Origin of the sequence: Actinomycetospora sp. NBRC 106378 (assembly GCF_030269685.1) — a bacterium.
In the GTDB taxonomy this organism is placed as follows: domain Bacteria; phylum Actinomycetota; class Actinomycetes; order Mycobacteriales; family Pseudonocardiaceae; genus Actinomycetospora.
This window is the reverse complement of record NZ_BSTT01000017.1, coordinates 1-110098: the sequence shown is the minus strand read 5'-3', so window position 1 is coordinate 110098 and position 110098 is coordinate 1. Positions and strand designations below refer to the sequence as shown.

Below are 110098 nucleotides of genomic sequence, written 5' to 3'. Positions count from 1 at the left end.
CGCCCTGGTGCTCGGCGGCGCTGCGGGCGCGCAGCAGCACGGTGATCCCCGCGGCGGCGAGTACGTCAACAGCCTCGAGGTCGATCGTCATCCGGGTGACGGGGCTGCGCGGGCCGGCGGCGACGTCGGAGATCGTCTCCGCGAGCACCCGCTCGAGTCGCGGGGCGACGACGGCGTCGAGATCACCGTGCATCCGCACCCGCACGGCACGCGGGTGGACGTCCACACCGATCACGGGCCGGAGGAGGACCTCCGCACGTGCACTGCTCACGCTTCCTCCTCGGGGGCAGCCGGCCAGGGGCGAGCTGCCTGGCGTCAACCCGAGAAGCGCCGAGCGTAGCGGGATCGGGACCTCACGTGAACCGCCCGACGTCGCCGGCCGTGCGGTCGGGCCGTCCGCCTGGCACCCTTCCCCGCAGCGGTTGACCTCTCAGCCGGACCGACCCGTCGTCGTCCGGAAGGTCCTCGAAGTGGATCCGCTGCAGCTCGTCCGTCGTTGGCCGTTGTTCCGGCAGCTCACCGGGTCCGACCCGCTGGGCCGGGGCGACGCCGTGCGCTCCGACGCCCCGGAGCCCTGGGAGCCCCGCACCGACGAGGCCGACACCGTCACCCGGTCGGTCTGCCCGTTCTGCGCGGTCGGCTGCGGGCAGCGGGTCTACTCGAAGGAGGGCCGGGTCACCCACATCGAGGGCGACCCGGACTCGCCGATCAGCCGCGGCCGGCTCTGCCCGCGCGGCTCGTCGAGCCTCTCGCTGGTGACGTCGCCGACGCGCATCACGAAGGTCCGCTACCGGCGCCCCGGCGGGACCGAGTGGGAGGACCTCGACCTCGACACGGCGATGGACATGATCGCCGACCGGGTCGTCGACACCCGGGCCCGGACCTGGCAGGACACCGACGCCGAGGGCCGGCTGCTCAACCGCACCCTCGGGTTCGCCCACCTCGGCGGCGCCACCCTGGACAACGAGGAGAACTACCTCCTCAAGAAGCTCTACACCGCGCTCGGCGCCGTCCAGGTGGAGAACCAGGCGCGCATTTGACACAGCTCCACCGTCCCCGGTCTGGGGACCAGCTTCGGGCGCGGCGGCGCCACCAACTCCCAGCAGGACATCGCGCAGGCCGACTGCGTGGTCCTGGAGGGCTCGAACATGGCGGAGGCCCACCCGGTGGGCTTCCAGTGGGTGATGGAGGCCAAGCGTCGCGGCGCCAAGATCATCCACGTCGATCCGCGCTTCACCCGGACATCGGCCGTCGCGGACGCCCACGTGCCGATCCGTCCCGGCACGGACATCGCCTTCCTCGGCGGCCTGATCAACCACGTGCTGACGCACGAGCGCGACTTCCGCGACTACGTCGTCGCCTACACCAACGCCCCGATGCTCACCCGCGAGGACTTCGTCGACGCGGGTGACGACGACGGGCTCTTCTCCGGCTGGGATCCGGAGACCCGCAGCTACGACACGTCCACCTGGCAGTACGAGGGCGCCGAGGTGGCCGCCGCCTCCGGCAACCGCGACCGGTGGGGCGGCGACGCGGAGACCCACCGGGTCAGCCACCTGCTCGGCCAGTCCGAGAGCACCGGATCGGGCGGCGTCCCGTTCCGGGGCGACCCCGTCCGCGACGACACGCTGCAGCACCCGCGCTGCGTCTACCAGGTGCTCAAGCGGCACTTCGCCCGCTACACCCCCGAGATGGTCTCCTCGGTGTGCGGGATGAGCCCGGAGCAGTTCACCGAGGTCGCCGAGGCGATCTGCGCCAACTCCGGCCGCGAGCGCACCACGATGTGGGTCTACTCGGTCGGCTGGACGCAGCACACGGTGGGCGTGCAGTACATCCGCTGCGCCTCGATCCTCCAGGCCCTGCTCGGGAACATGGGACGTCCCGGCGGCGGCATCATGGCGCTGCGCGGGCACGCCACGATCCAGGGCTCCACCGACATCCCGACGCTCTACGACCTGCTGCCGGGCTACATCCCGATGCCCGGCGCGCACCACGAGATGCACCTCCCCGAGTACCTCGCCGCGGACGCCGCGCAGAAGGGCTTCTGGGGGAACATGCCCGCCTACACGATCAGCATGCTGAAGGCGTGGTGGGGCGAGCACGCCACGGCGGAGAACGACTACTACTTCGACCGGATGCCGCGCATCTCCGGCGACCACTCGACGTTCACCACCGTGCTGAACATGATCGACGGCCACTGCGAGGGGTACTTCGTCCTCGGCGAGAACCCGGCCGTCGGCACCACGAACTCCCAGCAGCAGCGCCACGGGCTGTCGAGTCTGCGCTGGCTCGTCGTGCGCGACCTGCAGGAGATCGAGACCGCGACGTTCTGGAAGAACGGTCCCGAGATCGAGACCGGGGAGATGCGCCCCGAGGACATCGACACCGAGGTCTTCCTGCTCCCCGCGGCCACGCACATCGAGAAGGCCGGCTCGTTCACCAACACCCAGCGGCTGCTGCAGTGGCGCCACCAGGCGGTCGAACCGCCGGGCGACGCCCGCAGCGACCTGTGGTTCGTCCACGAGCTCGGGCACCGCATCCGGGCCCGCCTCGCGAGCTCGCAGCTCGACCGGGACCGGGCGATCCTGGACCTGACCTGGGACTACCCGACCGAGGGCCCGCACGGCGACCCCGACGCGCACGCGGTGCTCGCCGAGATCTCCGGCTACCGGGTCGCCGACGGCAGCCCGGTCAGCGGCTACACCGACCTGCGCGACGACGGGTCCACCGCCTGCGGGTGCTGGATCTACTCCGGCGTGTACGCCGACGGCGTCAACCAGGCGGCGCGGCGGAAGCCCGCGGGCGGGGAGAGCCCCGCGGCCCTGGAGTGGGGCTGGGCGTGGCCGATGAACCGACGCGTGCTCTACAACCGGGCCTCGGCCGACCCCGAGGGCCGGCCGTGGAGCGAGCGCAAGGCCTACGTCTGGTGGGACGAGGAGCAGCAGCGCTGGACCGGTCACGACCTGCCCGACTTCGAGGCCGAGAAGCCGCCGTCCTACCGGCCGCCCGAGGGGGCGCACGCGCAGGACGCGATCGGCGGGGACGAGCCGTTCATCATGCAGGCCGACGGCCGGGCCTGGCTCTACGTGCCGACCGGGCTCGCGGACGGTCCGCTGCCGGTGCACTACGAGCCGGAGGAGTCGCCGTCGCGCAACGCGCTGCACCCGGGGTCGCGCGCCAACCCGGCCCGGGAGCGCTTCGACCGGCCGGACAACCGGTACAACCCGCCGGACGGCGAGCCCGGGTCCGACGTCTACCCGATCGCCTTCTCGACCTTCCGCATCGCCGAGCACCACACGGCGGGCGGGATGAGCCGGTGGACGCCCTACCTCGCCGAGCTCGCCCCCGAGATGTTCGTGGAGGTCTCCCCGGCGCTGGCCGCCGAGCGGGGCCTCGAGCACACCGGGTGGGCCACGATCGTCACGGCCCGGTCGGCGATCGAGGCACGGGTGGTGGTCACCGAGCGGTGCAAGCCGCTGCGGATCGACGGGCACGTCGTGCACCAGATCGGGCTGCCGTGGCACTGGGGGCCGAACGGTCTCGTCACGGGCGACGCGGCCAACGAGCTGATCGGCATCTCCCTCGACCCCAACGTCCACATCATGGACACCAAGACGGGGACCTGCGACATCGTGCCCGGGCGACGACCGCGGGGACCGGCGCTGCCGGAGTTCGTGGCGTCCTACCGACGGCGGGCCGGTATCGGGATTTAACCTGCGCCGGGTGTGGCCGGTGGGTCGGATCGGGTTATCTGGGCCATGAGCGAGCGATCCACCGATGTCAACCCCGCCGCGCAGAGCGACGCCCCCGGTCGGTCGGAGGCGCACGACGAGTCCGCGCAGGGGAGCGGACCCTACGTCCAGCCGGGTCGCGACGAGCAGGGCAACCCGGTCCCGTCGGTGCCCCACGAGGGTGTCCTCGGCCGGATCGCCACCTCGATCCTGGTCGGCCAGAGCGTGGTCCTCGCCGTGCTCGCGGTGTGGGCGTTCGTGGCGAACGCCGTCTCCGGGAGCCCGGCGCAGGTCCTCAACCTGACGATCGGCCTCGGGCACGCCGTGCTGCTGGCCGCGACCGCGGTCCTGGGCGTCGCCGCCACGGTGACCCGGCGCTGGGTGCGCCGCTGGTGCGTGATCCAGGTGCTGGCCTTCCTCGTGCTCTACCTCGTCGGACTCACGGCCGCGCCGGGCTGGCTGGACCTGAACACCGCCGACCACTTCCTCCACCTCGCCCTGGCCCTGCTCGGCTTCGTGATGATGATGCTGTTCAGCGCCCGCATCGTGGAGCCACCGCCCGGCTCCGAGCCCTACCCGAACAACCGGACCGACGCTCCCGACGCCGAGGCGGAGCAGCCGGGGCAGCACTGAGAACCGGGTGTGCGGTCATCGGGGGTCGGGCACCCGCGCCGGCCACCACCCCTGCGGCGAGAGCGAGCACCGTGCGCCCCTTCGACGACATCGACCGGATCGCCCGCGCGGAAGTGCTCGACCGGGTCGCCGCCCCCGCGCGTGACCTGGTGACCAAGGTCCTGACCAACCAGAAGGTCGCGGACGTGCTGCACGGCGTCCCGATCGGGCACCCGCTGCACCCGATCCTGGCCCAGGCCTCGTTCGGCAGCTTCCTCTCCGCCGGGGTGCTCGACCTCGTGCCGCGCACCCGGCGGCCCGCCACCGCGCTCATCGGGGTCGGGCTGCTGACGGCGGTTCCCACCGCCGCCGCGGGCTGGGCGGACTACTCGCAGGCCCACGAGGAGCAGCAGCGCGTCGGCATCGTCCACGCCGCCGCCAACATCGCCATGCTGTCGGGCTACGTCGTGTCCCTCGGGGCCCGGCTGCGGGGTCGCAGCACCCGCGGCGCGCTCTGGGGCTGGACCGCGCTCGCCGTCGGCTCGGCGGGTGCCGCCCTCGGCGGGCACCTCAGCTACCACCAGTCGCTGGGCGCCAACCACGCCGAGGACTACCCGCACATCGGCCCCGAGGACTGGACCGACGTGGGGGCCTTCGACGACCTCCCCGACGGCGAGCCGGTGGCGCGTCGGGCGGGGGAGGTCCGGGTCGTCGTCGTGCGCGACGGGGACCGGGTGCGCGCCCTCGGGCAGCGCTGCCCGCACGCGTCCGCGCCGCTCTCCGACGGCGAGCTCACCGACCGCGACGGCGACGCATGCCTCGAGTGCCCCTGGCACGGCAGCGTCTTCCGGCTCGACGACGGCCGCGTGATGCAGGGCCCGGCGACCGCTCCGGCGGCCGTGTTCCCGGCCCGCGTCCGGGAGGGCCGGCTCGAACTGCGGGTCGCGACCTGGCCGGGCGTCCCGGCCGGCTGAGCGAGTCTGCGAGGCGGACGGGCGTCCCGCGGTGGCGTCGGAGGTCTCCTGCGCGGCCGATCCCGTCCACCGGGGGGCGAGGACGGCGGCTCGCGCTCGTCCGGGTCGATCGTCGGCGTGCGCCCTTCGCCGGGCCGACCCCTCCTGAGCGAAGGGGCCCTTCGGTCAGGGAGACCGGCGAGTGGCGCCCTTCGCCCGGGCCGGGGGTCAGCCCCGGAACAGATTCCGGATCCGGTCCACGAGCCCCGCCCCCTCCCGCGGCGCCGCCCGCGCCCCCGCATCGCGGAGCTCCTCGACGGGGCAGGCCGCGGCGAGCGCCGGGAACCCGTGCCGCTCGAGCTCGTCGGCGTGCCGGGTGAGGAGGGCGTCCACGACCGTGAGGTGGCTCAGGGCGTCGGCCGTCACGGCGAGTCGGTCGAGTTCCTGCACCTGGTGCTCGAGCTCCTGCTGCCCCGTCTCCATGCGGGCGGCGGTGGCCTCGCCCTCGGGCAGGTGGCGGCGGACCAGGGGCAGCAGGTGGATGCGCTCGGCCAGCGAGTGCCGCACGAGATCGGTGACCAGCTCGCAGGCGGTCCGGGCCGGGTCGCCCGCGCCGGCCCAGCTCCAGCGCTGCAGGGCGAGGATCAGCCCCGCCGCGTCCCGGTGCTCGCGGGTCAGGCGCAGCAGGAGGTCCTCGTCGTCGGACCCGGGCGCGGGCCGGGTGGTGCTCTCGTCGGCGCTGCCGGGTTCCATAGGACCCCTCCTGACGTCACGGACCAGGACGGCTGAGGGGTCAACCGCAGGCCGCGTACCCGGCGGGGACGCCGTGGCAACCGGCGACCGTCAGCGCCCAGGGTTCAGCCGGACCCGTGCACCACGCGGTGACCGGCCCGGATCGCCGCTGCGTACGCCGGACCGAGCCGCCCGCCCCGGGCGAGCGCCGCCCGGGCGGCGGCGGCTCCGGGGCCGCCGTGCACCGCGCCGCCCGGGTGCGCGGAGGCGCCGGACAGGAAGAGCCGGTCGATCACGGTGTCGGGGCGCCCGAGCCCCGGGGTCGGGCGGAACACGAGCTGCTGGTGGGGTGAGGCGGTCCCGGCCATGAGCGCACCGCGGACCAGGCCCGGGTTCTGGTGCTGCAGCTCGTCCGGGCCGGACACCGCGCGGCCCACCACGAGGTCGGCGAACCCGGGCGCGTGTCGTGCGAGCACGGCCTCCATCCGGGCCACGTGGGCGTCGACCTCCCCGGGGCCGCGCAGCGCGTCGTGGGGGACCCGCGTGTAGCTCCACAGCGACTCGGTCCCGCAAGGCGAGCGGGTGGGGTCGGCGGTCGTGAGCTGACCGAGGATCAGGTAGGGCGCTTCCGGCACCCGGCCGGCCGCGAGGTCGGCGCCGAGGTCGACCAGGCCGGTCGTGTCCGCCCCGACGTGCACCGTGCCGGCGTCCCGCGCACCGCGGGCGGTCCACGGCACCGGCCCGGAGAGCGCCCAGTCGACCTTGAGCACGGCGTGGTCCCACTGGAACCGGTCGAGGTCGGCACGCAGACGTGACGGCAGGTGGCCGCACCCCACGAGGTCGCGGTAGAGGACCGGCGCGGGCACGTCGGCGAGGACGGCCCGCCTGGCGCGGACCGAGCCGCCCGCCCCGTCGGCCACTCCGACGGCGACGCCGCGCTCGACGAGGACCTCCGCGACCGGCCGGCCCGTCTCGACCCGGCCGCCCCGGGCCTCGAGCCGGGCGACGAGCGCCGCGGCCAGCGACCCGGAGCCCCCGACCGGGACCGGGAACCCGACGTCCTGGGCGAGCATCGAGAGCAGCCAGCCGAACGCGGTGCTGCCCGATCCGGTGGGCGGGACGTCGGCGTGCATCGCGTTGCCCGCCACCAGGGCCCGCGCGCCCTCCCCGCGGAACTCCTCGACCCCGAACCGCAGGGCGGGCAGCAGCAGGCGGCGCACGAGACGCAGGAGGTCCGGCGAGCCCGTCGCGCGCAGCAGCCGGAGCCCGCCGCGCACCGGCGGGAACGGACCGAGCAGGGCGCCGAGCAACGGGTCGCGCAGCTGCTGCCACTGCGCCGCGAGCCGACGCCAGGCGTCGCCGTCCCCGGGCGCGAACGCGTCCAGGCCGGACGCGGTGGCGTCGAGGTCCCGGGAGATGACCGCCGCACGGTCGTCGGGCAGGACGTGGGCGAGGGGCTGCGGCGCGTGGCTCCACCGCAGCCCGTACCGCTCCAGCTCCAGCCCGCGCAGCACCGGCGAGGCGGCACCCAACGGGTGGAACGCGCTGCCGAGGTCGGTGCGCCATCCGGGGGCGGCCAGGTCGGCGCTGCGGGTCGCCCCGCCCGGGGTGTCGGTGGCCTCGAGGACCAGCACCTCCCACCCGGCGTCCGCGAGGAGGTTCGCCGCGACCAGCCCGTTGTGACCCGCGCCGACCACCACGGCATCGACCCGGTCGCCGGCGCCGGACGGGCCGGGGGCGGTGTACGCGGCGCTCATGCTCTCCAGGGTAGGAAGCGGCTGGCGCGCAGGGTGTCGACGAGCCGGTCGGCGACATCGCCGAGCACCGCGTCGGGGTGCGGCGGCGCCGTGGCGGTCACGGGCAGGCCGACGAGCGCCGACCCGCACCGGCCGTCGGGCCGGCGGGTGACCAGGGGCTGGCCGCCGGCGATGGAGGGGAGCGCGACCACCGCGAGGGTGAGGTCCCACCCGTCGTCGCCGGTCCCGCCGGCGCCGCTCTCCCAGTCGACCTGCAGGCCGGTCTCCAGCGCGAGCCGCGCGGCGACGGTGCGCGCCAGCGCGGACACCGCGTCGCCCGGCACGGTGGCGGCCGCGAGCAGCCCGAGGACGAGCGGACGGCCCGTGCACGGGGCGTCCGTCGACGGGGTCTTCGGCCGGCGCGGGCGAGGCGGTCCCGCTGCTCCGTGACCCCGGCCACATCCGAGCCGGCGTCCCCGGCGTTCGTCGTGGCCGGCCCCGAGGGTGTGGTGCCGCGCCCGCACGAGGTCGACGGGGACGTCGTCCGAGCCGGTCTCGCCTGTGCCCATGGTGGGTCCTCCCGGGGACGGGGCGTCGGGCCGGACTGGCGAGATCCATCGGCGGGCCCGCGTGCCGCGCGGGTGACCGCTGCCGCCACGGGGTGAAACGGGGGATCGCCGCCGGCGGTACCCGTCGTCGGGAAGATCCCGACGAGCCGCGCGAGGTGATCGCTGAGCGAGCACTTCGCGCGGCTCGACGAGATCTCACGACCCGTGCTCGACCAGGTCGTCGAAGCCCTCGGCGAGGCGCGGTTCCTCCCACCGGGCCGACGCCGCGTACAGCCCGACCAGGGGGATCGGCTCGGCGCGGCGGGCGTTGCGCTCCAGCGAGAGCGGCAGGTCGGGCCGCCACCAGTGCCCGACCACCCGGGCACCGGCCACCCGCGCCGCCCCGATCACCCCGGCACGCTCCGCGGCCGACGGCTGGGTGTTGTCGACGCACACGTCGTGGCCCGCCTCCAGCGCCGCCCCGAGGTCCCGGAGCAGCCGCGCCTCCTTCCCGCGCGCGGAGCGCGGCATCGCGTCCTTGGACACCAGGACGTGGGTGGCGGCCAGGACGCCGCGGTAGTACGTCGTCTTCCCGCACGCCTGCAGCCCGATCAGCAGCACGACCTCCGCCACGTGAGGAGTCGACCACGTCCGACGCACGCGCACCCGCCGTCGGGAAGGAGTTCCCGACGACGGGTGCGCGGTGCCGGAGGTCAGCGCCGCGCGTCGGTGCGGCCGTGGACGCGGTCGCGGGTGGCCGCCGCGCCGCCGACGGCGGCGAGGAACGAGACCCCGAGCCAGACCGCGGCCCAGCCGGCACCGCTGCGGACGGCGTCCGCCGCGGTCGCGGGGTCGACGGGTGGCGTGGTGTCGACGACCACCCCGGTGAGCCCGCCCGCCGCGCCGAGGATCGCCCCGGCGCCGGCCACGCCGAGGGCGATGAGGCCCACGACGGCGAGCGCCCAGACGGCGGCGCCCTCGAGGAGGGCGGTCGACGAGGGGGAGCGGCTGCCCGCGGCCCCGGAGGCCGCGCCGCCGACGGCGAGCGCGATGACCCCGAGGACCGCCGAGACGATGCCGCCGTTCGTGTCGCCGTCGGAGCCGGGCGTGATCCAGCCGAACGCGACGACGAGCAGTTGCAGGACGAGGAAGACGGGAACCGCGGTGAGCGCGCCCACCCAGGCGGCGCTCCAGCGCACGGTGCTGTGGCCGCCGCCCGTCGGGTGCTCGCCCCGGGTGCCCGTGGTGCGGGTGTCGGTCTCCATGTCGGTCATGAGTGATCCCCTCGCGAGACGCACCCCGAGGGGTGCGTGCATGCGTCGGCGCCGCGGGGATGGAGCGTCGACGCCGGTCGCGGCCGCCCACGACGGGTCGGCCGGGCCCACGGGTCACCGATCGCGACACCACGGCAAACGTGGCTCGGTCCGGCGCGACCCACGCCGCATCACGTTTGTCGCTGCCCGCCGGGAGCACACCCGGCGGTGAACACATCGAACCCCCGGGAGGGACGACCTGATGGCATCGGAAGGCGCCGAGACACTGCTGGCCTCGGCCACCGCCCGCCGTTTCGTGGACGCGCTGCGCGAGGTCGAGCAGGACGGCGAGACCGGGGCGATGGCGGAGCTCGCCACCGACGACACCCGCTGGACGAGCTCGGGTGCGGCGCACTCCTCCACCGGCCCGGACGGCGCCCGGACGTTCTGGGACGCCTACCGGCGGACCTACGCCGACATCACCTCGCACTTCACCACGGTCACCGAGACCGACGCGCGCGCGGTCCTCGAGTGGGTCAGCACCGGGCACCACCACGACGGGCAGCCGGTCCGCTACGTCGGGGCGACCGTGATCGACCTCGCGGGCGACACCGTGGACGAGGTGCGGCTGTACTTCGACACCACCGCGGCGCGCGCCGTCGCCACCGAGGGGTCGGGCGACGCCGAGGCCGCCGACACGATGCTCGACGACTCGACCGCGGAGTCCGGACGGAACTCGGGCCTCGCCTCCTGAGGCGACCGCCGGTCAGCCCGCCTCCAGCTCGCCCAGCCGGGTGGCGAAGCCCCCGGCCGCGCGGGCGAGGCGGCGGCCGCTGGTGAGCACGGGGCTGCGCCGCGAGCGGTGCACCGCGCCGTCGGCGTCCAGCGCGGCCACCAGCGCGACGTCCTCGCCGACCGCCAGCCCCCGGAAGCCGCCACAGCGCTCGTAGGCCTCGCGGCGCACGCCGAGGTTGGCGCCGTGGACGTGCGGGTGCGGATCGGCGGCCGTGTCGTAGACGGTGCGGAACCACTCCCGGGCGGAGCGACCGTGGTCGTCCCAGTCGTCGACGTACACCGCGCCGACCCGGGCGTCGGCGCCGCGTTCGTACGCCGCGAGCTGCGCGAGCAGCCAGTCCGGCGGCACGTGGGAGTCGGCGTCGGTCGTGGCGATCCAGTCCGGTACCGCGCCCGGCGCGTCGAGCAGCGCCCGGAACCCGGCGTCGCGGGCCGCCCCGACGTTGCGGGCCGCCAAGGCGACCAGGTCGACGTCGTACTCGCGCGCGATCTCCCGGCTGGCGTCGCGGCACGAGTCGAGCACGACGACGGTGCGCACCTCCGCGCTGCCGCGCACCCACCGGGCCGCCCGGGCCAGCGCCTCGAGGCACCCGCCGAGCAGCACCTCCTCGTCGTGGACGGGCACCACCACCCCGAGCACCGTCACCGCAGGCCCACCCGCTGCGCCACCGACCGGACCGCCGGGGGCGTCCGGGCGAGCACGTCGAGCCGGAAGTCGGCCTCCCGGTGCTCAGCGACGCGCCCCAGGCCGGGGAGGGTGGCCAGCTCGTCGTGCACCCGGTTCCCGTCGACCGGGTACTCCGGTGCCGGACGGATCCAGTGCACGGCCAGCAGGGTCCCGCCCGGTTCGAGCGCGTCGACCACGCGGGCCCAGAAGGCGTCCCGGTCGGCCTGCCCGAAGTAGTAGGCGAGCTCGGAGACGACGACGAGGTCGAACCGGCCCGGCGGGAACGCCGCCGTCCGCTCGACCGTGACGTGGTCGAAGCCGGCGAGCCGACCGCGGGCCCGGGCGACGGCGGTGGCGCTGACGTCGGTGCAGACCAGTTCGGCGCAGCGCGGTGCGAGCAGCACCGACAGCGCACCTCCCGCGCACCCCGGCTCCGCCGCCCGGCGGTACTGCGCATCGGGCAGCGCTGCCGTCACCAGGGCGCGCTTGCGGTCCTCGTACCAGGACGACTCGAGGCCCCACGGGTCCGCCTCGGCGGCCCACAGGTCGTCGAAGTGCTGGCGCGGCAGGCTGGTCATCTCCACAGCACCTCCTCGTGGCGCAGCAGGCGCTCCAGCACCGGCGGCGGCAGGATCGCGGCGTCGGCGGGGTGGTCGGAGAGCGGCTCGACCTGGGTGCGGAAGCAGCTCACCGCGTCCCGCTTGGCCTCGCGGGCCGCCTCGTCGGGCCCGATCACGACCGCACCCGGGGGCAGCTCACCGGCCGCCGCCCAGTGCCACCACCACACGGCGTACCCCAGGACCGGCACGCCGGCGTCCGCGGCGACGTCGGCGACGGCGTCGTGGTCGGGGTGACCGTCGCCGGGGACCGGGGCGAGCAGGGTGTCGCCGGGGGAGACGAGGTCCGTGAGCAGGGCGGCGAGGTCGGCGCGGCGGTCGGCCACCCCACCGTCGGGGAGGCCGGCCCGGACGACGGGCGCCCCGGCGAGCCCGAGCCGGTGCAGGGCGGCGGTGCGTTCCGCGACGCGGCGCTCCACCAGTCGGGCGGGGGAGAGGGTGGGGCTGCCGGGATGGCTCGCCTCGCCGTCGGTGACGGCGAGGACGGTCACCGCCGCGCCGGCGCGGGCCCACGTCGCGAGCGTGGCGCCGACGCCGAGCGTCTCGTCGTCGGGATGGGGGGCGAGGACGACGACCCGCCCGGCCGGGCGCACGTCCGCGGGCGTGACACGGGGGAGGGCGGCGAGGACGCCGGAGGCCTGCCAGTCCTGCTCCGACGTGCCGGTGCCGGTCAGATCGCGAGGGGTCACAGCGTCACCTCCGGGGCCGTGGCGGCGAGGCCGCCGAGCGTGGCGAGGTCGCGTTCGGCGTGGCTCTGCCGGACGTAGACCTCGAGGTCGGCGACGTGGCGCGCGTGCCGGGCGTCGTGGGCCAGCGGACCGGGGCCGGTCGCCCGGCCGGTGCTGCGCAGCGCGGTCTCGACCGCGACCTCCACGGTCGCGCGGACCACCAGGGCCCGCCGGCGGGCGGCGTCGACCGTGTCGACGTCCGCGTCCGCCGCCGCCGCGGCCTCCCGCAGCAGCGCGGCGGCGGCCCCGAGCGCGGCATCGACCCGACCGAGGTGAGCGGCGTCGTGCGCGTCCCCGCGCCCGTCACGGACTCGACGACGCAGTGGGTCCGTGGCCCCCACCGCGCCGCCGAACCACACGGCGGCGACGCCGGCCGCGGCGTGCCAGAAGCCGGGACGGTCCAGGTAGTCGCCGGGCTCGCCGACCGGGCGCGCCGGGGTGTGGTGGAACCGGACGGTCGTGGTGCCGGACCCGGCCATCCCGAGCCCGCGCCACGGGTCCTCGCCCGCGACCACGGTGGGCCGGTCGAGCCGGACCGCGAAGAGGCGGTCGCCCGCGACGACCAGGGCGTCGGTGCACCGGTCACTGCCCGAACTCCAGGGCGAGGCGCCGCTCAGCGTCCACCCGTCGGGGCCGTGGTCCGCCTCGACCACCGCGTGCGGCGCCCGGGCGGCCCACACCCCCCACAGCGAGTCCGGTCCGGGCGGCTCACCGCCGAGCTGGCGGAGGATGCCGGTGGCGTCGGCGTGGGCCTCCGCGAGCCGGGCGGCGACCAGGTCGCGCGCTCCCAGAGCGGCCAGCACCCGCCACCGGCCTGCGGTGTCCGGGGCCGCGGCGAGATCGTCGAGTACCTCGGACAGCCCCGGCGGCACGGTGTGGACCTCGAGCACGGCCGACGGGTGGACGATCACGCCAGGTGCGTAAACGCCTCTGAGCACTCATGCGTGCCAGGACACGGAGAAGGACTCACGAGGCCGCACGCCACCTACGGCTTGAGCACCACCTTGATCGCCCCGTCCTGCTTCTTCTGGAAGATCTCGTACCCGTGCGCGGCCTCGTCGAGCGGCAGCGCGTGCGTCTCGAGGTCGTGGACGCCGAGCGGGTCGTCGTCGGTCAGCAGCGGCAGGATCTCGGGGACCCACTGCTTGACGTGCGCCTGGCCCATCGCGAGCCGGATGCCCTTGTCGAACATCGTCAGCACCCGCACCTCGTCGGGCTTCTGCCAGGTGACTGCCTTCATGGTCGTCGGCTCCCCGATCCCGTGGCGCGGGGAAACGACCGGCTACAACGGGATCGTGTCCCCGCGTCCCACGTAGTCGACGCGGCCGGCCCACCCCCGCCGCTCCACCTCGCCGACGAAGTCCGACAGCGGCGAGCGGAAGACCGTGTAGTCGTCGTAGTGCACGGGCGTCGCCCGGCGTGGCGCGAGGATCTCCAGGGCGTCGACGCCCTGGCGCCCGTCCATCGTCACCATCACACCGCCGGGAAGCGTGGTGCCGCCGAGGTGCAGCACGGCGCGGTCGACCTCGTCGACGTGCTCCCGGATCGCGTGCAACCCGTCGAACACCAGCGTGTCGCCCGAGAGGTACGTCGTCTGCACCAGTCGCCCGCCCGGCGCCCGGAACTCGAGCAGGCTGCCCATCACCGGCGGCAGGAGACGCTGCACCGGCTCCGGGGCGTGGCGCCCGGGCAGCGCGGTGACGGTGCACGTCGCGCCGTCCGGTCCGGCGAGCACGTGCGACTCCCACGTCGCGAGCCCGACCGCCCGCGGGAAGCCGTGCCGCGTCTGCAGCCGCCGCGACGCGTGCGGCGTGGTCACGATCGGCGTGCTCCGCGGCAGCCGCCGCCGGGTCTCGCGGTCCCAGTGGTCGCCGTGCAGGTGGGAGAGCACGACGGCGTCGACCGGTGCCAGCTCCTCCGGGGTCCACGCGGGCTCGGTCAGCCGCTTGGAGGTCAGGCCGTGGCCCAGCCACGCCCGCTGCCCGCGGTGCAGGAAGTTGGGGTCGGTGAGCACGCGCATGCCGGCGCACTCCAGCAGCACGGTCGCGGTGCCGACGAAGGAGAGGGTTCCCGACGACGGGGCGGCGCCGGTCACGACGCCCGCCGGGTGGGCTCGCCGGTGCCGCACGAGCGCGGGGGCCCGACCGTCCGGAGTCGTCGGGGACCCGCAGGTCCGGATCGCATCGCAGCACCACCCGTCGTCGGGAAGAGACATGCTGCGTGGTCAACCGACGCCGCAGGCTTCCCGCCCGACGGGGCCGCTCACACGTGTCCGCCGGGCCGGGCGACGGGTAGCAGGGCGCCATGCCGGAACCCGTCGAGTTCGTCGTCGTCGCCAACCGCCTGCCCGTGGACCTGGTGACCGACGACGACGGCGGGCAGCGGTGGCAGGCCGCGCCGGGCGGGCTCGTCAGCGCGGTCGCTCCCGCCCTGGCCGGGCGGCGCGCCGCGTGGGTCGGGTGGCCGGGGGTTCCCGACGCCGAGCCGGAGCCGTTCGCCGACGACGCGGTCGGGGCGGACGTGACGCTCGTGCCGGTCCGGCTCTCGGCCGACGAGGTCGCCGCGCACTACGAGGGCGCGTCCAACGCCACCCTGTGGCCGCTCTACCACGACCTCGTCGCCGCGCCCGTCTACGACCGCGACTGACGGACGACCCACCGCGCGGTCAACCGCCGCCTCGCCGAGACCGCGGCGTCGGTCGCCGCCGAGGGCGCCACGGTGTGGGTGCAGGACTACCAGTGCCAGCTCGTGCCACGGATGCTGCGCGAGCTGCGGCCCGACCTGCGGATCGGCTTCTTCCTGCACATCCCGTTCCCGCCTGTCGAGCTGTTCCTCCAGTTGCCGTGGCGGCGCGAGGTGGTCGAGGGTCTGCTCGGGGCCGACCTCGTCGGGTTCCACACGCCGGGCGGTGCAGCGAACTTCCGCTGGCTCGCCCACCGGCTGTGCGGCGCCGGGATCGACGACGGCCCGATCGGTCTGCGGGAAGCGGGCGGGGAGGTGCGCCACGGGGGACGCACCACCCACGTCGGGGCCTTCCCGATCTCGATCGACAGCGCCGCCTTCGCCCGCCGCGGCGCCGACCCCGCCACCGACGCCCGGGCCCGCGAGCTGCGGACGGAGCTGGGCGACCCGGACACGGTGCTCCTCGGCGTCGACCGCCTCGACTACACCAAGGGCATCGAGGTGCGGCTCGACGCGTTCGGCGAACTCCTCGACACCGGGCGGCTCGACCCGGCGTCCACCGTCCTCGTGCAGGTCGCGACGCCGAGCCGGGAGCGCGTCGACGCCTACCGCCGCACGCGCGAGCGGGTCGAACGCACCGTCGGGCGGATCAACGGCGAGCACGCCGGGATCGGGCGCCCGGCGGTCCACTACGTGCACCGCTCCCTGCCGCCCGACGAGCTCGCCGCGCTCTACCTCGCGGCCGACGTCGCCCTCGTGAGGCCGCTGCGCGACGGGATGAACCTCGTCGCGAAGGAGTACGTCGCGACCCGCCCGGACGACTCCGGGGACCTCGTCCTCTCCGAGTTCACCGGCGCCGCCGAGGAACTCACCGCGGCGCGGCTGGTCAACCCGCACGACCTCGACGGCGTCGCGGCCGCCATCGCCGACGCGGTCGACGGGGCGGGCTCGCCGGATTCCCGACGACGGATGGCGGAGCTCTCCGCGCAGGTCGCCGAGCACGACGTCGCGCGCTGGGCGCAGGCCTTCCTCGCGGCGTTGGGGTGACCGGCAGGGGTTGACCCGGCCGTCGACGTCTGGTGCCGTGGACGGACCGCGGCTCACGCCCCGACGCCGTCCCCCAGCACCCCGGGAGGACCCCATGGCGTCCGACGACCAGACCCGCGCCCACGACGTGCCGGCCCCGCCGCCTCCGCCGCCCGAGGACTGGCGCGAGGCCGTGTGCCGCCGACCCGCCGTCGACCGGAAACGCGCCCGCGTCGACGCCGACACCTGGAACGAGGTCGTCCGACGCCGGATCGCCGCACGCTGAGCCGGTCGGTGCGCGGACGTGCGCTGCGGGGACCGCCCGGCGTCAGCGCGGGAACAGGCTGCGGACGTGGTCGATCGCGAGGAACGCGTCCTCGACCTGCCCGGCCGGGACGTGGGCGCTCGCGGTGCGCAGCACGGCGGCGGCGTGGCCTGCTTCACCCGACGGGTGGCCACGGTGCGCACTCTCCTCGACGCGCGATCGACGCCGTGCGGATAATCCGTCCGCATGAGCGACACGCAGACCACCGCGGTCACCGCCCTGCGCGAGGCAGGCGAGGCGCTGCGCATCGGGGGACGTGCCGAGGGGCTCCGCGGCCACGTTCCCGACGACGGGCTCCCCCTGGTCGCGGGGGAGGTCGGCCACCTGCTCGACGCGCTGGTCGACCTCCTGCGCCAGGTCGAGACCGCGGACGGACCCGCGGACGGCATGCACGCCGTGACGCGCCACCTCGCGGCCGGCGCCGACGCCGCCCGGGAGGTGGCGGGGGCGTCCTGACGGCGGGACCGGCCCGGACCCGAGATCTCATCGAGCGGAGCGAAGTGGTCGCTCAGCGAGCACCTCGCTCCGCACGTCGGGATCTTCGCGCGGGCGACCGGGCCGACCGTGCGCGAGTGGTACGTGGTGCAGGTCCCGGGGCCCGCGGACCTGCCTGACGTACCCCTCGCGGAGCCGGTGCGGGCTCCGGAGGCTCAGTCGAACCCGACGACCGCACCCTCGGCCGCGGAGCCGACGAGGCGCGAGTACTTGCCGAGGACGCCGGTCCGGTGCTTCGGCGGGGGAGCGGTCCACCCCTCGCGGCGGCGGTCGAGTTCGTCCGGGTCCACCAGCAGGTCCAGGGTGCGCGCCGCCAGGTCGAGGCGGATCCGGTCACCCTCGCGGACGAAGGCGATCGGACCGCCGTGATCGGCCTCGGGCGCGACGTGCCCGACGCACAACCCCGTCGTGCCGCCGGAGAAGCGGCCGTCGGTCAGCAGCAGCACGTCCTTGCCCAGGCCGGCGCCCTTGATCGCGCCGGTGACGGCGAGCATCTCGCGCATCCCCGGCCCGCCGCGGGGGCCCTCCTGGCGGATGACCACCACGTCGCCCGCGTTCAGGGCGTTCTCCGACACCGCCTCCATCGCCCCGGCCTCGCCGTCGAACACCCGCGCGACGCCCTCGAACGACGCCGAGTCGAAGCCCGCCGACTTCACCACCGCCCCGTCGGGGGCCAGCGACCCGCGCAGGATCGTGAGCCCGCCAGTGGGGTGGATCGGATTCGTCAGCGGCCGCAGGACGTCGCCGTCCAGCCCCGCCGGCTCGAGCGCCTCGAGGTTCTCGGCCACGGTGCGACCGGTGACGGTCAGGCAGTCGCCGTGGATCAGCCCGGCGTCGAGCAGGGCCTTCATGACGACGGGCACGCCCCCGACCCGGTCGACCGTGTTCATCATCCAGCGGCCGAACGGCTTCACGTCGGCGAGGTGCGGGACCTTGTCGCCGATCCGGTTGAAGTCGTCGAGGGTCAGCGGCACGTCGGCCTCGCGGGCGATCGCGAGCAGGTGCAGCACCGCGTTGGTGGACCCGCCGAACGCCATGACCACGGCGATCGCGTTCTCCAGCGACTCACGCGTGATGATGTCGCGCGCGGTGTGCCCGCGCTGCAGCATCCCGACGACGGCCTCGCCCGAGGCGCGGGCGAACCCGTCGCGGCGACGGTCGGCCGAGGGCGGTGACGCGGAGCCGGGCAGCGACATGCCCATCGCCTCGGCGGCCGACGCCATCGTGTTCGCGGTGTACATCCCGCCGCAGGCGCCCTCGCCGGGGCAGATGGCCCGCTCGATCTCGTCGACCTTCTCGCGGGTGATCAGCCCGCGGGCGCACGCGCCGACCGCCTCGAAGGCGTCGATGATCGACACCTCCTTGCCGTCGACGTAGCCCGGGGCGATCGAGCCGGCGTAGATGAACACCGACGCGAGGTCGAGCCTCGCGGCGGCCATGAGCATCCCGGGCAGGGACTTGTCGCACCCGGCCAGCAGGATCGTCCCGTCGAGCCGCTCGGCCTGGACCACCGTCTCCACCGAGTCGGCGATGATCTCCCGGGAGACCAGGGAGTAGTGCATCCCCTCGTGGCCCATGGAGATGCCGTCGGACACCGAGATGGTGCCGAACTCCATGGGGAAGCCGCCGGCCGCGTGCACGCCCTGCTTGGAGGCGTCGGCGAGGCGGTCCAGCGAGAGGTTGCAGGGCGTGATCTCGTTCCACGACGAGGCCACCCCGATCTGCGGCTTCGAGAAGTCGTCGTCGGTCATGCCGACCGCGCGGAGCATGCCGCGGGCGGCCGCACGCTCCAGGCCGTCGGTGACGTCGCGGCTGCGGGGCTTGACGTCGTGCTCGGTGGTGGTGGCCTCCGTCGTCATGCCCCGGACGCTAGTCCCTCACTCTGCGTCCCGGCCCTCCGAGGAGCGCACCCGACGGGTGTGGGCGTAGACGTGCCCGGACGGGCCGCGGCCCGCGATCCGGGTCGCCGCGAGGCAGGCCCGCACCCACATGAACAGCTGCATCTCCTTGGCCACCCGCAGGTGCGTGAACAGCAGGTTCACCAGCGCGGTGCCGGGGCGCGCCCACGTCTCGATGGTGAACCGCAGGCCGTCGGAGGTGTCGTCGGCGCGGAACTCGATCTGCCCGGCCTCGAGGTGGCCGGCGAGGGTGGTCAGGCGCAGGTGGGTGTCGTCGGTGGAGATCACCCGCACCGGGCCGTCCCACGGCCCCGGCATCCGCACGACGAACTCGTCGCCGGGCTTCGGCGGCGTGCCGTCCCCGTGCGGGGTCACGGCCGCGACCTCCTTCGGCAGCAGCTGCTCCAGGTCCCCCCGGACCACCGTCATGAGGCCCTCGGCGTCGGTGGTGGCGCCGTCGACGAGCACGGTGAACCGGCGGTGGAACAGCGGCCCGACGCCGTGCTCCTGGGGCTGCACCCTGGCGTCGGTGAGGTCGGCGGGCACACCCGCGGGCAGGTCGGCGTCGCCGCCGGGCTCCTCGGAGCGCACGACGAGATGACGGTCCCGCAGGTAGCTGACGGTCATGAGGCCCATGCCGGCCATCCATCGCAGGACGCGGACGGGCCCGTTCAGGCTGTCGGGGTGGGTGGGAAGCACCCGAGGGGCTTCCCGACGACGGGTGCCCGCGACACGTGCGGTCGGGTGTCATCAGGACGTCACCCGGACGGGGACGACGTAACACTCCCGACTCTTTGCGCATCATCATCCGAAACATCACGAAGAGAGCGTTCCGGCCGAAATGTCCGGCTAGGGAAGGGAAGCCGCCGGCCGTGCCACTCGACAGCGGAACGATCGCCTGGATGTTGACCAGCACCGCGCTGGTCCTGCTCATGACGCCGGGCCTGGCCCTGTTCTACGGCGGCCAGGCGCACTCCAAGAGCGTCCTCAACATGATGATGATGGTCTTCTCCACGTTCGCCACGGTCGGCGTCCTGTGGGTGATCGTCGGCTACTCGCTGGCCTTCGGCGACGACGTGGGCGGCGGCCTGCTCGGCAACCCGTCGCAGTACTTCATGCTGTCCAGCCTCCTCTCGGACACCGTGCAGACCGACGGGCTGCCCGACATCGCGTTCGCCGCCTTCCAGGCGATGTTCGCCATCCTCACCGTGGGGCTGATCGCCGGTGCGGTGGCCAACCGCATGAAGTTCAACTCGTGGATGGTCTTCTCGCTGCTCTGGGCGCTGCTCGTCTACTTCCCGATCGCCCACTGGGTCTTCGACCTCGACGCCGGCTGGATCGCCAGCGGCATCGCCGCGGTCGACTTCGCGGGCGGGACCGCGGTCCACATCAACGCCGGCATGGCGGCCCTCGTCCTCGCCCTGATCCTGGGCAAGCGCCGGGGGTGGCCGAACGACTCGGCCCGCCCGCACAACCTGACCATGGTCATGCTCGGCGCCGGGCTCCTCTGGTTCGGCTGGTTCGGGTTCAACGCCGGGTCGGCCGCCGTCGCGAACTTCGACGCCACCTACGCGTTCATGAACACCGTCGTGGCCACCTGCACCGCCATCTGCGGCTGGCTCATCATCGAGCAGGTCCGCGACGGCAAGCCCACCTCGCTCGGCGCCGCCTCCGGCATCGTCGCGGGTCTGGTCGCGATCACCCCGGCCTGTGCGGCGGTCACGCCGCTCGGGGCCATGGCGATCGGCTTCATCGCCGGCCTCGCCTGCGCCTTCGGTGTCGGCCTGAAGTACCGCTTCGGCTTCGACGACGCGTTCGACGTCGTCGGCGTCCACCTCGTGGGTGGTCTGGTGGGCACGCTGCTCATCGGCTTCTTCGCCTGGGACGGATCGCCGGCCGGCGCCGGCGGTGTCTTCTACGGCGGAGGCTTCGGTCAGCTCGGCATCCAGGCCCTCGCGGCCGGGGCGGTCATCGTCTACACCGGCATCCTCACCGCCGTGATCGCGCTCGTCGTGAAGGCCGTGATGGGGCTGCGGATCGAGGACGAGGCCGAGGCCATCGGGATCGACGAGGCCGAGCACGCCGAGTCCGGCTACGACTACTCCGGCATGACCAGCCGGACGTCGTCGGGCGTCGGCGTCGGCGCCGCGACCACCCAGGTGCCCGCGGCCACGACGACGGATCGCTGACCCGTCGTGAAGATGGTGACCGCGATCATCAAGCCGTTCGTCCTGGAGGACGTCAAGGGGGCGCTCGAGCAGCTCGGCGTCCTCGGGATGACCGTGAGCGAGGTCCAGGGCTACGGCCGGCAGAAGGGCCACACCGAGGTCTACCGCGGGGCGGAGTACTCGGTGGACTTCGTGCCCAAGGTCCGCGTCGAGGTCGTCACCGACGACCCGACCGCGGAGAAGGTGCTCGACGCGATCGCCGAGACCGCCCGCACCGGCAAGATCGGTGACGGGAAGGTCTGGGTGACCCCGATCGAGACCGTGGTGCGCGTGCGCACCGGTGAGCGCGGCACCGACGCCCTCTGACGCGCTCCGACGCGTCCGGCACCGGACCCGTCGTCGGGACCATCCCGACGGCGGGTCCGGGCCGCGCATCCCCCTCCGATCCCGCCCGCCGCCGACGAGAGGACCGGATGGCCGGAGCCGGCCCCGTCCCGCCGACGCCCCCCGACGACCCCGCGACCGACCTCCTGCGCGCCCGCGCCGCGCTCCTCGCGCCCGCGCCTGGCGGCCGCCGACTCGCACCCGCCGCCCTGCGGGCCGCCCTCGTCGACCTCCACGACCTCTGGCTCGCGACCCGCGCCACGGCGGCCGGCGTCGAGCGCGGCAGCGCCCTCGTCGCGATCGGGTCCCTCGGTCGCCGGGAACTCGCCCCGTACTCGGTGCCCGATCTCCTGCTGGTGCACGACGGCACCCTGCCCGGCCCGCACGGGATCCACGGGGTCGCCGCCGCCCTCGGCACCCCGCTGCGCGCGGTGTGCACCGTCGGCGAGGCGGTGGAGGCGTCCCTGGTGGACCTCCCCACCGCGCTGGACCTGCTCGACGCCCGCCTCGTCGCCGGGGACGCGGAGCTCGTGGACCGGCTGGTCGGGACCGCCCGGCGCGCCTGGCGCGCGGGCGCGGCGACCCGGGCCGTCGACCTCGTCGAGGCCACTCACGCCCGGTGGCGGCGCGCCGGCGACGTCGCCCACCGCGTCGAGCCCGACCTCGTGGCCGGCCGGGGCGGGCTGCGCGACCTCACGCTCCTCGACGCCCTGGCCACGGCGGGTGCGGCGGACCGTGTCCCGCCCGAGGTCCGCGCGGCCCGAGGGGTGCTGCTCGACCTGCGCACCGACCTGCACCGGCACGCGGGCCGGGCCCGCGACGTCCTGCGCGTCGAGGACCTGCCCGACCTCGCCGCCCCGCACGACCTGCTGCGCGCGCTCGGCGGCGCGGGCCGGGCCGTGGCGGCGACCACCGGCAGCGCGCTGCGGGCGCTGCGGCCGCCCTCGCGGGACACCGCGCCCGGCCCGCCCCCCGCCGACCTCGGTCTCGGCGTCGTCGTCCACGCCGGCGAGGTGACGCTCGCCCGCCGCGCGAGCGTCGCGCGCGACCCGGTGCTCGTGCTGCGTCTCGCCGCCGCCGCCGCGCGCACCGGGCGGCCGATGGCGCCATCGGCCCTGCGCCGGCTCGCGGACGCCGCGCCCGAGCTCCGGGCGCCCTGGCCCGACGCCGCCCGCACCGCCCTGCTCGCGCTGCTCGGCGCGGGGGACGGTCTGGTCGAGGTCGTGGAGGCGCTCGACCGCGCCGGGCTGTGGGGGCGGCTCCTGCCGGAGTGGGGCGCCGTCCGGGACCTCCCGCCGGGCCGGCCCCGGCACGTCTGGACCGTCGGGCGCCACCTGCTCGAGGTCACCCGGCGGGCGGCCGCGCTGGCGGACCGGGTGGCGCGCCCCGACCTCCTGCTGCTCACCGCACTCGTGCACGGCCTCGGGCAGGGCCGCGACGAGGACCCCGCCGTGGTCGGAGCCACGCTGGCCGGCCAGGTCGGACGGCGGCTCGGCCTCGCTGCGGACGACGTCGGGGTCCTGACGGCGGCGGTGCGCCACCAGGACCTGCTGCTCCGCACCGCCCACCGCGGCGACCCCGAGGAGCCGGGCACCGTCCGCCGGGTCCTCGCCGCACTCGACGGCGACCCGCTGCTGCTCGAGCTCCTCCACGCCCTGGCCGAGGCGGAGGCGCGCGGCACCGGTCCGGGTGTGTGGACCCCGTGGCGGGCACGCCTGCTCGGCGACCTCGTCGCCCGGTGTCGCCCGGCGGTGCGGGGCGGGGCGGTGACGAGGCGGTAGGGGCGGCGCCCGCCACCTGCGCCTCGTGGAGGGACAGGGGGTCGCGCACCGGTCGGCACCTGTCACCGACCAGGACGAACCGTTCGCGTCGTGCCTGCGCCCGGGCGTCGGCACGGTGTCACGATGGACCTCGGAGTCCGGTTCGCGGGGGGAGGCCGTGGTGCTGCAGTGCTGTCCCAACGGGGCGCGTCCCGGAGGCGACACGCCGGCGCTGCCCGCCACCCCCGACGACCTGGCGCGGGACGCGGCCGCCGTGGCCGCGCTCGGGGTGCGCAGCTTCCACGTCCACCCCCGCGACGAGCACGGGCGCGAGAGCCTCGACCCGGACGTGGTCGCCGCGACCGTCGGGGCGATCCGGCAGGCCGCGCCGAGCCTCGAGGTCGGCGTCCCGCTCGCGCGTTGGGTGGAGCCGAACGCCTTCCGGCGGACCGAGATCGCCCAGGAGTGGGCGCGGCTGCCCAGCCACCGACGTCCCGACGTGCTGGCCGTCAGCGTGCACGAGCGCGGGTGGGAGACCGTCTGCGAGGCGGTCGCGTCGGTCGGGCTCGGGATCGAGCTCGGCGTCTGGACCACCGGTGACGCCGTGCAGCTGCGCCTCGCCGGCGTCCCGGTGAACACCGTGCGGATCGCGGTCGAGGTGACCGTCACCGACCCGGACACGGCCGTCGCCGAGGCCGTCCGCCTCCTCCGTGCCCTGCAACCGATGCCGGTCCCCGTGCCCGTGCTGCTGCACGGCGAGGAGGACGGTGCGTGGCCGGTGCTGGAGTACGCGCGCCGGGAGGGGTTCGACACCCGCATGGGTTTCGAGGACACCCTGTACGGCCCCGACGGGATCTGGCTCGCCACCGGGAACGAGGAGCTCATCCGCTTCGCCCTCGGCCAGCCCGTCGGACCCCGCCTCGGGCCGCGGCGCAGCGCCCGTCGCGGCCTCTTCGGCGGCGGCCTCGGCTTCGGGCGGTCCGGCGCGCACCGGGGTTAGACCGGCGGGGCGCGCGCTCAGGTCTCCTCGTCGTGCGGGGTCGTGATGTCCGAGAACGCCCGCGCGAGCCGGCGCTGCTGCTCCACGGTGGGCACGAGCGGGGGTCGTTCGGTCAGGGGGACGACCCGGTCGAGGGCGGACGGGTCGACGCGGCACGCCGAGAGCAGGTCCTCGTCGATGCGGATCGGGACCCGGGAGCGGTGCGCGAGGCCGAGCGCCTCGACCCACGACGTGGCCGCGCCCGAGGTCGGGGGACGGACGAGGCCCGCGGTCTCCTCGACGATCTCCACGACCGGGTGCACCGCGGCGCCGCGGGCGACGACGCGGATCGTCACCTCGCGGCCGGGCCCGACGGACCCCAGCCAGGGGTCGAGCAGGCGCACGAGCCCGAGCAGCTCCTCGGCGGTGAGCGGCACCGTCATCATCGACGGCACCTCACCGTCGTCGGAGAGCACCGCGCAGGGCTCGTCGAACAACGTCCGGCGGGCGACCGCGACGAGGCGTACGACGGCCATCCGGTCCTTCCCTCGCGCGCCCCCGGAGACGCGGGGAGACGCGTCGGTGCGGCGCGGGCGGCGCCGTGCGGCTCCACCGCCGTCCCTGGTCAGGCCCGCAGCATCGCACGCGTGCCCGGGGCGTGCCCCGGGCCGGTCGGAGGCCGTAGAGCGTCACCGCGCCGAGCGGACGGTCCCGCGGCACGAGCGCGACCGAGACGGCCGCGGTGACGCCGAGGGCCCGGGCGGCGGGGGCATCGTCCCCCCGGGGTCGGCTGCGACACCCGCCTCACCGGTGAAACAGAGTGTGGAGCGAACACCGGAGCCGCCGAACGCACACCACGACCAGGACCGCGCCCGCCGCAGCCGCTGGAACGGTTCACGCGCTCGCCCGGGTCGGGGGCGTGCCACCATCGGACGTGGTTGACCCCCCAGCCGCCGTTCACGGCAGAGGAGGGGACGTGCTGGTCGCGAGTCCCACGGTCGAGCTCGAGGTCGATCGCGACGACGCCGGGTGGGTGGTGGTCCGGATGTCCGGGGTGCCCGGCCACGCCGACGCCACGATCCTGCGGCGGACGCTCGACCACGAGCTGGACGGGGCGCCGCCCGTGCTCGTCGTGGAGCTGGACCGCCCGGTGTCCACCCCGGAGCTGCGCGACGTCCTCGCCGCGGCCCGGGACCGGGCGCGTCGGGCCGGTGGCGGCCTGCGCGTGGTGAGCGCCGGCCGGGTCGCGGGGCGGGCCCTGGAGATCACCGACCTGCTCTGACCGGGCGCGGACGCCGCGAGGTCCGACCCGTCACGGCGGTGCGCGCCGTGGTAGGACTGCCCACGGGTTGACCTCCTCCAGCCCGGACCGAGGCCCTGTCGCCCGGAGGAGCCCGATGGCCGCCCTCGTCCCGTGCCCCGACGGGACCGACCCGCCCCGGGTGATCGGCGTCGGCGCGTCCGCCGGGGGGCTCGAGGCGGTCGGGACGCTGCTCGCCGGGCTCCCGGCGTCGCTGCCCGCCGCGGTCCTCGTCGTGATCCACCAGTCCGAGGCCGGGCCGGGACGCCTCGCGGAGCTGCTCGACCGCCGGAGCCCGCTCCCGGTGCGGGCGGCCTGCGACGGCGCACCGGTGGTCGCGGGCGACGTCCACGTGGCCGTGCCCGGTCACCACCTGCTCCTGGAGAGACGGACGCTCCGGGTCGCCCGCGGGCCCCGCGAGAACGGGTACCGCCCGGCGGTGGACCCGCTCTTCCGGTCGCTCGCCCTCGAGGTGGGGCCGGCGGCGCTCGGAGTGGTGCTGAGCGGCATGCTCGACGACGGGGCCGCCGGCCTGCTCGAGATCGTCCGGCACGGCGGCGCGGCCGCGGTCCAGGATCCGGACGAGGCGGCCTTCGTCGCCATGCCGACGGCCGCGCTGCGCCAGGTGCCGGGCGCCGCGGTGGCCCCGGCGGCGCGACTGGCCGAGACGCTCGTCGCGCTGCTGGCACGCCCTGCCGTGGGCGTCGCGCGGACGAGCGAGCGCCTCGCCGGGGAGGTCGGCGTCGCCCTCGGCCACCGCGAGGGCTGGTCGGAGCCGTTCCGCGAGGCCGTGGGGCTCTCCTGCCCGGACTGCAGCGGCCCGCTCTACGAGGCCGACGAGCCGCTCCTGCTGCGCTACCGGTGCCGGATCGGGCACGCGTGGTCGCAGGAGAGCCTGCGGGCCGGCCAGGCCGTAGCGGCGGAGCGGGCGCTGGAGACCGCACTGCGGGCGCTCGAGGAGAAGGCCGCGCTCCACCACCGGATCGGGCGGAACGCGGAAGCGCGGGGCTCCTCGCGCCTGGCCGACCGGGCACGCGAGACTGCACACGACGCGCTCGCCTCCGCGGCCGTGGTGCGTGACCTGCTGTCGAGCCCCCGGGACGGAGAGGCATGGTGACCGACGACGACGCCGAGGACGACGGGTACCCGGTCGCGACCGGCTCCGGGCCCGACGGGCCCGCCTTCGGTCCGGCCGAGGAGGCGGAGTTCGAGGGTCTGCTCACCTTCCTCAAGGAGAGCCGCGGCTTCGACTTCACCGGGTACAAGCGCTCGAGCATCCGTCGCCGCGTCGCCCGGCGGATGGCGCAGGTGGACGCGTCGACGTTCGCCGAGTACCTGGATCTGCTGCAGGTGGACACCGAGGAGTTCACGCAGCTGTTCAACACGGTGCTCATCAACGTCACCGGGTTCCTGCGCGACCCCGAGGCGTGGGACGAGCTCGCCGAGCAGGTGGTCCCGCAGATCCTGGCGCCGAAGTCGCGCGGCGAGTCGGTGCGGGTGTGGTCGGCCGGGTGCGCGAGCGGCGAGGAGGCCTACGGGCTCGCGATGGTGTTCGCCGAGGCGCTCGGCGTCGAGGAGTTCCGTGCCCGCGTGAAGGTGTATGCCACCGACGTCGACGAGGACGCGCTGGCCGCGGCCCGCCAGGCCACGTACTCGGAGAAGGAACTGAAGTCCCTGCCCGCGGGCTGGCGGGAGCGCTACTTCGAGCGGAGCGGCTCCCGCTGGACCTTCCGCAGCGACCTGCGCCGCTGCGTGATCTTCGGTCGGAACGACCTCGTCCAGGACGCGCCCATCGGTCGGCTGGACCTGCTGGTCTGTCGGAACACGCTGATGTACCTCAACGCGGAGACCCAGTCGCACGTGCTGCGGCGGTTCCACTTCGCCCTCAACACCGCGGGGGTGCTCTTCCTCGGCAAGGCCGAGATGCTGCTGAGCCACGGTCGGCTCTTCCTGCCGATCGACCTCAGGCGCCGCTTCTTCCGCAGGGCGGACCAGGTCGACCCCAGCGGCCGCGGGATCGGGGCGATCAACCGGCTCCCGACGTCGGGGTCCCGCGGCGAGGTCCAGCTCGACGACGAGGCCCTGCTGTTCAGCCCGCTCGCGACGGTGGTCGTCACTCCGGACGAGGTGGTCGCGACCGCCAACCGCCGGGCGGAGGCCCAGCTCGGCATCACCAGCCGCGAGATCGGGCGGCGCTTCACCGAGCTCGAGCTCTGTCACCGCATCGCCGGGCTGCGCTCCTCCTACGAGGACGTCCGGCGCAACCGGACCTCGCTCTGGCAGCACGAGGCGGAGTTCGCCCGGTCGTCCACCGAGACGCTCTACTTCGACATCCAGGTCGTCCCGCTCGCCGGCGCGGCCGACGAGGGTCCCGCGGTCGCGCTCTTCTTCACCGACGTGACGCGCTACCGGCGGATGACCGGGGAGCTCCAGGCGGCGCACCGGCAGGTGGAGACCGCCTACGAGGAGCTGCAGTCCACGGTCGAGGAGCTGGAGACGACGAACGAGGAGCTGCAGTCCACCGTGGAGGAGCTGGAGACGACGAACGAGGAGCTGCAGTCCACCGTGGAGGAGCTGGAGACGACGAACGAGGAGCTCCAGTCCACCAACGACGAGCTCCAGTCGATGAACGACGAGATGCGCGAGCGCACCTCGCAGCTCGACCGCGCCAACGACTTCCTGGAGTCGGTGCTCGGCAGCCTGCGCACCGCCGTCGTCGTGGTCGACACCGAGCTGATCGTGCAGGCCTGGAACGGGCGGGCCGACGACCTCTGGGGCCTGCGCTCCGACGAGGCGGTCGGCCAGCACCTGCTCAACCTCGACATCGGTCTCGCGACCGACCGGGTCCGTCCGCTGGTGCGCGACGTCCTGCACGGGGAGGGGGTGCGCCAGGACCCGCTGCGGGTCGAGGCCATCAACCGGCGTGGACGCACCGTGCAGCTGGCCATCGGGGTGTCGCCGCTCGTCGGACGCCAGGGCCACCCCGACGGGGCCATCATCCTGATGGATCAACTCGAGACCGCGATACCCTGACGAGTCGGCACGAAACGTGACGAGGACGCCCCCGAGGAGGAAGCTGTCAGCGTGAGCAGGGAGGGCATCGACGACGGCCTGGCGGGCCTGGCCGAGCTGTTGGAGACGGTGTCGGACCGTCTCGAGGCGCTGGACCGCCTGGCGGGGGAGGACGGGTCCGCCCAGGAGAACCGCACGATCCGGCAGGGCCGGGCGTACCTGGCGCGGGTCGAGGCGCGTCGCGTCCGCGACGAGGTGGCGGAGGTCCGCCGGCACGCGCGGGAGCTGGCGCGGCGCTCCGAGCTGATCCGCCGGGTCGCCGCGTCGGTGACGGCCCCGTCCCTCCCGGTCGCCGAGGGTGAGGTGGCCGAGCTCGCCGCCGCCCGCGTCGCCGCCGGGGTGCGGGAGGCCGGGGACCGGGTGGCGCGGCTCGTCGAGCTCGCGTCCCGGGTGGTGCCCGGGGCCGACTGGAGCCGGTACGTCCGCGCGGACGGCGTGGTCGGCCCGACCGCCGGGGCGGTCGCCGCCGACCCGCCCGGGTCGCTCGACGACGCCTGCCGCTCCGTGATCGCGTCCGGCGTGCGGGAGATCCGCGTCCCCGGGGACGACCACCCGGCCCTGGCCTCCGCCGCCCGCGCCGCCGGCGTGCAGGCCCTGCTGCTGTGCGCGGTCGGTGACGGCGACGGCGCCCTGGTCCTCGGTTGGCGCCAGACCGCCGTCGTCACCGACGCCGCCCGTGCGGTGGCGCGGGGGATCGCCGAGCACCTCGGCCGGGCGCTCGTCGGTGACCCGGACGGCGGGGCGCCGGACCTCGCGGGGGCGACGTCGGTCCTCGCCCGCCACCTCGATCTCGATCCCGGGGAGGCGTTCGAGGTGCTGCTGGAGACCGCGGCGGCTCTCGACGAACCCGTCGGTGACGTGGCCCGGCACCTGGTCGGGGCGCTCGTGGCGCCGACCCGCGGCGAGCGCCCGGACACCGAACCCGCTGCGCTCCGCCGGGCCGTCGAGTACATCGAGGCCCACGCGGGGGAGGACGTGACCCTCGACGAGATCGCGCAGGCCGCCCGCGTCGGCCCGCGGGCCCTGCAGCTGGCGTTCAACCGCCACCGCGGCGGTTCGCCGATGGCCTACCTGCGCCAGGTCCGTCTCCTGCGCGCCCACCGCGCCCTCGAGGCGGCCGACCCGACGCGGGGCGACACCGTCGCGGCGATCGCGGCCCAGTGGGGCTTCGCCAACCCCGGCCGCTTCGCGACGATGTACCGCGCGACCTACGGCATCTCGCCGAGCCGGACCCTGCGGGCCTGACCGGGACCAGGTCCGCGTCCGGACCCGGTGCCGGGAGGCCTCACCCCTGCTGCGTCTCCTCGACGAGCCAGGCCGCGACGTCGCGCAGCTTCACGTTCGTCGACTGCGACGCCTCGGTCAGCCGCGTGAAGGCCGCCTCCGGCGAGATGCCGTCCCGCGCCACGAGGATGCCCTTGGCCTGTCCGATGACGTCCCGGCCCTCGATCGCCCGCGTCAGACCGGTGGCCCTCCGTGCGCCGAGCAGGAGGATCGCGGCCTGCCGGGCGTAGAGCCGTGCGGCCGTCACCGCGGTCAACCCGAAGGTGTGCGGTCGCGGGGCGTGGAAGAGCGCCGCCAGGTGCGGGCCCCGGTCCCGTCCGCGGTCCTGGCCGTCGGCGGTCAGCCGGACGGCCAGGAGGCTGCCGATGCCCAGGTCCTCGGCGTCCGCGGCGAGAGCGGGCCAGCGGGGGTCGAGCCGGACGTCCGGGACCTGCACGATCGTGTCCTCGAGCGCCGCCGGACCCGGTCCGGACCGGGCACGGCGGGCGTGCTCGGCGAGATCGTCGAGTACGTCGTCGTCGTGGAACGAGCGCAGCACGTCCGTCTCGTCGCACCACACCAGCCCGACGCCCGCCGCGACCGGGACCGCGGCGCGCGCGGCGTCGAGCAGCCGGGTGTGGACGTGGACCTCGTCCTCGAGCTGGGTGTCGAGCAGACGGTCGGCGGCGGCGGCCACGCCGTCCCACCACGCGGGGACCCCGCCGTCCTCGCGGTGCCGCTCGGCCCGCCGGGCGCGCATCTGCTCGGCGACCGCCACCGCCCGCCGTCGGACGTCCTCGAGGCCCTTCCGCATCTCCTGGGCCCGCTCCTGCGCGTGACAGGCGCGGGCCCGGTGCATCGCCCCGGTCTCCGCGGCCGCCGGTCCCGTTGCGGCCGCCGGCCGGTCGTCCTCGTCGGGAAGGGCGATGCCCAGGGCACCGAGTCGGGCGCCGACCTGGTCGAGCAGGTCGATCACCTCGGCGAGCGTGGCCTGCGGCTCCTCGGGCACCGTCGTCCTCACTTCCCGCTGACACGGCGCATGCGCGCCGGGGGAACCGGAGCCGGGAGAGAGGAGCGGCACCGGTCCTCGAACACCTCGGTGCGTCACCCCCGGGTTGGAGCGGGCACCGCTGACACGCCGCGGTCAGTAGACCGTGGGGGCTCATCCTGCGGCAAGCACCCCCGCCCGTGGGCAGCGGGTCGGTCGGCGTGGGCCGGGGACCACCGACCCGGGCGACGGCGGGGGAGGGGGCGTTTGCCCGACCGTCCCCGCCGTCCATCCGGCGGGGGTCGTCGACGCCGTTCGAGCCCCAGGGCGGGTCGCAGTGCCTTCATCCGCAGAGGGGCAACTCCGTGTTCCTGCACGTGCAACGCATGCTCAACGAGATCGCCGCCGACGAGCCGGACCCGGCCGCCGCCAACGCCCTCCAGGAGGGTCTGGGCGGTCAGTTCGGCGAGATGCGCACGATGATGCAGTACCTGTTCCAGAGCTTCAATTTCCGCGGTCCGACGGGCAAGCCGTTCCGCGACCTGCTCTACGGCATCGGCACCGAGGAGATCGGCCACGTCGAGCTCATCGCCTCCACGATCGCCCAGCTCGTGGACGGGTCGCCCCGCTACCAGGGCAACCCCACCTCGCTCGACGAGCCCGGCGCCGGCGGCGCGACCCCGCTGAACATCGCGCTCTCGGGCGGGAACATCCACCACTGGCTGGTCGGCGCCCAGGGCGCGCTGCCGGTGGATGCGCAGGGCGACCCGTGGACGGGCAAGTACGTCTACGACTCGGGCAACCTGCCGTTGAACCTGCTCTACAACCTGATGCTGGAGTCCACCGGGCGACTGCAGAAGTGCCGGCTCTACGAGATGACGGCGAACAAGACGGCCCGGTCGACGATCGCGTACCTGATCGTGCGGGACCAGGCCCACGAGAACGCCTACGCGAAGGCGCTGGAGTGCCTCGGGGTGGAGTGGAACAAGCTGCTGCCGATCCCGAAGACCAACGCCGAGCAGTTCCCGGAGGTCAGGACGCTGACCGAGCAGGGGCTGCAGTCGAAGCAGTACACCTTCAGCCTCGACCAGCTCTCCGAGGCCGGACGGATCATCCAGGGCACCTCGCCGTCGAAGGACGGGACCACGATGTCCACCGAGCAGGCCCCCGAGGGGGTGCCGTTCCCGGGTATCGCCGTGGAACGGCCGGAGGAGTTCGGCCCCGGCCTGGACCCCGAACTCATGCAACTCGTGCAGGCCACCGCCGAGATGGAGCTGCAGGCCGAGACCGCTCCGCCCCGGTGGGCTCCCGCGAGCGACTGATCCCGGAACGCGAACGGGCCGCCCGTCACCACGGTGACGGGCGGCCCGCGTGCAGGAGGGGGTCGGTCAGGACTTGAAGGCGTCCTTGACCTTCTCGCCGGCCTGCTTGATGTTGGCCTTCCCCTGCTGGGTCTTGCCCTCGGCGGTCAGGGACTCGTTGCCCACCGCCTTGCCGACGGTCTCCTTGACCTTGCCGGCGACCTCGTCGATCTTGTTGTCGGCCTTCTTCTCGGTGCTCATGGTGAGTCCCTTCCTCCGACGGCTCTGCTCGCCGTGCGTCATCGCGGGAGTACCCCGACAGGGGCAGTCCCTGCACCTACACCAGGGTGATCTGCAGTTGGCCCGTCCGGGGGCTCGCCACGTACACGCGGCCCTGGCCGAGCGCGACCAGGTCGGGCTGGGCGATCGTCGCGAGGTCCAGCACCACCCGCGGCTCCTGGGCCGAGCTCAGGTCGACCGCCACCAGCCGGTTCATGCCGGTGAGCGTGACCCAGAGCCGGTCGGTCGTGGCGTCGTAGGCGGTGCCGTAGGGGGCGGTCGACGCGCCGAGCTGGATCGGGGCCAGCGGCGCCGGGGACTGCCCGGTCAGGTCGTAGCGCCGGATCACGCCGGCCCGGGTGTCGGTGACGAGCAGCCGGCCGTGCCGGTCGATCGTCACGGCGGTGGACCCGTCGCCCGCGGGTACGGCGGTGACCTCCCGCATCGTCGCCAGGTCGACCAGGTGCACCACGGATCGCTCGGTGTCGAGCACCGCGACCCGTTCCCCGGCGACCGCGAGCGCGACCGGCCGACCGAGACCGCCGACCTGGGCCGCGACGCGCCCGTCGCGCAGCAGCGACAGCGATCCGTTCGAGGTGACGCCGGCCGCCTCCCGCCGGGCGTCCCCGGCGACCCCGGTCGCAGCCACCAGGAGGTTCCCGGACGGGTCGACGCCGAGCGCCTGGACCCCGGCCGGTGCGCCCGCCGGGGCGTCGGTGGTGGAACCGGAGGGCAGGGCGACGCCGGTCAGGCCGGCCGAGGGGTCGGCCAGGACCAGCCCGGAGCGGTCCGTGGCGGACACGACGGACCGGGGGCTGCCGGTCACGGTGCTGCGGGTCGCGACGGCGGCGGTGTCCGGGTTCACCTGGACGGCCGCGGCCGACGACGTGCCGACCAGCGTGACCACGGCCCGCTGGTCGACCGGTGACACCGTCAGGGTGGTCGCGGCGCCGTCGCCGAGGTCGACGACCCGGCCACCGGGCGTCGTGGCCGCCTGCGGCGAGGTCGCCGGCTGCGCGGTGGACGGGGGCGCCGGGGCGGGTGCCGGTGAGGGGCTCGGCGCGGGGGTGGCCGAGGGGGTGGCCGGGGCCGCCGACGAGGTCGGGGCCCCGGCGCCCGGCGCCCTTACCAGCGGCGTGTCGGCGCAGGCGCCGAGCAGGGCCGCGAGGGCCACCGTCACGACGGCGGCCCGGCGGGCGCTCACGAGACCCGCCGCTCGTCCTTGCCGGCCCGCCCGGTCCGCAGCAGCAGCTCCACGGGCAGCGTCTCGGTGCCGAGCGCGCCGCGCAGCCGTGGGAGGGCGTGTTGCTCGAGGTGCGCCCGGGCCTCGGTGGCGTCGGCACGGGCGTCCACGGCGAGCTCGACGTAGAGCGCCGGGCGCGGGCCGGGGGCGGTGAGCCGGGCGGTGGCGTCGGCGATCGCCGGATGCGATTCGAGGTCGTCGCACAGGGCGTCGGCGATCACCGAGGAGGACGCGGTGGTGCGGCCCTCCACTGGGCCGGTGGCCTCGGCGGACCAGGGCGAGCCGGCCGGCCGGCGGCGGGCCTGGGCGATCAGCCAGCGCAGCGCGAGCAACCCGACCACGACCCCGGCGACCGCGACGACCCAGGCGGCCCAGGAGGGCAGCGAGGCCGACGGCACGACCGCGGCGGTCGACGCGACGAGCGGGAGCCGCCCGGTCGAGATGCCGGCGGCCAGCAGCGCGGCGGCGATCAGCAGGATCCCCACCAGGGCGAGCAGGCTCCGGTTGAGCCGGGCGGGCGGGTTCGTGGCACGTCCACGAGCCATGACGATCACCGGTCCTTACGGGTGGAGGACACGCTCACGCGCAACCGCGGTCGGCGGGCGAGCCCGAGCGAGTCGAGGTCGGTGGACAGGGCCGACTCCACGGCCTGGCGCAGGTCGCCGGTGCTCCCGCGGTGGGTGCGGGCAACGACCTTGACGCTGCGGCGTCGGACCTTCGCCGTGGCGCCGGTGACGCCCTCGACGTCGGCGGCCCGGCGGCGCAGCCGCAGGGCCAGGTCGTGGCGGTGCCAGCCGGCGGCCTCGACGCCGCTGCCCGACCACGGGCCCCACGCCTCGGCGTCGCCGCCCGCGGTGGGAGCCGTGGTGGCGGGTGCCGCGGTCAGCGGCAGGACGTGGGACGGCCCGGGCAGGATCGCCGCGAGCAGCAGCACGAGCCCGACGACGGCGGCCACGCCCGCGACGATCAGGACGATCGGCGACTCCCAGGCGACCCCGGACAGGGCGCCGGGGACGGCGTCGAGCGAGACCACGGGGGTCCGCCCGAGCAGGGTCTGGATGGCGCTGGTCGCCGCGAGCGCGCCGAGCGCGAGCAGCACGAGGGCCACCAGCAGCGCGGGCAGGGTGCGGCGGGGACGGCGGGTCATGCGACCACCCGCCCCGTCGGGCGCGGCGCGGCGCCGCTGAGGACGCTGACGGTGACGTCGATGCGCGACACCTGCAGTCCGGTGTACTCGTCGAGCCGCGTGCGGATGCGGTCGCGGGCGGCGTCGGCCGTGGCGGCCAGGCCGTGCGGGTAGCGCACGGCGGTCTGCAGGTCGGCCTCGACCCGGTCGCCGTCGCGGCGCACGCTCGCGCGGGCCGAGCGGCCCAGCGTGCCCGACCTCGTCATGGTGTCGACCCCCTCGACCTCGGCGGCCGCGGCGACGACGAGCTTCTCCACGACGGAGTCGGCGATCGTCAGCGTGCCGCGGTCACCCACGTCGTCGGGGGTGGTGGACGTGGCGGTCACAGTCGATTCCTCCCCCGATCGGAGCCGGCGCCACGGAGCTGCTCGCCGATCTCGCGGAGGTCGAGCCGGCCGTCGAGCCAGCGGCCGACGACCAGGCCCACGACGCCCAGCACGAGCACGAGCAGGAACGCGCCGAAGCCGCCGAAGGCGCCGGCGAAGCCGAGGGCGGTCCCGAAGGTCAGCCCCAGGACGGTGTTGGTGGTGATCATGGGATCTCCTTGTGGTGGAGAGGGGTGGGCGGGAGGGCCCGGGTCAGGCGATGTCAGCGACGGTGACCTCGGCCGGGAGGCCGGGGGCGAGGGCCGCGACGGCCGTGCGGACCTGGTCGCCGACCTGGGCGAGCACCGCGCCGTAGCGGGCGGTGACGGCGATCTCGAGGCCGACGGCGCGGCCTTCCGCCTCGTGGACGCGGATGCCCGGCACCCGACGGCCGGGCAGCAGCGTGGCGACGGCGCCGTGGGCCCCGGGGTGCAGGCCGGCCACGAGGGGGCAGGCCTGCACCGCGGCGGCGATCCGGTCGACGTCGAGCCCCCCGATCACCGCGGGGGTGAGGTGCGGCTCGGGCGAGCTCATCGCACGCGGGCGGGCTCGGCCGGGGCGGGCTCGGCGTCATCGTCGTCGCTGGGCAGGTGCAGGTCGACGACGTCGACGTTGACCTCGGTGACCTCGAGGCCGGTCATGCGCTCGACGGCGGAGATGACGTTGCGGCGCACGGAGCGGGCCAGGTCGGCGATGGCGACGCCGTACTCGACGACGATGGTCAGGTCGACCGCGGCCTGGCGCTCGCCGACCTCCACCGAGACGCCCTGGGTGACCGACGAGCGGCTGCCCGGGATGCGCTCGGTGATCGCGCCGAAGGCGCGGGCGGCGGAGCCACCGAAGCCGTACACACCGCTCACCTCACGGGCGGCGAGGCCCGCGACCTTTGCGACGACGGCGTCGGCGATCGTGGTCTTGCCCTGCGTGCTCTCGAGGGCCGAGCCGGTGGCGGTGGTGGCCTTCGGGGTGGTGGCCGGGGTGGTCATCGTGGATGTCCTCCTTCGGGACGACGGGCCCGCCCTGGTGGGCGGAGCGTCTCCGTCGTTCTCGGTGGTGAGACACCGCATCGCGCACGATCGTCACGATCCGATCGAGTGAGCTGGCTCTCCCTCACCCGGACGGGGGAGCAGGACCTCGTCGACGACCACGGACACCGAGACCGGTTCGAGCCCGGTGTAGGCACGGACGCCGGCGACCACGGCGGCGCGGACCTCGTCGGCGAGGGCCGGCAGGTCCACGCCGTAGTCGGCGGCGAGCACGATCGCGATGGCGGTCGAGGCGCCGGCGACCCCGGCACTGGCCTGGGGTCCGCGGGCCATGTCGGACGGCTGGGCGGAGTGCACCGAGGTCTCGGGGAACTCCGGGTCGCGGTCGCCGCGACGGTGTCCGGCCCGGTCGAGCCTGCCGAGCGCCCCGCGCACGCCGGCGACGCGGGCGGCGTGGTGCCGGGCGATGGCGGCGACCACCCGCCCGGAGATGCGGGTGTGGCCGTAGCCCTCGTCGAGCCGGGCGAACTCCGGGTCCTCGCTGACGCCGCGGATGCTGGAGAGCACGGAGTCCAGCACCCCCGGAGGGGCCTGCGGCCGGTCGGCGGCGACCGCGCGCATCGGCGCCCACAGCCGGTCGAACTCGGCGAGCGCGGCCTGGCAGTGCAGGCAGCTGCGCTGGTGGTCGTCCACCGCGACGGGACCGTGCTCGGTGACCTGCTCGAGCAGCTGCTGCGGGTCGCGCCCGCACGGCAGAGCGGTCTCGGTGCCCAGGAGGTCCACGGCGGAGGCGCTCGGGCCGGGGCGCTCGGTCATGCCCAGCTCCTCATCTGCTTCACCAGCTGGGCCCGTGCCCGGGCGAGCCGGCCGCGCACCGTGGCCTCGGGCACCTTGAGCACGGTCGCGGCCTGGGCGTAGGTCAGACCCTCGAGCTGGACGAGCACGAGCGCCACCCGCAGCTCCTCGGGCATCTCCGCGAGAGCGGCCATCCCCGCCTCCAGTTCCTGGCCGGCCACCACCCGCGCCTCGGGGCCCGGGGTCGCGGGTTGGGTGGACTCGGTGATCTCCTCGGTCGGGCGGCGGCGTCGGCGCAGGTTCAGGCACCGGTTGACCACCACGCGGTAGAGCCACGTGGTGAAGGCGGCGCTGCCGGTGAAGCTCGCGAGGCCGGTCCAGAGCTGGATCGCGATCTCCTGGGTGACGTCGTCGGCGTCGGCGGGATCCGCGAGCACCCGCAGCGCGATCCGGTAGATGCGGTCGCGGTGGCGTCGCAGCAGTTCCTCGTAGGCCTCGACGTCGCCCTCGACGACCCGGCCGGCTAGCCAGCGGTCGACGTCCGGATCCTCTCCCGGCGGGCGGGGAGGATCATCCGCGGGCGGCGTCCCGACGTCGGGGATGTCCCGTCGCGGGTCCAGCGTCGATGCCGGCACCCGGGCCACCGTGCCCTCTCGCTCCGCCGCGACCCGCTGCTCGAGCCGGCGTGCTGAGCGGCCTGTACCCCGGTAGTTGAATGCGATCCCATTGCGTGGCATCGATCACCCGGACAGCGGATGACGATCCGGGCGCCCGTGGTGTCCCACGACCACATCGTCCGAACCGGCCGAGCCCGCCCGCGGGCACGACCCCCCCGTGCTCCATCGGGTTCGGCCGCCGCCTCGACGGAGGTGAGTCGCCGTGACCCCCGACCTCGACACCCTGCGCCTGCGCGCCCTCGCCGTCGCCGGCGTGGCCCGCCTCGCCGACCACCACGACGGTCAGGACGACGGCCGGCACGCACGACGGGACACCGCCTGCGCCCTGCGGGTCCACGAGGGCCACGTCGAGATCGACCTGGTCCTCGCCGACGGGTACCCGGTGACGACGACGACGGCGGTGTTGCGCGCGGCCCTCGCCCCGCTCCTCGGCGGACGGAAGCTGCACGTCACCGTGGTCGACATCGACCCCGGGCGGTGAGACGCACCGGAGCCGGGGCCCGGTCCGGGCCCCGGCTCCGGCGACGGGTCAGCGCTTCGCGAGGCGGCGCGCCCCGCGGTCGGCCTGCTCGCTGCCCTTGGCGGCACCGAGGCCGACCAGCCGCAGCCCGCCGGTCGCGACGGCCCCGACGACGCGGCCGGTGACGCGGACCGGGTTCAGCAGGACCGCCAGCCGGTCGAACGGTGTGGCCGCGGCCTCGGTCGCGGCGTGGATGGCGTTGCCGGTGCGGTCGGCGACCGAGTTCAGCTCGCGCTGCGCCCGCGCGCCCTCGCGGGCGGCGCGGTCGGTGACGCCGACGAGCTCCTCACCGGCGTCCTCCGCGGTCTCGCCGACCACGGCGGCGGCCCGGCGGCCCAGGCCGCGGGCCTCGCCGGCGATCTGCCGGCCGGTGCGGTCGGCCTGGTCGGCGACCTGCCCGCCCGTCGTGCGCGCGATGGAGGAGACGTCCTGGGCGGCCGCGCGCAGCGACTTGTCGCCGGAACGGACCTCGTCGACCTCCTGCTTGACGCCGTCCGCGGCGGCCTTCGTGGTCGCCCGGACCTTCTCGGCGCCGTCCTCGGCCTGCCCGGCGGTCTTCTTCGCGACGGTCGTGGCGTCCGCCCCGATCTCGTCGGCGTCCTCCTTGACGGCCTTGCCGGCGGCCTTGGCGGTCTCCTTGCCCTTCTTCGACGTCACCGCCGCGGCGAGCTCGGTCGCGACCGCCGCGGCGTCGTCGGCCTCGCGCGCCACGGTGCGGCGCTCGACCTCCTTGCCGTCGGTGTCGTGCACGATCACGTCGCCGCCGCCGTCGTTGGCGACGATCTCGACCGCGCGGGTGATGGCCTCGGCCTGCACCGCGAGCACGGCGCTCGCCCGGCTGGCGTCCGTCTTCTCGACGGCCCAGCCGTCCTCCACCGCACGTACGTGTCGATCCGACATGGTGTCCTCCCGTGTGTTCGAGTGGCTCGTCGCGCCCCCGGGGGATCAGGTCCCCCGTCAGGCGGATTGCCCTGTACGACACGGCCGGGACGGAACCGTCATCGGCCGGCAGTGTTAGTCGCGCCACAACCGCCCCACGCGACCCGCGTCCGGGGCGGCCCGGCCCGCGGACTAGCGGGCCGTCGGCTCGAGCTCGGCGCGCGCGGCGATCCGGGCCGCCTGCTCCCGGACGCTGCGGTGGCCGGGCTCGGTGTGGTCGAGGAAGTCGACCAGCAGCTCGGTGAAGCGGGCGGGGTCGTCGGCGTGCGGGAAGTGACCGGCGCCCTCGAAGAGCTCCAACCGGCTGCCGGGGATGAGCGCGTGCGCCCGATGGCCGTGCGCCACCGGGATCATCGAGTCCGCGGTGCCCCACACGATGAGGGTGGGCAGGCCCTCGGTCAGGTAGAGCCGCTCGGTGGCCCGCACCCGCTGGCCGCCCGGGTCGAGGACGCTGCGGGCGGTGTGCAGGAACGCGCGGCGGTGCTCGGGGTCCGCGAGCGAGGTGAACGAGCGGGCCGACTCGCCGACGGAACCGCGGAACAGGCGCAGGCCGGGCACCGTCGCCACGAGGCGGTCGATCCCGGCGGCCACGTGCCGGTTGCTGATCACCGGGAGCACCCAGTCGGCGAAGGGCAGCGTCGCCGCCCGCAGCACCGGGCTGACCTCGCGACCGAGCCCGCCGGAGGCGACGAGGACGAGCCGGTCACAGTGCTCGGGGAACTGCAGCGCGAACTGCTGGACCACGCCGCCGCCGAGGGAGTGCCCGACGATCGCCGCGTGGTCGTAGCCGAGCACGGAGAGCAGGTCGCGCACCCCGGTGGCGTAGCCGCCCAGCGAGTAGTCGGCCCACGGTGCGGACGACGACCCGTGGCCGACGAGGTCGGGCACGATCACGTGGCGGCCGTCCCGTCGCCGCGCGAGCTCGGCCAGCACCGGCTGCCAGGTCTCGGCGCTGCCGGCGATCCCGTGCACGAGGACGACGACCTCGCCGTCGGGATGGGTCCACGGGCCCTCGGGACCGGCCTCGGCGTGGTGGGCCGGGATCGACTCCCAGAACCCGACCGACTCGCCGTGCAGGGTCACCGTCCGCCGGCGGGTGTGCCGTCCGTGCGAGGTCACTCCGTGCGTGTCGTGCGAGCTCATGGGACGGGGTTTCCCGACGGCGGGTGCCCGGGCACGTGACGCCCACGACCGCCCGCGGTGTGACGGGCGCGGGATCATCGGGGGATGACCCGCGTCGAGGAGCAGCGTCCACCCCGCCCGGTGCGCGTCCTCGCCGTGCTCGGGGTGGCCGCGGTCGGCGGGGCCGTCGGGGTGGGCGTCTCCGTCGCGGCGTACTCCGCCGGGCTGCGACCGTGGCGCTACCCGAGCCTGTCCCCGCTGGTCACGGTGTCCTACGCGGTCGTGGGCACGCTGCTGGCCGCGCTCGCCTGGCGGGTCGTGCGACGGCGCGCCCGGCGGCCCCGCGCGGTCCTCGCGTGGTCGGTGGCGGCCGTCGCCGCGGTGTCGTTCGGGGCGGACGTCCTCGCGGCCGCGGAGGGCCGGCTGCTCGTCGGCCTGCTCACCGCCGTGCAGCACGCGCTGGTGATCGCGGCGACGGTGGCGGTCCTGGGGTGGGCGATGCCCGTCGGGCCCGACGACGGGGAGCGTGCGGTCCCGCCCGGGTGGACGGCGCGGCTGCGGGAGCCGGTGCGCGTCGTGCTCGCGGTCGTCCTGGTCGCGGTCGCGGGGATCTGGGTGGTGGTGAACAAGGCCGTCGAGGGGCCCACGCTGCTCGTGCTCACCCCCCGGCACGGGCTCACGGTCGCGGACCTGCTGTCGGTCGCGGCCCTCGTGACCGCGGGCCACCTGCTGCGGACCGCCGTTCGCGCCCGGGGATGAGGCGTGGTCGGGCGGGGCATCCGGCTGCCATGCCGCCGACCGACACCCCGCACCCGCTCGTCCTCACCCTCGGAGACCGGGAACTGGTCATCCGCCGCCGCTACCAGGCGCTGTCGATCGTGAACGACATCCTCGTGGCGATCTGGTTCCTCGTCGGCAGCATCATGTTCTTCTCCGAGACCTGGACCTACACCGGGACGTGGTTCTTCGTGATCGGCAGCGTCGAGCTGCTCATCCGCCCCGTGATCCGGCTGGCGCGCCAGGTCCACCTGCAGCGTCTGCCCGGCGCCCGGGGCGGGACCGAGTCCGAGCACGACTTCTGACGCCCCGTGCGGACGCTGCGGATCGTCCCGCACCTGCGCAGCTCGGTGGTCGAGGAGATGCCCCCCGACCAGGCCCTGCTGTTCACCTCCGAGCGCCACGACGCCGACCCCCGCCTGTACGCGGGCCGGGACGTGCAGCCCTTCTCCTGGCGCGCGCTGGTCCGGGCGCTGCGCGACCCCGACCTCGAACTCCTCGAGGTGGCCGAACCACTGTGGACCGCGGAGTGGGTCCGGGCGCTGCGCTACGTGGTGCTGGTGCGGCTGCTGCGACCCCGGCTGCGGCGCTCCCGGGGCCGGGTCGCGGTCGCCACCTACGCGATCGAGAACCTCGACGCCGCCGAGCGGCTCCGTCGATGGCCCGACCGGCCCCTCCTCGGTGCCGTGGTCTCCCGCCTGCATCTCCTCGCGACCGGCGCCTCGCTGCTGCTGCTCGACGCCGTCGTCTTCGGGACGACCGGCGCCGCGGAGAACCACCGCCGGGCCTTCGGCTGGGCGCTGCGCCGGACCCGGTCGGCGGTCCTCCCGCCCCGGCTCGGCCCGTGCACCGTGTGCGGGACCGTCGACCCCGACGCCGCCCGCGAGCCGACGGTGCTCTTCCTCGGCGCGCCGAGTGCCCGCAAGGGGTTCGCTCCGTTGATGGCGGCGTGGGCGCGCAGCGGCGCGACGGATCGCGGGTGGCGTCTGGTGGTCGCCGACCCGGAGGGCGCGCAGGAGCACGCCGACCTGCCCGACGGCGTGTCCGTCCGCGTCGCCCCGCCGCGGGCCGAGGTGCACGCGCTCCTGCGCCGCAGCGCCGTCGTCGCGATGCCGTCGGTGCGCCGCCACGGGTGGCGTGAGCAGATCGGGCTCCCGCTCGTCGAGGGCCTCGCGCACGGGTGCCGCGTGGTCACCACCACCGAGAGCGGGCTCGCCCCCGACGTCCGCGACCACCCGGGCGTCGTCCTCACCGCGCCGGGCGACGTGGCCGACCTGACCGCCGGACTGGACCGGGCCATGGCGCTGCCGCCACCCGGCGCCTCCGCGTACGTCGGGCACACGAAGCGCGACGTCGTCGACTGGTGGCTCACCGCCGTGGGACGGTGACCGCGGCCCTCACACCGCGGCGGGCATGCTGACCGGGTGCCGCCCGCCTCTCCGCTCCGGTCCCGGCGATCCGTGCTGGGAGCGCTGGCCGCGGGGCTCGCCGTGCCCGCGTTCGCCGCGTGCTCCGCGGACCACGATCGGGCGCGTGCGGCCGCCACGCCGACCGTCGTCGGTCCACCCCGGCCCGGCACCACGATCATGATCGTCCGGCACGCCGAGAAGCCCGACGGAGCGACGTCGGGGGTCGACGCCGACGGGTCGTCCGACGCCGAGGGGCTCACCACCCGGGGGTGGGCGCGGGCCGGGGCGCTGGCCACGCTGTTCGCCCCGCTCGTAGGCCCGGTCCGGAGCGGTCTCGTCCGGCCGACCGCGCTGCTGGCCTCCGACCCGGGGAAGGACGGCAGCAGGCGCCCGGAGCAGACGCTGGCCGAGGTGGCGGCCGTCCTGGGGCTGCCGGTCGGCACCCCGGCCCGGAAGTCCGACCACGCCGGGATCGCCGCCGCGCTCGTCGCCGCCGGCGGGGCGCCGCTGGTGGCCTGGCAGCACCAGGACATCCCGGGGATCGTCGCGGCGCTCGGCCCCGTCACCCCCGCGCCGCCCGCCGCCTGGCCCGGCGACCGGTTCGACGTGGTGTGGGTGCTGCGGGCCGAGGGGGGCGGCTGGTCGTTCGGTCAGGTCCCGCAGCTGGTGCTCGCCGGCGACTCCCCGGCTCCGATCACGGGCGGGACGGGCGGGACGGGCGGGACGGGCGGGACGGGCGGATCCGACGACTGATCGGCGGCCTACTCCGGCGACGGCCCGCCGGGCGCGTCGCCGGACGGCCCGCCGGGCGCGTCGCCGGGCGGGTCGTCGCCGGGTCGGTCGCGCTCGTAGAGCCGGCGCAGGGCCTCGTCCTCCTCCGGGCGCGGCCGGTCGCGGTCGAGCCGGCCGAGCACGACCTGCTGCCACACGGCCATCACCGCGTCGTGCTTCGCCGGCCGGAGCGCGTCCTCGACGGCGTCGGACAGGTCGGGTCCCGGGTCGGTCGGGTCGGGTTCGTGGGTCATGGCCCACCTCCGTCGGTCGCGGACCGCCAGCATGACCCCGGCGAGGGGCCCCCGGCGAACCGATCACGGGTGGAATTGGTTGAGAGTTCAACTGGTTGTGTCGAGCGTCGGACGAGTCGACCCCCGGAGGTTCCCGTGAGCACCACCCATGACGTGACGACATCCGCTGCCGACCGCGCTGCGCTGCGGGCGGAGTTCCTGCGGCCGGCCGACGAGCGGCCCGCCTCGAGCGCGCGGGGTCTGCACCACACCGCGCTGGTGTCCTCGGACGTGCGCCGGACGATCGAGTTCTACCAGGGCGTCCTCGGGTTCCCCCTGACCGAGCTGATCGAGAACCGCGACTACCCGGGCTCCTCGCACTTCTTCTTCGACCTCGGGCACGAGAACCTGCTCGCCTTCTTCGACTTCCCCGGCCTCGACCTCGGGCCGTACGCCGAGGTGCTGGGCGGCCTGCACCACGTGGCGATCTCCGTGGACCCCGAGCGGTGGGAGCACCTGCGCGCGGCGCTCGCCGAGGCGGGCGTGGAGCACGTCGTGCACAGCGGGGTGTCGATCTACTTCCGCGATCCCGACGGCGCCCGCGTCGAGCTCATCGCCGACCCGCTGGGCGAGATGTACGGCGAGGTCGTCCTGTAGCGCGTCGGTCACCGACGCAACGTGTCGCCGGGGGACCCGCCGTAGGCCTGCCGGTAGTACACTGAGAACCGTCCCGGATGGGCGAAGCCCCACCGGGCGGCGACGGCCGCGACGGTGTCGCCCTGCGTCGGGTCGGCCGCCTCGAGGTCCCGGTGCGCGGCGTCGAGCCGGACCCGGCGCAGGTGTTCCAGCGGCGTCTGACTGCGGTGGCGCCGGAAGGCGGCCTGCAGCCCCCGCGGTGTCACGCGGGCGGCGGCCGCGATCTCGGCGAGGCCGATGTCGCGGGCCGCGTGCTCCTCGATGTAGGCGACCGCGCGCCGGACCGTGGCGGGCTCGGCGGCCCGGGGAGTCGCGGCCGTCGGGTCGGCCAGCCGGTCGAGTGCCGTGTTGGGCACCGCCAGCACGGTCGCGCGGGCGAGGGTGCGGAAGGCCTCGGCGCGGACGAGCGGTTCGGCGGCGAGGACGTCGTCGGCCAGGACGTGCTCGGCGATCCAGCGTCGGGCGCTGTCCCAGTAGCGCACGCGCTCGGGCAACGGCGTCCCGCGCGTGCGGGCATGGAACCGCACCTGGTCCGGCTCGAGGTCGCCCAGGCCGGCGGCGACCCGGGCGAGCCCGGCCATCTCGAGCCGGGCGAAGTCGAAGCGGACGTCGGCGGTGGTCTGGTGCTGCGGGCGCCCGGGTCGCACCCAGTACAGCTCTCCGGGGGAGAGGACGTGCTCGTGCGACCCGTCGTCGTAGTCGAGCCGACCCTCGCGCATCAGGCCGACGAGCAGGGTGCCCTCCTGGAGGACGAAGTCGTTCTCGATCAGCCCGCCGTAGTGCAGCGAGTCGAGTCCGAGGCCGTCGGACTCCGTCACTGTCGTCGAGAAGGCGAAGCGCTCGCTCTCCCCGTGCAGGACCGGCACGTGGTCGCCGTAGGTGTCGGCCAGGACCGCGCGGGCCTCCTCGAAGTCACGGGTGCTGAAGGAGCCGCGCACGACCGGCGCCGTCACCTCGGCCACTCCAGCTCCTTCGTCCCGGTTGTGCACAATGCTGTCCGATCCCCGACGGTCCTGTCCACCCGACGTAGGTGGATGCCGGCCGCGCGTCGGAGGGTTTCGGCCCGCCCGCTGCCGGGAACGCACCTGTCCGTGCGTGACGAGGAGTACCGCGCCCTGTCCGAGTGGCTCGCCGAGAGCCCCGCAGGGATCGGCGTCGACACCGCGGAGGGAGAGCTTGCGGCCGACTGGCAGCGGTCGGTGAGCGCGGCCCGGTGGGCGCGCCTGTGCCCCGTCGTCCCGACCGGCGCGCAGGGTGTCGCCTCGGCCTGATCCGGTCGCGGACCGGCGCCGGGCCCGGGCCCCACCCGATCATGGTCGGGTGAAGTACGGGGTCGTGCTGTTCACCACCGACGAGACCATCGCTCCCGCGGCCGTCGGGCCGGCGCTCGAGGAGCGCGGGTTCGAGTCGCTGTTCGTCCCGGAGCACTCCCACATCCCCGTGCGCCGCGAGAGCCCCGCGCCCGGCGGCGGGAACCTGCCCCGCCACTTCTCCCGCACCGTCGACGTCTTCGTGACGCTCGCGGTGGTGGCGGCCACGACGACGCAGCTCACCCTCGCGACGGGGGTTGCCCTGCCCGCCGAGCGCGACGTCTTCCACACCGCGAAGCAGGTCGCGAGCCTCGACCTGGTCTCCGGAGGTCGCGCGCTGTTCGGCGTCGGCGCCGGGTGGAACCGCGAGGAGGCGGCCGATCACGGCATCGACCCCCGCCGACGGGGGCGGATCCTCGACGAGAAGCTCGCCGCGATGGCCCGCCTCTGGGCCGACGACGAGGCCGAGTTCCACGGCGAGTTCGTCGATTTCGACCCGGTCTGGTGCTGGCCCAAGCCCGTGCAGACCCCGCCGCCGGTCTACGTGGGCGGCGACAGCGACGCCGCCCTGCGCCGCCTGCGCGACCACGGCCAGGGGTGGCTGCCCGACCGCGGCGACGCGGAGTCCTACCGCAGGGTCCGCGACTGGCTGACCGACGAGGGCCGCCCCGACGTCCCGTTCACCGTCTTCGGGGCGGATGCGGACACCCTCGACCCGGCGGGCTACGAGGAGGTCGGCGTCGACCGGATCACGTTCTGGGTCGACCCGGGCCCCGAGCGCGACGTCCTGACCCGGCTCGACGCGATCGCGGAGCGCTGGGTGCGCTGATCCCGGCCCCCTCCCGTGGCGGGCCCCCTCCCGTGGCAGGAAAGCGTCGTTGCTGTCATGGGATGACAGCAACGACGCTTTCCTGCCACGAGGGGGCGGGGCCTGCCACGAGGGGGCGGGGCCCGCCACGAGGAGACGGGGCCTGCCACGAGGGGGGCGGGGTCCTGCCACGCGCGGACGCCCGGACCGGACTGCTCCGTCGGGCGGATTCGGCGGTCGGTGCGAGGGCATAGCGTCGACCCGGTCGAGGGAGGCGCGCATGCCCAGGGCGAAGGGTCCCCGGTCCACCCGGGACCGGATGGTCGACAGCGCCGCGGTGCTGCTGCGCGAGTACGGCACGGCGGCCACCACCATCGACGCCGTCCTCGCCCACAGCAGTGCCCCACGCGGGTCGGTCTACCACCACTTCCCCGGCGGGCGCCGGGAGCTCCTCGCCGCGGCGGTCACCCGGGCCGGCGGCACCCTCGCGGACCGGCTGCACGACTACGTCGACACGGCGGACTCGCCGTCGGCCGTCCTGCGCCGCTTCGCCTCCCTCTGGCGTTCCCGGCTCGTCGCGACCGACTACCGCTCCGGCTGCCCGCTGCTCGCCGTCGCCGTCGACCACCCGGCCGACGAGCCCGAGCTCGCCGACCTGGTGCGCACGATCATCGGTCGCTGGACCGACGAGCTGCGGGGCGGCCTCGTCGACCAGGGCGTCCCGGCGGCCCGGGCCGCGACCCTCGCCGCCCTCGTGCTCGCGTCCGTCGAGGGCGCCGTCGTGCTGTGCCGCGTGGAGGGCGACGCGACGCCGCTCGACGCGGTCGTCGCCGAACTGGAACCGCTCCTGGAGTCGGCGGCGCGACAGACATTGCCGTGAGCCCGGTCGGGTACAGCCGGGCGGGGCGCGGACCCGCCGTGCCCGTCGGAGGGAGGACCATGGCAGGCATCGCGGACAAGGTCGACAAGGCCTGGGAGTCCAAGGACATCAACGAGATCGCCGACGCGCCGGTCGAAGCGCTGCAGGGCGTGTCCGAGGCCGACGCGCAGCACCTGAAGGACGCCTTCAACATCAAGACGGTGCGCGATCTGGGCACCAACAAGTACTTCCTGTGGGCCCAGGGCATCGCGAAGCTCGCGGAGTAGGCCGATCCCGACGGCGGGTCCGCGGACCTGCCGTCGGGGTCCGCGCGAGCCGGGAGCCGCGTCTCAGGGGTGCAGGACCGTCGGCGACCCGAGCAGATCGGCGAACTCCTCGGCCCGCGCGAGCAGATCGCGGAGGGACCGGACCTTCTCCTGCACGGCCGTGCGGTGGGCGGCGACGCGGGCGGTGAGTTCCGCGCGCCGATCCCCGGTCGGCGGCGGATCCGCGGCGAGCTCGGCGACCGCGTCGAGCAGGTCGCGCATCTGCTCGAGGGAGAAGTCGAGCGGTTTCATCCGCATGATGAGGCGGAGCTGCGCGACGTCGTCCTCGGAGTACAGACGGAAACCGCCGGGGGAGCGACCGGCGGGGGCGACCAACCCGACCTCCTCGTAGTAGCGGATGGTGCGCAGGGACAGGCCGATGCGCTCGGCCACGGTGCCGATCTGCATCAGGCCGTCGGACATGGCCCTGCACTGTACGGCGGTTCACAGCAGGTCGGGATCACGCCGGCAGGATCTCAACCCTCACGTGAACGTAGGGTTCGGGCATCCCCGCTCCCCGACGGAAAGTCCCGATGTCGCTCCCTGCTGCCCTGAGCTCCTGGCGCCCACCGTCCCTGCAACGCGCCCGGACCGAGGTCCTCGCGGGCCTCGTCGTCGCCCTGGCGCTGATCCCCGAGGCGATCTCGTTCTCGATCATCGCCGGCGTCGACCCGCGCGTCGGGCTCTTCGCGTCGTTCACCATGGCCGTGACCATCTCCGTGCTCGGCGGCCGTCCGGCGATGATCTCGGCGGCGACCGGGGCGGTCGCCCTCGTGGTGGCCCCGTTGGTGCGCGAGCACGGCGTCGAGTACCTCCTCGCGACGGTGATCCTCGCCGGGGTGATCCAGGTCGTCCTCGCACTGTGCGGGGTGGCGCGGCTGATGCGGTTCCTGCCGCGCATGGTGATGGTCGGCTTCGTCAACGCGCTGGCGATCCTGATCTTCGTCGCCCAGCTGCCCTATCTCGTCGACGTCCCCTGGCCGGTCTACGTCCTGGCCGCCGCCGGTCTCGTCGTCATGAACCTGCTCCCACGGCTCACCACCGTCGTGCCGGCACCGCTGGTGGCGATCGTGGTACTCACCGCGCTGACCGTCGGCCTCGGGATCGCGGTGCCGACCGTCGGCGACCAGGGCGCGCTGCCGGACAGCCTGCCCGTCCTCGGCCTGCCGGCCGTCCCGCTGAGCGGCGGGACCCTGGCGATCGTCGCGCCCTACGCGCTCGGGATGGCGCTGGTCGGGTTGATGGAGTCGCTCATGACGGCGAAGTTGGTCGACTCGATCACCGACACCCACTCCGACAAGACCCGGGAGTCGTGGGGACAGGGCGTGGCCAACGTCGTCACCGGCCTCTTCGGTGGCATGGGGGGCTGCGCGATGATCGGTCAGACGATGATCAACGTGCGGTCGGGCGCGCGGACCCGGGCCTCGACCTTCCTCGCCGGGGTCTTCCTGCTGATCCTCGTGGTCGCGCTCGGCGACGTCGTGGCCCGGATTCCCATGGCGGCGCTCGTGGCGGTGATGGTGATGGTCGCGGTCGGGACGTTCGACTGGCACAGCGTCGCCCCGGCCACCCTGCGCCGGATGCCGCGCAGCGAGCTGACGGTCATGGCCGCGACGGTGGTCGTCACCGTCACGACCGACAACCTCGCGATCGGCGTGGCCGTCGGTGTCGTCGTCGCCTCGGTCCTCTTCGCGCGACGGGTGGCGCACCTGGTCACCGTCGAGGGTGTGCTGGAGGGCGACACGAAGACCTACCGGGTGCGCGGCCAGTTGTTCTTCGCGTCCAGCAACGACCTGACCTTCCAGTTCGACTACGCGGACGATCCGGAACGGGTCGTGATCGACCTGACCGAGGCCCACGTGTGGGACGCCTCGACCGTCGCCGCGCTCGACGCGATCACGACGAAGTACGCCTCCCGGGGGACCGAGGTCCGCATCATCGGACTCAACGAGGACAGCAGACGGCGACACGACGCGCTGGCGGGCACCCTCTCCGGGAGTCACTGACGACGGGAGGGTGCGCATGGAGGCCGCCGCGACGAGGCTGCGCACCGCCGCTCGTCTGCTCGAGGACCTGCGGGCGCGGACCCTGGGCGGGGAGTGGGAGGTCGCCGGGCTGCTCGCGACGCGCCCGGAGATCGTCGCCCGGCACGCCGACGGGTCCCGCGAGCACGTCGCCGAGACCCGCGCGCGCACCTCGGAGTGGATCGCGGGCCTGGCCCCGGCCCTGGCCGAACCGCTCGTGGCCTGGCTGCGCGCGACCGCCGACGCGGTGGAGGCGGGCCGCGCGTCCGCCGACGTCGCCGGCCCGGCCGGGGCGTTCGCCGCCGCCGTGACCGACCGTCTCGGACGGGGCTGACCGGGGACGACCCGGCGTCGGGAAGAGCGTTTGTCGACACGCCCGCCCCCGGGCCCTTACGTACTGTCGTCGCTCGTGGCCCGCGGACTCGCCGACACCTGGAGCGCCCTCGTCGGGCCGCCGATGCGCGCGTGGGAGCGCGTGCCGATCCGCGTGCAGGGCCGGATCACCGTGGCCCTCCCACTCGTCGCGGTGGTGATCTCGGCGGTGCTGGCGCTGAACGGCAACCTGACGCGGGTCGCGATCGAGACCGACATCCAGCGCAAGTTCGAGATGACCGCGGCGCTCGGCAACCTGTCGTCGCTCATGGTCAACGCCGAGACCGGCATGCGCGGCTTCCTGCTGACCGGGGAGCAGGAGTACCTCGAGCCCTTCGGGCAGGCCACGCAGCAGCTGCCGTCCGCCTTCGGGGAGCTGACGGCGCTGGCGTCCGCGGAACCGGGTGCCCAGCCGCGCGCCGAGATGGTCGGCCGGTTGCGGGAGCTCGAGACGCTGACCGGACAGCAGATGGCCGACCTGTCGTTCCAGCAGCAGTTCGTCGCCGGCGGCGGGAGCCCCGCGGACCCCGAGATCCGTCGGCACCTGGAGTACGGCAAGGGGCTGATGGACCGGATCCGGTCCGAGGTCGCCGACTTCCAGGGCCAGGAACGGGCGCTGCTCGACGACCGGATCGACGACATCAACGCGATCCGGATCCGCGACTACGTGTCGGTCGCGCTGGCCCTGGTCGCCGCGCTGGCCACCCGCTTCCTCGCCTGGTTCCTGTTCCGACGCGGCATCCTCCGGCGTGTCGACCGGCTGACGACGTGCCTGCGCAGCAGGCGGGAGGGCACGCCCGAGGAGTTCCCGGAGCCGACGAAGCGCGACCAGATGGGGCAGCTCGAGCGGGAGGTCCACCAGGTGCTGCGCAGGTGAGCACTTCTCCGTGCCGGGGCACGGAATAGTGCTCACCTGCCGAAGGCACCTCCGGGCTTCGCGCCCGCCGTCGTCGACAGCTGCCGCAGCGCGTTGTCGATGACCTCGGTCAGCGCGGGGTGGATCCAGTACGGCCGGCCGGACAGGGCGGCGGCGTCGATGTCGAAGGTCATGGCCATCGCCAGCGGCTGGATCAGGGTCGGCGCCTCCGGCCCCATGATGTGGGCGCCGAGGATGCGCCCGGTGCCGCGCTCGGCGAGGACCTTGCAGAAGCCCGTCTCGTCCTCCATGGCCCAGCCGTAGGCCACGTCGGCGAAGTCGACCTGCGCGACCTCGTAGTCCAGCCCCTCGTCGCGGCACTGCGCCTCGGTGCGCCCGACCGTCCCGATCTGCGGGCTGGTGAAGACGGCGGCGGGGACGAGGCCGTGGTCGGTCTCGCGGAGGTCGTCGGGGTGCAGCAGGTTGTGGGTCACCACCTCGGCCTCGCGGTTGGCGACGTGCTTGAGCTGCACCGGGGAGCTGACGTCGCCGAGCGCCCACACGCCCGGCACCGAGGTGCGCCCGGCCGCGTCGACCGCCACCCGGCCGTCGTCGTGGGTCTCCAGCCCGGCGGCGTCGACGTCCAGGGAGTCCCCGTTGGGAGCGCGGCCGACGACGACGAGCAGCGTGTCGGCGGCGACCGTGGTGTCGTCGTCGAGGACCAGCTGCAGCGCGCCGGGCGCGCCCTTCAGCTCGGTGACCTCGCGGCCGAGGTGAAGCTCGTAGCGGTCGCGGGCGATCGCGGTGAACGCCTCGGAGACCGACTCGTCCTGCGGTCCGAGCAGCTGGTCCGCCATGTCGATCATGACGATCTCGCTGCCGGCCGAGTGGAAGACGTGCGCGAGCTCCGCGGCGATGTAGCCGCCGCCGAGCACGGCCAGCCGCCGGGGCAGCGCGTCGATGCGCAGGACGGTGTCGGAGGTGTGGAACGGCAGCCCGGACTGCTCGATCGGCGGCGGCACGACCGGCCGGGCCCCGGCGGCGATGACGATGCGCTCGGCCTCGATCTCCGCGGACCCGCCCTCGTGCAGGTCGACGACGAGGGTGCGCGGGCCCGTGAAGCGGGCCTCGCCGGCGTAGACGGTGACGAAGTCGCTGTCCTCCCGGCCCTTCCGGCCGTCGGCGGCGATCGGGTCGAGCCGGCCGAAGACGCGGTCGCGCAGCGCGGGCCACGCGATGCCGTCGAGCTGGGCGCCGACGTCGTAGGTGGCGGAGTCGACGACCGTGTCGGCGACCTCCGCGGTGTAGGCGAACATCTTGGTCGGGATGCACCCGCGGTTGAGGCACGTCCCGCCGAACTCGGTCGCCTCGACGATCGCGACGTCGAGCTCCGAGAACTCGTCCGAGAGCACCATGTTGCCCGAGCCCGAACCGATCACCACGAGATCATGTCGTCGCACGATGTCACCGTAAGTCGCCTTCCGTGCCGCCCGCGCGTTCTGACGTGGATGTGCGGGACCAGCGGTCCCGGTTATCGTCCGACGGTGCCGTACCCCCTGCTCGCGACGCCGCTCGACATCGGTCCGGTGCGCCTGCGCCACCGGGTGCTGATGGGTTCGATGCACACCGGGTTCGAGGAGCGGCCGGGCGGACACCGGCGCCTGGCCGAGCTCTACGCCGAGCGGGTGCGGGGCGGGGTCGACCTCGTCGTCACCGGCGGGCTCGCCCCGGACGCGCGGGGACGGCTGCACCCGCTCGCGGCGACGCTCACCCACCGCGGGCAGCTCCGCGGGCACCGTCGGGTCACCGACGCGGTCCACGCCGAGGGCGGGCACGTCCTCCTGCAGCTCCTGCACGCCGGGCGCTACGCGTTCCACCCGTTCGCGGTCTCCGCCTCCCGCCGGAAGGCGCCGATCGCCCCGTTCGCCCCGTGGCGGCTCTCCCACCGCGGTGTGGTGCGGACGGTCGAGGCCTTCGCGCGGGCCGCGCGGCTCGCCCGCGAGGCCGGCTACGACGGCGTCGAGGTCATGGGCTCCGAGGGCTACCTGATCAACCAGTTCCTCGCGCCCGCGACCAACGACCGCGACCAACGACCGCGACGACGCCTGGGGCGGCTCGCCGGCGGGCCGCCGCCGCTTCGCGCTCGCCGTCGTGTCCCGCGTGCGCGAGGCGCTCGGCCCCGATGCCCTGCTCTCCTACCGCCTCTCGCTGGCCGACCTGGTCGCCGACGGGCAGTCCTGGGAGGAGGTCGTCGCCCTCGCCCGCGGCGTCGAGGCGGCCGGCGCGGACCTGCTGAACAGCGGGATCGGCTGGCACGAGTCGCGGGTCCCGACGATCGTCACGTCGGTGCCGCGCGCGGCCTTCACCGACCTCACCGGCCGGCTCCGCCCGCACGTCGCCGTTCCCGTGGTCGCGTCGAACCGCATCAGCACCCCGGCCGACGCGGAGGCGGTGCTGGCCCGCGGCGATGCCGACCTGGTGTCGATGGCGCGGCCGTTCCTCGCCGACCCGGAGTGGGTGGCCAAGGCGGCCGCGGACCGGGCGGACGAGATCAACGTCTGCATCGGCTGCAACCAGGCGTGCCTGGACCGCACGTTCGCTCTGCGGACCGTGAGCTGCCTGGTCAACCCGCGGGCCGGCCACGAGACGATCCCGCTCCCGCGCCCGACGCGCCGCCCGCACACGGTCGCGGTCGTCGGCGCCGGACCGGCCGGACTCGCCGCCGCGGCGGGCCTCGCCGAGGCCGGGCACCGCGTCACGCTCCTCGAGCGCCGGGACCACCTCGGCGGACAGTTCGACCTCGCCCGCCGCATCCCCGGCAAGGAGGAGTTCGCGGAGACGATCCGGTACTTCGCCGGCCGGCTCGAGCGGGCCGGGGTCGAGGTCCGGCTCGCGACGAGCCCCGGCGCGGGCGAGCTGGCCGGGTTCGACGACGTCGTGGTCGCCACGGGCGTGCGCCCGCGGCGGCCGGCCATCCCCGGCATCGACCACCCGAGCGTCCTGTCCTACGACGAGGCCATGCGCGCCCCCGACCGCCTCGGCGACCGGGTCGCGGTGATCGGCGCGGGCGGGGTCGGGGTCGACGTGGCCACGTTCCTCACCCGGCACGCTGCGCCGGACCTCGCGGCGTGGCGGGCCGAGTGGGGCGTCGCCGCCGACGGCGGGCTCGCCGCCCCCGCCCCCGCACCGCCGGCGCGGCGGGTCCACCTCGTGCAGCGGCGACGCACGCGGGTCGGCGCGGACCTCGGCACGACGACGGGGTGGGTCCACCGCGCGACGCTGCGCGCGAAGGACGTCGAGACCGTCACCGGCGCGCACTACGAGCGCATCGACGACGACGGCCTGCACCTCCGGGTCGGTGACCGCCCGCGTCTCCTGGCCGTCGACTCCGTCGTGGTGTGCGCGGGGCAGGAGCCCGTCCGCGACCTGGTCGACGACCTGGCCGTCCTGCGCGTGCGCCCCCACGTGATCGGCGGCGCCGACGAGGCCGTCGAGCTCGACGCCGAGCGGGCGATCCGGCAGGGGTCCGAGGTGGCGGCCCGGCTCAGGGGACGAGGACGGGCTTGACCACCTCGCCGTCCAGGGCGGCCCGCTCCGCCTCGTGGATCTCGGCGAGCGGGTAGGTCCGCACGAGCCGGTCGAACGTTTCGAAGGAGGCTGAGGCGTACCTCGCGGGCCCCATCAGGGGGTTGGGCGGACCGTGAACGACTCGCTCTGCTGGTCGCCCGCGATCTCGGCCTTCCACTGGTAGCGCCCCGCAGTGAGGGGGAGGGAGCCGAAGTTGATGGCGAAGGAAGCGTCGAGAGGGCTTCCCTTCGCGACGCCGACCGGCCGTCCGACCTCGAGTACGGCCTCGGCTCGGACGGGCGTGGGCGCCCCGTCCGGTCCGCTGAGGACGACGGGGTGCCCGTCCTCGCTGAGAAGCTCGACCGCCAGTGGGAGTCGCTCGTTCGCCCGATCCCAGGGCACCTTGATCAGCAGGGCAAGCGCCTGCGGGCCCGTTGGCGTTCCGGTGATCGACCAACCCGCTCCCAGCATGTGCAGGGTGCCGACGGGATCCGCGTGCGCCGCCTCGCACAGGATCAGCTTGAAGTCGACGGGCGGGGTCTCCATCAGGGGAGCCATCAGTGCTGCACGAGCTCCCCGGAGGAGGTGTTGCCCGTCTCGACCTGCGCGTTGCGAGCGACGTCCACGAACAACGTACGCCCGCGCGAGGGCGGCTCGGTGAGCTGCTTCTCGCCGGCCTCGAACGCTGCGAGGACGTCCTCGACCGGCTCGTCGTCCTCGTAGAAGTCGTTGACCGCGGGCACGTGTCCAACTATGCCCAACCCGGCCCGGCCGTGCCTAGGCGTCCGCCCGGTCGGTGGTCTAGTCGTGGACGGGGTAGGCACTGCCCAGGTGGAACTCGTCCGGGTCGATGCCGGTCGGGTACAGGACCACGAGGACGCGTTGGCGACGGAGCCGGATCTCGACGATCGCGCGGCGCCCACGGTCAGGGGAGTCGTCCCAGGTCGCCCGCAGCCCCGGGATGCACTCGACCTCGTCACGGAGCTCCTGCTCCTCGATCCCGTGGCGATTGGTGATCTTCTCGCGCACCCGATCGCTGACGTGCAGCACAGCGACCCAGATCCGTGCCCGCACCCCGAGCAGGGTAGGACGCACGGTTGGCCGCGCGTGCCGTTTCCCGGGTCCCGCGCGCTATCCCTGCAGGCTCAAGGCGCCGCGAGCCCCCGCCCCGTCGCCGCCCGGGCGAACGCGTCGACGGTCGCCCGGATGCTGGGCCGCTCCGCGGCGTGGGGGAGGTGGGCGAGCACGATGGTGCGGTTGAGCGGGCGCTTCAGTGGCACGACGTCGATCCCCGACGGCGGGAGGAACGCGCGACCGAGGTCGCTCGCGAGCGTCACCCCGAGCCCGGCGGCGACCATCGCGAGCGCGGTGGCGAGCCCGTCGACCCGGTGCCGGACCTCGGGCTCGAACCCGGCCCGGCGGCAGGCGGTGCGCACCACCCGGCCGTAGTAGCTCTCGGCGCCGGAGATGATCCAGGTCTCGCCGGCCAGCTCGGCCAGGTCCATCCCGGGCCGGTACGCGGTTCCGGCCGGGGCCGCGAGATGGATGCGGTCCTGTCCGAGCGGGACGATCGTGAGCCCCGGCGCCCACGGTTCGGGTGCGTCGGGGTAGTCGAGGAGCAGCGCGAGGTCGAGGTGTCCGTGGAGGACGTCGAGCACCGCCTGGTCGGGGTCGCTCTCCAGGCTCTCCAGCGTGATGCCGGGGTGGGTGTCGGCCAGGTCGGCGATGACGGCGGGCAGCAGCGCGGCCGCCGCGGCCGGGAACATCCCGACCGAGAGCCGCGCCGACAGGTGCTGCCGGGCGCCCTCGACCGCGGCCACCGCCCGCTGCTCGGCCGCGAGCAGCAGCTCGGCCTGCTCGACGAGCACGCGGCCCACCTCGGTCAGCCGGACCCCGCGGCCCACCCGCTCGATCACCGGAGCGCCGACCTCGACGCCCAGCGCCTCCACCTGCTGGGACACCGCCGACGGGGAGTAGTGCAGGGCGGCCGCGGCGGCGTTGACCCCGCCCCGCCGGGCGACCTCCCGCAGGGTCCGCAACCGGCGCAGGGACAGTTCCATGCGGTCCATCCCAACAGTTCCGTGCAGATTCGTCCGCTGGTGCCGAACGATGCACGCGGGTAGAGCTGGGGATCATGCGATCCCGGCGCGGTCAGGTCCTCGTCCCCGGTGGCACCTTCGCCATGGGCGACCACCACGGTGACGGCGATCCCGCCGACGGCGAGCGGCCGGTCCACCGGGTGCGGCTCCCGGACTTCCACCTCGACGCCACCACGGTCACGAACGCCGCGTTCGCCCGCTTCGTGAAGGAGACCGGGTACGTCACCGACGCCGAGCGGTGGGGCTCCTCCGGCGTGTTCCACCTGGCCTTCCGCGGCGACCGGTCCGACGTCCTGTCGAGCGTCGAGGGCGCCCCGTGGTGGCTGGCCGTCCGGGGCGCCTGCTGGCGCCGGCCGGAGGGGCCCGGCTCGGGGGTGGGTGACCGGGCGAACCACCCGGTCGTCCACGTCTCCTGGTTCGACGCCGAGGCCTACTGCACGTGGGCCGGCGCCCGGCTCCCGACGGAGGCCGAGTGGGAGTACGCGGCGCGCGGCGGCCTCGAGGGCGCCCGCTTCCCCTGGGGTGACGAGCTCGGCCGCCGCTGGGAGCTCAACATCTGGCAGGGCCGCTTCCCCACCGAGAACACGCGGGAGGACGGGTTCCTGACGACGGCTCCGGTCAAGTCCTACCGCCCCAACGCCTACGGCCTCTGGCAGACCGTGGGGAACGTCTGGGAGTGGTGCGCCGACCGGTTCGCGGCCGACTGGTACGCCCGGTCGCCCGAGCAGGACCCGGTGGGGCCGGACGAGGGCGCCGCGCGGGTGATGCGCGGGGGCTCGTACCTCTGCCATGACTCCTACTGCAACCGGTACCGGGTGGCGGCGCGGACGTCGAACACCCCGGAGTCGAGCTCGGGCAACCTCGGCTTCCGGTGTGCGCTGCGCGCAGGTGAGCAGGAAGTGGGGCCATAGCCCCACGTCCTGCTCACCTGCCTAGTGCGACGCCATGACCCGGCGGTGCAGGCCCTCGGCGTCGTGGTCCGGGGCCGCAGCGGCGAGGTCGACCCGCACGGAGTGGACGGTCCCGGTGAAGGCGTTGTCGCCGGCCGCGTAGTCCTCGGTGACGGGGGTGCCGAGGTCGACGCCCACGTCGAAGGTCTCGTCGAAGGAGAAGTAGTACGGGACGGTCGCGTCCACCCGCACCGACCCGACGTCGTGACCGTCGACCCGCAACGTGGCCGTCCCGCCGCGGCCCACGCCCCCGCCGTCGTAGGCGAAGTCCACCCGCACCTCGTGGCGCCCCGACGTCAGGGCGACGGCGCCGCGCACCGTGTGCCGGCGCCATCCGAACCAGTTGTAGACGTAGCAGGGACGCCCGTCGGAGACGTAGAGCGACCAGCCCCCGAACCGCCCGCCCTGGGCCACCAGGACCCCGTCACCGGCACCCTCGACGTCGGCGACGACGGCGTGCGACCGGTTCTTGACGTTCGGCACCGTCTCCTCGATCAGCCGCCGCACCGGGGCGCCGAAGGTGACCGAGGTCCGCTCGCCGACGAGGTCGAACCGGCCCGCGAGCTGCGGGTTCTCCCGCTCGGTCACCCGGTCGTCGAGGGGGAGGACCTGGTTCTGCACGGCCTCGGCGAGGAACAGCTCCTGCAGGCGGGCCAGGGTCGCGGGGTGCTCGGCGGCGACGTCGTGGGCCTGGCTCGGGTCGGTCGTCGTGTCGTAGAGCTCCCAGACGTCGTCGTGGAAGCTGCGGGATCCCGTCGGGACCATCTCCCACGGCGTCCCGTGGCGGGTCACCGCGGTCCAGCCCTCGTGGTAGATGCCGCGGTTGCCGCACATCTCGAAGTACTGCGTGCGCCGCCGGTCCGGGGCGTCGGGCGCGGCGAAGGTGTAGCGCATGCTCGTGCCGTCGACCGGCTGCTGGACCACACCGTCGACGCTGGTCGGGGCGGTGATGCCGGCGCACTCCAGGATGGTCGGGAGCACGTCGACGACGTGGTGGAACTGGTGGCGCAGCCCTCCGGGGTCGGCGATGCCGCGGGGCCAGTGCACCACCAGGCCGTCGCGGGTGCCGCCGAAGTGCGAGGCGACCTGCTTGGTCCACTGGTAGGGCGTGTTCATCGCGAGCGCCCAGCCGACCGGGGCGATGGGGTAGCTGTGCGGGCCGCCGATCTCGTCGAGGTGGGTGAGCATGTCGACGGGGTCGTCGACGAGGCCGTGGCCGAGCCGGTGCTCGACGTGCGTGCCCTCGATGCCGCCCTCGCCCGAGGCGCCGTTGTCGCCGAGCAGGTAGAGGAACACCGTGTTCTCGAGCTCGCCGAGGGCCTCGAGCTCGTCGACGAAGCGGCCGAGCTGGGCGTCGGCGTGCTCGGTGAAGCCGGCGAAGGTCTCCATGAAGCGGGCCCCGAGCGTGCGGCGGGTGTCGTCGAGCGAGTCCCAGTGCGGCACGGAGTCCGGCCACGGCGCGAGCTCGGTGTGCCCGGGGACGACGCCCAGCTCCTTCTGCCGGGCGAGCGTGGTCTCGCGCAGCCGGTCCCACCCGTCGTCGAACTCGCCGCGGTAGCGGTCGCGCCACTCGGGGGTGACGTGCAGCGGGGCGTGGGAGGCGCCGAAGGCGACGTAGGTGAAGAACGGGCGGTCGGGGGTGAGCGCCCGCTGGGTGCGCACCCAGTCGACGGCATGGTCGACCAGGTCCTCGGAGAGGTGGTAGCCGTCCTCGGGGCGCCGGCTCGGCTCGACCGGCCGGGTCCCGTCGAAGAGCAGCGGGTACCAGTGGTTCATCTCGCAGGCCATGAAGCCGTAGAAGTGGTCGAACCCCTCGCCGGTCGGCCAGCGCTCGAACGGCCCGACGGGGCTGATCTCCGACGGCGGGGTCTGGTGCCACTTCCCGAACGCCGCCGTGCTGTAGCCGTTGCCCTGCAGCACGCGGGCCAGGGTGGCCGCGCTGCGCGGGCGCACCCCGGTGTACCCGGGCGCGGAGGTGGCCATCTCGGTCGTCGCGCCCATCCCGACGGCGTGGTGGTTGCGTCCGGTCATCAGCGCCTGGCGCGTGGGGGAGCACAGCGCCGTGACGTGGAAGCGCGTGTAGCGCAGCCCGCCGTCGGCGAGGCGCTCGGCCGTCGGCATGCGGCACGGCCCGCCGAAGGCGCTGGAGCTGCCGAAGCCGAGGTCGTCGAGCACCACGACGACGACGTTCGGCGCGCCGGGCGGCGGGACGGTCGGGCGGACCGGGTCGAACGTGCCGTCGTGCTCGTCCACCCCGAGGGCCGTGACCACCGGCCTCGCAGGCTCCGGCTCCGGCAGCACCCGACGACCACCCACGACACGTCTCCTCACTCCAGGCACGCGTCTGCTCCGCGTGCGACACCGGGGACGCCGCGCACGATCGGGGAACGACGATGCTCCGGGGCGCGACGATCTCCAGGGTCGTCGCCGCGATCGTCCGCGTCCAGCGGATGCCGGCGCACGGTTTCGTTCAGGGGAACTGCATGGTGCGGCCGGGGCTAGCCGGCCCAGTCGAGGAACCGCTGGCGGCGTGGCCAGGGGCCCGGACACGGCGTCTCGTCCCGGGCCTCGGCGGCGCGCTCCGCCAGCCAGGGCGGTTCGAGGACCTCGCACGGCGACCAGGAGGTCGGCCCCCAGACCAGGCCGCACCCCGCCGTCGTCGCGGCGACCAGGCGCTCGCGCGCGGCGGGGAGCACGTCGGTCGCGGCCAGGACCGCCACCGCGTCGAGGTCGACCGGGTGGATCCGCCCGTCGTCGCGTGCCGTCGACCCCACGAAGACGTGCACGTGCGGCCGCAGGCCGTTGGTGTGCGGGACGCGCTCCTCGACGATGTGCGTGATCCGCAGCCGGGCCGACCCGGGGACGTCCGGTGCGGTCACGGCCGCGATGCCGGCCTGCAGGTGGCGTGCGATCTCGCGTGCGCCGTCGAACAGGATCCGGCGCAGGGCGGCGACGTCCGCCGCGTGCCCGGTCGACTCCAGCATCGTCATGTGGACGGCCAGGGAGAGCGGCAGCGGGAAGGTGAGGTCGAGCGCGTCGTCCGGGGGAAAGCCGGTGACCAGATCGAACAGCGGAGCGGGGTGCGGAGCGGAGGTCATCGCGCCACCCCCCACCACGTCGACGAGGCCCCGTGGGCGACCGTACGGCGACCCACCCGGCACCGCCGGACGATCTCGGCTCAGCGCCGGTCGCGGCGCGGGCCCGCCGATCGCGGGGGTGCGGCACGCATGTGGTCGCGCACCGGGGTCAGCAGGTCGGTCAGGGCCCGGGCGTCGTCGGGGGAGAGCCGGTCGAAGAGCAGCCGTTCGACCACGGCCTCGTGGCCGGGCAGCACCGCGTCCACGAGGGCCCGCCCGTCGTCGGTGATCGCGACGGTGACTCCCCGCTCGTCGTCGGGTGAGGGCCTCCGGACCACGAGCCCGGCCTTCTCGAGCAGTCCGGCCTGGTAGGTCAGGCCGCTGCGACTGAAGACGATCGCGTCGGCCAGGTCGGTCATGCGCCGGCTGCCGCCGGGAGAGAGCTGCAGCCGCCGCAGGATCTGGAAGCGCACGAACGTCAGACCGCCGTCGGCCTGCAGCTGCTGCTCGATCGCGTGGCGCAGCAGCCCCGACACCTCGATCAGCGCGAAGTAGGCGCGCAGCCGCACGGGGTCCACGGCGTGCGTCGGCTCGGTCACACCGGCACTGTACTTGCTTCGACTTCGAAGCAGTTCTACGGTCGCGGTGTGCTTCGAGTTCGAAGCACCGAGGACACGAGAGGCGAGGCGCGCGATGAAGGCAGTGCGGTTCCACGAGTACGGCGGCCCCGAGGTGCTCCGGTACGAGGACGTGGAGCAGCCGGTTCCCGGCGCCGGGCAGGTCCGGGTCCGGGTGGCCGGCACGTCCTTCAACCCGGTCGACGACGGCATCCGCGGCGGTTGGCTGCAGGGCCCGTTCCCGGTGGCCCTCCCGCACGTCCCGGGCATCGACGTGGCGGGCACGGTCGATGCGCTCGGCGAGGGCGTGACCGGCCTGCAGGTCGGCGACGAGGTCGTCGGCTTCCTGCCGATGGTGGCCGACGGGGCGGCCGCGGAGTACGTCGTCGCCCCGGCGGAGGTCCTGACGGCGGCCCCGCGCAGCATCCCGCTGCCCGACGCCGCCGCCCTGCCGGAGGTGGGTCTCACCGCGTGGCAGGCCGTGGTCGAGCACGCCGGCGTGACGGCGGGCCAGCGCGTCCTGGTCAACGGCGCGGGAGGTGCCGTCGGCGGCTACGCGGTGCAGATCGCGAAGGCCGTCGGGGCGTCCGTGATCGCCGTCGGCAGTCCTCGCAGCAGCGCGTCGTTGACGGCGCTGGGCGCCGACGAGGTCGTCGACCACACCGCCGGTGACGTCGTCGCCGCCGTCGGGGAGCCGGTCGACGTCCTGCTCAACCTGGCCGGGGTCGGAGCGGAGGCGCTGGCGGCGCTGGCCGGGCTCGTGCGCGACGGGGGCGTCGTGGTCAACACCGTGCCGGCGACGCCCGCGCCCGCCGACGAGGCCCGGGGCGTGCGCGGCGTGGACGTGTTCGTGCGCAGCGACGCCCCGCAGCTGGGTCGGCTCGTCTGCATGGTCGACCGCGGCGAGCTCCGCGTGGACGTCGCCCGGCGGGTGTCGCTGCCCGACCTCGCCGCCGTGCACGCCGAGGCCGACGCGGGGACGCTGCGGGGCAAGGTCGTCGTCGTGCCCGCCTGACACCGGGAGCGGGGGCGTCCGGCCGGGCGAGGAAGGCGGTGGTCTCCGGTGGAAGGGCCCCGCTCGACCCGAGGGTCCGTAGGCTGGGGAGGGTGGCCAGCGGACAGGCTCCGGCCGACGGAGCGTGCAGCGCGATCGCCTCGGCCACGCGGGTCGAGGCGGTGGCCGCCACGGGCCTGCTCGACACCGAGCCGGAGGAGGCCTTCGACCGGCTCACCCGGCTCGCCGCCGCGCTGCTCGACGCGCCCATGGTGTTCGTGACGCTCGTCGACGAGCGCCGCTCCTACTGGAAGAGCACGACGGGTCTCGACGCCGGGCCGCCCGCCGCGCGGCAGAACGTCGTCGAGGAGTCGTTCTGTCGATTCGTGGTCACGACGGGCACCGAGCAGGTCATCCCCGACACCCGCGCCGACGACCGGACACGCGGGATGGCGGCGGTGGACGCGCTGGACATCGGGGCGTGGGTGGGACTGCCGATCCGTTCGCAGGACGGCGAGGTGCTGGGCACCTTCTGTGCGATGGACACCCGGGTGCGGGCCTGGAGCGAGCAGGACCTGGACGTCCTGCGGACCCTGGCGCAGGCCGCGGGCGGGGAGATCGCGTTGCGGGTCGCCCTGCGGCAGACGCAGCTGGCCTACGCCGAGGCCGCGCGGCACGCCGCGAACGCGGAGCACCACGCCGCCGTCGCCGAGCGCAACGCGCAGCGGGCCGAGCGCAGCGCGGCCGAGGCGACCGAGCTCGCCGAGACCCTCCAGCAGTCCCTGCTGCCGGCGGACTCCCCCCGCATCCCGGGGATGGAGGTCGCCGCGCGCTACCGGCCCGGCGGCCGGGGCGCGGAGGTGCTCGGCGACTTCTACGACGTCTTCCCGGTGACCGGCGGCTGGGGCGTGGTGATCGGCGACGTGTGCGGCAAGGGGGCCTGGGCGGCGCGGACGACCGCGCTGGCCCGGTCGACCGTCCGCGCGGTGGGGCACACCGAGGACAACCCGGAGGCGGTGCTGACCGCCCTCAACGAGGTGCTCCACGTCTGGTTCAGCGAGCGTCGCAGCTTCGTCACCGCCACCTACGCGACGCTCACCGCCGCGGACCCCGGGGAGGGACTGGACGTGGTGGTGGTCAACGGCGGACACCCGCCGGCGTTCGTGCTCCGCGCCGACGGCGAGGTCGTCCGGCTGCAGGAGGGCGGCCGTGCGCTGGGGATCCGCCCCGAGGCGCGGGTCGCGTGCGAGGAGACCGCGCTGCTCCCGGGCGACAGCCTGATCTTCTACACCGACGGGATCACCGAGTCGCGGGTGGCGGGCGGCGAGCAGTTCGGGGAGGACGGCGTGGCCCGCGCCCTCGCGGACCTGCCCCCGGGCCCGGGCGCGGAGACGGTGGCCGACGCGATCGCGAGTGCCGCCCTCGGACACGCCGGTGGCGCCGTGCTCGACGACACGGCCGTCATCGTCGTGCGGAGCCCCGCCGCTTGAGGCGGTCCCCGTCAGGTCCGGCCTGCGCGTCCCCGGTTGGGGCTTGCGCTCGACGACGTCCGTCGAGAGGCTCGGCAGGGTGACCCAGCACGTGATGAAGTTGGAGCTCGACGACCTCGGCCTCGCCGAGGGACTTCCCCGGCCGTCCGGGGCCCAGGACCGCGTCGAGGACGTGCCCTACCGCGCGGTCGAGTTCTGCGACGACGAACTGCCGGCCGCCCTGGAACGGTGCGCCGGATGGCTGCGCCAGACCGAGACCTGGCTCGGCGAGGCCGTCGACGTGATCGCCATCCATCTCGACTACGACGACGCCCAGGGCTCGCCCTACTTCAAGGTCAAGGTCCTGTGCAACGAGGAGGACCTGGCGGGGGCCCCGCTGGCGGCCCGCGCGGACACCGAGCGGCGCGCGGTCGGCTGACCGTCCGGGCCGGCGCCGTCGGCCGGCGCGGGACGTCCTGCTGATCCCCGGCCCGTGCGTCCACCCCGCCGGTGGGCGCACGGGCCGGGTTCTTACCCGGCTCCGACCCGCACCACGTCGGCCGTTCACCGCCGACGATCATCGTGGCACCCGGCCGGTCGTCCGACCGCGCCGAGGACGACCACGAGGGAACCCCGCATGCCCGCGACCGGCGCGTCGACACCGGCCCCCGTCTCCATCTCGGCGAGCAAGGTCCCCGAGATCACGCTGATGTTCTGGGTGGCGAAGCTGCTCACCACCGGCATGGGGGAGACCACCTGGGACGCGCTCGACATCGCGTTCGACCAGGGGGTCGCCGTGACGATCACGGGGACGCTGTTCGTCGTCGCGATGGTGGTCCAGTTCGCGCGTCGGTCCTACGACGCGTGGGCGTACTGGTCCGCGATCGTCATGGTCTCGGTGTTCGGCACGACGGTGGCCGACCTGGTGCACAACGATCTCGGGGTCCCGTACACGGTCTCGACCTCGGTGCTGTTCGTGCTGGTGCTCGCGGTGTTCGGGCTCTGGTACCGGGTGGAGGGGACGCTGTCGATCCACTCGATCACCACCCGTCGCCGGGAGGTCTTCTACTGGGCGGCGGTGCTGCTGACCTTCGCCCTCGGGACCGCGGCCGGGGACTGGACGGCCTCGACGCTGCACCTGGGCTACCTGCCCTCGGGGATCCTGTTCGCGGTGCTGTTCGTCCTGCCCGCGATCGCGTACCGGTTCGCCGGGGCGAACGCCATCGCGTGCTTCTGGCTCTCCTACGTCCTGACCCGGCCGTTCGGCGCGTCCTTCGCCGACTGGTTCGGGGGCCCGCCCGGGCGCGGGGGCCTCGCCCTGGGCATGGACCGGACGGCGATCGTCTCGACGGTGCTCATCGTCGCGGTCGTCGCCTGGTTCGCCGTCACGAAGACCGATCGGCCCCGGGTGATCACCGGGGCGGCCGGGAACACGACCCGGTGACCACCGCCGTCCCGACCCGACCCGCCCCGACGTTCGCGACGGGCCTGCGCGGGTACGGCGACCGGCCCGCGCTCGTCACCGCCGCCGGCGTGCTGACCTACGTCGAGCTGGCCGACCGGGTCGAGGAGGCCGCGGGCGCACTCGCCGGCCCCCGGAAGCTGGTGCTCGTCGCCCTGTCCGCGACGGTGGACGCGCTCGTCGCGTACCTGGCCGCGCTGCGCGCCGGGCACGTGGTCCTGCTCGCTCCCGCCGCCGACCCGGTCACCGTCGCGGACCTGACCCGGGACTGGCGCCCCGACGTCGTCGACGGGGTCCCGACGACGGGTGTCGCCGGGCGGGTCCTGCACCCCGACCTCGCGCTGCTGCTCGCGACGTCGGGCTCGTCCGGCTCGCCGCGCCTGGTGCGACTCGCGGCGTCGTCGCTGGACGCGAACGCCGCGGCGATCGCGGACTCGCTCGACATCCGACCGACCGACCGCGCGGCGACGACGCTGCCGCTGCACTACTGCTACGGCCTGTCCGTGGTGCACGCGAACCTGCTGGCGGGGGCGGCGCTGGTGCTCACCGACAGCTCGGTGACCGACCCCGCGTTCTGGACCCAGGTCCGCGAGCACCGCGTGACGAGCCTGCACGGCGTACCGCACACGTTCGCGCTGCTCGACCGGGCCGGGATCGACCTGGACCTGCCGCACCTGCGGTACGTGACGCAGGCCGGTGGCCGCCTCGCGCCGGAGGACGTCCGGCGCTGGGCGGCCCGCGGCGCGGCGTCGGGGTGGCGGTTCGTGGTGATGTACGGCCAGACCGAGGCGACCGCCCGTATGGCCTACCTGCCCCCGGAGCTCGCCGCCACGGCCCCGGATGCCATCGGTGTGCCGGTCCCGGGCGGGTCGCTGCGGATCGACGACCCGGACGCCGACGGCGTCGGCGAGATCGTCTACGCCGGTCCGAACGTCATGCTCGGCTACGCGGAGACGTCGGCCGACCTGGCGCTCGGGCGCACGGTGACCGAACTGCGCACCGGCGATCTCGGACGCCGCCGCCCCGACGGGTTGTTCCAGGTGACCGGCCGGAGATCGCGCTTCGTCAAGCCGTTCGGGGTGCGCGTCGACCTCGACGCGGTCGAGACCCTCCTCGCCCGCGACGGTCACACCGCGGCGGTGACCGGCGACGACACCGGGCTGGTCGTGGCGGTCGAGGGCGCCGCAACCGACGTGGTGCGCGACGTCCTCGGTGAGCGCCTGCACCTGCCCCGCTCCCGGGTGCGGGTCGTGGCCGTCGACGCCCTCCCGCGCCGCGCCAACGGCAAGCTCGACCATCCCGCCGTCGCGGCGCTCGCGCCGACCCGGCCTGCGCCACGACGCCGACGACGGGTCCCCGACGTCCGGGAGGTGTTCGGACGGACGTTCCCGGGACAGGTCCTCGACGACGGAGCGACCTTCGTCGACCTCGGCGGCGACTCGCTGACCTACGTGCAGGTCTCGGCCGACCTGGAGCGGGCGCTCGGCGACCTCCCCGAGCGCTGGGACACGACCCCGCTCGGGGAGCTCGCCGCCCGCACCCCGGTACGACGCGCCCGGTGGGCCCGGCTGGAGCCGGCCGTGGTGCTGCGGGCGTTCGCGATCGTGCTGGTCGTCGGCGAGCACGACCACCTCTGGACCTGGCTCGGGGGTGCCCACCTGCTGCTCGCGGTCGCGGGCGCGGCGTTCGCCCGGTTCGTGCTGGCCGGCACCGAGGTGAGCGCGCCCCGCCGCATCCTGCGGTCCGCGGCGCTCATCGCGGTGCCGAGCGCGTCGTGGATCCTGGGTCGCTCGTTCGTCACCGGCTCGGTCCAGCACCAGGACGCGCTCCTGCTCGGCGGCGTGTTCCATCCGCTGGTCCAGGGCTACTGGTTCGTCGACTCGCTGGTCCAGATCCTGGTGGGGGCGGCGCTGCTGTTCGCGGTGCCGGCGGTGCGCCGGTTCGAGCGGCGCCGCCCGTTCCTGCTGCCGGGGCTCGTGCTCGCGGGGTCGGTCGTGCTGTGGCTCGTGCCGAGCTCCGACCCGACCGTGCCCGGCGACCTCTACAGCACCCACCTCGTGCTGTGGCTGTTCGCACTGGGGTGGTTGGTGCAGCGGGCGTCGACGGTGCCCGAGCGGGTCGCCGTCGTGGCGGCCACGGCCGTGCTGCTGCCGGCGTTCTTCGGGACCGAGTACGAGCGGGCGGCGGTCGTCGCGGTGGGCGTGCTGGTCCTGCTCCTCGTCACGCGGATCCCCGTGCCCCGGTGGACGGTCGGCCCGATCACGGCGATCGCCGGCGCGTCCCTGGCCATCTACCTGACCCACTTCGCCCTGCTCGGACTCGCCGACGTCGGGGTGCCCCCGGTCGTGCTCGTCGGGCTCGGCCTCGTCGTGGGGATCGCGGCCTGGCGGGCGGGTCTCGTCCTCGTCCGGGCCGCAGCGTGCGTGGCGCCTCAGATCTCCTGGCCGTTGCGCTCCAACGGCCCGGCCGGCCACTCGTCGAGCGGGGCGAGGACCGGGAGCACCATCCCGTTGCGCCGGTCGTGCTCGAGGCGGTGGTCGATGCCGATCGAGCAGAGGTCGGTGTCGGCCAGCGCGACCCACCCGGAGCGCTCGTAGAACGGCCGCAGCTCCGGGGCGCACGTGAGGAACCCGTGCGGCACCGCGAGCTCGACGAGTGCCCGCCGGACCTCGGCCATGAGGGCGGCACCGAGTCCCTCGCCCTGGTGCCCGGGGTGGACGGCCACCAGCCCGACGTCGCCGACCAGCTGGGCACCGGCGGGGGAGCGCAGGAAGCGGCGGATCACGCCGGCGTGCGCCACGATCTCGTCGCGGACGTGGCCGAGGACCCGCAGCTCGGGGCGGGCGCCGGCCCAGCTGTGGCCGGGGGTGAACACCGTGGCCGAGCTCGCGTAACTGTGGGCGAGCAGGGTGCTGATGACGTCGTGGTCGTGCGGCCGCAGATGGGTCTCCCACGTCCGCTGCCAGGCGGGCGGCGTCCTCGTCGAGGTCGACGCGGCGGGGTCGGGGTGCACGCTGCCTCTCCTACGCGGTCGCCACGACGGCGCGGGGGGCGAGCTGCCACGCGCGTGCGGTGCCGAAGTCGGCGGTCAGGCTGAAGCGGTCCCCGCGGATGACGGTCTGCCGCCACTCCACGAGCTCGCCGCGGTGCGCGCCTGTGCGCTCGATGTGGAAGACGGGGTCCCCGGGTGCGATGCCGAGCAGCTGCGCCCGGACGCGATCGGCCAGGGCGATCCGGATCCGTTCCCGGCCCTCGTCGATCCGGATCCCGGCACAGCGCTCGAGCTCGTCGTCGAGGGCGGTCCGGCTGAGGTCGCGGCCGAGGAGCGGCGCCGCGAGGTCGTACGGCAGCCACACCCGGTCCCAGGCCAACGGCTCGTCGTCGGCGTACCGGAGCCGCTCGAGGTGCAGCAGCGGCGTGGACTCCTCGAGCCCGAGCCGGGCGGCGACCACGCCGTCGGAGGTCCGGACGAGGGCGCGCACCACGCTGGTCCGGACACGCCCGGTGCGCTCGACGACGTCGAAGAGCGTCGACGCGGCGCCGACGGAGGAGGGGATCTCCGGGCGGCCCGCCTGCCGGTCCACGCGCGGGGGACGACCCCGCCCGGCGGTGACGACGCCGTCGGCCCGCAGCTGCGCGAGCGCCTGCCGCACGGTGTTCCGGCTGACCGCGTACTCCTGCACCAGGGCCAGCTCGCCGGGGAACCGCCGGTCGAACTCCCCGTCGCCGATCCGGCGCAACAGGTCGTCCTGCAGCTGCGACCACAGCGGAGCGCCGTCCGACCGGTCCAGCAGGGTCGCTGCCACCCGATTGACCCTACATTGGCCGGGCTCCAAAGGTCAGGTCATTTGCCACCCGGTCCGCGGCAGGAACGCGTCGTCGCTGCCACTGGACGACAGCAACGACGCTTTCCTGCCACAGGCCGTGCCCGTTCCCCCGACCGCCGTGTCCGGATCGGAGTTTTCGCCGGGATTTACACGAGAGTGCTTCTCGCCCGCGCGCCGGGTTCCTACGGTCGTCGCACCGCCGGCACCGGTCCGGCCCCGAGGAGACGGAGCCGGCGATGACCACCACCGAGACGGGCCCGGGCGCGGACGACTACCTCGCGAAGCGGCAGCTGCGCCGCGGCGCGGCGGGATGGGTGCTGCTCGCCGGGCTCGGCGTCAGCTACGTGATCTCCGGTGACTACTCGGGGTGGAACTTCGGGCTCGCCGAGGGCGGGTTCGGGGGCCTCGCGATCGCGGGCGTCGTCATCGCCGCCATGTACTTCGCGATGGTGCTCGGGATGGCCGAGCTCTCCAGCGCCCTCACGACGGCGGGTGGCGGCTACACCTTCGCGCGACGGGCGCTGGGGCCGTGGGGCGGGTACGCGACCGGGACGGCGATCCTCATCGAGTACTCGATCGCCCCGGCCGCGATCGCCACCTTCATCGGCGCCTACGTGGAGTCCCTGCAGCTGTTCGGCATCAGCGACGGCTGGTGGGTCTACCTCGCGGCGTACGCGATCTTCGTCGGCATCCACCTGTCCGGGGCCGGCGAGGCGCTCAAGGTCATGTTCGTGATCACCGCGGTCGCGGTGGTGGGGCTGGTCGTCTTCGCGATCGCGGCGGTCCCGCTGTTCGACCCGGCCAACCTCGTCGACATCCCCGTCACCGACGCCGTCGGGGCGAGTGCCGCACTGCCGTTCGGCCTGCTCGGTGTGTGGTCGGCGGTGCCGTTCGCGATCTGGTTCTTCCTCGCGGTGGAGGGTGTGCCGCTCGCGGCCGAGGAGGCGCGCGACCCGCGCCGCGACGTGCCGCGAGGCATCGTCGTGAGCATGCTCGTCCTGGTGGTCACCGGAGCGGCGGTGCTGGTCCTGTCGACGGGCGCGATCGGCGCCGCTGCGCTCTCGGCGTCGGGGAACCCGCTCGTCGAGGCGCTGGGCACCGGGGTGGCGGCCACCGTCGTCAACTACATCGGACTGGCCGGTTTGGTCGCGAGCTTCTTCTCGATCATCTACGCCTACTCGCGCCAGACGTTCGCGCTCTCCCGGGCCGGATACCTGCCGCGGGTGCTCTCGGTGACGAACTCCCGCAAGGCCCCGGCGCTCGCGCTGATCGTCCCCGGTGTGATCGGTTTCCTGCTCACCTTCACCGGCGAGGGCGCCACACTGCTCAACATGGCGGTGTTCGGCGCGGCCCTGAGCTACGTGCTCATGATGGTCAGCCACATCGTGCTGCGCCGCCGCGAGCCGGACATGCCCCGTCCGTACCGCACGCCGGGCGGCGTGTCACCACCGGCTTCGCGCTCGTCGTCGCCGCCGTCGCGGTGGTCGCCACCTTCCTGGTCGACACGGTCGCCGCCCTGTGCGCCCTCGGGGCGTTCGCGCTCTTGCTGGCGTGGTTCGGCCTGTACTCCCGCCACCACCTCGTCGCCTCCGCGCCCGACGAGGAGTTCGCCGCGCTCGCCGCCGCCGAGGAGGCCCTGACGTGACCCGTCGGATCACGCTGTCCGGCCACACCTACGAGTTCGCCGACCTGAAGGCCCTGCTCGCCGCCGCGACCCCGGAGCGCTCCGGGGACGCGCTGGCCGGCGTCGCGGCGGCCTCGGAGCAGGAGCGGGTCGCGGCGCAGTGGCTGCTCGCCGACCTGCCGTTGACGACGTTCCTCGACGAGCACGTCGTGCCCTACGAGGACGACGAGGTCACCCGCCTGATCGTCGACACCCACGACGCGGCCGCGTTCGCGCCGGTCGCGGCGATGACGGTCGGGGAGTTCCGGGAGCACCTGCTGCGCCCGGAGACCGACACGACCGTCCTGCGCGACGGGCTCACCCCCGAGATGGTGGCCGCGACGAGCAAGCTCATGCGCGTCCAGGACCTGATCTCGGTGGCCCGGCGCACCCCGGTCGTCACCGCGTTCCGCTCGACGATCGGCCTCCCCGGCACGCTCGCCACGCGGCTGCAGCCCAACGACCCGACCGACGACGCGCTCGGCGTCAGCGCGGCCATCGTCGACGGCCTGCTCCACGGCTGCGGCGACGCGGTCATCGGCATCAACCCGGCCACCGACTCGCCGCAGCGCGCGATCGACCTGCTGCGGCTCATCGACGACGTCCGGCAGCGCTACGACATCCCCACCCAGGGCTGCGTGCTCGCCCACGTCACCACCACCCTGCAGATCCTTGAGCGCGGCGCCCCGGTGGACCTGGTGTTCCAGTCGATCGCCGGCACCGAGGCCGCGAACGACGGGTTCGGGGTGACCCTGGCGCTCCTGCGCGAGGCGCACGAGGGCGCGCTCGCGCTGGGCCGCGGCACGGTCGGTACGCAGTGCATGTACTTCGAGACGGGGCAGGGCTCGGCGCTCTCCGCCGACGCCCACCACGGCGTCGACCAGCAGACGCTCGAGGTCCGGGCCTACGCGGTGGCGCGCGCGTTCGACCCGCTGCTCGTGAACACCGTCGTCGGGTTCATCGGCCCGGAGTACCTCTTCGACGGCAAGCAGATCCTCCGCGCGGGGCTGGAGGACCACTTCTGCGGCAAGCTGCTCGGCCTCCCGATGGGCGTCGACGTCTGCTACACGAACCACGCCGAGGCCGACGCCGACGACACCGACGTCCTGCTCACCCTGCTCGGCGCCGCCGGCTGCCCGTTCGTCATCTGCGTGCCCGGCGGGGACGACGTGATGCTGCACTACCAGTCGCTGTCGTTCCACGACGCGCTCTACGCCCGGCAGACGCTCGGCCTGCGGCCCGCCCCGGAGTTCGCCGACTGGCTCGCGCGGATGGACATGATGACTGCCGACGGCCGGGTGCGGGAGCTCTCCGCGGACGCGTCCAGCCTCCGGGTCCTGACGGCGGGTCTGCGATGAGCCCCGATCCGCTCGACGCCCTCCGGCAGGCCACCCGGGCCCGGGTGGCGTTGGGGCGCGCCGGCGACGCCATGCCGACCGCGCACCTGCTGACGCTGCGCCAGGCGCACGCCGCCGCCCGGGACGCCGTGCACGACCCGCTCGACGCCGACGCCCTCGCCGCCGAGATCGAGCGTGAGCTCGGCGTGGGGGTGTGCCGCGTGGCGAGCAGCGCCCCCGACCGCTCGCGCTACCTGCAGCGTCCCGACCAGGGCCGTCGGCTGGCGCCGGACACCGAGCTGCCGGCGGGGGAGTACGACCTCGCCCTCGTGGTCGGCGACGGCCTCTCCCCGCTCGCGATCCGCCGCCACGCCGTCCCGATGCTGCGCGAGATCCTCGCGCGGCTCGACGGGTGGCGGGTGGCACCCGTCGTCGTGGCCACCCAGGCCCGCGTCGCGCTGGGGGACGAGATCGCCACCGCGATCGGGGCCCGCAGCGTCCTCGTGCTCATCGGGGAGCGCCCCGGGATGAGCTCGACCGACAGCCTCGGCGCGTACTTCACCTACGACGCCCGCCGCGGTCGCCGCGACTCCGAACGCAACTGCCTGTCGAACATCCGCCCGCCCTACGGCGTCGACTACGCCCCCGCGGCGGACACGCTGGCGATGCTCATGGCCGAGGCCCGGCGGCTGAAGCTCTCGGGCACCGCCCTCAAGGCGGACCCGGCACTGCCCTCGGCGGAGGAACCGTCCTGACGCCGGGTCAGCGCCCGTAGCGCTCGCGGGACCGCTCGCGCGCCTTGGCCGCCTCGACCTCGCGGTCCTTCGCCGGGGCGGTGGTGACCAGCTCGTCGAGCAGGGTCCGGGTGCTCGCCGTGATGTCGGCGACCGCGCGCGCGAACGCCGCCTCGTTCGCCTTCGACGGACGGGCCGCCCCGCTGATCTTGCGGACGAACTGCAGGGCGGCCTCGTGCACCTCGTCCTCGGTGGCCGGGGGCTCGAAGTTGTGCAGGACCCGGATGTTGCGGCACATACCGCGATGGTGCCGTACGACGGACGCACGTTTCCCGCCGTCACCCGGAGGATGCAGCGTCGTTGCACCGGTCACTGGTCGTCGACGCGGCAGCGGCGCCGCAGGAGTGGGAGGTTCGGCATGTCCGTCCCGGCACGCGGGATCGCCCGCAACCTCGTCATCGCGGGCTCCGTCACGGCGGGACTGCTCGGCGGCGCCGCCGCGGCCCTCGCCGCGCCCGCGCCCGCGCCGGCCGCGCAGGGGCAGGTCATCCCGGCGGCCTGCGGCGACACCGTCACCGCCAGCCCCGGCGACCAGGTGCGGATCAGCTCGCGGACCGGCAAGCCCTACACCGTGAACGTCACCGAGCGGTCGCCGTCCACGCAGGTGTGGCAGGCCGGCGTGCTCTGCCAGGTCCGCGTCAACGCCGTGGCGCGTCCGGTCGCCGCGCCCGCTCCCGCCGCCGCGTACCCCGTCGCGCCCGTGGCCCCGGTGGCCCCCGTTGCGCCGGCCGCCACCGCGCCGCGCGCCGTCGCCCCGCCGGTCGCCCCCGTCGCTCCGCCGGTCGCGGCGCCCCGGTCCCTCGCGACGGCCCCGGCCGCGACGGCGCCCTCCCTGCTCGGCTCGTCGCTCCCCAGCGCACCGCTCGCCCCGCCCGCGGGCCTCGGCACGATGCCCGGGGTGGTCGCTCCGGCTCCGGCCGCCGATCCCTCGACCGCGGTCGACCGGACCGCCGTGGGCCGGCCGGACACCGGTGACGACGGCTCGGACGTCCCGCTCGTGCTGGGCGCGCTCGGCGTCGGCGCGGCGGCGGCCGCGGCGATCCGCTACCGGATGCTGCACCGCCGGATGACCGCGGAGCAGCCGCCCGCGGGTCCGGCGCCGGAGCCCGGGCCGACGTCCGCACCGGTCGTGGCGGACGCGGGTCGGCACGCGGCGCCCGTCCTCGAGGACGACGCGACGCAGGTCGCCGCCGTGCGCCCCGCCCCGTTCGCCCCGGTCCCGGCCGAGCCGACCGCCTTCGAGCCGACCGCCTTCGAGCCGACCGCCTTCGAGCCGACCGCCTTCGAGCCGACCGCGTTCGAGTCGGCGCTGCCGGAGTCCGCGTTCGCCGAGACCGCCTTCGTCGAGCGCATCACCGACCCGTACGCCGAGGGCGACCCGTACGCCGAGGGCGAGTACGCGTACGGCGACGCGGACACCATGGTCGTCGAGCGCGTGCCGGCCGGCCGGTCCTGATCGGTGGTGGGGCTGGGCGCCGGGTGGTTCAGCCCGCGGCGCCCCTCCGCTCCGCCTCGCCGACGAGCCACTCCGCGACCTTCGCCAGTTTCAGGTTCGTGCTCTGCGAGGACTCGACGAGCATCGAGAAGGCCCGCGCCTGCCCGACGCCGAAGCGCTCCATGAGGATCCCCTTGGCCTGACCGATGACGTCGCGGCTCGCCAGGGCGGCGTGCAGGCCCTGGACGCGCTGGGCGCCGTGGAGCAGGAGCGCGGCCTGGGCGGCGAACAGCCGTCCCGCGTCGGCGGTGCTCTCGTCGAACACGTGCGGACGCGACGCGTACAGGTTCAGCGCGCCGGCGCTGCCGTTCTCGGCGAAGAGCTGGAAGGACATGAGCGATCCGACGCCGCGCTCGGCGGCCGCGGCGGCGAAGCGGGGCCACCGGTCGGTGGCGGCCGCCATGTCGTCGACGACGATCCGCTGCTCCTGACCGATCGAGTCGAGGCACGGACCCTCGCCGAGCTGGTCCTGCAGCCGGTCGAGGTCGTTGACGCGACCGGTGCTCGGGGCGTGCGACTCGATCTTCCGATCGCTCATGACCAGCGAGATCCCGGCGTCGTCGACATGCGGGACGGTCTGGACCGCCCCGCGCACGACCAGCTCGAGGGTGTGGTCGACCCCTTCCTCCTCGCCGCGTTCGAGCAGTCGGCGGGCCGCCGCGTCGAGCGTGCGCGCGAGGTCGGCCCCGACCCGCTCGACGGTCTCCTGGCTCACGTGTTCGCGCGTGGAGCGCTCCGGTCTGGACGCCATCGCAGGTGCCTACCCCGTGTGCGACGTGTTCCATGCCCGTCCACACCGCGGGTGTCGATCGCCGACCACGGCGACGCTGGACGCCGCCGGTCCCGCCGTCAGACGAACAGGCGTGGCAGCAGGTCCTGCGCCCCGGTCCGCAGGTCGTCGGCCGCGTCCTGCGCGCCGTCGAGATGCCGGGCGAGGGCCTGGCCGAACAGCCCGTCGAAGAGCGCGTACGCGAACGCGGACGTCACCGTGGGGGCGCGTCCGCCCAGCTCGGCGTAGCCGGTCACCACCCGCCAGATCATCGCCTGCAGGCTGTCGTCGATCTCGGCGACGTCGGCGCGGAACGCCGGCTCGAACAGGGCCTGGGCCCGCAGGTCGTACCAGAGCCGGTGCAGGACCGCGTCCTCGCGCAAGGTCGCGGCGAGCCCCTCGCCGCAGGCCGCGGCGAGCCCGTCTGCGGTGTCGGCGCCGGAGACGACGGCGTCGTAGCGCTGCACGCAGGCGACCTTGTAGCGCTGCACGCAGTAGGTGATCAGCTCGACCTTGTCGCGGAAGTAGTAGTGCAGGACGCCGTGCGAGAACGACGTGTTCTCCGCGATCGTGCGCAGGCTCGTCCGGGCGTACCCGAGCTCGGCGAGGGTCAGCAGCGCGGCGTCCGCGAGCTCCCGCCGGCGGTCCTCGAACTTGTCCGCGGGGGACCGTCGAGCGCGGACGGGGGAGCTGGTCACGGGGCCACGATACGGCGGACACGAGCCGTCCCGACCAGGCGTCCACGATTTCCTTGACAGTCGTCCAGAACCTCGCCAAGGTCGTGATCCGGCGCACAGTGGCGCCGCCGAACGGAGGTCCCGGGCGAGCGATGTCGCTGAGCTTCTACCTGGACAAGGGCGCCTCGCTCGACCCGGACGCCCCGTGTCTCACGCTCGACGGGGTCTCGCGGACCTACGGCGAGGTCGTCGAGCTCTCCCGGGCCGTGGCCCGGGCACTGCGCCGCTCGGGCGTCGCGCCGGGCGACAAGGTCGGCATCCTCTCGGCCAACGATCCCGTCGCGTTCACCTGCGTGTTCGGCATCGCCCGGGCCGGCGCGGTCTGGTGCCCCATCAACCCGCGGAACGCGGCGGGGGAGACCGCGGAGCTGCTCGACCTGTTCGACTGCTCCGTGCTGGTCTTCCAGCCGGCGTTCGACGACCTCGTCGCGGCGATCGCCCCGGACCTGCCCGCCCTGAAGACCCTGGTGCGTCTGGGGGACGCCGCGGGCACGGCGCAGGCCTTCGACGCCTGGCTCGACGCCGCGCGCGACGACCCGTCCGACGAGACCGCCCCGGCCGACGACGTCGTCGCCCTCGTGGGCACCGGTGGCACCACCGGGCGCCCGAAGGGCGTCATGCTGACCGACCGCAACCTCGAGGTCATGTCGGCGATCACGCTGATGAGCTACCCCTTCGAGGAGCGCCCGGTCTACCTCGCGCTCGCTCCGCTGACCCACGCGGCAGGCGTGCTGTGCTTCCCCGTCCTCGCGCGCGGCGGCGAGGTCGTGATCATGGCGAAGCCCGACGTCGGGCGGTTCCTGGAACTCGTCGCGGCGCACCGGGTCACACACACGTTCCTGCCGCCCACCCTGATCTACATGGTGCTGGGCCACCCCGCCCTGCCCACGACGGACCTCTCCTCGCTGCAGTGCTTCTGGTACGGCGCCGCCCCGATGTCGCCGACCCGGCTGGCCGAGGCCCTCGAGCGCATCGGACCGATGGCCCAGCTCTTCGGCCAGTCCGAGGCGCCGATGATGATCTCGACGATGGCGCCGACCGACCACCGCCGTGCCGACGGGTCGATCCACACCGAGCGGCTCACCTCGGCCGGGAAGCCCTCCCCGCTGGTCACCGTGGCGATCCTCGGGTCCGACGGGCAGCTCGTGCCCCGGGGCGAGCGCGGCGAGATCGTGGTGCGCAGCGCGCTGGTGATGGCCGGCTACTACCGCAACCCCGAGGCCACCGCGGAGGTCTCGGCCCACGGCTGGCACCACACCGGCGACATCGGCTACCTCGACGACGAGGGCTTCCTGTTCATCGTCGACCGCGCGAAGGACATGGTCATCACCGGGGGCTTCAACGTCTACTCCGCCGAGGTGGAGCAGGCCGTGATGGCCCACGACGGCGTCCGCGACTGCGCCGTGATCGGCCTGCCCGACGAGTTGTGGGGCGAGCGGGTGGTCGCGGTGATCCAGCCTCAGCCCGACACCACTCTCGACGCCGACGAGGTCATGGGCTTCGTCAAGGCCCGCGTCGGCAGCGTCAAGACCCCGAAGCAGGTCGAGTTCTGGCCCGACCTGCCGCGTTCCACGGTCGGCAAGGTGCTCAAGGCCGACATCCGCGCGTCACTCGCGCCCCAGTCCTGACCGACCACATCGACGTGAGGGAACGAACATGACCGAACTGGCGGGCAAGCGCGTCTTCGTCACCGGCTCCGGCGCCGGCATCGGGAAGGCCATCGCCACCCTGTTCACGCAGAACGGCGCCCGGGTCGTGGTCAGCGACCTCGATCCGGCCACCAGCAAGGCCGCGGCCGACGAGATCGGCGCGGCCGGCGTCGCCGACTGCGACGTCACCGACGAGGCCCAGGTCCAGTCGGCCATCGGGAAGGCGGTGGAGATCCTCGGCGGCCTCGACGTCCTGGTGAACAACGCGGGCATCGAGATCTCCTCGCCGCTGCTGCAGCAGTCGACGGAGAGCTTCGACCGGATCTGGGCGGTCAACGTCCGTGGCCCGTTCGTCGCGATGAAGGCCGCCATCCCGCACCTGATGGAGTCCAAGGGCAACGTCGTCAACATCGCCTCGATCGCGGGCGTCGGGGGCAGCCCGCTGCTCGGCTCGTACTGCGCCACCAAGGCGGCGGTGATCCAGATGACGCGGGTGACCGCGGTCGAGATGCGTCCGGCCGGCGTCCGCGTCAACGCGGTCTGCCCGGGCTTCGCCGACACGGCGATGGTGGAGCGGCTGGTGCCCGACTTCGAGGCCGCCACGCAGGTCCCGTTCACCGACCTCGTCGCCATGAAGCAGGGGCGGCTCGGGACGCCGCAGGACATCGCCGAGGTGGCGTCGTTCCTCGCCTCCGACCGCGCCTCCTGGGTCACCGGCAGCCACTACGTGCTCGACGGCGGCCTCACCGCGTCGCTGGTCTGAGGGTCACCGGAAGCGGGCCCGCGGGACTCGCGGGCCCGGCTCCGGGGTAGACCATCGCCCGTGCTGGCTCTGGACACCCCCGACCTCGACGACCTGCGCGCGCGGCACGCCCGCCACGAGCCGACGTGGCTCGACCTGACCGACCCCGACGAGGCCGAGCTCGCCGCCGTCGCGGAGGCCCTGGGGCTGCACCCGCTCGCCCTCGAGGACAGTCGGGACTTCGAGCAGCGCCCGAAGCTCGACCGCTACGAGGACCAGATGCTCCTGGTCCTCTACGGACTCACGACGTCGGCCGGCGCCACCCCCCAGCTGGTCGAGGTGCACGTCCACGTCATCGGTGCGTCGGTCCTGACGATCAGCCGTCGGCCGCCGGCCCAGCTCGACCGGGTCCGTCGTCACCTGCACGGCGCCTGCAGCGAGGGCGAGCTCGTGTACCGGGTGATCGACGCCGTCGTCGACTCCCTCACCGAGGGGCTCGAGACGGTGGGCGAGGAGGTCGACGCCTTCGAGGAGACCATCTTCGACCACCCGCGGGCCCGCGACCGCGACCGGATGGCGGTGCTGCGGCGGTCGCTGAACGGGCTCCGCCGAACGCTCATGGTGCAGCGTCAGGTGTTCCCGCGGGTGGCCGAGCAGGTGGTGGCGATCTCCGCGGACGAGGAGGAGGCCCGCGCCTACCTCGCGGACGTCGGCGACCACCTCTCCCAGGCCCTCGACGAGATCGACGCGGACCGCGAGTCGCTGCAGGGGATGCTCGACACCTACTCCAACGAGGTGCAGGAGCGGCTCACGATCGTCGCGACGATCTTCCTGCCCCTGACCGCGCTCACCGGGTTCTTCGGCACGAACTTCCAGTGGATGCTCGACCACATCGGCTCCGCCTGGGCGTTCTTCACCTTCGGGGTGGGCGGCACCCTGCTGTCCTGCCTGGCGATCGTGCTGTGGTTGCGCCGGACGGGCCTGCTGGACCGGACCCCGCCGCAGGACTGATCCCGACGGCGGGGCTCAGCGCGCGGCCGGGCGCGGCGGGGAGAACTCCACGTACTCGCCGGGCGCCGGTCCCGGCAGCCCGGCCGCGGAGTGGAGCCCGAGCATGTCGAGGAGCTCGCGGCAGTCCTCCACGCCGGTGCTCCGGGCCGCGACGACGCGCACGGCCCGGAGGCGGGCCTCGGCCGAGGCGGCCTCCTGGTCGCCCGGGCTCCGGGCGGGTTCGCTCGCGGTGAAGCGGGGCCGGGCGTTCACGGCGCGGCTCCGGGGTGACTGCTCTCGACCACAGCTGGTCCCGACATCGTCGGCGCCCCGTCCAGGCCGCCGGGCGGCCGGTGTGCAGTTCTGTCGGGGAAGGCCGGCGTGGACGCCGGCCGGAGAGGCCCCGATGTCCGCAGGATACGCCTGGTGTCGCCCGGTCGGAGGCTCCAGCCGCTCGTCCCGGATTCCGACATCGAGGGGGAGAGCACCCGGATCGGGAGGTCGACATCATCGAGGCTGACCCGCCGGTCCCGCGTGGCCGGCACCGCGGCCGGTATCGCGGGCCGGACGGCCGCCCCCGCCGCTGGGGGATCGGGGCCGCCCTCACCGGCGCGGTCCTGGTCGCCGCCGGGGCCCTCGCGGTCCCGGCGCTGGCCGACGACTCGGCCGAGACGAACCCGGTCGCGCAGGCCGCGCACGCCGAGCCCGCGACGCCCGGGACGCCGTGCTCGATCTCGGCGCGGGCCTGTGTGGACCTGGAGTCGCAACGGGCCTGGCTGGTCCGCGACGGCCGCGTCGTGCGCGGTCCGATGACGATCGCCTCGGGCGGCGAGGGGCACGAGACGCCGGTCGGACACTCGTTGCGGGTCTACCGCAAGGACGCCGACCACGTCAGCGGTGAGTCGCAGACCCCCGACGGCCGCCCGGCGCCGATGCCGGACTCGGTGTTCTTCGCCGACGGCGGGATCGCCTTCCACGCCGGGGATCCGGCGCGGTCGTCCGCGGGCTGCGTGCGGATGGAGGACGACGACGCCCGGGCGACCTTCGCCGAGCTGCAGGTCGGCGACAAGGTGCAGGTCGTCGAGGCCTCGGAGGAGCGGGCGGCGCGGGCGGGCTCGTCGTCGTGACCTGCGTGCCCGGTCGGGGTGGCCACCGGCGCGGGGCCCGCAGGCCCTAAACTTCCTGCCGGTTCGCGCTCGACCCCGGCGGCGCGCCGAGTCGCTGCGCTGCGGGGAGGAGGGGCGGTGCCCGCCACGCTCGACGGCGCCGCCGCGCCGCTCGCGGTGCTCCTCGTCGAGGACGACGACGCCGACGCGCTGCTGGTCGCCGAGCACCTCGCCGACGCCGAGGTCGCCGGTGGGTTCCGCGTGACGCTCCACCGCGCCCGCAGCCTCGCCGAGGCCGACCGGCACCTCGACCGCGTCGAGTGCGTCCTGCTCGACCTCGCCCTGCCCGACGGCGAGGGACTCGACGCCCTGGCCCGCGTGCTGCGGGACCACGGCGGCCCGGCCGTCGTCGTGCTGACCGGCCGGCACGACCACGAGCTCGGCACCCGCGCGGTCGCGGCGGGCGCGCAGGACTACCTGCTCAAGCACCACGTCGACGGCCCGTCGCTGGAGCGCTCGCTGCGCTACGCCGTGGAGCGGGTCCGCGGCGAGCGGGTCCGCCAGCAGCTCTGGGACGCCCAGACCCGCGCCGAGGAGAACGTGCGCCTCGAGCGCGGGCTGCTCCCGACCCCGCTGGTCGCCGACCCCGACGTCGAGATCGCCGTGCGCTACGAGCCAGGAGGTGGCCGGCGGCTGCTCGGGGGCGACTTCTACGACGCCGTGGAGGGGTCCGACGGCACCCTGCACGTGGTGATCGGCGACGTCTGCGGGCACGGCCCGGACGAGGCGGCCCTCGGGGTGAACCTCCGGATCGCGTGGCGGACGGTCGTCCTCGCCGAGACCTCCGGCACCCAGATGCTGCCCACCCTCGGACGCCTGCTCGTCCACGAGCGGGCCCGCACCGGCATCTTCGCGACGTTGGCCGTCCTCACCGTCGACCCCGACCGACGGCGGGGCCGCCTGCGGCTCGCGGGACACCCGCCACCCGTCCTCATGCAGCTGGACGGTGGGGTCCGGCCGCTGCCGGTCAGCCGGCTCGGGCGGCCGATCGGGATCGTCGCCGACGACCGGTGGGAGGACCTCGAGATCGAGCTCCCGCCCCGGTGGGGCCTGTTGCTCTACACCGACGGCCTCGTGGAGGGCCGCCCGGTGCCGTCGGCGGTGGCCGAGGGCGAGGACGTGCTCGGCACCGACGGCCTGCTCGCGGTGGTCGAGCGGTGCCTGGCCGAGGAGACGGACGAGGGATTCGAGGCGGAGCGGATGCTGGAGCGGGTCATGACGGGGGTCCGGGCGCTCACCGTGGAGCGGATCGACGACGTGGCCGCCGTCCTGGTGGTGTCGCGCCGATGAGCACCCGGACGTCGGAGCGCGACCCGCTGGCCCGCCGGTCGCTGCACCGCCTGCTGGTCACCGCCGGGGTGGTCGGCGCCGCCCTCCTCGCCGTGGTCGGCGTGGTGACCGGGCTGGCGCTGGCCGCGCTGGGGCGGGAACGCGCGGCGCTGGGGGAGCTGCTCGGACCGGCCGCGTTGGAGCGGGCGAACGCCGCGGCGCGCACCGTGGACGTCGTCGGGCTGGTGGCGCTGGTGGTCCTCGCCGCCGGGCTGGTCGGGCTGCTGCTCTGGCTGCGCCGGGCCGTCGTCCGCCCCACCGAGCAGCTCGCGGCCGAGGTGCGCGACGTGGCCTCCGGGGACCTCGAGCGCCCGATCGGGGTGCGTGGGCCGAAGGAGATCACGTCGCTGAGCCGCGACGTCGACGCGATGCGGCGGGCGCTCCTCGCCGAGATGGCGGAGATCGAGCTGGCCCGGGCCGAGCTCGACGCGCGCGGCCGCGAGCTGGAGCGGTCGAACTCCGACCTCGAGCAGTTCGCCTACGTCGCCTCCCACGACCTGCAGGAGCCGCTGCGCAAGGTCACGAGCTTCTGCCAACTCCTCCAACGACGCTACGGCGGGCAGCTCGACGAGCGCGCCGACCAGTACATCGAGTTCGCCGTCGACGGCGCGAAGCGGATGCAGGTGCTCATCAACGACCTGCTCGCGTTCTCGCGCGTCGGCCGGGCGGACGGGCCCGTCGAGGAGATCGACGCCGGCGAGCTGCTCGATCGCGCGGTGCGCAACCTCGCCGGTGCGCTGGAGGAGGCCGGGGGCGAGATCACCCACGACGAGCTCCCGCGGGTGCGCGCCGAGCCGGCCCTGCTTGCCACCGTCTTCCAGAACCTGCTCGCGAACGCGCTCAAGTTCCGCGGCGAGGACCCTCCGCGGGTCCACGTCGCGGTGGACCGCGACGACGGCCGGTGGCTGCTCCGGTTCACCGACAACGGGATCGGGATCGAGCCGGAGTACGGCGAGCAGATCTTCGTGATCTTCCAGCGCCTGCACGGCAAGTCGACCTATCCCGGGACCGGGATCGGCCTCGCGATGTGCCGCAAGATCGTCGAACACCACGGTGGCACCGTCTGGCTGGAGGAGACCCCGGGGCCCGGCAGCACGTTCGTCGTCGCCCTGCCCGTGCTCGACCCCGCAACCCCGGAGGACACCCATGACGCCGCCTGACGAGATCGACGTGCTGCTGGTCGAGGACGACGAGGGCGACGTCCTCATGACCCGCGAGGCCTTCGAGCACCACAAGCTCCGCAACACCCTGCACGTCGTCTCCGACGGGGTGGAGGCGCTGGAGTTCCTGCGCCGGCAGGGGCGGTACGGCGACGCGCCGCGGCCCGGCCTGATCCTGCTCGACCTCAACCTGCCGCGGAAGGACGGCCGGCAGGTCCTCGAGGAGATCAAGTCGGACGGCACGTTGCGGGCCATCCCCGTCGTCGTCCTGACGACGTCGCAGGCCGAGGAGGACATCCTGCGCAGCTACGACCTGCACGCGAACGCGTACGTGGCCAAGCCCGTCGACTTCGAGCGCTTCATCGACATCATCCGTCAGATCGACGACTTCTTCGTGTCGGTGGTGAAGCTCCCCCGGTGAGCAGCGCGTGGATCTCCTCGACGACGGCGTCCGGCCGGTCGAGCGCGACCAGGTGCCCGGCGTCGTCGAGCAGCCGCGGCGGGGGAGCGGCGAGTCGCACGGCCAGGTCGCGCTGGAGAGCGATCCACCGGGCGCGGCCCCGCCCCGACCCGGCGGCGCCGACCAGCAGCCGGACCGGGGGACGCGGAGCGCCGCGCTCCGCCTGCCACGCGAGTACCCCGGCCTGCAGCGTCGCGTGGCCGAACCAGGCGTCGACGGTCGTCCGGGCCCAGGCCGGCGACGCGTAGACCGCGCGCACCGCGGCCGGCGACAGGCGATCCCGACGACGGACGGTCCCGGCTCGGACGCCGAGCCGCCGGAGCGCCGGCCCGAGCACGGTGCCGATCCCGGTGGCGAGGACCAGGTCGGCGAGGACCCGGCCGGCCCGGGCGAGGGCGGCGGGCGCGGGGCGGACCGAGTGCGCGTGGGACGCGTCGACCAGGACCGCGCCGGCCACCTCGGGATCGCCGTGGAGCAGGGCCTGCACGGCGAGCCCGCCCGCGGAGTGCCCGACCAGCAGGACCGGTCGGGCGGCGCCGTCGAGCCGCTGCGCGAGGCGGTCGGCGACGGCGCGCGGGGTCCAGTCGGCGGGGGTGCGCAGCGGGGGACCGTCGGCGGGGTCGACGACGAGGACCGCGACCGAGGCCGGGAGGGCCTCGACGACGGCATCCCACTCGCCCGGCGGCGACCCGAGCCCCGGCACGATCGCCACCGTGCGCGCCCTCACGGCCGCCGCCAGTGGGACCCGCGCACGACCACCAGCCCGATCGTCACGAGGACCGCGGAGAGCGCGACGACCTGGACCCGCTGCACCCATCCGACGACGTCGTGCAGGCCGAGCCCCACGCCCTCCTCCAGCACGACGACCAGGCCCGACGCGGCGACGAGCAGCAGGCCCGCGAGCAGCGTCCCCTCGGCCGGGCTCGCCGGGCGGTCGGGCGGGCGGTCCCGGGAGCGGGCGGCCACCAGCAGCGCCACGGCGACGACCGCGGCGGTGTTGGCCAGGACGCTCGCCCCCTCGTGGGCCCCGAGGGCGAGGGTCGACCGGGACGCCTCGGCGGCGGCGCACGCGGCGTCGGCAGAGGGTGCGCAGGTCATCGGGGCGGCGACGTCGAGGACGGTGGCCAGCCCGAACAACCCGAGGGCCACCCCGGCCCAGCGCACGGCGGCGACCTCGCCGCGGCGGGCCACGTGCACGCCGGCGGTCACGACGACGATCCCGACGACGGCGTCGACCGCCCGGAACGCCGCCCCGTGCGGCTGGTCCAGCGCGGCGAGCTCGCTGACGAAGGACCGTCCGGGGTCGAGGTCCGTCCCGACGAGCGGGGTGACCAGGAACGCCGAGTAGACGACCCCGGCCGCGACGGTGGCGGTCCCGACGACCCGGTCCGCGGCCGTCGGGCGCGGCGCGATGCGACGCTGCATCGTCGGGACGGTAGCCCGGTCGGGGGTCCCACCGCCGGGTGGACCGTCCGTGTTCGGACTATCGCCGGACCGCGGTGACGACCTCGGCGTGCTCGCGCAGCGTCTCGGCGGGGTCCTGGCCGGGCTGACGTCCGAACCCGCAGTACATCGCGACGCCGAAGTCGGGGAGGAAGCGTGCCGCGGTGGCGTGGCGGCGGCGCAGGCCGGGTGCGCCGTCGATCGGCAGGACGATCCCGAGGAACACGCGGGTGTCGGGGACGCGGAGGTCGGCGAGGGGCGCGAAGAAGGATTCGTCCTCGCTGCGCAGGTAGCGGGGCCCGGCGAGGTGCAGCCAGTCGAGCGGGCGCCCGGCGTGGGAGACCGCGTGGTTCGCCATGCGCACGAGCAGGCCCATGTCCCGGGCCTCGAACATGGGCCACTCGGGAAACGTGCCGTAGCAGAGGTGCAGGCCGAGCAGGACGTCCTCGGGCACCCGCGGCGCGAGACGCGACCACGGTCCGGCGAAGCGGTCCCACGCCCCGTCGGGACCGCCCTCGGTCCAGCCCAGCACCTGCTCGTTGTCCAGGACCTCGTAGGCGAGGTCGAACTGCAGGGCGAGGTCGTGCGCCGGGACGACCGCGAGCACCTCGTCGATCGCGCGCCGGGTCAGGTCCTCGAGCGCCGGGGCGACGACGGCCCAGTCGCGGGCGTAGTGGTCCTTGAAGGCGCCGGTGAAGACGCTCGAGGGGAAGGGGAAGTTGACCTGGAAGCGGAGGTGGGCCGGGATCACGCCCTCGGCGCGGAGCCGGGTGAAGAGGCCGTAGGACTCCAGCATCACCGGCACCCGCGGCCACGCCTCGAACCGCAGCGTCTCGACGCCGTCCCGCACGGTCAGCCGCGCGGTCTCGTACGCGTGCCGCGCGCGCCCGGTGGGGGAGGCGGTGGGCTCGAGGACCTCGAGGTCGGGGTGCGGCTCGAGCAGTCGCGTGCGGTCGAAGGCCACCCACGCCCCCAGCGGACCCGACTCGCCGTCGGGCAGGGCGGGGACGAGGTCGCCGACGAGACCTGCCCCCGCCCGGAACGCCTCCTCGGCCGACGGCGTCGGCAGGCTGCCCACCAGCAGCAGGTCGCTCGTCACGCGTGCGGTCATGCGCCCTCCTCGTCCCTGTCCGTCGGGCCCAGCCTGCTCGCGACGAGGGCCGGCGGCGAGTCCGGCCGGGATCCGGCCGCCGCCGGCTCGTCGGCCCGGCGGGCCGAAATCGGGCCGGTTCCGTCCGCCCGGGCGGACGGAACCGGCCCCGCGCCGTCTGCGGCGCCCTCGCGCTGCCCAACCTCGGCTCGGACGATCCCTGCTCGCCACCAGGAGGAGAATTCATGGCAGCCGAGTTGCGCGGCCTCACGGTCGCGATCCTCGCCACCGACGGCGTCGAGCGCGTGGAGCTCGAGGCACCCCGGGGGGCGCTCTACGGCGCGGGCGCCCGGACCGAACTGTTGTCGATCCACGAGGGCGAGATCGCGGCCCGCCAGTTCGACCTCGACCCGGCCGGGTCCTTCCCGGTCGACCGCCAGGTCTCCGACGCGTCGGTGGACGACTACGACGCGCTGCTGCTCCCCGGCGGCACGATGAACCCCGACCAGCTCCGGACGAACTCCGACGCGGTCTCGTTCGTCCGCTCGTTCGTCGAGAGTGGCAAACCGATCGCCTCGATCTGCCACGGCCCGTGGACGCTCGCCGAGGCCGACTGCGTGCGCGGGAGGCGGCTGACGTCCTGGCCGAGCATCCGCACCGACCTGCGCAACGCCGGCGCCGAGGTCGTCGACGAGGAGGTCTGCGTCGACGGCCAGTTCACCACCAGCCGCGGCCCGCAGGACATGGCCGCGTTCTGCGCCGCCGTCGTCGAGCAGTTCGCCCGCACGCCCGCGGGCGCCTGAGCAGCCCCGCCCTTCCCGCCCCAACGAGAGGACACGCCATGAAGGCAGTCGTCTATCACGGTCCCCGTCAGGTCAGCGTCGACGACGTCCCGGACGCCCGGATCGAGCAGCCCACCGACGTCCTGGTCCGCATCACCTCGACGAACATCTGCGGCTCCGACCTGCACATGTACGAGGGCCGCACGGACTTCGAACCGGGCCGCATCTTCGGCCACGAGAACCTCGGCGAGATCGTCGAGGTCGGGGACGCCGTCGACAAGATCCAGGTCGGGGACATGGTCTCCGCCCCGTTCAACGTCAGCTGCGGGCACTGCCAGAACTGCGAGCACGGCCTGACCAACTACTGCCTGCGGGCCAACGAGCCCGGGATCGCCGGTGCCGCCTACGGGTTCGCGGACATGGGCCCGTGGCCGGGCGGGCAGGCGGAGTACCTGCGCGTCGCGTGGGGCGACTTCCAGTGCCTGCGCCTGCCCGAGGACGCCCGGGACAAGCAGGACGACTACGTCATGCTCTCCGACATCTTCCCCACCGGGTGGCACGCGGTGGAGATGTCCGGCCTGAAGCCGGGCGAGACCATCGTCATCTACGGCGGCGGACCCGTCGGCCAGATGGCCGCGCTCTCGGCCGTCACGCGCGGCGCGGCCCAGGTGATGGTCGTCGACCGGCACCCCGACCGGCTGCGGCTGGCCGAGGAGATCGGTGCGATCCCGATCGACGATTCGAAGGGCTCGCCCGTCGACCAGGTCATGGAGCTGACGAAGGGCCGCGGGGCGGACCGCGGGTGCGAGTGCGTGGGCTACCAGGCGCACGACCCGCAGGGGAACGAGGACAACGCCGACACGCTGAACAAGCTCGTCGCCTCGGTGCGCTTCACCGGCGGCATCGGCACCGTGGGGGTGTTCGTCCCGCAGGACCCGGGCGGCCCCGACGAGCTGTCCCAGCAGGGCAAGGCCCGCTTCGACTTCGGCAACTTCTGGTTCCGGGGCCAGAAGATGGGCACCGGCCAGTGTCCGGTGAAGCGCTACAACCGCGACCTGCGCGCCCTCATCGCCGCCGACAAGGTCACGCCGTCCTGGATCGTCTCGCACGACCTGTCGCTCGACGAGGCGCCGGAGGCCTACAAGCACTTCGACGCCCGTGAGGACGGCTGGACGAAGGTCGTGCTCCACCCCGGTCAGGGCGCTTGATGAGCCGGGCGGTGGCCAGTCCGGGGGCCTGGGCCGACCGGGCGATCGACACGGTCCTCGGGCTGGTCGGGCGCGTCGAGCAGACGCCCCGGGAGGAGGTCGCGGGCGCGGGCCGGTGGTTGGTGGTCACGGTCTACCGGCACCCGGACGAAGTCCGGACCGCGGTGGACGGGTCGGGCCCCCTGAGCCGGATGCGGAACGAGATCGAGGTGACCGTCCGCGCGGCCCCCGGTGACAAGGGCGCCGAGCTGGCAGCTCGTCCGACGGCTCCCGACGGCGGGTCGGTCGACCTGCGGCGCGCGGTCCGGGCGGCGTTGCGGGAGACGAAGTCGATCATCGAGTGCGGTGAGGTGGTCGAGCCGTCCCGGCCCGGGTCGAGCCACCCCGGACCGGCCGGGCAGGTGCCGCGTGCGGTGACCAACCGCGCGTGGGGAGAGGGGCGACTGTGAAGGCCCTGTGCTGGGAGGGCGTCAACAAGCTCGCCGTGGAGCGCGTCCCGGATCCCCGGATCCAGAACGCCCACGACGTAATCGTGAAGGTCCGGTACACCACGTCGTGCGGGTCGGACCTGCACCTGCTCGACGGGTACATCCCGGCCATGGAGGCCGGCGACGTGATCGGCCACGAGTTCATGGGCGAGGTCGTCGAGGTCGGGCCCGAGGTCGCGAAGCACCAGGTCGGGGACCGGGTGGTGGTGGTGTCGTTCATCGGCTGCGGCAGCTGCTGGTACTGCGACCACGACCTGTGGTCGCTGTGCGACAACACCAACACCAACCCCGGGATCACCCAGGCGCTGTGGGGTCAGGACCCCGGCGGGATCTACGGCTACTCGCACGCCATGGGCGGCTTCATGGGCAGCCACGCCGAGTACGTGCGGGTCCCGTTCGCCGACCACGGGGCGTTCGGAGTCCCCGAGGAGATCGACGACCTGACCGCGCTGTTCGCCTCCGACGGTCTGCCGACCGGCTGGATGGGCGCGGACCTCGGCGGCGTCGGGCCGGGCGACACGGTCGCGGTGTGGGGCGCCGGGGGCGTCGGCCAGATGGCCGCCCGGGCGGCCATGCTGCTCGGTGCCGAGCAGGTGCACGTCATCGACCGGCTGCCCGAGCGCCTCGCGATGGTGGAGACACACATCGGGGCGGCCACGATCGACTACAGCGCCACCGACGTGGGCGCCGAGCTCCGGGAACGCACCGGCGGTCGGGGTCCCGACGTGTGCATCGAGGCCGTCGGCCAGGAGGCCCACACCTACGGTCCCGAGTACATCTACGACAAGGTCAAGCAGCAGCTGCGTCTGGAGAACGACCGGCCGCCCGCCATCCGGGAGGCGGTCATGGCCTGCCGCAAGGGCGGGTCGGTGTTCGCCCTCGGGGTGTACGCCGGGCTGGTCGACAAGTTCCCGCTCGGGGCACTAATGAACAAGGGACTCACTCTGCGGGGTGCCCAGCAGCACGGGCAGCGCTACGTCCCGATGCTGCTGGAGCGCCTCTCCCGCGGCGAGATCTCGACGAGCCACCTGGCGACCCACGTCCTGTCGTTGGACGAGGGCCCCCGTGGCTACGACCTGTTCAAGAACAAGGAGGACGGCTGCGTGCGCGCGGTCTTCCGCCCCTGAACGACGGTCGTGTCCACGCGGGGCCCCCGCACGTCACCGTGCGGGGGCCCCGTGGTGGGGCCGACCGCCGGCCTCGCACGCCGGGACCAGAGCGGGCGCGGGTTCTCGGCCCGCCGTGACCGCGACGGTCCGGACGTCCGCGGCACATCGTGGACGCCTCCGACGGGACGCCCGGGCCGGGACCCACCCTCCTCGGCGCTCGCAGGAGAACCGAACCGAGAACGTGTTGAGGGAGTGGTCATGGGCATTCTGGGATGGATCGTGCTGGGACTCGTGGTGGGCGCACTGGCGAAGCTGGTCATGCCCGGGGACGACCCTGGTGGCGTGATCGTGACGACCCTGATCGGGATCGTCGGCGCCCTGCTCGGAGGGTTCCTCGGCCGGGCGCTGTTCGGCACCGGTCTGGGCGACTTCTTCGATCTCCGGACCTGGGTCCTGGCCCTCATCGGGTCGTTGATCCTGCTCGGGATCTACCGCCTGGTGACGCGACGGCGCGCGGGAACGTGACGACGTCCGGCGGCGGCGGGGTCTCCGACGAGGCCCCGCCGCGGGTCGACGTCGACGGCGGCACGACGACGCTGGTCGCGGGCACGTCGTTCTCGTTGTCCGCGGTCGGCGGGGACATCACCCCGGGCGGGGTGCAGGGGCTCTTCGTCGACGACACCCGGGTGGTGTCGGCCTGGCGACTGCGGATCGACGGGGCGCCCGTCGACCCGCTCGCCCTCCGCGACGACGAGCGGTTCCGGGCGACCTTCGTCGGGCGGACACCGCCCCGCACGGGGCGGGCGGACGCCACCCTCCTGGTCGAGCGCACCCGCAGCGTCGGTGACGGGATGGTGGAGGAGGTGACCATCCGCAACCTGGCGGCGGAGGCGGCCGGCCTGACCGTGGAGCTCGAGGTGGAGGCCGACTTCGCCGACCTGTTCGAGGTCAAGGAGAGCCGGGTCGACTCCCGGCCGCGGATCGTGACCGAGGACGACGGGCTCGGGGTGACCTTCGTGCTCGCGTCCTCCCCGCACCGGTCCCGGATGCGCGTGGTGGGCGACGGTGACCCGCACGCGAGCAGCGGGACGTTCCGGCACACGGTCGTCGTCCCGGGCCGGTCGTCGTGGCGGACCCGCTGGACCGTCACCGTCGCGCTGGGGCCGCACGACACCCTGCCCGCGCCCGACGAGGCGAGCCCGGAGGGGGACGCCGCCCGGCGGATGGAACGGTGGCGGCTGTCGGCGCCCGTGGCCGAGACCCCGCACTCCTGGCTCGAGACCACCCTGGACACGAGCACCGAGGACCTCGGCGCGCTCCAGATCGCCGACCCGGCCCACCCCGGCCGCCGCGTCGTGGCGGCGGGCGCCCCGTGGTTCATGGCGCTCTTCGGCCGGGACTCGTTGCTCACCAGCCTCATGGCGCTCCCGGTGGACCAGGAGCTGGCCCTGGGCACGCTGCGCATGCTCGCCGACCTGCAGGGGACGCGGGTCGACCCGATCACCGAGGAGGAGCCCGGCCGCATCGTCCACGAGGTGCGCTGCGGGCGGGAGGGCAGCGTCGGCCGGGTGGGCTCCTCCGCCTACTACGGCACGGTCGACGCCACGCCGCTGTTCGTGGTGCTGCTGGGGGAGCTGCACCGGTGGGGCCTGGCGCACGCGGACCTCCGCGAGCTGCTGCCCGCCGCGGACCGGGCGATGGCCTGGGTCCGGGAGTACGGCGACCGCGACGGCGACGGGTTCGTGGAGTACCGGCGGGCCTCCGACCGGGGCCTGGTCAACCAGGGCTGGAAGGACTCCTTCGACGGGATCACCGCGGCGGACGGCCGGATCGCGGAGCCGCCGATCGCCCTGGCCGAGGTGCAGGGCTACGTGTACGCGGCGCACTGCGCCCGCGCCGAACTCGCCGAGGCGGTGGACGACCCGGCGACCGCGGCCGACCACCGCCGGTGCGCGGCGGAGCTCCGCGAGCGGTTCGACGAGGCCTTCTGGCTGCCCGACCGCGGGTGGTACGCGACGGCACTGGACGGCGGGAAGCGCCCGGTGGACGCGCTGACCAGCAACATCGGGCACTGCCTCTGGTCGGGCATCGTGCCGCCGGAGCGGGCCGGGGAGGTGGCCCGGCACCTCGTCGGCGAGACGATGTGGACCGGGTTCGGCGTCCGCACGCTCGCCGCCGACATGGGCGCCTACAACCCCATGGGCTACCACAGCGGCTCCGTGTGGCCGCACGACAACGCGCTCGTGGCCGCCGGGCTCATGCGCTACGGGTTCGTCGCCGAGGCGCAGCAGGTGGCGCTCGGCATCCTCGACGCCGCCCGCGCGTTCGGCGGCCGCCTGCCGGAACTGTTCTGCGGCTTCGACCGGGACGAGTTCCCGGCGCCCGTGCCCTACCCGACGTCGTGCTCCCCGCAGGCGTGGGCGGCCGCGACCCCGGTCTCGCTGCTGCGGACCCTGCTGCGGTTCCACCCCGACGTGCCCCGCGGCCGGCTGGGGTTCGCGCCGGCCCTGCCGGAGGCGATGCTGCCGTTCCGCGCCGGTCGCCTGCCGCTGGCGGGCGCGCGGCTGGAGCTCGGGGTCGACGCGGACGGGTGGGACGTGCACGGCCTGCCGCCCCACCTGGCGCCGTGCCCGGCGCCGCCCACCCGCACCTGAGCGCCTCGGCGCCCGGTCCGAAGGAGGACCCATGACCGACCAGCATGCCGACGTCGAGGCCGGACGACGCGGCGGACCCGACCCGCGCCCGGGGGGTCGGCGCGGCGGACGGCGTGGTCGCCCGCAGGTGCTCGTCCCCGCGGTGGCGGCGCTGCTCGTCGCGAGCGGGACGGTCGGCTGCGGGGCCGCGAGCTCCGGTGACTCCGGCCCGAGGAGCTCGGTGGTCTCCGGGACCTCCGGCCCGGCGTCGTCCCCGAGCGCCTCGGCGGCACCGGCCGGGTCGGTCGAGGCGGTCGCCCAGGAGGTGCTGCCGAGCGTCGTGCAGCTGCGGGGCGCATCCGGCGAGGGCTCCGGCATCGTCATGTCCGCCGACGGGCTCATCCTCACCAACGCCCACGTGCTCGAGGCCGGCCGGGCCCGGACCCCGGCGCCGGACGGATCCGGGGGCGGGCAGCCCGGGGCGGCGCCGCAGTTGCAGGCGGTCCTCCAGGACGGACGGCGCGCCCCGGTGCAGGTCGTCGGCACCGATGCGACCGCGGACCTCGCGGTGGTGCGCGCGACCGGACTGTCCGGCCTCGCGCCGATCGCCCTCGGCGACTCCGACCGTCTCCGGGTCGGCCAGGGCGTGGTCGCCGTCGGCTCCCCGCTCGGGCTGTCCGGCACGGTGACCTCGGGCATCGTGTCCGCGCTGCACCGGCCGGTCGCGACCGGAGGCGCGCAGAGCGGCCAGGCCACCGTCATCGACGCCGTCCAGACCGACGCCGCGATCAACCCCGGCAACTCCGGGGGAGCGCTGGTCGACATGGACGGCCGCATCGTCGGCGTCACCTCGGCGATCGCGACGTTGGGTTCCTCGTCCGGCGGTGCGGGCGGCGGGCAGCAGTCCGGCTCGATCGGCCTCGGATTCGCGATCCCGATCGACCAGGCCCGGCGGATCGGTGACCAGCTCGCCCGGCAGGGCTTCGCCACCCAGGCGGTCCTCGGGGTCGGCGTACGGTCCGACCAGGGGCAGTCCACCTCGGGGGACGGGGCCACCATCGGCTCCGTCACCCCCGGCGGTCCGGCGGCGAACGCCGGGCTGAAGCCGGGCGACGTGGTCACGAGGGTCGACGACCGCATCGTCGACGACGGCGACTCGCTCGTCGCCGCGGTGCGGGCGGAGGACCCGGGCGCACCGGTGACGCTCACCGTGGCGTCGCCCGGCGCCCCGCCCCGCCAGGTCCCGGTGACCCTCGGCTCCGAGCGGGCCCCGTCCAGCTAGGGCCCACCCGGGTCGGGCGGACGGCGTGCCCGTCCGGGCGCGCCGCACCGCTCAGGAGGCGGGCCGTGCCGCCTCCCGGGCGACCGCGGCGGTCCGGCGGTACACCCGCTCGTAGTTCGCGGCCAGCTTCGCGTCGGAGAACCGCCCCTCGACGACCGCCCGGCACTCGCGGGGGTCGATCTCGTGGGCGCGCAGCATCGCCCCGGGCAGTTCCACGGGCCGGTCACACACCCAGCCGGTGCGTCCGTGGTCGACCACCTCCGGCACCGCGCCGCGGCGCAGGGCGACCACGGGGGTCCCGCACGCCATGGCCTCGATCATCACCATCCCGAACGGCTCCTCCCAGTCGATCGGGAACAGCAGGCAGCGCGCGCCGGCGAGGAGGTCGAGCTTGCGCCGGCCGCCGACCTCTCCGACCCACTCCACGTCCCCGCCGAGGAGCGGCTCCACGGCGTGCTCGAAGTACGCCACCTCGGCGTCCTCGCGGCACTTGGCCGCCATCACCAGCGGGATGCCGGCGGCCCGGGCGGCGTCGATGGCCGCCACCGGGCCCTTGTCCGGGCTCATGCGACCGAGGAAGAGGGCGTACTCGTCCTTCTCCGCGCGGAACGGGAACCGGTCGGGACGCACCCCGTTGGGCACCGTCGCCGCCCACCGCGCCGTCGGCAGGTCCCCGCGTTGGGCGTCCGAGAGCGCGACGAGGGCCGCGCCGACGGACAGGGCCCGGTAGTAGGTCCCCAGGGCGCCCTGGACCGGTCCGTGCGCGGTGACCACCGTGGGGAGCCCGTGCGACGCCGCGACCAGCGGGCCGGCGAGCGTGTTGTCGTGGACCACGTCGACCCCGAGGTCGGCCAGCAGCTCGGGGAGCTGCGCCGCGTGCACCACCTCGGGGAGAGCCTGGCCCATGAGCCGGGGATCGGCGACGGGCCCGGTCGGACGGAACGCCGCGGTGGTCCCGTGCTCCCCCGGGGCCAGGAGCGTGACCGCGACACCACGCCGGACGAGGGCGTCCACGAGGTCGCTGCACATGGCCTCCACACCCCCGTAGGCGTCGGGCGGGAGCTCCAGCCAGGGCGGGGCGACGACGGCGACCCGCAGCGGGTCGGTGCCACGCCGCGGGTCGGCGGGCCCGTGGGCCTCGGCGCCCGGCCGGCGACGGGCGGCCCCGGTGCTCCGTCGCGGTGCCGTGTCGATCCGCGTCCCTGTCCATGCGGTCCCCGTCCACCTGGTCACCCGTGTCTCCTCGCCGTCGTCCGCACTGTCCCCGCCCACGCTGCCGGGGCGCGGACGCGGGGACATCGGCTCCGCAGATCAGTCCGGCGCGGTCGGCGTGGTGCTCACGGGGCGGGGAACGAACCCGTGTCGGGGAGGACGGCCGGCTCGGCGACGACGGCGGCGCGGACGGCGACGTGCAGGTTCAGTCGGGTGTCGGTGTGCGCGAGGTCGTGGCCGGACAGCTCGCGGATGCGCTGGAGGCGGTAGCGCAGCGTCGAGCGGTGGATGTGCAGGGCGGCCGCGGTGGCGTCGTAGTTCCCGCCGTGGTCGAGGTAGACCCCGAGGGTGTGGACCAGGTCGGCCTGGCGCTCGGCGTCGTAGGCGAGCAGGGTGCCGATCCAGTCCTCGACGAACGCGCCCGCCTCCCGCCGGCCCTCGGGGGTGGCGAGGAGCCGGTAGAGCCCGAGGTCCTCGAAGGCGAGCAGCCCGCGAGGGTCGACCTGCCGCGAGCGCACCGTGAGGGCCTGCATGGCCTCGCGGTAGGAGCGGGGGAGGTGCTCGGGCCGGTCGACGAAGCCGCCGACCCCGATCGCGGGGGCGTCCTGCAGCACGTGGGTGAAGGCGTCGTGGACGACCTGCCAGGCCGGTCCGGAGCGGGGTTCGGCCGAGCCACCGCGCCCGGTGGGCGCGGCCGCGCTCGTCCGACCCGACCACGGCATGGTCGCCGCGCCGCTCTCGGCGAGCCACGCCGCGGGGGGCCGGCACACCAGGATCGCGGTCTGTCCGCGCAGGGTGCCGAGGAACGCCATGTCCAGGATGCGCGCGGCGTGCTCCATCAGGTCCCCGACGGCCTCGCCCTCCGGCCAGCGACCGTGCCGGGGGCGGAGAGCCAGGACGCGGTGGGGTCCGGTCAGGTCGTGGTCGAGGGCCGACGCCCGTCCGATCCGGCGCTCGACCTCGGCCTCGAGGTCGTCCGGCTCGCACTCGAGCAGCACCGTCTCCACGAGGTCGTGCCGGAGCCGCAGTTCGGTCCGGGCCAGGTTGCGGCGGTGCAGCAGGTGCAGGGTCAGGGCGCCCGTGGCCAGGCTGACCGCGTGCAGGGCCCCGGCCCGCGGGCTCCCCGGTCTCGCGTCGCTCTCCGGGTCCTTCCGGTCCGCCGGCTCGAGCGTGGCGTCCGGGTCGTGGACGACGATCAGGCCGAGCACGGCGCCGCGGGTGGCGGCGATGCTGACCAGCCGGTCGCGGACCCGCAGCGGGCCCGACACGCGCCGCGACGCGTCGACGAGGTGGTCGCGCTGGACGGGGGTCAGCCGGGGGTACGTGGCGGTCCCGTCGGCCCGGGCGAGGACCCGCCCGAACGGGTCCTCGACGGCGACGTCGAGACCGAGGTGGTCGTGCAGCACCGCGGCGATGCCCTGCTCGGGACGCTCCGTGACGAGCGCCCGGCTCAGCTGCTCCTGGAAGCGGAACTCGCGGGCGAGAGCGGCCTCCACCTCGGCCCGGGTCTGCCGGCCGCTCGACGCCATTCGGTCGTCCGAGGTCGGATCGTCGCCGATCGCATCGACCCCGCCACGCTGCGTGTCCTGCATTTCGACACGGAACCCGAACGGACCCCTGCGGTCAAGGTGCGGGGTGGCTCAGGGTGTGCGTCGCGCGGCGACCCAGGACGCGATGTCGTGCAGCTTGATGTTGGTGTGCTGCGAGGCCTGGCGCAGGCGCTCGAACGCATCGTCGGCGTCGATGTCGTGCTGCGCCATCAGGATGCCCTTGGCCTGGCCGATGACGTCACGTCGTTCGACCGCCCGCTCCAGGTTCTCCACCCGGTGGGCTCCGGCGAGCGCGATCGAGGCGTAGAGCGCGAAGATGCGCGCCTCACGGCAGATCCGGTCGCGCAGCGCGGGATCGGCCAGCGCGTGGCCGGTGACGTGCAGGTTGAGGGCTCCCACCGGCCACCGCCCGCTGAACGGCACGGACAGGCTGGCCCGGACGCCGTGCCGGACGGCCTCCTGCACGAACTGGGGCCACCGGGTCTCGGTCGCCGCGTCGGCGAGGACCACGGTGCCGGCCCGCGCGACCGCCTCGAAGCACGGCCCCTCCGCGGCCCGGATCGCGGCCCGGTCGACGGCGGCCGCCGTGTCGGTCGTGGACGCGGCGCAGGCGAGGCCGTCGGGGCCCCGCACGGTGACCCCGGCGTCCTGGACGCCGGGGACCACCGCGGCCGCGCCCTCCGCCACGCACGTCAGGACGTCGGCGACGTGGTCGCAGCCGGCGATGCCGCGGGCCGACCGGACGAGCGCGGTCACAAGCGTGTCCGCCGCCTCCTCCTCGTCCCCGATCGGTCGTGCCGTACGGATGGTGTCCCTGATTCCCCTGGTCACCTGTCTCCTCCGGTGGTTCGGGCCCTGTCCGGTCACGATGACCCGGGCCGGACCGGCCGGGCACCGGCCTGCCCGGCCGAAAGCCCCCCACCGTGGTTCCCCTGGTCGGACGGGCCGTGGGTCCGCCTCGACCCGGCGGACCGCATCCGGACCGGGCCCGTCGTCCTCGCCGGACGGAATCCGCGCCCGTCGCCCGGGGTGTCGCGACGAACGGCTACCACCTCCTCGCAACGCACGACGAGAGGAGGACGGCATGACGACGACCGGAACGGGCTCGAGCCGATCGAACGGGACGGCGGGCCTGGTGGCGGGACTGGGTGTGTTCAGCCTGGCCCTCGGCGCCGCGGAGGTCGCCAGCCCGGGGGTGGTCGCCCGCCTGGCGGGGGTCCGCGATCCCGGCCCGACGGGCCGCGCGACGACGATGCTCTACGGCGTCCGGGAGCTGGTGCACGGGGCCGGCATCCTCGGCGGGCGGAGGAAGGCCACCTGGGTGCGGACCCGGATCGCGGGCGACGTGCTCGACATCGCCACGGTGGTGGCCGGTGCGGCCCGGAGCGGGGCCTCGCCGACCCGGCTCGGACTGACCCTGGCCGCGCTCGCCGGGGTGACCGCCACGGACGTCGCGGCGGCCCGCCGACTGTCGCAGGAGTCCGACGACGGCGAGTGCCGCGCGACCGCCGCGATCACCGTGAACCGGTCGCGCGGCGAGGCGTACCGCCACTGGCGGAACCTGGAGCACCTCCCGGAGTTCATGGCGCACCTGCGCACGGTGCGGGTGGACCCGTCGGGCCGTTCCCACTGGGAGGCCTCGGGGCCGGCCGGGACGACGGTCCGCTGGGACGCCGAGATGACGACGGACCGTGAGGACGAGGAGATCTCGTGGCGCTCGGTCGCCGGCGCCGACGTGGAGAACGCGGGCACGGTGCGGTTCCGCGACGCCGCGGGCGGCCGGGGCACCGAGATCGTCGTCGACCTGCGGTACCGCCCGCCCGGCGGGAGCACGGGGGCCGCCGTGGCGACGCTGCTGGGGGAGGAGCCGAACCAGCAGCTGCGCGACGACCTGCGCCGCTTCAAGCAGGTCCTGGAGATCGGTGAGGTCGTCCGCTCGGGGGGCAGCCCGTCCGGTCAGTCCACCCGTCAGCAGCTCGCCCAGCGCCCGGCCCAGCCGGTCGCCTGAGGCGGAAGGAGACTGTCATGCGAGCCAACTGCTGGACCGGGAAGCGGTCGGTGGAGGTCCGGGACGTCCCCGACCCCACGATCCTCAACCGGCGCGACGCCATCGTGAAGATCACCTCGACCGCGATCTGCGGTTCCGATCTGCACCTCTACAACGGGTTCATCCCGACGATGCGCGAGGGCGACGTCCTCGGGCACGAGTTCATGGGGGAGGTCGTCGAGACCGGCCCGGGGGTGGACGACCTGTCGGTCGGGGATCGCGTGGTGGTGCCCTTCCCGATCGCCTGCGGCGTGTGCGGGGCCTGCGAACGCGGCCTCACCGCCCTGTGCGAGAACTCCAACCCCAACGCGGGCATCGCCGAGAAGCTGATGGGCCACTCGCCGGCAGCGCTCTTCGGCTACTCCCACATGCTGGGCGGCTACCCCGGTGGCCAGGCGGAGTACGCCCGGGTGCCGTTCGCCGACTTCGGGGCGCTCAAGGTCGAGTCGGAGCTCCCCGACGAGAAGGTCCTCTTCCTCTCGGACATCTTCCCGACCGGGTACATGGGCGCCGACATGGCCGAGGTCGGCCCCGGCGACGTCGTCGCGGTCTGGGGCTGCGGCCCGGTCGGCCAGTTCGCGATCGCGAGCTGCTTCCTGCGGGGTGCCGAGCGGGTGATCGCGATCGACCGGATCGACTACCGGCTCCGGATGGCGGCCGAGACCGGGGCCGAGACCCTGGACTACGAGCAGGTCTCCGTGCCGGAGGCGCTCGTGGAGATGACCGGGGGACGCGGGCCGGACAAATGCATCGACGCGGTGGGGATGGAGGCCCACCACGCCCACGGCGCGGTCCACGCCTACGACCGCACCAAGCAGGCGTTGGGGCTCGAGACCGAACGTCCGCACGTGCTCCGCGAGGCCATCGCGAGCTGTGCCAACGGCGGCATCGTCTCCGTCATCGGGGTCTACGGCGGCGTGACCGACAAGTTCCCCATGGGGTCGTTCATGAACCGGTACCTGACCATGCGCGCCGGTCAGTGCCACGTGCACCGCTACATGCCGACACTGCTCGAACACATCCGCAACGGGGACATCGACCCCTCGTTCGTCATCACCCACCGCCTGCCGCTCGGGCAGGCGCCGGAGGGCTACCGCACGTTCCTCGAGAAGGCCGACGGCTGCGAGAAGGTCGTCCTGACGCCCTGAGGGGACATCCATGTCGGACGAATCAGCGACCCTCGAGGTCCGGATCGGACCGGTCCTCGTCGACGTCCCACGCTCGATCGGCTACTTCGGCGGCGTCGGCGTCGCCCTGGCGCTGGGACTGATCGACCCGCCCCTGGGCGCGTTCATCGCAGCGGCCCCGTTCCTCGTGATGCTCACGCACCGCTCGCTCCCGGTGCCGATCCGGTTCGTCGGTGAGGCCCTCGAGGGCGCGGCCAAGCCGATCGGGGGCGACGACGACGGTTACGTGAAGCTGCGGGACGAGCAGCGCGACCGGGAGCGCGACCGGGCGCTCGCCGCCGCGACGCAGCGCGGCGGCGCCTGACCCCGGCCGCGGTCAGGACGACGACGGGGACCGGTCCTTCCGGTCCCCGTCGTCGTTCCCGTCGTCCCCGTTGCCCCCGCCGTCCTGGTCCTCGGTGACCTCGTCGCGGCGCTGACGCTCGCGGTAGCCGTAGGCGGCGCGGCGCACGGCCTCCTCGCTGTCGAGCCCGGAACCGAGGGCGCCGGCCACCGTGGCGAGCCCGGTGGCCAGCCAGGACAGCAGGAGGTGGTCACTCCACGTCGGGGGCCGTCCCAGGTACTGGGCGAACACGGACGGCTCGAGGAAGAACACCGAAGCGACCAGGGTGAGCACGTACACCGCGGCGGTCATGACGAGCACGCCGATCGACAGGGTCAGCACCGTCGAGACGTTGAAGAGCCAGACCTCCTCGCGGTCCTCGTCGTCGTCGGCGCGCTCCCAGAGGTGGTGGGCACCGATGATCCACGCCACCATCAGCGCCACCGCGACCACCATGGTCAGGGTGAGCTTGGGGGCGCCGAGGCGGGTCGCGAGCAACCACATGGTCGTGTTGATCGTCAGGTACGCGCTCGTGCCGATGACGGCGGCCAGGGCCGTGCGCATCCCCAGCACGAGTTTCCACGGCTCGTTGGTGCGCACCATCCCGAGCAGCAGGCGGAGCCGGCCGAAGCCGCGGCTCGCCACGTACCGCCGGGTGTGCCGGCCCTCGTCGGCCTCGACGGCGCGGATCCGCCCCAGACGCCGGCCGAGCGCCCGCCCGAGACGGCCCGGGTGGTGCTCCTCCTGATCGAGACCCGCGTCGGCCACCCCGGCCAGGTCGGCGACCAGGCGGACGACGGCGTTGCGCACCTTCTCGTGCTGCCGGAAGGCCCCGAACCCGGGCAGGGACAGCCCGGCGACGCTGCGGTCGTGGTCGATGTCGGCCAGGACCGGCCGGCTGCCGTGCTGGATCGGCAGGTCGGTGAGGTAGACCCCCATGTCCCAGCCGGCCTCCGCGGCCTGGTCGGCCACCACGTCGAGGACCTCCTCGGGGTCCTGGACCGACGCGGTGACCGGGTGGGTCATGGTCCGCACGTCCCAGACCACCTCGCCGTCGACGTAGTCGTTGAGCAGGGGCGAGAGCTGGTCGGCCAGCTTCGTCGCGACCTCGGTCGGGGTGTCGGGGTCGGCCAGCAGGCCGATGACCGTGGTGTCGCGATCCGCCGCCTCCATCGTGGCGGTGCCGTGACGTCCGTGCTCGGACATCGTTCCTCCTCGTCAGACGGGCCCGCGCGTCCGTCCGGACCCGGGCAGGGGACAGCGCGCCCCCGGGTACGCCCACCCTCGCCGGGTGGCCGCTGCGCCCGCGTCGACCCGACGTGGCGGAACCGACCGTCCGTGCCCGACCCGGTGGCGCGAAGTCCGGACGGGCGTCACCCCGCGGGCAGGACGGGCGGCTCGGCGACGACGGCGGCGCGCACCGCGACGTGCAGGTTGAGGCGGGTGTCGACGTCCGTGAGGTCGTGCCCCGAGAGCTCCCGGATGCGTCCCAGCCGGTAGCGCAACGTGGAGCGGTGGATGTGCAGCGCGGCGGCGGTGGCGTCGTAGTTGCCGCCCTGGTCGAGGTAGACGCCCAGGGTCTGCACCAGACCGGCGTGCCGTTCCGCGTCGTAGGCGATCAGGCTGCCCAGCCAGTCGTCGACGAACGCGCGGGCCTCCCGGCGGCTCTCGGGCGTCGCGAGGAGCCGGTAGATCCCGAGCTCCTCGAACGCGATCAGGCCCCCGACGTCCCCGTGGCGGGTGCACACCGTCAGGGCCTGCATCGCCTCGCGGTAGGAACGGGAGAGGTGCTCGGGCCGTGCGACGAAGCCACCGATCCCGATCGCGGGGGCGCCCCCCAGCACGTCGTTGAACGTCTCGTGGACGATCCGCCACGCCTGTTCGGCGCGCGTGAGGCGGTCGCGACCGTCCCCACCGCTGCCGACACGGTCCGACCACGGGGCGGTCGCGGACCCGTCGGCGTCCAGCCACGCGGCCGGGGGCCCGCACACGAGGACGGCGGTCTGCCCCTGCCGGGTCCCCAGGAAGGACATGTCGAGACGGCGCGCGGCGAGCTCCATGAGGTCGCCCACCGTCCCGCCGTCCGGCCAGCGTCCGCCGCGGGGTCGGACGGCCAGCACGCGGTGGGGGCCGGTGAGGTCGTGGCCGCAGGCCGACGACCGACCGACCCGCCGATCGACCTCCGCCTCCAGGTCGTCGGGGTGGCACTCGAGCAGCACCGTCTCCACGAGGTCGTGGCGCAGCCGCAGTTCGGTCCGGGCCAGGGATCGGCGGTGGAGCAGATGCAGGGTGAGTGCGCTGGTGGTCAGGCCGATCGCGTGCACGGCCCCGTCCCAGGGGCTCACGAGGTGGGCGTCGCGGTCCGGGGCCGACCCGTCGGGGGGCGCGAGCGTGCCCGCTGGGTCGTGGACGACGAGCAGGCCGTGGAGGGTGCCGGGGGAGGCGGCCACCCCGACCAGCCGGTCTCCCACCCGGACCGGCCCCGACCCGCGCCGGGCCGCGTCGAGAAGACGGTCACGCTGCGTACGGGTCGACCGCTCGGGCGGGCCGTCGCCACCCGCCCGGACCAGGACGCGCCCGAAGGCGTCCTCCACGGTCACGGCCAGGCCGAGGTGCTCGTGGAGGACCTCGGCAAGTCCCTGCTCCGGGAGATCGGTGACGAGGGCCTGGCCGAGCCCCGCCTGGAAGCGGTGGTCGCGGGCGAGGACCGCCTCGATCTCGGTCGGGGGTCGTCGGGGGTTCACGGCCTGCGCTCCCCCAGAGGCTCCATCGCGGTCCACCGGATTGCACCCATGACGTTGCGTGGTCCTCACGAGGCAAACGGTGTCGCGTGACGGCCGTGGGTGGCAGCACCCTCAGCGAAGCCGGTACTGGACCGCGGGCCACGGAACGAACACACTGTCCGGTGGACGGTCACGCTGACCAGTCACGCTCCGACCGCCCCTCACCCGACGGCCCAGGCCGGATGGGAGATCGTGACGTGACACGACCTGACGAGCTCGTCGTCTTCGAAAGTGATCAGCTGGGTGCCACCGAGGAGTTCCTCAGCACCCACTACGCCCCGATGCGGATCGGGTCGGGCAACCGCGACCGCTCCCCGGCCCGGATCTCCCGCGTCACCGGCGGTGGGGTCAGCGTCGACCGTCTCGAGCTCGGCTTCACCATGAGCTATGACGCCGCACCGCTGGGCACCATCTGCCTGTGCGACATCGAGGCGGGCAGCGTCGACGACCACCAGGTCGACGGCGACCGGTCCGCCGAGTCGTACGGACCGGGGGAGGTGTTCTCGTTCGCCCCGCCGGACCGTCCCTACCGGGGGCGGATCAACCACGCGCGCTACGGCATCACGATGCTCGACCCCGCCCTGCTCGGGCAGGTCGCCGCGCCCCTCGACGACCATGGGCCGGTGCGTCTGCTCGACCACCACCCGGTCACGCCGGCCGCCGCGGCCCGGCTGCGTCGGGTCATCGACCACCTCGACGACGTGCTGGGTGATCCCGGCGCGCCGTTGGCCGTCGCGGCGGCCGCCCAGTACCTGGCTGCCACCGTGCTGCACACCTTCCCCAACACGGCCCTGGCCGCGCCCACGGCCACCGACCGCCACGACGCCCACCCCGACACCGTCCGTCGCGCCGTGGCGTTCATCGAGACCGACCCGGCCCGCGAGATGACCCTGGCCGAGATGGCTGCCGCCGCGCACGTCACCCCGCGCGCCCTGCAGTACGCCTTCGCCCGTCATCTGCAGACGACCCCGATGGCCTACCTGCGCCGGGTCCGCCTGGACGCCGCCCACCACGACCTGCAGGCCGCCGACCCCCGCGACGGGGACACCGTCACCACCATCGCCGCCCGCTGGGGATTCGCCCATCCCGGCCGCTTCGCCGTCGCCTACCGGGACGCGTACGGGCGGTCGCCCAGCCACACCCTGCACGGCTGAGAGCGGGGGGTTCGACCCGCCGGGTCGAGCCGGGGCCGGAGGTCTGCCGCCGTGAAGTCGATGCGGCCCCGCAGCCCCGGGTGTGACCGTGGCGGTGCACCCGGGCCCGTCGGCCGTGGCGCGGCTGCGGCCGCCGGGCCGCCCACGGACAGGAATCGAGGACGTCCGACGATGAGCGAACAGTCTCCCCGCGTGACGGCACCACCGGCGCGGTCCCGCGTCCCCAGCGCGCCGTCGCGCCGGTCCATCGCCGGCTTCCCGAACTACGCCGAGGCCGAGCGAGCCGTCGACGCCCTGTCCGACCGGGGCTTCCCGGTCGAGCGGGTCGCGATCGTCGGACGTGAGCTCGAACTGGTCGAGCAGGTCACCGGCCGCCTGGACTACCCGCGGGCGGCGCTGCGCGGCGCGGCCGGCGGGGCCGTCACCGGCGCGCTGATCGGATGGTTGTTCGGGCTGCTGAGCTGGATCGTCCCGCTGATCGGTCTCCTGCTGCTCACCGTGTACGGGCTGGTCTTCGGTGCGGTCGTTGGCGCGATCCTCGGGCTGGTGGTCCACGCCTTGCAGGGAGGACGGCGGGACTTCTCCTCCGCCACGGTCATGCGCCCGCGGACCTACGAGCTGATGGTCGACGAGGACGTGGCCGACGATGCGGTCCGCACGCTCGGCTGGAGCTGAGAGAGGGTCGCGGGACGGGGTCGGACCGGGGCGCCCGGGGGAGGGCGAACGTCCGGACCCCGTCCCGCGTCAACCGTCCGTCGCCGGGGGGAGGCGGTCGGACGGCCGATCGGGACCGGTCACGCGGACCGGGCGGGGGAGGCGGTGACGGCGCGCCCCCGGGGACGCCGCGTCACAGGGCCGCGGCGAGCGTCGGGTAGATCTCGTAGAGGGCCTCGTCGTCGAGGAGGGCCCGGGTGGTCGCGCGCCGGCAGGCGCGGACGACGCGGAGGTCGACGTCGGCGTCACCCGCCTCGCGGGCCACGTCGCGGAGGACGCCGGCGGCACCGGGCTCGACGTGGCGGACGGCCGTGAGGTCGACGACGATCGGAGCGGTCGAGCGCGCCAGCAGGGCCCGGCTCTCCCGCCGCACCTCCGCCGCTGCCGCCGCGTCCACGACGGGCCGGGCCCGGAGCACTCGCGTCGACCCCACGGCGGACGGGCACGCGGGGTCGATCAGGTCGTCGTCGTGCGTCATCGAACGCGTTCGCTCACTCTCGCGCCGTCGGGGCCGGGTCGGTACCGACAGATTCGCGCAGCGGGCGGCCCACGGTCGATCCGCCGACGGCAACACCCGACCGTCCGGCGCCGGACGGTTCCGGGCTCAGCCGCGGCGGAGGGTCGCGGCCGGCGGACGGCCGTACGTCTCGCGATAGGTCTGGGAGAACCGGCTCAGATGGTTGAAGCCCCAGCGGTGCGCGACCGTGGCCACCGTCGTCGTCGTCGGGTCCGCGGCGCGCAGCTCGAGGTGCGCCCGCTCGAGCCGGACGTGGCGCAGGAAGGCCATCGGGGTGGTGTCGAGGTGGCGCCGGAAACCGTCGTGCAGGGTGCGGGTGGACGCGCCGGCCAGGCGGGCGAGGCCGGCGGGGGTGAACGGCTGGGCGGGGTCGTGCCGGATGGCCTCCACCGCACGCCGCACCGGGATCTGGCTCCAGCACCTCGTCGGCTGCTCCAGGGCGTCCCGCCAGCGGTGCCCGGCGGTGTGGACGAAGCCGGTGACCACGGCGTCGTGCAGGGGGGCGGCGATCATCGGGTGGCTCAGCACGCTCGGCGTCGTGCGGGACTCCTCGCACAGCAGCCGCACCAGGCGGTCCCAGCGCCGACCGGGCGCGCTGCGCAGGTCGATGCGGGGGTCGAGCACCGGGTCGAGCGGCACGGGATGACCGAGCTGCTCCTCCAGCGCCTCGTTGACCGCGCGCCGGTCGATGCGGACCGCGTAGGAGCCGTAGTCGTCGCTGGTGCTCATGGCCACGGGGCCGACCGGGTGGTACACCGCGCCGTAGCCCGGCGTGACGTCCACGGCCCGCCGGCGGTGGCGGGCGTGCATCGTGCCCGAGGCGGAGTAGTTGACGTAGTAGCAGTCCTCCAGGTCGGCCGTGCCGATCTCGAGGGCGGAGTTGATGTGTGCGACCCCGACCGCCAGGGAGCCGAGGACGACGCCGTCGAAGCGGAAGTCGTAGTCCGACGTGCGGTCGACGAGGTCCATCGACGTCGTGAAGAAGTCCTGCCCCACGGCGGCCTTCGCGCCGTCGAGGTCGCGTTCGCGGAACGAGAAGACGGTCGCGGGCCCCAGTGACACGCCACGAGGATAGCCGTCGAACGATCGGGGTGGCCGGGATCCGGCGTCAGGTCGGGAGTGCTCGGCTCCGCGCGACCCCGGCCGCACGCTCGACCGACGCTGGGTGGCCAACTCGTTCGTTCGGTGTCATGGTCTGGAGCCGGGTGTCGGGCCGCAACCGGCCCGACACCGCGAACCGGGGGGTTTGGGTGTTCGACGAGATCGGGGTGGAGCTCGACGCGGTGATCGCCGCGGAGGCGGTGTATCCGGTGTTCCAGCCGGTCGTGAGCCTGCACGATCGGGCCGTCGTCGCCTACGAGGCCCTCGCACGCGGCCCGCGGGGAGACCTGCACGCGCCCGACCGGCTCTTCGGCGCGGCGCGGGAGCGGGGACGGCTCGCGGACCTCGACGCCCTGTGTCAACGCCGTGCGCTCGAGGTCGCCGTCGAGGCGCAGCTCCGTCGTCCGATGAGCCTGTTCGTCAACGTCGAGCCGGCGGGGATGACCGGGCAGGGGCCGCTGCCCGAACTGCTCGTGGCCCCGCGGGTGCATCGCCTGAACGTCGTCGTCGAGGTCACCGAGCGGGCGCTGCTCGCCGACCCGGGCGGACTGCTGTCGTTCGCCGGGACGCTGCGCGGCGCCGGGGTGGGGCTGGCGCTCGACGACGTCGGGGCGGAGCCGGCGTCGTTGGCGCTGCTGCCGTTCCTGCGTCCGGACGTCGTCAAGCTGGACCTGGCCGTGCTGCACCGGCACTCCGGCCCGGACCTGGCCCGGATCATGACCGCGGTGACGGCCTTCGCCGAGGAGTCCGGGGCGATCGTGCTCGCGGAGGGCATCGAGACCGAGGTGCACGAACACGTCGCCGGTTCCCTGGGCGCGACCCACGGCCAGGGGTGGCGGTTCGGGTGCCCGGGCCCGATCGAGGACGTCCCGCCCCCCGACCCGGGCCGGCAGGTCTTCCCGCCGCCACGGCTGCCGAGGACGAGGCCCCGCCCCGACAGCCCGTTCGCGATCGGCGCCCGGCACCGCGACCCGCTCCCCGGGACCGCGGGCCTGCTGCGGGAGGTGAGCCGCCTGCTCGAGGAGCACGCCGCGGTGACGGACGGTCCGAGCGTGGTCCTCGCCGCTTTCCAGGAGCGGCGTCACGTCACCGCCGCCGTGGCACACCGGTACGCCGAGCTCGCCGAACGGACGACGCTCGTCGTCGCCCTGGGCGCGGACATCGGCCCGGAACCCGTCCCCGGGGTGCGCGGGGCCGACCTGGCCCCGGACGACCCGCTGCGCGACGAGTGGAGCGTCGTCGTCCTCGGCCCGCACTTCGCCGGGGCCCTCGTCGCGCAGGACCTGCACACCCGGGGGCCCGACGGGGACCGCCTCTTCGACTACGTCCTGACCTACGACCGCCGCGTCGTCACCGTCATGGCGCAGGCGCTGATGGCCCGGGCCGTCGCCCGCCCCGAGGGCTGACCGCCCCCACGGGTCCGTGCACCGTCACGTCGAGCCTGCGTCTCGAGCGTGCCGGACGCGCCGCGATGTCAGCGGGACGAGAACGGGCACTCTCACCGATCGCACACCATCCGTGCACCACCGTCGCGGCCATGAACGGCACGGTCCTCGGAGCACTCCTGCTGCATCTGCTCGGCGTCGGCTTCCTCGCGGTCGCCGTCGCGTCGTGGCTCGGACGGCGGACCCCCGGTGCCCGGTGTCGGCCCGGGGCCGTCGTGAACGCCCTCGTCGGCGGGCTCGCCATCGGCGACGCCACGGTCGCCGTCGTCGGCGAACCCGCGCGGATCGCGTACTGGGCGGCCGGCGCCGTGCTCGTCCTGTTCGCTGTCGCTGCCGTGGTGCTGCATCACCGGACCGCCCGGCGTCCGATGCGCGTCGCCCCCACCGATGGCGCCCCGGCTCCTCGGTCCGACGCCGCGTACATCCCGCTCACATCCGGGCCGACCTAGCGTCCGCGCGGTGGCCTCCTCCATCGGCTCGTCCCTCGTCGCGCTCGGTCCCTCCTGGTTGGACCCGCCGACGCTCATCGCCGATCTGGGGCCCTGGGCGCTGCTCGGGGTGGCCCTGATCCTCTTCGCGGAGTGCGGGCTGCTGATCGGGTTCTTCCTGCCGGGTGACTCGCTGCTGTTCATCTCCGGGCTCGCCGCCACCACGGGGTTGATCGAGACCCCGCTGTGGCTGGTCTGCGTCGTGTTGGTGGTCGCGGCCTTCGCGGGCAACGTCGTGGGCTACGGCATCGGCTACCAGGCGGGCCCGGCGATCTTCGACAAGCCGAACTCGACGCTGTTCAAGCGCGAGAACGTCGAGCGCACGCAGAAGTTCTTCGACAAGTACGGCAACCGGGCCATCGTCCTGGGCCGCTTCGTGCCGATCGTGCGCACCTTCAGCACCGTCATGGCCGGGGTCGGGCGCATGGACGCCAAGCGCTTCTTCACCTTCTCCGCCCTCGGCGCGATCCTCTGGGCGGCCGGGGTGACCCTGCTCGGCGCCGTGCTCGGCCAGTTCACGTTCGTCAAGGACAACATCGAGCTGATGCTCATCCTCGTCGTCGTGATCTCCCTGGTCCCGATCGCGATCGAGGCGATCCAGGCCCGCCGGGAGAAGAAGCTCGGCGCCGAGGACGGCTGAGCGCTCTCATCACGACCACATCGCGGGTCGCCCAGAGTCGTGGGATGACCGCCTCCGGCGCCGGCCTTCCCGTCAACGCCAGGATCGTGGTCGTCGCCGACGGCGTGTCGTTCGTGGCGGTCGACGGCGTGGGGATCGGGAGCCTCCTCGGCGCGAACGGACGGGGGACCGGACGTACCAGGGTCGTGGTGCCGGCCTGGGCCGCCGACGCGCGACGGAGCGCGCAGGTGGTGCGCGACCTGGCGTCGTGGGGCACGGGGCCGCTCGTGATGTGCGGGGAGAACCACGCCGCTGCCCGTCGGGTGGACGCCCTCGGTGTCGGTACCTCCCTGCTGGGCGACCTGGGTCAGGCGTCGGCTGTCGCCGCAGCGGACGTGGTCGTCGACCCCACCGGTGGCCGGTCCGGCTGGCCGGCGGTCCTCACGGGCCGCCGGGTCATCTGCTATCGAGTGCCGCGGTCGGCGGAGGCCGTGGCAGCGGCCCTCCACGACGCCGGGGTCGCCGTCTGGGCGAGGACCCGGACCGACCTCGGCCTGGCCCTCGCCGAGGCCGTCGACCCCGTGGCGGTCGTGACCTCGTCTCCCCGCCTCGATCCGGTGGCTGCGATCGAGGCGGTGGCGGGCGTGGTGTGACCTCCGACGGGGTCAGCGCACGCCGAACCAGACCAGACAGCCGATCCCGACGGCGATGCAGTAGACGCCGAACGGCCGCAGCGAGCGATGTTCGAAGTAGCGGGTGAGAAAGCGGACCGACAGGTAGGCGCCGACGAAGGAGAGCAGGCTGCCCACGAGGATCTGAGGGCGGACGCCGTCACCGAGGGGGCCGGCGAGGTCGCCGAGCTTGAGCACGCCGGCGGCGAGGATCACCGGGGTCGAGAGCAGGAACGAGAAGCGGGCGGCGTCCTCGTGGGACAGACCGCGCATCAGCCCGGTCGCCATCGTCACCCCGGAGCGGCTGATGCCGGGGCAGAGCGCGGCGATCTGGGCGGCCCCGATCCCGACGGCGCGCAGCACGGACATGCGCGCGAGCCGGGTGTCCGCGGCGACCCCGTCCCCGGCCGGTGCGCTCCCCGTGCCCGGGTCGACGCGAAGCGCGACGGTGCGTGCCGCCGGGTCGCCGTCGGTGCCGGCGGCCGGCGTGCGCACCGGAGCCAGGGCCGACGCACGTCGGCGGAGCGCCTCCGCCCCGAGCAGGACGAGACCGTTGAGCACGAGGAAGAGCGCGGTGGGGACCGGGCGGGAGAGATAGACCCGGAAGGTGTGCTCGAGCAGCAGCCCGGCGAGCCCGACCGGGATGGTCCCCAGCACGAGGAGCCAGGCGAGGCGCTGCTCCGAGCTCACGACCTCGCGTCGCACCACACTCGTGACCAGCCCGCGCACGATGCGCACCCAGTCGCGGCGGAAGAAGACCAGCAGGGCCAGGGCGGTGGCGACGTGCAGGCCGACGATGAAGGCCAGGTAGGGCGACTCCGGGGCGGACACGTCGAGGTCCTGCGCCCAGCTCCCGCCGACCACGGCGGGGAGCAGGATGCTGTGGCCCAGGCTCGAGACGGGGAAGAGCTCGGCGACGCCCTGCAGCGCTCCGATCACGATCGCCTCGAGCCAGCTCAACTGGTGCACGGCGGGGGCTCCTGAACGCGAGGGCGCGGGCGGACCAGGACGGTCCGCCCGCGCGACGGGACGACGACCGGATCGTCGTCAGCGCTCGTGAGAGGGCGATGAGAGCGGTACTCGGCTCGGGGCTGCCAGGAGGTGGTCCAGGGCGGCCGGGTCGGGGGTGCCGGCACGGAGGGCCTCGAGGACCGTGTCGATCGATCTCGAAGAACTCCCGGACACCGGACCGTGATGCAGCGCTAGTTGTCGTGACCCGAGACGTTGTGTGCGGCGGCGTGTCGGGTTGATCGAGGAGGGCCTCCGAGGCGAGGTGGGTGTGTCTGACGCATCCAGCTCGACCACCGGAGGCCCTCGGTGTCGCACCGTAATGC

At 74.7% G+C, this 110098-nt stretch carries 117 protein-coding genes and 3 pseudogenes (1 of these 120 cut by a window edge); 63 read left to right on the top strand and 57 right to left on the bottom strand.

Annotated elements, in window-relative coordinates:
* Positions 1-271: the 5' portion of an STAS domain-containing protein gene (locus tag QSK00_RS26785; RefSeq protein ID WP_285595916.1), read on the bottom strand. The gene continues 83 nt to the left of window position 1, outside the view; only the first 271 of its 354 coding nucleotides appear in the window; its start codon is at positions 269-271; the stop codon falls past the left edge of the window.
* A gap of 199 nt (positions 272-470) precedes the next feature.
* Here QSK00_RS26785 and fdh point away from each other — a divergent pair, with 199 nt between their 5' ends.
* From fdh to QSK00_RS26770, 3 genes are all read left to right on the top strand, one after another.
* The gene (gene fdh, locus QSK00_RS26780) at positions 471-3713 is read left to right on the top strand and encodes a formate dehydrogenase (RefSeq protein WP_285595914.1); all 3243 of its coding nucleotides are present in this window, start codon (positions 471-473) and stop codon (positions 3711-3713) included.
* A gap of 45 nt (positions 3714-3758) precedes the next feature.
* Positions 3759-4364: a hypothetical protein gene (locus tag QSK00_RS26775; RefSeq protein ID WP_285595913.1), complete on the top strand. Its 606-nt coding sequence runs from the start codon at positions 3759-3761 to the stop codon at positions 4362-4364.
* A 71-nt stretch (positions 4365-4435) separates the two neighbouring features.
* Positions 4436-5317 carry a Rieske (2Fe-2S) protein gene (locus QSK00_RS26770; protein ID WP_285595910.1) on the top strand — a complete coding sequence of 294 codons (882 nt, stop codon included), beginning with the start codon at positions 4436-4438 and terminating at the stop codon, positions 5315-5317.
* A gap of 207 nt (positions 5318-5524) precedes the next feature.
* Here QSK00_RS26770 and QSK00_RS26765 read toward each other — a convergent pair whose 3' ends face one another.
* The 5 genes from QSK00_RS26765 to QSK00_RS26745 form a co-directional block, all read right to left on the bottom strand.
* Positions 5525-6049 carry a hemerythrin domain-containing protein gene (locus tag QSK00_RS26765; RefSeq protein WP_285595908.1) on the bottom strand — a complete coding sequence of 175 codons (525 nt, stop codon included), beginning with the start codon at positions 6047-6049 and terminating at the stop codon, positions 5525-5527.
* 104 nt (positions 6050-6153) lie between these two features.
* The gene (locus QSK00_RS26760) at positions 6154-7785 is read right to left on the bottom strand and encodes a phytoene desaturase family protein (RefSeq protein ID WP_285595907.1); all 1632 of its coding nucleotides are present in this window, start codon (positions 7783-7785) and stop codon (positions 6154-6156) included.
* On the bottom strand, positions 7782-8333 hold the full coding sequence (locus tag QSK00_RS26755) for a hypothetical protein (protein WP_285595905.1): 552 nt from the start codon (positions 8331-8333) through the stop codon (positions 7782-7784). The genes QSK00_RS26760 and QSK00_RS26755 overlap by 4 nt, the downstream gene beginning before the upstream one ends.
* 195 nt (positions 8334-8528) lie before the next feature.
* Complete coding sequence (locus QSK00_RS26750; protein ID WP_285595903.1) at positions 8529-8945, bottom strand: AAA family ATPase; 417 nt, start codon at positions 8943-8945, stop codon at positions 8529-8531.
* A gap of 80 nt (positions 8946-9025) precedes the next feature.
* The gene (locus QSK00_RS26745; RefSeq protein ID WP_285595902.1) at positions 9026-9586 is read right to left on the bottom strand and encodes a hypothetical protein; all 561 of its coding nucleotides are present in this window, start codon (positions 9584-9586) and stop codon (positions 9026-9028) included.
* A 241-nt stretch (positions 9587-9827) separates the two neighbouring features.
* On the opposite strand from QSK00_RS26745, the gene QSK00_RS26740 reads away from it, so the two are divergent.
* A complete protein-coding gene (locus tag QSK00_RS26740) occupies positions 9828-10319 on the top strand; it encodes a nuclear transport factor 2 family protein (RefSeq protein WP_285595900.1) in 492 nt (163 codons plus the stop codon).
* A gap of 12 nt (positions 10320-10331) precedes the next feature.
* Here the strand turns inward: QSK00_RS26740 and QSK00_RS26735 are convergent, their stop codons facing one another.
* The 6 genes from QSK00_RS26735 to QSK00_RS26710 form a co-directional block, all read right to left on the bottom strand.
* Positions 10332-11006, bottom strand: a complete 675-nt coding sequence (locus tag QSK00_RS26735; protein WP_285595898.1) for a glycosyltransferase family 2 protein — start codon at positions 11004-11006, stop codon at positions 10332-10334.
* Positions 11003-11605, bottom strand: a complete 603-nt coding sequence (locus QSK00_RS26730) for a class I SAM-dependent methyltransferase (protein ID WP_285595896.1) — start codon at positions 11603-11605, stop codon at positions 11003-11005. The genes QSK00_RS26735 and QSK00_RS26730 overlap by 4 nt, the downstream gene beginning before the upstream one ends.
* The gene (locus tag QSK00_RS26725) at positions 11602-12333 is read right to left on the bottom strand and encodes a PIG-L deacetylase family protein (RefSeq protein ID WP_285595894.1); all 732 of its coding nucleotides are present in this window, start codon (positions 12331-12333) and stop codon (positions 11602-11604) included. The genes QSK00_RS26730 and QSK00_RS26725 overlap by 4 nt, the downstream gene beginning before the upstream one ends.
* Positions 12330-13283 (bottom strand): acyl-CoA dehydrogenase family protein, encoded by a 954-nt coding sequence (locus QSK00_RS26720; RefSeq protein ID WP_285595893.1) that lies wholly within the window; start codon positions 13281-13283, stop codon positions 12330-12332. Before QSK00_RS26720 ends, QSK00_RS26725 begins: the two co-directional genes overlap by 4 nt.
* Positions 13284-13357: 74 nt before the next feature.
* Positions 13358-13612, bottom strand: a complete 255-nt coding sequence (locus QSK00_RS26715; protein ID WP_502872081.1) for a hypothetical protein — start codon at positions 13610-13612, stop codon at positions 13358-13360.
* 42 nt (positions 13613-13654) lie between these two features.
* On the bottom strand, positions 13655-14500 hold the full coding sequence (locus QSK00_RS26710; RefSeq protein ID WP_285595891.1) for an MBL fold metallo-hydrolase: 846 nt from the start codon (positions 14498-14500) through the stop codon (positions 13655-13657).
* Between the two features lie 176 nt (positions 14501-14676).
* Here QSK00_RS26710 and QSK00_RS26705 point away from each other — a divergent pair.
* From QSK00_RS26705 to QSK00_RS26695, 3 genes and pseudogenes are all read left to right on the top strand, one after another.
* A pseudogene (locus QSK00_RS26705) lies at positions 14677-16101 on the top strand (alpha,alpha-trehalose-phosphate synthase (UDP-forming)).
* Between the two features lie 94 nt (positions 16102-16195).
* Positions 16196-16366, top strand: coding sequence for a hypothetical protein (locus QSK00_RS26700; RefSeq protein ID WP_285595890.1), 171 nt, complete (start codon positions 16196-16198; stop codon positions 16364-16366).
* A gap of 225 nt (positions 16367-16591) precedes the next feature.
* Positions 16592-16861 carry a hypothetical protein gene (locus tag QSK00_RS26695; RefSeq protein ID WP_285595888.1) on the top strand — a complete coding sequence of 90 codons (270 nt, stop codon included), beginning with the start codon at positions 16592-16594 and terminating at the stop codon, positions 16859-16861.
* Positions 16862-17055: 194 nt separating this feature from the next.
* Here QSK00_RS26695 and ilvD read toward each other — a convergent pair whose 3' ends face one another.
* Both ilvD and QSK00_RS26685 read right to left on the bottom strand, forming a co-directional pair.
* The gene (gene ilvD, locus QSK00_RS26690) at positions 17056-18759 is read right to left on the bottom strand and encodes a dihydroxy-acid dehydratase (protein WP_285595886.1); all 1704 of its coding nucleotides are present in this window, start codon (positions 18757-18759) and stop codon (positions 17056-17058) included.
* Between the two features lie 18 nt (positions 18760-18777).
* Positions 18778-19497 (bottom strand): DUF1990 family protein, encoded by a 720-nt coding sequence (locus tag QSK00_RS26685; protein ID WP_285595885.1) that lies wholly within the window; start codon positions 19495-19497, stop codon positions 18778-18780.
* A gap of 203 nt (positions 19498-19700) precedes the next feature.
* Between QSK00_RS26685 and QSK00_RS26680 the strand changes: the two genes are divergently transcribed.
* The 4 genes from QSK00_RS26680 (at position 19701) to QSK00_RS26665 (ending at position 24110) form a co-directional block, all read left to right on the top strand.
* On the top strand, positions 19701-20987 hold the full coding sequence (locus QSK00_RS26680; RefSeq protein ID WP_285595883.1) for an ammonium transporter: 1287 nt from the start codon (positions 19701-19703) through the stop codon (positions 20985-20987).
* Between the two features lie 6 nt (positions 20988-20993).
* Complete coding sequence (locus QSK00_RS26675) at positions 20994-21332, top strand: P-II family nitrogen regulator (RefSeq protein ID WP_285595882.1); 339 nt, start codon at positions 20994-20996, stop codon at positions 21330-21332.
* 107 nt (positions 21333-21439) lie between these two features.
* On the top strand, positions 21440-23131 hold the full coding sequence (locus QSK00_RS26670) for an HD domain-containing protein (protein WP_285595880.1): 1692 nt from the start codon (positions 21440-21442) through the stop codon (positions 23129-23131).
* Between the two features lie 115 nt (positions 23132-23246).
* On the top strand, positions 23247-24110 hold the full coding sequence (locus QSK00_RS26665; RefSeq protein WP_285595879.1) for a 3-keto-5-aminohexanoate cleavage protein: 864 nt from the start codon (positions 23247-23249) through the stop codon (positions 24108-24110).
* A gap of 17 nt (positions 24111-24127) precedes the next feature.
* Here the strand turns inward: QSK00_RS26665 and QSK00_RS26660 are convergent, their stop codons facing one another.
* Positions 24128-24625, bottom strand: a complete 498-nt coding sequence (locus tag QSK00_RS26660) for a hypothetical protein (RefSeq protein ID WP_285595876.1) — start codon at positions 24623-24625, stop codon at positions 24128-24130.
* 440 nt (positions 24626-25065) lie between these two features.
* Between QSK00_RS26660 and QSK00_RS26655 the strand changes: the two genes are divergently transcribed.
* The 4 genes from QSK00_RS26655 (at position 25066) to QSK00_RS26640 (ending at position 29706) form a co-directional block, all read left to right on the top strand.
* The gene (locus tag QSK00_RS26655) at positions 25066-25371 is read left to right on the top strand and encodes a hypothetical protein (protein ID WP_285595873.1); all 306 of its coding nucleotides are present in this window, start codon (positions 25066-25068) and stop codon (positions 25369-25371) included.
* Between the two features lie 115 nt (positions 25372-25486).
* The gene (locus QSK00_RS26650) at positions 25487-26506 is read left to right on the top strand and encodes a chemotaxis protein CheB (protein ID WP_285595871.1); all 1020 of its coding nucleotides are present in this window, start codon (positions 25487-25489) and stop codon (positions 26504-26506) included.
* Positions 26500-28422 (top strand): CheR family methyltransferase, encoded by a 1923-nt coding sequence (locus QSK00_RS26645; protein WP_285595868.1) that lies wholly within the window; start codon positions 26500-26502, stop codon positions 28420-28422. The genes QSK00_RS26650 and QSK00_RS26645 overlap by 7 nt, the downstream gene beginning before the upstream one ends.
* A 51-nt stretch (positions 28423-28473) precedes the next feature.
* Positions 28474-29706 carry a helix-turn-helix transcriptional regulator gene (locus tag QSK00_RS26640; RefSeq protein ID WP_285595866.1) on the top strand — a complete coding sequence of 411 codons (1233 nt, stop codon included), beginning with the start codon at positions 28474-28476 and terminating at the stop codon, positions 29704-29706.
* Between the two features lie 40 nt (positions 29707-29746).
* On the opposite strand, the gene QSK00_RS26635 is transcribed toward QSK00_RS26640, so the two are convergent.
* Entirely contained in the window at positions 29747-30733 is a 987-nt protein-coding gene (locus QSK00_RS26635; RefSeq protein ID WP_285595864.1) for an ANTAR domain-containing protein, read from the bottom strand.
* A 344-nt stretch (positions 30734-31077) separates the two neighbouring features.
* Here QSK00_RS26635 and QSK00_RS26630 point away from each other — a divergent pair, with 344 nt between their 5' ends.
* Positions 31078-32034 carry a manganese catalase family protein gene (locus QSK00_RS26630; RefSeq protein ID WP_285595862.1) on the top strand — a complete coding sequence of 319 codons (957 nt, stop codon included), beginning with the start codon at positions 31078-31080 and terminating at the stop codon, positions 32032-32034.
* Between the two features lie 66 nt (positions 32035-32100).
* On the opposite strand, the gene QSK00_RS26625 is transcribed toward QSK00_RS26630, so the two are convergent.
* The 10 genes from QSK00_RS26625 to QSK00_RS26580 all read right to left on the bottom strand — a co-directional run bounded on the left by QSK00_RS26625 (position 32101) and on the right by QSK00_RS26580 (position 37502).
* Positions 32101-32274, bottom strand: coding sequence for a CsbD family protein (locus tag QSK00_RS26625; RefSeq protein ID WP_285595860.1), 174 nt, complete (start codon positions 32272-32274; stop codon positions 32101-32103).
* A gap of 76 nt (positions 32275-32350) precedes the next feature.
* On the bottom strand, positions 32351-33496 hold the full coding sequence (locus QSK00_RS26620; RefSeq protein WP_285595858.1) for an NHL repeat-containing protein: 1146 nt from the start codon (positions 33494-33496) through the stop codon (positions 32351-32353).
* Positions 33493-34080 carry an alkaline shock response membrane anchor protein AmaP gene (locus tag QSK00_RS26615; protein WP_285595856.1) on the bottom strand — a complete coding sequence of 196 codons (588 nt, stop codon included), beginning with the start codon at positions 34078-34080 and terminating at the stop codon, positions 33493-33495. Before QSK00_RS26615 ends, QSK00_RS26620 begins: the two co-directional genes overlap by 4 nt.
* Positions 34081-34085: 5 nt before the next feature.
* Entirely contained in the window at positions 34086-34682 is a 597-nt protein-coding gene (locus QSK00_RS26610; protein ID WP_285595854.1) for a DUF6286 domain-containing protein, read from the bottom strand.
* Positions 34679-35047, bottom strand: coding sequence for an Asp23/Gls24 family envelope stress response protein (locus tag QSK00_RS26605; protein ID WP_285595852.1), 369 nt, complete (start codon positions 35045-35047; stop codon positions 34679-34681). Before QSK00_RS26605 ends, QSK00_RS26610 begins: the two co-directional genes overlap by 4 nt.
* The gene (locus tag QSK00_RS26600) at positions 35044-35256 is read right to left on the bottom strand and encodes a DUF2273 domain-containing protein (protein ID WP_285595849.1); all 213 of its coding nucleotides are present in this window, start codon (positions 35254-35256) and stop codon (positions 35044-35046) included. Before QSK00_RS26600 ends, QSK00_RS26605 begins: the two co-directional genes overlap by 4 nt.
* 43 nt (positions 35257-35299) lie before the next feature.
* Positions 35300-35620 carry a hypothetical protein gene (locus tag QSK00_RS26595; protein ID WP_285595847.1) on the bottom strand — a complete coding sequence of 107 codons (321 nt, stop codon included), beginning with the start codon at positions 35618-35620 and terminating at the stop codon, positions 35300-35302.
* Positions 35617-36072 (bottom strand): Asp23/Gls24 family envelope stress response protein, encoded by a 456-nt coding sequence (locus QSK00_RS26590; RefSeq protein WP_285595845.1) that lies wholly within the window; start codon positions 36070-36072, stop codon positions 35617-35619. The genes QSK00_RS26595 and QSK00_RS26590 overlap by 4 nt, the downstream gene beginning before the upstream one ends.
* A gap of 93 nt (positions 36073-36165) precedes the next feature.
* Positions 36166-36888: an Asp23/Gls24 family envelope stress response protein gene (locus QSK00_RS26585; protein ID WP_285595843.1), complete on the bottom strand. Its 723-nt coding sequence runs from the start codon at positions 36886-36888 to the stop codon at positions 36166-36168.
* Positions 36885-37502 (bottom strand): RNA polymerase sigma factor, encoded by a 618-nt coding sequence (locus tag QSK00_RS26580; protein WP_285595841.1) that lies wholly within the window; start codon positions 37500-37502, stop codon positions 36885-36887. Before QSK00_RS26580 ends, QSK00_RS26585 begins: the two co-directional genes overlap by 4 nt.
* A gap of 244 nt (positions 37503-37746) precedes the next feature.
* On the opposite strand from QSK00_RS26580, the gene QSK00_RS26575 reads away from it, so the two are divergent.
* Positions 37747-38025, top strand: coding sequence for a hypothetical protein (locus tag QSK00_RS26575; protein WP_285595839.1), 279 nt, complete (start codon positions 37747-37749; stop codon positions 38023-38025).
* A 48-nt stretch (positions 38026-38073) separates the two neighbouring features.
* On the opposite strand, the gene QSK00_RS26570 is transcribed toward QSK00_RS26575, so the two are convergent.
* Together QSK00_RS26570 and QSK00_RS26565 are read right to left on the bottom strand one after the other, a co-directional pair.
* Positions 38074-38964 carry a DUF2188 domain-containing protein gene (locus QSK00_RS26570; protein WP_285595837.1) on the bottom strand — a complete coding sequence of 297 codons (891 nt, stop codon included), beginning with the start codon at positions 38962-38964 and terminating at the stop codon, positions 38074-38076.
* 171 nt (positions 38965-39135) lie between these two features.
* Positions 39136-40146, bottom strand: coding sequence for an alpha/beta fold hydrolase (locus tag QSK00_RS26565; RefSeq protein ID WP_285595835.1), 1011 nt, complete (start codon positions 40144-40146; stop codon positions 39136-39138).
* An 84-nt stretch (positions 40147-40230) separates the two neighbouring features.
* On the opposite strand from QSK00_RS26565, the gene QSK00_RS26560 reads away from it, so the two are divergent.
* From QSK00_RS26560 to QSK00_RS26545, 4 genes are all read left to right on the top strand, one after another.
* Positions 40231-40884, top strand: coding sequence for a hypothetical protein (locus QSK00_RS26560; protein WP_285595833.1), 654 nt, complete (start codon positions 40231-40233; stop codon positions 40882-40884).
* 29 nt (positions 40885-40913) lie between these two features.
* Complete coding sequence (locus QSK00_RS26555; RefSeq protein WP_285595832.1) at positions 40914-41207, top strand: YrhK family protein; 294 nt, start codon at positions 40914-40916, stop codon at positions 41205-41207.
* A gap of 6 nt (positions 41208-41213) precedes the next feature.
* Entirely contained in the window at positions 41214-42290 is a 1077-nt protein-coding gene (locus tag QSK00_RS26550) for a glycosyltransferase (protein ID WP_285595831.1), read from the top strand.
* Between the two features lie 72 nt (positions 42291-42362).
* Positions 42363-43064 (top strand): histidine phosphatase family protein, encoded by a 702-nt coding sequence (locus tag QSK00_RS26545; protein ID WP_285595829.1) that lies wholly within the window; start codon positions 42363-42365, stop codon positions 43062-43064.
* Positions 43065-43072: 8 nt separating this feature from the next.
* Here the strand turns inward: QSK00_RS26545 and QSK00_RS26540 are convergent, their stop codons facing one another.
* Positions 43073-43336: a hypothetical protein gene (locus tag QSK00_RS26540; protein ID WP_285595827.1), complete on the bottom strand. Its 264-nt coding sequence runs from the start codon at positions 43334-43336 to the stop codon at positions 43073-43075.
* A 153-nt stretch (positions 43337-43489) separates the two neighbouring features.
* Between QSK00_RS26540 and QSK00_RS26535 the strand changes: the two genes are divergently transcribed.
* A complete protein-coding gene (locus QSK00_RS26535; protein ID WP_285595825.1) occupies positions 43490-43972 on the top strand; it encodes a VOC family protein in 483 nt (160 codons plus the stop codon).
* 8 nt (positions 43973-43980) lie between these two features.
* On the opposite strand, the gene QSK00_RS26530 is transcribed toward QSK00_RS26535, so the two are convergent.
* On the bottom strand, positions 43981-44973 hold the full coding sequence (locus QSK00_RS26530) for a helix-turn-helix transcriptional regulator (protein ID WP_285595824.1): 993 nt from the start codon (positions 44971-44973) through the stop codon (positions 43981-43983).
* A 129-nt stretch (positions 44974-45102) separates the two neighbouring features.
* Here QSK00_RS26530 and QSK00_RS26525 point away from each other — a divergent pair, with 129 nt between their 5' ends.
* The 4 genes from QSK00_RS26525 to QSK00_RS26510 all read left to right on the top strand — a co-directional run bounded on the left by QSK00_RS26525 (position 45103) and on the right by QSK00_RS26510 (position 47275).
* Positions 45103-45282 (top strand): hypothetical protein, encoded by a 180-nt coding sequence (locus QSK00_RS26525; RefSeq protein WP_285595822.1) that lies wholly within the window; start codon positions 45103-45105, stop codon positions 45280-45282.
* 49 nt (positions 45283-45331) lie between these two features.
* Entirely contained in the window at positions 45332-46150 is an 819-nt protein-coding gene (locus tag QSK00_RS26520; protein WP_285595820.1) for an LLM class F420-dependent oxidoreductase, read from the top strand.
* 259 nt (positions 46151-46409) lie between these two features.
* The gene (locus tag QSK00_RS26515) at positions 46410-47009 is read left to right on the top strand and encodes a TetR/AcrR family transcriptional regulator (RefSeq protein ID WP_285595818.1); all 600 of its coding nucleotides are present in this window, start codon (positions 46410-46412) and stop codon (positions 47007-47009) included.
* Positions 47010-47068: 59 nt separating this feature from the next.
* The gene (locus QSK00_RS26510) at positions 47069-47275 is read left to right on the top strand and encodes a hypothetical protein (RefSeq protein WP_179797001.1); all 207 of its coding nucleotides are present in this window, start codon (positions 47069-47071) and stop codon (positions 47273-47275) included.
* Between the two features lie 63 nt (positions 47276-47338).
* Here QSK00_RS26510 and QSK00_RS26505 read toward each other — a convergent pair whose 3' ends face one another.
* The gene (locus QSK00_RS26505; protein WP_285595817.1) at positions 47339-47737 is read right to left on the bottom strand and encodes a MerR family transcriptional regulator; all 399 of its coding nucleotides are present in this window, start codon (positions 47735-47737) and stop codon (positions 47339-47341) included.
* A 110-nt stretch (positions 47738-47847) separates the two neighbouring features.
* On the opposite strand from QSK00_RS26505, the gene QSK00_RS26500 reads away from it, so the two are divergent.
* From QSK00_RS26500 to QSK00_RS26490, 3 genes are all read left to right on the top strand, one after another.
* On the top strand, positions 47848-49320 hold the full coding sequence (locus QSK00_RS26500; RefSeq protein WP_285595816.1) for a SulP family inorganic anion transporter: 1473 nt from the start codon (positions 47848-47850) through the stop codon (positions 49318-49320).
* Between the two features lie 16 nt (positions 49321-49336).
* Complete coding sequence (locus tag QSK00_RS26495) at positions 49337-49672, top strand: hypothetical protein (RefSeq protein WP_285595815.1); 336 nt, start codon at positions 49337-49339, stop codon at positions 49670-49672.
* Between the two features lie 75 nt (positions 49673-49747).
* Positions 49748-50587, top strand: a complete 840-nt coding sequence (locus tag QSK00_RS26490; RefSeq protein ID WP_285595814.1) for a CHASE3 domain-containing protein — start codon at positions 49748-49750, stop codon at positions 50585-50587.
* Between the two features lie 32 nt (positions 50588-50619).
* Here QSK00_RS26490 and QSK00_RS26485 read toward each other — a convergent pair whose 3' ends face one another.
* Positions 50620-52026 (bottom strand): mycothione reductase, encoded by a 1407-nt coding sequence (locus tag QSK00_RS26485; RefSeq protein WP_285595813.1) that lies wholly within the window; start codon positions 52024-52026, stop codon positions 50620-50622.
* Between the two features lie 48 nt (positions 52027-52074).
* Here QSK00_RS26485 and QSK00_RS26480 point away from each other — a divergent pair.
* Positions 52075-54133 (top strand): annotated as a pseudogene (locus QSK00_RS26480) (FAD-dependent oxidoreductase).
* On the opposite strand, the gene QSK00_RS26475 reads toward QSK00_RS26480, so the two are convergent.
* From QSK00_RS26475 to QSK00_RS26455, 5 genes are all read right to left on the bottom strand, one after another.
* Complete coding sequence (locus tag QSK00_RS26475; RefSeq protein WP_285595812.1) at positions 54111-54248, bottom strand: hypothetical protein; 138 nt, start codon at positions 54246-54248, stop codon at positions 54111-54113. The pseudogene QSK00_RS26480 and the gene QSK00_RS26475 overlap by 23 nt on opposite strands.
* Positions 54248-54691, bottom strand: a complete 444-nt coding sequence (locus tag QSK00_RS26470; protein WP_285595811.1) for a hypothetical protein — start codon at positions 54689-54691, stop codon at positions 54248-54250. Before QSK00_RS26470 ends, QSK00_RS26475 begins: the two co-directional genes overlap by 1 nt.
* Positions 54691-54876, bottom strand: coding sequence for a hypothetical protein (locus QSK00_RS26465; protein ID WP_285595810.1), 186 nt, complete (start codon positions 54874-54876; stop codon positions 54691-54693). The genes QSK00_RS26470 and QSK00_RS26465 overlap by 1 nt, the downstream gene beginning before the upstream one ends.
* A gap of 58 nt (positions 54877-54934) precedes the next feature.
* Entirely contained in the window at positions 54935-55207 is a 273-nt protein-coding gene (locus tag QSK00_RS26460) for a hypothetical protein (protein WP_285595809.1), read from the bottom strand.
* 71 nt (positions 55208-55278) lie between these two features.
* Positions 55279-56193, bottom strand: coding sequence for a LysR family transcriptional regulator (locus tag QSK00_RS26455; protein WP_285595808.1), 915 nt, complete (start codon positions 56191-56193; stop codon positions 55279-55281).
* Between the two features lie 74 nt (positions 56194-56267).
* Between QSK00_RS26455 and QSK00_RS26450 the strand changes: the two genes are divergently transcribed.
* Positions 56268-57143 (top strand): formylglycine-generating enzyme family protein, encoded by an 876-nt coding sequence (locus QSK00_RS26450; protein ID WP_352231173.1) that lies wholly within the window; start codon positions 56268-56270, stop codon positions 57141-57143.
* 21 nt (positions 57144-57164) lie between these two features.
* Here QSK00_RS26450 and QSK00_RS26445 read toward each other — a convergent pair whose 3' ends face one another.
* The 3 genes from QSK00_RS26445 to QSK00_RS26435 all read right to left on the bottom strand — a co-directional run bounded on the left by QSK00_RS26445 (position 57165) and on the right by QSK00_RS26435 (position 60858).
* Entirely contained in the window at positions 57165-59498 is a 2334-nt protein-coding gene (locus tag QSK00_RS26445) for an arylsulfatase (RefSeq protein WP_285595806.1), read from the bottom strand.
* 182 nt (positions 59499-59680) lie between these two features.
* Positions 59681-60280 (bottom strand): hypothetical protein, encoded by a 600-nt coding sequence (locus QSK00_RS26440; RefSeq protein WP_285595804.1) that lies wholly within the window; start codon positions 60278-60280, stop codon positions 59681-59683.
* 80 nt (positions 60281-60360) lie between these two features.
* Positions 60361-60858 (bottom strand): MarR family winged helix-turn-helix transcriptional regulator, encoded by a 498-nt coding sequence (locus QSK00_RS26435; RefSeq protein ID WP_285595802.1) that lies wholly within the window; start codon positions 60856-60858, stop codon positions 60361-60363.
* A 94-nt stretch (positions 60859-60952) separates the two neighbouring features.
* Here QSK00_RS26435 and QSK00_RS26430 point away from each other — a divergent pair, with 94 nt between their 5' ends.
* From QSK00_RS26430 to QSK00_RS30525, 5 genes are all read left to right on the top strand, one after another.
* Complete coding sequence (locus QSK00_RS26430) at positions 60953-61891, top strand: NADP-dependent oxidoreductase (RefSeq protein ID WP_285595800.1); 939 nt, start codon at positions 60953-60955, stop codon at positions 61889-61891.
* A 92-nt stretch (positions 61892-61983) separates the two neighbouring features.
* Complete coding sequence (locus QSK00_RS26425) at positions 61984-63360, top strand: PP2C family protein-serine/threonine phosphatase (RefSeq protein ID WP_285595798.1); 1377 nt, start codon at positions 61984-61986, stop codon at positions 63358-63360.
* Between the two features lie 94 nt (positions 63361-63454).
* Complete coding sequence (locus tag QSK00_RS26420; protein ID WP_502872082.1) at positions 63455-63778, top strand: hypothetical protein; 324 nt, start codon at positions 63455-63457, stop codon at positions 63776-63778.
* A gap of 198 nt (positions 63779-63976) precedes the next feature.
* On the top strand, positions 63977-64783 hold the full coding sequence (locus QSK00_RS26415) for a COG4705 family protein (protein WP_285595796.1): 807 nt from the start codon (positions 63977-63979) through the stop codon (positions 64781-64783).
* Entirely contained in the window at positions 64780-67398 is a 2619-nt protein-coding gene (locus tag QSK00_RS30525) for an AMP-binding protein (protein WP_502872080.1), read from the top strand. The genes QSK00_RS26415 and QSK00_RS30525 overlap by 4 nt, the downstream gene beginning before the upstream one ends.
* Here the strand turns inward: QSK00_RS30525 and QSK00_RS26405 are convergent.
* Both QSK00_RS26405 and QSK00_RS26400 read right to left on the bottom strand, forming a co-directional pair.
* Positions 67296-67814, bottom strand: a pseudogene (locus QSK00_RS26405) (GNAT family N-acetyltransferase); the annotation flags it as partial. The gene QSK00_RS30525 and the pseudogene QSK00_RS26405 sit on opposite strands and share 103 nt — an antisense overlap.
* Positions 67815-67824: 10 nt before the next feature.
* Positions 67825-68607 (bottom strand): GntR family transcriptional regulator, encoded by a 783-nt coding sequence (locus QSK00_RS26400; protein WP_285595793.1) that lies wholly within the window; start codon positions 68605-68607, stop codon positions 67825-67827.
* A 257-nt stretch (positions 68608-68864) separates the two neighbouring features.
* On the opposite strand from QSK00_RS26400, the gene eat reads away from it, so the two are divergent.
* The 3 genes from eat to eutC are packed head-to-tail and all read left to right on the top strand — an operon-like array spanning position 68865 to position 72383.
* Complete coding sequence (gene eat, locus QSK00_RS26395; protein ID WP_352231172.1) at positions 68865-70268, top strand: ethanolamine permease; 1404 nt, start codon at positions 68865-68867, stop codon at positions 70266-70268.
* Between the two features lies 1 nt (position 70269).
* Entirely contained in the window at positions 70270-71649 is a 1380-nt protein-coding gene (locus QSK00_RS26390; protein ID WP_285595792.1) for an ethanolamine ammonia-lyase subunit EutB, read from the top strand.
* Entirely contained in the window at positions 71646-72383 is a 738-nt protein-coding gene (gene eutC / locus QSK00_RS26385) for an ethanolamine ammonia-lyase subunit EutC (protein WP_285595791.1), read from the top strand. The genes QSK00_RS26390 and eutC overlap by 4 nt, the downstream gene beginning before the upstream one ends.
* Positions 72384-72390: 7 nt before the next feature.
* On the opposite strand, the gene QSK00_RS26380 is transcribed toward eutC, so the two are convergent.
* Positions 72391-72660 carry a DUF2277 domain-containing protein gene (locus QSK00_RS26380; protein WP_285595787.1) on the bottom strand — a complete coding sequence of 90 codons (270 nt, stop codon included), beginning with the start codon at positions 72658-72660 and terminating at the stop codon, positions 72391-72393.
* A gap of 120 nt (positions 72661-72780) precedes the next feature.
* Here QSK00_RS26380 and QSK00_RS26375 point away from each other — a divergent pair, with 120 nt between their 5' ends.
* Positions 72781-73878: a hypothetical protein gene (locus tag QSK00_RS26375; RefSeq protein WP_285595783.1), complete on the top strand. Its 1098-nt coding sequence runs from the start codon at positions 72781-72783 to the stop codon at positions 73876-73878.
* 28 nt (positions 73879-73906) lie between these two features.
* Here the strand turns inward: QSK00_RS26375 and QSK00_RS26370 are convergent, their stop codons facing one another.
* The gene (locus QSK00_RS26370) at positions 73907-74632 is read right to left on the bottom strand and encodes a GAF and ANTAR domain-containing protein (protein ID WP_285595781.1); all 726 of its coding nucleotides are present in this window, start codon (positions 74630-74632) and stop codon (positions 73907-73909) included.
* A 134-nt stretch (positions 74633-74766) separates the two neighbouring features.
* Complete coding sequence (locus tag QSK00_RS26365; protein WP_285595779.1) at positions 74767-75384, bottom strand: TetR/AcrR family transcriptional regulator; 618 nt, start codon at positions 75382-75384, stop codon at positions 74767-74769.
* Positions 75385-75515: 131 nt separating this feature from the next.
* Between QSK00_RS26365 and QSK00_RS26360 the strand changes: the two genes are divergently transcribed.
* Genes QSK00_RS26360 through QSK00_RS26350 form a run of 3 tightly spaced genes read left to right on the top strand, consistent with a single transcriptional unit; the run spans position 75516 to position 78825 of the window.
* Entirely contained in the window at positions 75516-77051 is a 1536-nt protein-coding gene (locus QSK00_RS26360) for an acyl-CoA synthetase (protein ID WP_285595776.1), read from the top strand.
* 28 nt (positions 77052-77079) lie between these two features.
* A complete protein-coding gene (locus QSK00_RS26355) occupies positions 77080-77835 on the top strand; it encodes an SDR family NAD(P)-dependent oxidoreductase (RefSeq protein WP_285595773.1) in 756 nt (251 codons plus the stop codon).
* Positions 77836-77895: 60 nt separating this feature from the next.
* The gene (locus QSK00_RS26350) at positions 77896-78825 is read left to right on the top strand and encodes a magnesium transporter CorA family protein (protein ID WP_285595771.1); all 930 of its coding nucleotides are present in this window, start codon (positions 77896-77898) and stop codon (positions 78823-78825) included.
* Between the two features lie 15 nt (positions 78826-78840).
* On the opposite strand, the gene QSK00_RS26345 is transcribed toward QSK00_RS26350, so the two are convergent.
* Positions 78841-79077, bottom strand: a complete 237-nt coding sequence (locus tag QSK00_RS26345; protein WP_285595769.1) for a hypothetical protein — start codon at positions 79075-79077, stop codon at positions 78841-78843.
* A 476-nt stretch (positions 79078-79553) separates the two neighbouring features.
* On the opposite strand from QSK00_RS26345, the gene QSK00_RS26340 reads away from it, so the two are divergent.
* From QSK00_RS26340 to QSK00_RS26325, 4 genes are all read left to right on the top strand, one after another.
* The gene (locus tag QSK00_RS26340; RefSeq protein ID WP_285595767.1) at positions 79554-79931 is read left to right on the top strand and encodes a L,D-transpeptidase; all 378 of its coding nucleotides are present in this window, start codon (positions 79554-79556) and stop codon (positions 79929-79931) included.
* A gap of 117 nt (positions 79932-80048) precedes the next feature.
* Entirely contained in the window at positions 80049-81260 is a 1212-nt protein-coding gene (locus QSK00_RS26335; RefSeq protein ID WP_285595765.1) for a PP2C family protein-serine/threonine phosphatase, read from the top strand.
* Positions 81257-82459, top strand: coding sequence for a sensor histidine kinase (locus tag QSK00_RS26330; RefSeq protein ID WP_285595763.1), 1203 nt, complete (start codon positions 81257-81259; stop codon positions 82457-82459). The genes QSK00_RS26335 and QSK00_RS26330 overlap by 4 nt, the downstream gene beginning before the upstream one ends.
* The gene (locus QSK00_RS26325; protein WP_285595762.1) at positions 82446-82880 is read left to right on the top strand and encodes a response regulator; all 435 of its coding nucleotides are present in this window, start codon (positions 82446-82448) and stop codon (positions 82878-82880) included. Before QSK00_RS26330 ends, QSK00_RS26325 begins: the two co-directional genes overlap by 14 nt.
* Here QSK00_RS26325 and QSK00_RS26320 read toward each other — a convergent pair.
* From QSK00_RS26320 to QSK00_RS26310, 3 genes are read right to left on the bottom strand one after another with little or no spacing between them, the layout of a single operon-like run.
* Entirely contained in the window at positions 82828-83631 is an 804-nt protein-coding gene (locus QSK00_RS26320; protein ID WP_285595760.1) for an alpha/beta fold hydrolase, read from the bottom strand. The two genes, QSK00_RS26325 and QSK00_RS26320, sit on opposite strands and share 53 nt — an antisense overlap.
* Before the next feature lie 11 nt (positions 83632-83642).
* Complete coding sequence (locus QSK00_RS26315) at positions 83643-84344, bottom strand: DUF998 domain-containing protein (RefSeq protein WP_285595758.1); 702 nt, start codon at positions 84342-84344, stop codon at positions 83643-83645.
* Between the two features lie 58 nt (positions 84345-84402).
* Complete coding sequence (locus tag QSK00_RS26310; protein ID WP_285595756.1) at positions 84403-85473, bottom strand: hypothetical protein; 1071 nt, start codon at positions 85471-85473, stop codon at positions 84403-84405.
* 224 nt (positions 85474-85697) lie between these two features.
* Between QSK00_RS26310 and QSK00_RS26305 the strand changes: the two genes are divergently transcribed.
* The 7 genes from QSK00_RS26305 (at position 85698) to QSK00_RS26275 (ending at position 92954) form a co-directional block, all read left to right on the top strand.
* Positions 85698-86255 (top strand): type 1 glutamine amidotransferase domain-containing protein, encoded by a 558-nt coding sequence (locus QSK00_RS26305; RefSeq protein WP_285595754.1) that lies wholly within the window; start codon positions 85698-85700, stop codon positions 86253-86255.
* A 38-nt stretch (positions 86256-86293) separates the two neighbouring features.
* A complete protein-coding gene (locus QSK00_RS26300; RefSeq protein WP_285595752.1) occupies positions 86294-87442 on the top strand; it encodes a glutathione-independent formaldehyde dehydrogenase in 1149 nt (382 codons plus the stop codon).
* 11 nt (positions 87443-87453) lie between these two features.
* A complete protein-coding gene (locus tag QSK00_RS26295; protein WP_285595750.1) occupies positions 87454-87891 on the top strand; it encodes a hypothetical protein in 438 nt (145 codons plus the stop codon).
* The gene (locus QSK00_RS26290; protein ID WP_285595748.1) at positions 87888-89057 is read left to right on the top strand and encodes a zinc-dependent alcohol dehydrogenase; all 1170 of its coding nucleotides are present in this window, start codon (positions 87888-87890) and stop codon (positions 89055-89057) included. Before QSK00_RS26295 ends, QSK00_RS26290 begins: the two co-directional genes overlap by 4 nt.
* Positions 89058-89297: 240 nt before the next feature.
* On the top strand, positions 89298-89564 hold the full coding sequence (locus QSK00_RS26285; protein ID WP_285595746.1) for a GlsB/YeaQ/YmgE family stress response membrane protein: 267 nt from the start codon (positions 89298-89300) through the stop codon (positions 89562-89564).
* Positions 89561-91693 (top strand): amylo-alpha-1,6-glucosidase, encoded by a 2133-nt coding sequence (locus QSK00_RS26280; protein WP_285595744.1) that lies wholly within the window; start codon positions 89561-89563, stop codon positions 91691-91693. The genes QSK00_RS26285 and QSK00_RS26280 overlap by 4 nt, the downstream gene beginning before the upstream one ends.
* Positions 91694-91724: 31 nt before the next feature.
* Positions 91725-92954, top strand: a complete 1230-nt coding sequence (locus QSK00_RS26275) for a S1C family serine protease (protein WP_285595742.1) — start codon at positions 91725-91727, stop codon at positions 92952-92954.
* A 51-nt stretch (positions 92955-93005) separates the two neighbouring features.
* On the opposite strand, the gene QSK00_RS26270 is transcribed toward QSK00_RS26275, so the two are convergent.
* The 3 genes from QSK00_RS26270 to QSK00_RS26260 all read right to left on the bottom strand — a co-directional run bounded on the left by QSK00_RS26270 (position 93006) and on the right by QSK00_RS26260 (position 96472).
* A complete protein-coding gene (locus QSK00_RS26270) occupies positions 93006-94187 on the bottom strand; it encodes a glycosyltransferase family 4 protein (protein ID WP_285595739.1) in 1182 nt (393 codons plus the stop codon).
* Positions 94188-94291: 104 nt separating this feature from the next.
* On the bottom strand, positions 94292-95758 hold the full coding sequence (locus QSK00_RS26265; RefSeq protein WP_285595737.1) for a PucR family transcriptional regulator: 1467 nt from the start codon (positions 95756-95758) through the stop codon (positions 94292-94294).
* A 48-nt stretch (positions 95759-95806) separates the two neighbouring features.
* Positions 95807-96472 (bottom strand): ANTAR domain-containing protein, encoded by a 666-nt coding sequence (locus QSK00_RS26260; protein WP_285595735.1) that lies wholly within the window; start codon positions 96470-96472, stop codon positions 95807-95809.
* Positions 96473-96800: 328 nt separating this feature from the next.
* Here QSK00_RS26260 and QSK00_RS26255 point away from each other — a divergent pair, with 328 nt between their 5' ends.
* From QSK00_RS26255 to QSK00_RS26245, 3 genes are read left to right on the top strand one after another with little or no spacing between them, the layout of a single operon-like run.
* Entirely contained in the window at positions 96801-97724 is a 924-nt protein-coding gene (locus tag QSK00_RS26255) for an SRPBCC family protein (RefSeq protein WP_285595733.1), read from the top strand.
* A 17-nt stretch (positions 97725-97741) separates the two neighbouring features.
* The gene (locus QSK00_RS26250; RefSeq protein WP_285595731.1) at positions 97742-98911 is read left to right on the top strand and encodes a zinc-dependent alcohol dehydrogenase; all 1170 of its coding nucleotides are present in this window, start codon (positions 97742-97744) and stop codon (positions 98909-98911) included.
* 10 nt (positions 98912-98921) lie between these two features.
* On the top strand, positions 98922-99254 hold the full coding sequence (locus QSK00_RS26245) for a hypothetical protein (protein WP_285595729.1): 333 nt from the start codon (positions 98922-98924) through the stop codon (positions 99252-99254).
* Positions 99255-99266: 12 nt separating this feature from the next.
* Here the strand turns inward: QSK00_RS26245 and QSK00_RS26240 are convergent, their stop codons facing one another.
* Together QSK00_RS26240 and QSK00_RS26235 are read right to left on the bottom strand one after the other, a co-directional pair.
* Positions 99267-100478 (bottom strand): hypothetical protein, encoded by a 1212-nt coding sequence (locus QSK00_RS26240; protein WP_285595727.1) that lies wholly within the window; start codon positions 100476-100478, stop codon positions 99267-99269.
* A gap of 167 nt (positions 100479-100645) precedes the next feature.
* The gene (locus QSK00_RS26235) at positions 100646-102016 is read right to left on the bottom strand and encodes a PucR family transcriptional regulator (protein ID WP_285595725.1); all 1371 of its coding nucleotides are present in this window, start codon (positions 102014-102016) and stop codon (positions 100646-100648) included.
* Between the two features lie 236 nt (positions 102017-102252).
* Here QSK00_RS26235 and QSK00_RS26230 point away from each other — a divergent pair, with 236 nt between their 5' ends.
* Both QSK00_RS26230 and QSK00_RS26225 read left to right on the top strand, forming a co-directional pair.
* Complete coding sequence (locus tag QSK00_RS26230; RefSeq protein WP_285595723.1) at positions 102253-103209, top strand: helix-turn-helix transcriptional regulator; 957 nt, start codon at positions 102253-102255, stop codon at positions 103207-103209.
* 192 nt (positions 103210-103401) lie between these two features.
* Positions 103402-103884 (top strand): YflT domain-containing protein, encoded by a 483-nt coding sequence (locus QSK00_RS26225; RefSeq protein ID WP_285595721.1) that lies wholly within the window; start codon positions 103402-103404, stop codon positions 103882-103884.
* A gap of 172 nt (positions 103885-104056) precedes the next feature.
* On the opposite strand, the gene QSK00_RS26220 is transcribed toward QSK00_RS26225, so the two are convergent.
* Entirely contained in the window at positions 104057-104401 is a 345-nt protein-coding gene (locus tag QSK00_RS26220; protein WP_285595719.1) for an STAS domain-containing protein, read from the bottom strand.
* Positions 104402-104527: 126 nt separating this feature from the next.
* Positions 104528-105502 carry an AraC family transcriptional regulator gene (locus QSK00_RS26215; RefSeq protein ID WP_285595718.1) on the bottom strand — a complete coding sequence of 325 codons (975 nt, stop codon included), beginning with the start codon at positions 105500-105502 and terminating at the stop codon, positions 104528-104530.
* Positions 105503-105630: 128 nt separating this feature from the next.
* On the opposite strand from QSK00_RS26215, the gene QSK00_RS26210 reads away from it, so the two are divergent.
* The 4 genes from QSK00_RS26210 to QSK00_RS26195 all read left to right on the top strand — a co-directional run bounded on the left by QSK00_RS26210 (position 105631) and on the right by QSK00_RS26195 (position 108746).
* Positions 105631-106947 (top strand): sensor domain-containing phosphodiesterase, encoded by a 1317-nt coding sequence (locus tag QSK00_RS26210; protein WP_285595716.1) that lies wholly within the window; start codon positions 105631-105633, stop codon positions 106945-106947.
* Between the two features lie 131 nt (positions 106948-107078).
* The gene (locus QSK00_RS26205) at positions 107079-107435 is read left to right on the top strand and encodes a hypothetical protein (RefSeq protein ID WP_285595714.1); all 357 of its coding nucleotides are present in this window, start codon (positions 107079-107081) and stop codon (positions 107433-107435) included.
* Positions 107436-107445: 10 nt separating this feature from the next.
* Complete coding sequence (locus tag QSK00_RS26200) at positions 107446-108114, top strand: DedA family protein (RefSeq protein WP_285595713.1); 669 nt, start codon at positions 107446-107448, stop codon at positions 108112-108114.
* 44 nt (positions 108115-108158) lie between these two features.
* Positions 108159-108746 (top strand): hypothetical protein, encoded by a 588-nt coding sequence (locus tag QSK00_RS26195; RefSeq protein ID WP_285595711.1) that lies wholly within the window; start codon positions 108159-108161, stop codon positions 108744-108746.
* A 12-nt stretch (positions 108747-108758) separates the two neighbouring features.
* Here the strand turns inward: QSK00_RS26195 and QSK00_RS26190 are convergent, their stop codons facing one another.
* Positions 108759-109733 carry an undecaprenyl-diphosphate phosphatase gene (locus QSK00_RS26190; RefSeq protein WP_285595709.1) on the bottom strand — a complete coding sequence of 325 codons (975 nt, stop codon included), beginning with the start codon at positions 109731-109733 and terminating at the stop codon, positions 108759-108761.
* Between the last annotated feature and the right edge of the window lie 365 nt (positions 109734-110098).

Bases quoted from the DNA above. Each gene is read 5' to 3' on its own strand.
- QSK00_RS26775 (WP_285595913.1), top strand. From the start codon at position 3,759: ATGAGCGAGCGATCCACCGATGTCAACCCCGCCGCGCAGAGCGACGCC.
- QSK00_RS26765 (WP_285595908.1), bottom strand. From the start codon at position 6,049: ATGGAACCCGGCAGCGCCGACGAGAGCACCACCCGGCCCGCGCCCGGG.
- QSK00_RS26760 (WP_285595907.1), bottom strand. From the start codon at position 7,785: ATGAGCGCCGCGTACACCGCCCCCGGCCCGTCCGGCGCCGGCGACCGG.
- QSK00_RS26755 (WP_285595905.1), bottom strand. From the start codon at position 8,333: ATGGGCACAGGCGAGACCGGCTCGGACGACGTCCCCGTCGACCTCGTG.
- QSK00_RS26745 (WP_285595902.1), bottom strand. From the start codon at position 9,586: ATGACCGACATGGAGACCGACACCCGCACCACGGGCACCCGGGGCGAG.
- QSK00_RS26740 (WP_285595900.1), top strand. From the start codon at position 9,828: ATGGCATCGGAAGGCGCCGAGACACTGCTGGCCTCGGCCACCGCCCGC.
- QSK00_RS26730 (WP_285595896.1), bottom strand. From the start codon at position 11,605: ATGACCAGCCTGCCGCGCCAGCACTTCGACGACCTGTGGGCCGCCGAG.
- QSK00_RS26715 (WP_502872081.1), bottom strand. From the start codon at position 13,612: ATGAAGGCAGTCACCTGGCAGAAGCCCGACGAGGTGCGGGTGCTGACG.
- QSK00_RS26700 (WP_285595890.1), top strand. From the start codon at position 16,196: ATGGCGTCCGACGACCAGACCCGCGCCCACGACGTGCCGGCCCCGCCG.
- QSK00_RS26695 (WP_285595888.1), top strand. From the start codon at position 16,592: ATGAGCGACACGCAGACCACCGCGGTCACCGCCCTGCGCGAGGCAGGC.
- ilvD (WP_285595886.1), bottom strand. From the start codon at position 18,759: ATGACGACGGAGGCCACCACCACCGAGCACGACGTCAAGCCCCGCAGC.
- QSK00_RS26680 (WP_285595883.1), top strand. From the start codon at position 19,701: ATGTTGACCAGCACCGCGCTGGTCCTGCTCATGACGCCGGGCCTGGCC.
- QSK00_RS26670 (WP_285595880.1), top strand. From the start codon at position 21,440: ATGGCCGGAGCCGGCCCCGTCCCGCCGACGCCCCCCGACGACCCCGCG.
- QSK00_RS26660 (WP_285595876.1), bottom strand. From the start codon at position 24,625: ATGGCCGTCGTACGCCTCGTCGCGGTCGCCCGCCGGACGTTGTTCGAC.
- QSK00_RS26650 (WP_285595871.1), top strand. From the start codon at position 25,487: ATGGCCGCCCTCGTCCCGTGCCCCGACGGGACCGACCCGCCCCGGGTG.
- QSK00_RS26645 (WP_285595868.1), top strand. From the start codon at position 26,500: ATGGTGACCGACGACGACGCCGAGGACGACGGGTACCCGGTCGCGACC.
- QSK00_RS26625 (WP_285595860.1), bottom strand. From the start codon at position 32,274: ATGAGCACCGAGAAGAAGGCCGACAACAAGATCGACGAGGTCGCCGGC.
- QSK00_RS26615 (WP_285595856.1), bottom strand. From the start codon at position 34,080: ATGGCTCGTGGACGTGCCACGAACCCGCCCGCCCGGCTCAACCGGAGC.
- QSK00_RS26610 (WP_285595854.1), bottom strand. From the start codon at position 34,682: ATGACCCGCCGTCCCCGCCGCACCCTGCCCGCGCTGCTGGTGGCCCTC.
- QSK00_RS26600 (WP_285595849.1), bottom strand. From the start codon at position 35,256: ATGATCACCACCAACACCGTCCTGGGGCTGACCTTCGGGACCGCCCTC.
- QSK00_RS26595 (WP_285595847.1), bottom strand. From the start codon at position 35,620: ATGAGCTCGCCCGAGCCGCACCTCACCCCCGCGGTGATCGGGGGGCTC.
- QSK00_RS26590 (WP_285595845.1), bottom strand. From the start codon at position 36,072: ATGACCACCCCGGCCACCACCCCGAAGGCCACCACCGCCACCGGCTCG.
- QSK00_RS26585 (WP_285595843.1), bottom strand. From the start codon at position 36,888: ATGACCGAGCGCCCCGGCCCGAGCGCCTCCGCCGTGGACCTCCTGGGC.
- QSK00_RS26570 (WP_285595837.1), bottom strand. From the start codon at position 38,964: ATGTCGGATCGACACGTACGTGCGGTGGAGGACGGCTGGGCCGTCGAG.
- QSK00_RS26565 (WP_285595835.1), bottom strand. From the start codon at position 40,146: ATGAGCTCGCACGACACGCACGGAGTGACCTCGCACGGACGGCACACC.
- QSK00_RS26560 (WP_285595833.1), top strand. From the start codon at position 40,231: ATGACCCGCGTCGAGGAGCAGCGTCCACCCCGCCCGGTGCGCGTCCTC.
- QSK00_RS26555 (WP_285595832.1), top strand. From the start codon at position 40,914: ATGCCGCCGACCGACACCCCGCACCCGCTCGTCCTCACCCTCGGAGAC.
- QSK00_RS26540 (WP_285595827.1), bottom strand. From the start codon at position 43,336: ATGACCCACGAACCCGACCCGACCGACCCGGGACCCGACCTGTCCGAC.
- QSK00_RS26515 (WP_285595818.1), top strand. From the start codon at position 46,410: ATGCCCAGGGCGAAGGGTCCCCGGTCCACCCGGGACCGGATGGTCGAC.
- QSK00_RS26510 (WP_179797001.1), top strand. From the start codon at position 47,069: ATGGCAGGCATCGCGGACAAGGTCGACAAGGCCTGGGAGTCCAAGGAC.
- QSK00_RS26505 (WP_285595817.1), bottom strand. From the start codon at position 47,737: ATGTCCGACGGCCTGATGCAGATCGGCACCGTGGCCGAGCGCATCGGC.
- QSK00_RS26500 (WP_285595816.1), top strand. From the start codon at position 47,848: ATGTCGCTCCCTGCTGCCCTGAGCTCCTGGCGCCCACCGTCCCTGCAA.
- QSK00_RS26495 (WP_285595815.1), top strand. From the start codon at position 49,337: ATGGAGGCCGCCGCGACGAGGCTGCGCACCGCCGCTCGTCTGCTCGAG.
- QSK00_RS26475 (WP_285595812.1), bottom strand. From the start codon at position 54,248: ATGGGGCCCGCGAGGTACGCCTCAGCCTCCTTCGAAACGTTCGACCGG.
- QSK00_RS26470 (WP_285595811.1), bottom strand. From the start codon at position 54,691: ATGGCTCCCCTGATGGAGACCCCGCCCGTCGACTTCAAGCTGATCCTG.
- QSK00_RS26455 (WP_285595808.1), bottom strand. From the start codon at position 56,193: ATGGAACTGTCCCTGCGCCGGTTGCGGACCCTGCGGGAGGTCGCCCGG.
- QSK00_RS26450 (WP_352231173.1), top strand. From the start codon at position 56,268: ATGCGATCCCGGCGCGGTCAGGTCCTCGTCCCCGGTGGCACCTTCGCC.
- QSK00_RS26440 (WP_285595804.1), bottom strand. From the start codon at position 60,280: ATGACCTCCGCTCCGCACCCCGCTCCGCTGTTCGATCTGGTCACCGGC.
- QSK00_RS26430 (WP_285595800.1), top strand. From the start codon at position 60,953: ATGAAGGCAGTGCGGTTCCACGAGTACGGCGGCCCCGAGGTGCTCCGG.
- QSK00_RS26420 (WP_502872082.1), top strand. From the start codon at position 63,455: ATGAAGTTGGAGCTCGACGACCTCGGCCTCGCCGAGGGACTTCCCCGG.
- QSK00_RS26415 (WP_285595796.1), top strand. From the start codon at position 63,977: ATGCCCGCGACCGGCGCGTCGACACCGGCCCCCGTCTCCATCTCGGCG.
- eat (WP_352231172.1), top strand. From the start codon at position 68,865: ATGACCACCACCGAGACGGGCCCGGGCGCGGACGACTACCTCGCGAAG.
- eutC (WP_285595791.1), top strand. From the start codon at position 71,646: ATGAGCCCCGATCCGCTCGACGCCCTCCGGCAGGCCACCCGGGCCCGG.
- QSK00_RS26380 (WP_285595787.1), bottom strand. From the start codon at position 72,660: ATGTGCCGCAACATCCGGGTCCTGCACAACTTCGAGCCCCCGGCCACC.
- QSK00_RS26375 (WP_285595783.1), top strand. From the start codon at position 72,781: ATGTCCGTCCCGGCACGCGGGATCGCCCGCAACCTCGTCATCGCGGGC.
- QSK00_RS26360 (WP_285595776.1), top strand. From the start codon at position 75,516: ATGTCGCTGAGCTTCTACCTGGACAAGGGCGCCTCGCTCGACCCGGAC.
- QSK00_RS26355 (WP_285595773.1), top strand. From the start codon at position 77,080: ATGACCGAACTGGCGGGCAAGCGCGTCTTCGTCACCGGCTCCGGCGCC.
- QSK00_RS26330 (WP_285595763.1), top strand. From the start codon at position 81,257: ATGAGCACCCGGACGTCGGAGCGCGACCCGCTGGCCCGCCGGTCGCTG.
- QSK00_RS26325 (WP_285595762.1), top strand. From the start codon at position 82,446: ATGACGCCGCCTGACGAGATCGACGTGCTGCTGGTCGAGGACGACGAG.
- QSK00_RS26315 (WP_285595758.1), bottom strand. From the start codon at position 84,344: ATGCAGCGTCGCATCGCGCCGCGCCCGACGGCCGCGGACCGGGTCGTC.
- QSK00_RS26310 (WP_285595756.1), bottom strand. From the start codon at position 85,473: ATGACCGCACGCGTGACGAGCGACCTGCTGCTGGTGGGCAGCCTGCCG.
- QSK00_RS26305 (WP_285595754.1), top strand. From the start codon at position 85,698: ATGGCAGCCGAGTTGCGCGGCCTCACGGTCGCGATCCTCGCCACCGAC.
- QSK00_RS26300 (WP_285595752.1), top strand. From the start codon at position 86,294: ATGAAGGCAGTCGTCTATCACGGTCCCCGTCAGGTCAGCGTCGACGAC.
- QSK00_RS26285 (WP_285595746.1), top strand. From the start codon at position 89,298: ATGGGCATTCTGGGATGGATCGTGCTGGGACTCGTGGTGGGCGCACTG.
- QSK00_RS26275 (WP_285595742.1), top strand. From the start codon at position 91,725: ATGACCGACCAGCATGCCGACGTCGAGGCCGGACGACGCGGCGGACCC.
- QSK00_RS26265 (WP_285595737.1), bottom strand. From the start codon at position 95,758: ATGCAGGACACGCAGCGTGGCGGGGTCGATGCGATCGGCGACGATCCG.
- QSK00_RS26255 (WP_285595733.1), top strand. From the start codon at position 96,801: ATGACGACGACCGGAACGGGCTCGAGCCGATCGAACGGGACGGCGGGC.
- QSK00_RS26250 (WP_285595731.1), top strand. From the start codon at position 97,742: ATGCGAGCCAACTGCTGGACCGGGAAGCGGTCGGTGGAGGTCCGGGAC.
- QSK00_RS26245 (WP_285595729.1), top strand. From the start codon at position 98,922: ATGTCGGACGAATCAGCGACCCTCGAGGTCCGGATCGGACCGGTCCTC.
- QSK00_RS26240 (WP_285595727.1), bottom strand. From the start codon at position 100,478: ATGTCCGAGCACGGACGTCACGGCACCGCCACGATGGAGGCGGCGGAT.
- QSK00_RS26220 (WP_285595719.1), bottom strand. From the start codon at position 104,401: ATGACGCACGACGACGACCTGATCGACCCCGCGTGCCCGTCCGCCGTG.
- QSK00_RS26210 (WP_285595716.1), top strand. From the start codon at position 105,631: ATGGTCTGGAGCCGGGTGTCGGGCCGCAACCGGCCCGACACCGCGAAC.
- QSK00_RS26205 (WP_285595714.1), top strand. From the start codon at position 107,079: ATGAACGGCACGGTCCTCGGAGCACTCCTGCTGCATCTGCTCGGCGTC.
- QSK00_RS26195 (WP_285595711.1), top strand. From the start codon at position 108,159: ATGACCGCCTCCGGCGCCGGCCTTCCCGTCAACGCCAGGATCGTGGTC.